Consider the following 115,343-nt stretch of genomic DNA (forward strand, 5'->3'; position numbering starts at 1 on the left):
TCAGTTGCTGGTAAGTTCTCATCATCACTTCATCTCTTGCCGGAGAAAAAGGGGGGAGCTTACCTTCAGCTGGCCGCTTCTTCTACCTGATCAGATGATGCACTTCGGATTTGAATCCGCGACTGATTGCCGAGTCCTGCAATAATATTTTTGATTTTATTTTTTAGTTATGTTTTTACTCATGTTCTTTAAAATACAGCTGGTCATCATGGCCAGCTGATAATTAAACCTTAGAAGTTATAGCTAACTTCTACGCCATAATTACGTCCTGGCGCACTAACTATACGCGATATAAAGTCAGGCCCTTGACCGAGAATAATTGATGTATAACGATATTCGTCAGTGAGGTTCCGACCGTATATTGATATATCTAAACCAGACGGGAAAGATAAGTTACTCCTGGCATTTAAATTACCTGTAGCGGGAAAGGTGGTAATAGGCTCAGCGTCATAACCGCGATCTTTAAAGTATTTCAAATTACCCTGCTGGCTCGGTATATCGTCGGCCCAAGAATAGTCAAGTCGATTCATCCACGTGTAGTCCGCGCCAAATTCAATGGTGTAAGTAGCTGAGACTGAATAAGTCATTTCTGGTACGTCGTCGAATTTTTCGTCGCTCTTATCGGTGCCATCAAAGCCGTTGAATTCATCGTATTCCGCGCTCAGCAAACCTAGTGACGCGCCCAGTTCAAGACGGTCGGTTGGCAGTGCAGTTAGCTCTAATTCCACGCCACTGATACTTGCCGAGGCAGCATTACTTGTCACCGTGGCTGGCACGCCATTAACAGCGATAAACTGAGTTCTTTGAATATCAGTATAATCAGCCCAAAACACCGCCAAGTTTGCTCTCAGAAGTTGATCGAACCAGTCAGATTTCATTCCCAGCTCCAACTGGGTAACATTTTCTGGATCAAAAGGAGATAAGGTTTCTGGCGTGGTACCGCGTAGAGTTTGGCCACCCGCTCGGTAGCCTGTAGCCTATTTTCGCTTGTTTAAGCTTTCTTACTCGCTTAACCAATATGTACTGCGTTCCTCGGCTTCTTGGATATAAAGGAGTGCTTCTTCTGGTAATAGTGTTCCTTCTTTGACATTGTTCAGTGCCGCAGCGCTAACGGCGTTGATGTACGCCTGATGTGTCGGGTAGCGAGCCTGTATTTCGGTTGGCAAAAATGCTTGGAAGCTGCCCCAAAATACACATTCGTCGCCGCGATTAATCCCAATGGGCGCTGCGACTGGGGGTAAGCGAATGCCACCTTGAGGCAGACCCGCGGCGTCGCGTACGATGCGGAAGTTGTCATCGAGTTCTAGGCGTGGTCGAGACTCTGGCGCATTGCCTGTGGTGACCCAGATATTGAGATGGTGGAGGGCGGCAGCGGTGGCCCGCCCTTGCCCTAGTTCATTCATTGGCAGTCCGCAAAATACGGGTTGCTCGATTTCGACGGCAAGGTCCGCAGGTGATGAGGCTTCTCGTGCGGCAAACGCCGTTGTGTAGGCCCAAAGTTGTTTGTCAAAGTGGGAGCCGCCGGCGACTTCCCACACTCGAATTAAACCACGGTCGGGTCCATATGGCGGTGCCGCGGGTGGTAGTACGGTGGTTGTTATTGGCGTGGTGTAATCGAGAATCGCGCCGCCAGTTTCAAGTGCGAGAACACCATCTATTTCCGTTTCTGTAATAAAGTGCATAACGGGTACGCCGACATCATCGACGCCTTTGCCGGCTACTGGCCCGGTGTGAAGGAAAAATCCGTCAAACATTACATGTTCGCGCTGGATTACGTCGCTATAGGCAACCAGCCGAAATGAAGACTGAGACTCGCCACCGGCAATCATTCGCTTGGGCACTAAGTCGGCTAATATAGTCGGACCAGTATCTGGAGAAAAGAGCACTCGGCCTGCCTGTGCGTAGACGTCCCATGCGTAGGCGTCTCCCGGGTGGCTTAATTCTGCGTAGCGAACCGGGTCCCAATTTTTTAGAGCCAACGGGCCGTTACCGCTCACGCCAACTTGCTGAGCGGATACGCCTACGTGTACAAAACCTTCGCGCATTAACATGTCATGAGCGGCAGTCCATAGCACATCGCTATCTGATTGACCGGTATTGTTATACCACTCGAGTATAACTGTTCCATTGAAGTCGCTGGCTTTTCTAGGCCGCTTAACGAGAATTCTACTTGTGAATGGTGCTGCAGGTCCTCCGCTTAAAGCGCCGTCTTCGTCTCGCTCTTGGGCTGTACCAGTGAAGAAAAATTCTTCCTGTATATAGTCGTAGGGTTCAATCGGCGCAAGATGATCTAGGGTTGTCCCATATGGTCGACCTTTTAGTCCAGCGTCATTGAGTATAGGGCCGTTTACGCTTGCGACCGGCACTGAGCTATCTGCTGCTCTCGGGTTATTTATAGTGGCAAAACTTTGTGCAGATACTGATGACGCTGACTGAGCGGAGCTGCTCCCGCCGTCGCCCCCGCACGCGTAGATAGCAACAGTGGTTAGTAAAATAAGCAAGCGCTTTAAGGGCCGCGCAATCGTAAAGGAGTTGGGCGGCTGCGTCAGTCTTAACAGGGGGTACAAGTTGATTTTCATTTTAACCTCGGGGTCTAGCTTGAAGTTTACGGTCGCGCTGGACGCAAGCAGCTAGCACTTAACTATGTAAGTGTTAGTCAGTTAGTGGTGTTCCCGCGTGTTATGAGTACACAGCAAGCGAGCTACATACTTTTATACCGTCGGTTTTTTTATAATTAAATTTGTGTAAATGCGTTGTAGTAAAAAATATGGCGATCTTTAATTCCCCGGCCCGAAGACGGGGCTGGCATCAATAATGAGCGCAACAACGGGTTGGATTTCGCCTTGGCTTGAAAAGTATGTACGGCCATGCATTGAGAAGTTAGGCGTAAATGCAACCCTTTCGGTAGTAAAGGGTTCAATCTGGTCGTTGTCGATAACGGAATTGATGTTCATTTCAAGTATTTGGTGCTCTGAATATGCGTTTACCGAGATCGACACATCCTGCAAGCTTTGCTGGCGCTTCTGTGCGACTACGACAACTACTTCAGATATTTTAGAGTTCGATTTTTCCTTTGAATAAGTTGTTATTGGCAAAAATGGCGCAAAGGACACGAGTAAATTGGCCTTATCCGTTGATGATATTCTGGCGGCGCGTAGCAAAGTGCTCATAAAGGTCACCTACATTATTATCAAGCCAATTGAGAGCTAGCTTTATTGTTATTAGTATTTTTGCCAAGAAGTGCATGACCATACTTGGCCAACAAACTTGAACACTAATATACAATGTGTGCAGATTTGAGTAAATAGATATTTTCGCAATGTGTGGTCGAAACGGATTTTCTCAATTTTTGTATTATCGTGGTCTCTGGTCATTTTGGTATTTATTTTAAACACTATTGCTTTAAGTGTTCAGTAGTTGTAGTTTCTCAATTTAGTGTGGCGAGATAATCTCGGGCACATGAGAGTACCAAAGCTACCGGCCGGTGTTATGACATTGCTGCGGTTTGCTTTTTAGTTGGAATCCGCCGCCTGCGTGCGCATATGCGTTACGTATGTCTGTGCGCGATAGTGTTGTTAGGTTTTAACCGGTGACATAACGCTTTCTAGCGTTATGTGGTCAGTCAATTTTCGATCAATATCGACCTATCACTATGCTGGCGATGGAGTCGGTTTGTTGTAGAAATAAAGAATGGCGCGCGGCTAGAAATAAATAATATAAATAAAAGGAGTGTGACAATGGGTGTTGAGCAGTTTAGTTTTCAAGGTAAGCGGGCATTGATTATTGGTGGCGCTACCGGAATGGGCGCTGCGGTGGCGGAGCTGTTTATGTCGCTTGGTGGTTATGCAATCGTAATGGATGTTGCCGATATTAGCTTTAAGGTTGATCAAAGTATCAAGGTTGACCTTTCAGACAAGGTGAGTGTTGATAATGCGATTAGCCAAATTGATGGCAGCTTAGATGCGGTATTCGGCTGCGCTGGTATCGCGGGTGGCAAGCCCATTATCTTTGTTAACTTCATTGGTCAGCGTCATATTATCGATACCTTAATAAACAGCAATCGCGTTGAGAAAGGTGGAGCGGTTGCAATGATCTCATCTGTGGCCGGTATGTCGTGGATGCAAAACTTACCAGAGCTGCTGGAGTTTCTCGCCCAAGATAATTGGCAGAGTGCCGCAGATTGGATGATCGGGCGTGAAGAAACCCACAACAACTATATGTTTAGTAAACAGGCTGTTAACGCTTATGTGGCGAATCAGTCCTTAAATTTCCTTAAAAAGGGTGTGCGTATTAACACGGTCATGCCAGGCCCCACGGATACACCACTGGCGCGCGCAAATGCTGAACAATGGCTTGGGTTTGGCTCGGAATATCGCGCTGAAGCTGGTGTCGGCCCGCTTTCTGCCGAGCAAGTGGCAAATACCTTGTTGTTTTTATGCAGCAGTGCGGCAAGCGGTATTAGTGGTATTAGCGTATTAGTGGACAGTGGCCATATTAGCTCAGTTGTAAGTGGTGCTTACTCAGATCCGGTACTGAGTTCGCTTTTGTAATAAATTCCTGATAGCAAAGAGTGCAATAAGAATAAATTAAGGAGTGGGCAAGTGAGTATTTGTAATGTTCCTGCGCGATTATTTATAAATAATGAATGGGTAGTGCCGTTAAACGATGCTAAAGAAGACGTAATCAACCCTGCTACCGAAGAGGTATTGGGCTATGCACCGGTGGGCAGCGAAGAGAGTGTTGACGACGCAATAAGTAGCGCAAAAAACGCTTTTGATAATGGCCCGTGGCCGCAGCTAAGCATGCCGGAAAGAGTCGCGGTGATGCAAAAAATGCACGACTTTTTTGTGGAAAATCGCGCGCGGGTAATTGAATTGATTGTTAAAGAGGCCGGCTCAACACAAATGCTGGCGGAATTTATGCAGTTCGAAATTCCTATGAAGCACGCGCGTAGATTGCTGGTAGATGCGCTGCGGGTGGAATCAAAGCTAACGCCAATAGAAATTGTACCTAGCCTTGAGGGTAAGATATTAGGTAGCTCAGAGACGAGTTACATGCCGCGGGGCGTCGTTGCCGCGATAACACCTTATAACTTCCCATTTTTCCTAAATCTAGCCAAGGTCTTTCACGCGCTGTTAATGGGGAACACTTGCGTGCTTAAACCTTCTCCGTATACACCTTTTCAAGCACTTATATTCGGCGAGGCTGCGCTAGCATGCGGCTTACCTGCGGGTGTTTTGAATATTGTTACCGGCGATGTGGCTGCCGGTGAGCGTCTGACCAGAGATAAGCGCGTCGATATGGTGAGCTTTACTGGCTCAGATAAGGTCGGCTCGCTGATTATGGCGCAGGGCGCCCCGAGCTTGAAGAAAATGCATCTTGAGCTCGGTGGTAAATCGGCGCTTATTATCCGTGCGGATGCGGATATGTCTAAGGCGCTGCCGGCTGCGCTACAAAACTTTACTATCCATTGCGGTCAGGGCTGCGCTTTAACCACGCGTATCTTGGTTGATAACTCTGTGCGCAAGGCTTTTGTTGAGCAGTTGGCAGCGATGACTGCAGCAATCAAAGTGGGCAACCCCAGTGACCCCGGTGTGCAAATGGGGCCGCTAATCCGCGCTCAGGCTCGGCAAAGGGTAGAGGATTACGTTGAAATTGGCGTGTCTGAAGGCGCGAGACTCGTAGCCGGCGGAAAGCGCCCTAGGGGTCTCACGCAGGGATTTTATTATGAAGCTACTTTATTCGACGACGTTGATAATAAATCGCGTTTGGCTCAAGAAGAAATTTTTGGTCCAGTTGGCGCCGTAATCGGTTTTGATAATGACGACGAAGCTGTTGCCTTAGCCAATGACTCAGAATTTGGTTTGGGGGGCGGAATATTCTCTGCCAATGTTGGGCATGCCTACGAGATGGCTAGAAAAATTCGCACTGGCGGTATCGCGATTAACGGTGGCGGACATACCATGCTCTCGTCGGCGCCCTTTGGTGGGATTAAGCGTTCAGGTATTGGCCGCGAATACGGTTTGGACAGCTTGCTGGAATTTGCTGACGCGCGCTCGATCAGTTTTCACGCAGGTTGATACGCGGCTGTTCATAAACGTGTACGGGGCTTCCTTGGTGTTCAGTGGCGGATTTTTGCTGAACACCGATGTCCCGTCTTAGCTGCCAGCCGCCGTCGTTTTAGACCAGCTGCGCCTAGTTCATAGAAGTATCGATATAAATTGGCGAGCTTCTTTATAACGGTGGCTTTTGATTTGTCTCCGGTCAAACAAGTTCTTATTAGCGTATGTGAACACTATTGCAATAAATGTGTATAAATAGTAGTTTGCAGGTATCGCTTCTGAGCTATAAACAATAATAGTGATATCAAAATGCCTCGATTGACTGCAGTTGAAATGTCGGATTTAACACCTGAATTTGCTCACGCTCTTAATCGTGGTGTGCAAACTGGGGTGTTGAGCACAACGCTGCCTTTTCAGGTTTGGGCGCATCGTCCAGAGGCAGCTGCCGCGTGGCTCAAGCTATTGCAAACACTCCAAGATAGCGCGCTGCTGAGTGACCGAGAGCGTGAGTTAGCTCGCCTAAAAATTGCGTCAATCAGCCAGTGCCAGGCCTGCCAAGTGGCTCGCAAAACCGATGCTGTCAGCGATCATGATATTCGTTGTCTCGAGAGCGATGTCAGTGGTTTTTCACAACGCGAGCAGTTGGCAATACAGTTTGCAGAGTTGCTGGCTATTGATCATAGCGCTTTAGATGGCGGGTTTTATAAGGATTTACTCGCGCACTTTTCTGAGCCCGAGCTGGCCGAATTGCATTTGTATTGCGGCTTGATGTTGGCGGGTGGCAAGCTTACTTATGCATTGCAGGCCTACCCTGAGAATAGGGGATGACCGAGCAGGCGTTGGCCTCAAGGTCTGGCAGCTACACTGTGCCAATACTTGCGATGGTCGCTTGCCAGTGTGGTCTCCACGCCTGTATGGGCGGTATGCGAGTGGCCTTGCCCTTGCAGGCTCTGCAGCTAGGCGCGAGTAAATTAAGTATTGGAGTATTGGTGTCATGTTTCGCGGTATTTCCTGCGCTCATGGCACTGCGTTTTGGCGTCTATACTGATAGAAATGGCTATCGCTTACCGGCTTTAATGGCTGCCTCCTTATCGGCTTGTGGAGCATTAAGCGCATGGGCCGCATCCTCGTTGTGGCTAATGTTTCTTGCAGCGGGATTGTGCGGTACGGGCTCGGGTTTTGGCATGATCGCCATTCAGCGCGCCGCAAGTCGTCAGGCGATGTCCCGAGAAAAGCGTTTGCAAGTGTTTAGTTTAGTGGCTTTAGCGCCGGCGTTGGGTGGTTTGTTTGGGCCGCTGGCTACTGGCCGAGTGATTGATGTGTGGGGGTTCTCCACGGCTTATTTGGTATTGGCTGTCTTGCCATTAATTTCAGTGTTAATTGCCTCTCGCGTCGAACTAGCGGGTGGCGAGACGGTCGCAGCCAGCGCGAAGTCGAATTTTAAATCCTCGCTGGGCTTGCTTAAGTTGATTTCTTTGCGGCGGGTGATGGTGTTGAACCTATTAATTGTGGCCAGCTGGGATCTACATGGGTTTGCGCTGCCAATACTTGGTCACGAGCGTGGTTTTAGTGCGACGGAGATCGGCGCCATATTTGCCGCCTACGGCGGCGCCTCGTTAATCGCAAGAGGGGTACTACCCTTTGTTGCAGAGCGCTTTGCACACCAGTATTTACCGCTCGCGGCGATGGTGTTGCTAGTTCTGTTATTTGCGGTCTATCCGCTGCTGCCGCTCCCGTGGCTGATGATGCTGGCGTCGGCAATATTTGGCGTGATTGTTGGCACTGTGCAGCCGACTATCATGTTGTTGTTGCACGAGTCCGTTCCCGATAAACGCTATGGCGAAGCCTTGGCGATACGCTCAATGTGCAACCAGATTTCAATTACAGTGTTGCCGTTATTGTACGGCGTATTTGGCGTTTTCATGGGTGTCGCCACCATGTTTTGGTTGATGGCAGTTCTGCTGTCAGCGGGAGTTGTCGCCGCACTTAAATTAATTACTCAAAATAACAACGGTAGGGAGAGTCTTAGCAGTGAAAAAATCCTCTAGTCAGCTTGAAACAGCGTTTTCGGGTGTTGCCGCCAATTATAAGGGGCAGGATGTCGATCTTTATGAGATCTATAAAAAAATGCGCAGTGAGTCGCCGGTATTGGAAGGGGATTTTATGGGCGAGCTTGGTGTGCCCAATATTGCCGGCCACGAGGCTGGGCGCAGAACCTTTACGCTATTTAAATATGACGATGTGATGGCGGTGTTACGCGACGCTGAAACCTTTACGAGTGGCTTTATTGCGGCAGGTTTGGGGGCGTTTATGGACGGCCTCATATTGACCGGCATGGACGGTGAGCTGCATAAGAAAATGCGTACTTTATTGCATCCGGTGTTTATGCCCAAGGTCGTGAATACTTGGCGCAATACCAAAATGGACCCCATCGTGCGGGAGGAGTTTTTGGCTCCCTTGGCACCTTCTGGCAGGGCGAATCTGATGGATTTTGCCCTTCATTTTCCGGTAAGGCTAATTTATTCACTTATTGGCTTCCCCGATAACGAGCCAGAATTAATTAAAAAATATGCGTCGTGGGCACTGGATATTCTGGCCGGCCCACAGGTTGATCCAAAGAATGCCGCAGCCGCCAAAGCTGCTGCAATGGCGGCCTCGGAATCACTTTATAAAGCGGTGCTGGAAAGGGTCTCTCAGGTGCGGGCGCAGGGCGAATTCGGTGGAGATTTAATTGGCAGGCTAATCGTTGCCGAGTACGAGGGGCGATCCCTTGATGATCATGAAATAGCCACCTTTGTGCGCTCTCTGTTGCCGGCAGCAGGGGAGACCACAACCCGTACATTCGGCACGGCGATGGTGTTGTTATTGGAACGACCGGAGTTGCTGGAACGGGTAAAAAATAACCGCGAGCTGGTGTCGTCGCTTATCGACGAAGCGGTGCGCTATGAGCCGGTTGCTACTTTTAAGGTTAGGCAGGCGTCGCGGGAAGTTGAAATTCGCGGCGTGACTATTCCCGAAGGCTCTATGGTGCAGTGCATTGTGGCGTCGGCCAACCGCGATGAAGCGGCCTTCGACGGTGCAGACCAATTTAATATCGATCGCAAAGTTAAGCCCTCATTTGGCTTTGGTTTTGGCCCCCATGTCTGCATCGGCCAGTTTATTGCCAAAACTGAACTGTCGGTGGCCATTAATGCGGTGTTGGATATGTTGCCCAATATTCGCTTTGACCCCGACTACCCAGCGCCGGTGATTCGCGGTGCCCAGTTACGCGGGCCAGATAGCCTCCACGTTGTTTGGGGTGAATAGTGGTTACCTTTGTTATTTTGTTAGACATATATTTAAAAAGTGTTTAATATAAGTTTTTGAATAATACAATAATCACCGGTATCGCAATGGCGCGCCCCTCGCAATTGCACATAAGTAGTCTAAGGAGATTGCAAAAATGAAATTTGATGATGTAATTTTAGTCAGCGTTGATGACCATACCATCGAGCCACCAAACTGCTTTGGCCGCCATATGCCGGAGAAATACAAAGGTCGCGAACCCCGTGTTGAACAGCGCAGCGGTCGCGATGTTTGGGTGTTTGAAGATCAGGCCACCGGCTATATGGGGCTTAACTCAGTTGTTGGCCGACCCAAAGAAGAGTTTGGTATGGAGCCGTTAGGCTACGACCACATGCGCAAGGGAACTTGGGATATCAAGTCGCGGGTTGACGATATGAGCGCCAATGGCGTCCTTGGTTCTATGTGTTTCCCGACCTTTCCTGGCTTTGCTGGTCAGCGCTTTCAGAATGTTGCTGACAAAGGCGTCAGCCTTGCTGCCATTCGTGCCTATAACGACTGGCATTTGCAGGAGTGGTGCAATGCGGCGCCCGGTCGTTTTATTCCGCTCATGGTTATTCCGTGGTGGGACCCACAGGCCGCGGCCTTTGAAATTAACCGCATGGCGAAACTGGGTGTGCACGCGCTGACCCTGTCAGACAACCCAACTGTTCATGGCTACCCCTCGATCCATAACGATCACTGGGATCCAATTTGGAAGGCTTGCTCGGATAATAATGTGGTGATCTGTTGCCATATTGGTACGGGTGCTAAAGCTGTTCACGCTTCTGACGAGTCGCCAATTGATGCTTGGATTACCTCCATGCCAATTTCAATTGCTAATTCAGCAGCCGACTGGTTGTGGGCGCCAATGTGGAAGAAGTTCCCCAATTTGAAAATGGCGCTCTCGGAAGGTGGCATCGGCTGGATTCCTTATTTCCTAGAGCGTGCAGACTTTACCCATAATCACCATAAGGCGTGGACTAACTCTAACTTCAATGGCATGAGTCCTAGCGATTTCTTCAATAAGCATATTATTTGCTGCTATATCGAAGATGCTTTTGGTCTGCAAAATCTTGATGCAATCAATGTTGATATGGTGACTTGGGAATGCGATTACCCGCATTCTGACTGCACTTGGCCGCGTTCTGCAGATATTTTCTGGGAGCAGGCTAAGCATCTCTCAGATGAGACAATTAATAAAATTTCTCATCTTAATGCCATGCGCGAGTTTTCGTATAACCCATTTGAAATTTTGGGTAAGGAAAACTGCACAGTATCTGCACTGCGCGCTCAGGCGACGCATGTCAGTACAGCGCCAGAGCTTGGTATGGGTGGCGCAGCGCCAAAACGCGACGCCAATAAGCCAGTAACGTCTGGCGATATCAATAATATGTTCGCCTCTGCTGACGCCCAGTCTGCATTGTAATGTTGTTCTGGGCCAGATTTTTTCTGGCCCAGAAATCTATTTATTTCAACGAGCATAGTCGGTATTTATATGTTTATTGAGCAGTTTCGCTACCACCCCATTCCCGCCGAAGCAGAAAGTTTACGCTCCCAAGTGCGGGAGTTTGTGGCTGAGAATTTACAGCATTTGTCACTGCGCAAACGCGCCGATTCGTGGATGGGTTTTGATGCCGAATTCAGTCGTAAATTAGGTGAGCGCGGCTGGATTGGTATGGCGCTGCCCACGGAATATGGCGGCGCGGACGCGAGTGCGTTTGCGCGCTATGTCATTATTGAAGAACTACTTGCGGCTGGCGCGCCAGTGTCGGCGCATTGGTTTTCTGACCGACAAAGTGGTTTACAAATTCTTCGCCACGGCACCGAGCAACAGCGGCAATTTTATCTGCCAGCAATCTGCCGCGGTGAATGCTTTTTTAGTATTGGTATGAGCGAGCCTAACTCGGGTTCTGATCTCGCGTCGATTAAATCGAAAGCGGTGAAGAACGAGGGGGGCTGGCTGCTCAACGGCCAAAAAGTATGGACCACCAACGCCCATCGCTCACATTATATGATCGCCTTGGTGCGCTCTGGTGAATCAGATAATCGCCATGGTGGCATGTCGCAATTCATTGTTGATCTTCGTTTGCCGGGTATCACGGTACGGCCGATAAAAGACCTCACCGGCAGTGAGCATTTTAATGAAGTGTTTCTCGATAATGTGCAATTACCGCCGGAAAGCCTATTAGGCCAGGAGGGCGAGGGCTGGTCACAGGTGACTGGTGAACTGGCCATGGAACGCAGCGGCCCAGAGCGTTTCCTCAGTTGTATGATTCTGATGTACACCATGCTGGCTGAGATTGGCAGTAAGCCTAATGTACTTCAGCAGCGCGAGGTTGGTCGTATAAGCGCGCGTTTAATGACCCTGCGGCAGATGTCTTTGGCGGTTACTCATTTATTAGATCAAGGCGAGAACCCCTCGGTTGCCGCGTCGTGCGTAAAAGATTTGGGTGCGGTGTTTGAGCAAGAGCTACCTGAAATTGCCCAGCTTTTGTGTGACGCGGAGCCAACCGCTTCGGGTGGTACAGATTACGCTCTTGTGCTGGCGCACCTCACGCAGCAAGCGCCGTCGTTCTCGCTGCGCGGCGGTACCCGGGAAATTTTACGCGGCATCATTGCCCGCGGCTTAGGCTTAAGGTAATTAGGGGAGCGGAGATCGTGAGAGACTTATTTGAAGATACGATGCGCGCTATTCTTGCGGATCAACTTTCGGCGGAGCAGGTAATCAGTGCCGAGGGCGGTGAATTCCCTGTGCAGCTGTGGGCGAGCCTAGAAGAGAATGGCGTGCCCTTGGCGCTGGTTGCTGAGGACGCTGGCGGCGCCGGTGGGACCTTGAGTGATGTCTGTGGTCTTGTTATTGCTTGTGGCGAACACTGTGCACCGTTGCCCATTATTGAAACTATGTTGGCCAATTATTTATTGGCTAAACACGGGCGAGCGCCACTTACTGGCATTGTTAGCTTTAGCGCTAGCGATGGTTTGTTGATAAATAAGGGCTCGGTAAGTGGCGCGCTGACGAACGTCCCTTGGGGCCGTAATTGCGATTACGTATTAGCGGCGGTAGGCGCGGAGTTGTTGGTGTTAAGCGCTGCGGCTGCCCGAGACTGTCAGCACATTAGCAATACCGCCGGTGAGCCACGCGACACCTTGAATTTTGAGGAGGCAAAGCCGTTAATTAGTATTCCCATGGCTGCAGGGGAGAGTAATAAGGTTTTGTTACTGTGCGGCGCGCTAGTGCGTTCGGCACAAATTACCGGCGCTATCATGCGAGTGTTAATGATGGCCACCGACTATGCCAATGAGCGCGTCCAATTCGGTAAGCCGATTGCTCGTTTTCAAGCGGTTCAGCATCAAATGGCCTTGCTGGCAGAGCAGGCCAGCATGGCCAAGGCATCTTGCGAAGTTGCGTTTGCCTTGTCTGAACAAAGTTTTCATGAAGACAGCATTGCTGCGGCTAAAATTTGTAGCTCTGACGCCGCGGGTGTTGCAGCTGGCGTGAGCCACGGTGTTCACGGCGCTATTGGCTTTACCCATGAGTACCCGCTCCATATCGCTACCCGTCGCCTGTGGTCATGGCGCAGCGAGTTTGGCTCGTCAAGTTATTGGTCCTGCCTACTGGGTGAACGGGTTTGTGTTGCTGGCGCCGATAATTTTTGGCCGCGCCTTGTGGCTGGAAGCTTTTGAGTGATCTTTGCCTAGCGTTTCTAAAGACACAGCGCGCGCTGCAAATAGAAATCAGCGCGCGCTGTGGAATTGCTCACTACTGTTTGCACATGTATCAATCATGAATTGTTTAAAGGTCTCTACGCAGTCTGCATACTCATTATTGTCTTGCCAGATGAGCCCTACCTCCATCGGTGGTACGGGGTCGAGTAGTGGTAGGCATTCGATGCGCCTGCCCTCTAAAGACCAGGGGCGGTAGACCATGTCGGATAAAATGGTAACGCCAAAGCCGTGGCCAATCAGGCCTCTTAGGGCTTCCATTGAGCTTGTGCGAAACGCGATATTGGGCTCGAGCCCAGCGGCTTGCCAATAGCGTTGGGTAGACAGTTCACCCTCATCTACGGTGATCTGAATATAAGGATGTTGGCTAATATCGGCTAAGGTCGTACCGCCTTGGCTGAGCAGGGGGTGGCCCGCCGCTGCCCACAGTTGGCGCCGTGAGCGGATTAGCACGCTGTGTTTAAACTGACTGCGCAAGGTGGTATTGGACAGTATAACTAGGCCTAAATCGATCTCTCCGGCTTCTAGCGAGGCCTCAATTTCGGCTCGGTCGAGATCGATTAAATCAAATTCCACGTCGGGGTGCCGGGTGCGAAAACGCCCCATTAGCGCCGGTAGAAAATAACCTAGCAGTGTATAAGACGCCGCGAGGCGAATTCGGCCTTTCAAGTTTCGCTCCGCATTCGCCGGGTCACTAACGGCATCTTCCAATGCATCTAAAATTTGACGAACGCGCAGAAAAAAACGATTACCTTCAGCGGTAAGAATCACGCCATGGGCTTGGCGAATAAATAGCTGGGTTTGTAAGGTTTCTTCAAGATTGAGAATGGCAGTGGTGATGGTTGACTGGGACACGTGCATTTGGGTCGCGGCCGAGGACAGGCGACCGCCCTCTGCAGCGGCCACAAAGTACCGCAATTGTTTTAATGAAATATTCTGTAGGCCTACTATCAATATGAATGCCTCCCAAGAGGATCCAGGCCGCGCCGCCACCAAAGCATATGCGGCGCGTGTTCAATCATTTTTTGAACAGCTCTGGGTAGAGCGCTTCTGGCGCTTGCACGCTGGGGCCAACTATTGGGCCAACAATTTCATGTCCCCACGTGCTCATTTGCTCGGGGTTAAGTTCAAATGGATCGCCTTCCCAAGGTTCGAGTTCGGTAATTGTTTCAAAGGCGAAACCAGAAGGGTTGAAATGATAGAAAGACATATGTGGGTCTTGAGTGTGCTGCCCCAAAGTCATCATCATCGGAATGTCTTTCTTTTTAACTAGGTCGTAGGTTTCGCCGACATCTCTGACACTCTCAACAAACAGGCCAACATGCTGTACACCCATTCTGCCGGGCGCAACACCGTAGGCAATGTCATGGCTAGTTTGATTGTTTAGTTTGGTGCGCCAAAAACTGGTTTTGCCTTTACCAGCACCCCAGCCATACCACTGAAAACACATCACTTCGCGCAGAAAGTGGTCGAGTGCAGGATTGGCTTCGGGGGCCATTAAAACAACGTGCCCCGCGCCGCGGTCGCCGCAGACAAAGCCACCGTGGGGGCGACCTGGGACAAAGGAGCGCGGGCTCCATTTTTGCGCGTAAAAAATCTCGTGCTGATAGCCAACGGGGTCGCGAAAGCGGATTAGCTCCTTCACGCCGCGTTGTTCACACAGGGCTTCGTCGCCAACGGTGAACTCCACTTCGTGGCTGCTTAAATGCTCAAGTGCGTCTAAGTAGTCGAGTCGGTTCCGCGCCTCCCAGCCGATATAGCTGATGCGATCAATGCTGCCCGCGTGCAGCGCGATGCGATGGCGGCGATCGTCGAGTTTAAAGTAGAGCGAGTCGGTTTCGGTTTCTGCGTTTGGTGCTATTTGAAAGCCCATGACTTCCGGCCCGTAACTGCGCCATTCATCAAGTTTTGCGGTTTCGAAGCCGAAATAGCCAATGCCGATAAGGTTCATCGTGTTCTCCATTTATTTTTATTTCGTGTGGGCCAATGTTACCTAGGTAGCTAACATGCCGCCGTCTACGACGAAATCAGAGCCAGTGATAAAAGATGCTTGATCTGATGCGAGATAAACTGCAAGGGATACCACATCGGAGGCTTCGCCTAGGCGATTTAATAAAACGCCACTAAGCAGTTGCTGTTTTACTTCGGGATTGGCGACAAATGCAGCGGTGCCCGGTGTTTGTATAAAACCAGGACTAATGCTTACCGCCCTGATACCGCGCTTAGCGCCCTCGGCGGCAAGCTGGCGGGTCATGGCAACAACGCCGCCCTTGGTGGCGCAGTGAGCGACTTTGCCGGTGGCGGTGGTTCCTCGCCATGCGGCGGTAGAGCCCATATTAAGCACTACACCGCCGTCGGCGATATGCGGCCATGCAAATTTTGTTGAGAAGAAGACCTGATCCAGTTCGTTGCGAGTGGTGTAGTACCAGTCATCTACCGAAAAGTCCTCTAGGTTGCCAAAGCGCGCGGCCGAAGCATTGTTAAATAATACGTCTATACGACCAAACTGCTTGATCGCGTCGTTGATCCATTGTTCTGCGTGCACAGGGTTGCCGAGGTCGACTTCGCCACTACCATAAAGCGTTAAGCCTTTGGCGGCTAAGCGCTTTACGCTGGCCTGGTGATTTTCGGCGATTAAATCGCAGCCAAACACAATTGCACCCTGCTCGGCAAAGCGCCGCGCCGCTTCATATCCTATACCGCCGCCAGTCCCGCTGATTAAGACGATCTTGTCTTGCAAACTCGGCATTTAAGCGTCTCCCAGTGGTTTTATGAACAGAATAGCCTAATCTATCAAAGTTACCTGAAGAACTTCGGCTGGACAGCTCGCAGCGCCTTCTATAGCAGAGGCGACTAGTTCACCCGATACGGTGTCTGTGGCGAGATAAACAAGGCCATCTTCATCGAGTTTATAAATTTCGGGGCACACCGAGGCGCACAGGCCGTAACCACAGCAATTGGGGGTATCTGCAGTGATTTTGTAGGTTTTATCGTCGTTTGTCGCGGATTTTTGCATTAAATTATCCTTTTATATTGGCGGTATGTAGCTTCTTGAGCTACCTTTTTATTGTTTATCACAAAAATTATTTTACACACAAATTAAAAATATGTCACTATTAAGGCTGTGTTCTGGTATTTTGAATACAGCGGTCGAGCATAGGCACCAGTTTTGTTCGGTAGCGAGGTAATGAAAAACATAATAAACGGTATAACCGTGTCTGCTTTTAAACAGACGCTCTTATGGTATTTCAGCGGCCTCTAAAAAGGTGAATTATCTTTGGATTTCGTATGCCTTCGGGTCAAAGAGTAATGTCACTAAAGCTCTAAAAAAATAAACAGAGAGGGTAGAAAATGATATCCACAATTACACGATCCAAGGGATTTTACTTAAAGGCTTTAAGTGCCGGCATTCTTGCAGCATCGGGCTCGGTATTGGCCCAGGCGCCAGCTGGGCAGGCTAAAACTGAGACCTTAACGCTAGAAGAAGTGCTTGTAAGCGCGCGCCGAACCGAGGAAGGCGCTCAAAGTGTTCCGGTGACTGTTGATGTGCTCGATGCCAATGGCCTGCGCGAAGCAACAATTGTCAGTACAACCGATTTACAGCAAGCCGTACCGGGCATATTCCTTGGTGGTAGTGGCGGGCCTCAGAACCCTCTCTATGTTATCCGCGGCCAGTCAAAGGGCCTGATTGGCACCACATCGCCTGCGGTTGTTAGTTACTACGCCGAAGTTCCGCAGCCCTCTTGGGGTAGCGCGGTACCGCAGTACGATATGGACAATATCCAGGTGCTAAAAGGGCCTCAGGGTACCCTGTTTGGTCGTAATACCACCGGCGGTGCGATTCTATACTCGCCAACCACACCGTTACATGAACTCTCTGGCTATGTTGACGCCACTCTGGGGCGTTACAATCAGCGTCGTTTACAAGGTGCTGCCAATATTCCTTTAATACAGGACAAAGTGGCAATGCGGGTAGCGGCAGACCTGCATCGGCGTGAGGGCTATGTTAAAAATATCGGTGAAGGTGGCGATCTCGATGGCGTTGATACCCGCGCATTTCGCCTGTCATTGCTAGCCGACTTTAACCGTCTGCGTAACATTTTTATCTATGACGAATTTTCTAGTGACAACGATGGTTTTAATATCCATCCGGTAACGGTGTATGAGCCCTCGGGATTGAATCAGCTAGGTATTGCCGATGACGTCAAAGCGGATGTGGCGCGCCTCAAAGCTTTTGGGCCAAGGGTAAATGACTCTGCGTTTAATCAGCATGAACGCAATGACAGAACAACCGTAGTTAACAGAACTGAATTCGAATTCAATGACAATTTAAGTTTGTTAAATATCTTTGGCTACCAGCTTACCGATCTCGACTATGCGCCCAATATTGACGGCTTGGGGCTTTATAAAAGTCCGGTAGTTGAGCAGGGCTTAATGGCGGCATTTGGCCCAACATTTAAGGACTCGCAAACCTCGATTGTTAAGGCGCGCCTCATCGACAAGACCAAACAAATCAGCAATGAATTGCAATTGCGCGGCAATGCCTTTGAAAATCGTTTGGATTGGCTCGTTGGTGCCTTTTACTTGAAAAATGAACCCGACGAAATTGGTCAAATTAATGCCACTACCGTTTTCCAAACACGGTATGAAACCACGATTCCGGGCATGGAAGTAGGTTATACCAATGGTGGCGCGCAGCATTTCTTCTTGACCGACGAATCGCGAGCTGTATTTGCTCATGGTGAGTACGATCTTACTGAAGCACTCGCTTTAGAAGTAGGTGTTAGATACACCGAAGATGAGTTTGAGCTGTGTCTAGGCTCGGATAAAAAGCCCCAGTGGCTGGCTTCTGATCCAACCTATTTCGACGAGGGCGCCTGTCGCAGTGGCGATGCATCAGTTATCGTAAACTCTGCCGTGGTCAAGGATAGTTCAGACGCCGTTACCTGGTCGGTGGGTTTAAATTGGCAAGCGACTGACGACGTATTCGCCTATGGCGTGGTGCGCCACGGTTATCGAGCTGGTGGCGCTAACGGCCCAATCTTTAGCGGCGATCTTAAGAATTATCAAACCTTTACTGCGGAAGAGGTTGATGATTTTGAAATTGGTGTTAAAGCCGACTGGCATGTCAATGATATTCCAGTGCGTACCAATGTGTCGTATTTCTACGGGGAATACACCAATGCTCAAGGTGACTTGGCTGGTGGTGTAACGACGGCTAGAAACTGTACACCAACAGGTTCTGCGCAGCCCGGGGTAGATCCCGACGGTGATTGCAGTGCCGCCAATGATCCGACAGGTGGCGCAATTGTGCTAAATGTTGGCGATACTAGCGTAAGCGGTGTTGATATGGCGGTTTCTGCGCGGCTCACTAAGGGCTTGACTGTAAGCCTTAACGCAACGGTTCAGGATGCAGACGTCGATAAGGTTTATAAGCAAGAGAATAGCTATATTGATGCCAAGATTGGCGGTGTAATCCCGTTCTTGTATTTCACAAACTCGGTGATTCAGAGCAACGTGAATTACAGTGTGCCAATGGATAATATTGCCGATGAGTTGTCTTTGAATCTTAACTATTACAAAACCTCTGCAGCCGATAAAGGCGACACTGATATCCCAGCATATGATCTGATTAATTTACGCGCTGACCTGTATCGTGTGGCATCGACTAATATCGACGTTGGTGTGTTTATTAATAATGTTAACGATGAGGAGTACGCCATTTCATCGTCTATTTCCAGCAGAGCTCTTGGTTTAGATTCGTTTGTTTTCGGGCCACCGCGCTTGTTTGGTGTAGATGTGCGCTACACCTTCTAAGTGACGTAGTCTGCTAAAACCTGAAGCCGCCGGTAGTGAATACCGGCGGCTTTTTATTGAATAAGGAGTTTGGAATATGGATGAGCAGATAGATTACGCCGAGATGGAGGCGAAGCTGCGATCGCGGGTAGAAACCCTACTTAATGGCAAAATGACGGCGATGGAGCGTCAGGTTAGATGGCGACCGTCATGGTTTGCTGACGTAGAAACCGTAAGCGGTATTAAAAAACTTTATATTCGTGGTGATCGCCAAAGTGATGTGGTGCCATTCCCAGAGTTGAAGCGCGAGGCTGATATATTACGAGTGCTGGGCGAACAGGGCATTCCCGCGCCGAAAATATACGGCATGTGCGAGGACCCTGTTGCGATTATTATGGAGTGTTCGCCGGGTAGCCGCGACGTGGCAACCGCGAGCTCGGACGAAGAGCGTCGCTCGGTTGCGCGCCAGTATATTGAATCGCTGATGGCGATGCATAAACTGCCGTTAGAGCCATTTAAGGCAATAGATCTTGAAGTGCCTGTGGGTGCAGAAGAAATTGCGTTGGCAGGCGTAAAAGCGTATATGCCATTGTATCAAAAAAATAAGATTTGCCCTGAGCCCCTTATCGAGTTTTCCCTGCGGTGGCTGCGCGACAATATTCCAATGCACCGCACTCGCGCGAGCATGATTGCTTTTGACGCGGGCCAATTTTTGTTTAGCGAAGGCAAAATAACGGCGTTTTACGATTTTGAATTTGCGATGATTGGCGATGCCATGACCGACTTGGCCACCATGTCGATGCGCCATTCCTACGAGCCCACGGGCGACACGATGTCATCCTTACTCACGTATTACGAAGAGCTGTCTGGCGAAAAACTTGATATCAGTGTGGTGCGCTATCATCACGCAGTATTTGCTACGGTTGCCTGCATGCAGTTTGCTGGCGCGATTAAAAATCCCAAGCCTGGCGATCCGCACGATGTGTATCTTGAGTGGGATATTGCACTGCGAAAAACCCTGCTTAATGCGCTGTCAAAAAATATGGCAGTGGACTTAGTGACTGCCCCTGTGCCGACAGCGCAAGACAGTAATTTAGCCGCGCTTTACACCATGCTTAATGACAGCGCTGAGCAGCTGTCCGCCGATACGCCATTGCAAGAGGCGGGTAAAAAGTCGACCCAGCGCTTAGTGGAATACGCAACGGTAATGAGCCGCTATGGCAGTGAGCTTGAGCGATTGGCAATAGTCGAAGCCACGCCTTTTGTTGGTGACTGCCAGTCATCGACTGAGTTGGACGAGAAGCTTGAGGCTTTTGTGAAGCAAGCTGGGCCGGAGCACAATGCCGCGTTGTTGCAGTATTTTTCCAAGCAACTATCGCGGCGCATGGCGGTTTGTGCCGATATAGAAATTGGTATCTCTGCTCAGCATATTCAGGATGATATTTTAGGCTGAGCTGGACAGTTTAAATTACTAAAAGGCGTCCAGAATAGACCTGCTTAGCGGGTCTATTCTGGCGCGGACTGTTAGTCCTCGCCAACATAGGGCGCGGTATGCGCCCAGCGCTCGATTAAGTCGGTGCGACGCGCGGCCCCTAAACCGGCTTTGTCCTCTTCATCGGCGGGGTGGATAAAGGTTGGCCCATTGGGTAATTCTCGCAGTGCCACTGTCACGACGTCTTCGGGTTTGTATACGCCGGGAATCGTTTCTTGATCCCAGCCGTCTATTTTCGATTCCGCCATTTGCTTGCGCAGGGTAGGGGTGTCGACGACCATGATTAAGAAGTTTAATACATCAATATTTTTGTCTCTTAGCTCCATCCATAAGGACTCGCCAAAATTCAGCATAAAGCCTTTGCTTGCGGTATACATTGCATATTTCTTATTGCCGCCAAGGGCGGCGTGCGAGCCCATTAACAAGATGCCGCCCCTGCCGCGGGCCAAGAGTTTTTGGCCGACGTAGTGACTAATTTCCATCAAGCTACTGGCACCTAATGCCAGTAGATCTTGCCAAGTTTTGAGGGGGGCCTTTAGAAAGGTGCTCGCGTAGGCTGGCGCACCGGCGTTGTAGACCATTAGGCCAATATCAATGCCCTCGAGTTCGCTGCAAATACTGGCAACACTGTTGTCGAGGCTGAGGTCGGCGGCAATAACTTTACTTGAAACGCCGTGCTGGGTGCTAAGTTCCTCTGCGAGCGTCCCTAGCGCTGCGGCGTTTCTTGCTACTAACACGCAGTTCAGCCCCTTGGCGGCAAGCTGGTGGGCACAGGCTGCGCCGGTGCCATGAGAGGCGCCAACGATAAGTGCCCAAGGGCCGTATTTTTCTAAAAATGCCTGATCATTTGTATACTGCTCCAAAACCTTCTCCTATTATTCTTCATTAAAATATTGTTGTTCTAGCATTGGTGTTTGTTTCCAGTCGCTACTCTTTAACCAGTAATAGACTGCTCGCCAGTGGCCCACCGCCTGCCGCCGCCACCGCAACATTGTGGGCCGGGAGTTGACGTTCACCACTGCGCCCCCACAACTGCTCACAGGCTTCCACGATATAACCTAGGCCGTGGGTGCGGCCACCAGACAACTGCCCGCCATTGGTATTAATTGGCAGCTCGCCTTGGCGTGAAATACGACTGCCGCCGTCGACAAAGGCGCCGCTCTCGCCTCTGGGGCAAAGCCCTAGGGCCTCGAGCCAAATAAGTGCAAAGATTGAAAAGCCATCATAGAGCTGGGCGTTACCGATGTCTTTGGGCTTGTAGTCGCTGCGCCGCCACATCATTTCTGCGGCGTCAATGGCGGCCATGCCGGTGAGGTCAATTTGGTCCCAGCTCCAGGGTTGCTTGAGTGCAGATCCTATTCCATCGATGCAAATCGGGGGATTGCGCAAGTCTTGGGCAATGTCTTTGCGCGAGAGAATAATCGCTATGGAATTGTCGCAGTGAACATCACAGTCAAATAAACGCAGCGGCGAGGAGATCATTCGCGACGATAAATACTGTTCCATCGACAGCGGCGTGCGAAATACTGCATTGGGATTTAGCTCGGCGTTTTTTCGGCAGGTAAGCGCAATTTGAGCGAGCTGTTCTTCGGTGGTGCCGTATTCGTGAAAGTGGCGCTGGGCATACATGGCTGCCAAATTGATGGCTGAGCGCACATTGAATGGGGTGTACCACTGCCAGAAAAAACTACTGTCGCGGCCAATCGTTTTGTTATTGAGGGCAGAGGCGGTTTTGTCAGTTTGGCGCCGGCTCGACTCAGTGATAGTGCGGAAAACCAATACGTGCTTGCACAGCCCAGTGGCAATTGCCATCGCGCCATTGATAATGCCGGCGAGTGGGCCGGGTGCTTCGTAACCGGCGCCAAACCAATTTACCTTTAAGCCAAGTGTGGAGATAAGCGCATTGGGGCCGATTGGCGAGAAAGCATCGCCGTTATTATTGTCGCCGGGCCAGCAGGCAACGCCGTCGATATCATCCTTTGTTAAACCCGCGTCAGCCAGGGCTTTAAAACAGGCGTCGGCGGTTAATTGCATCGCCGATTGCTGCGAGGGGCGGCCGACTTCCGATTGGCCGATGCCAGAGATCGCGACGTTTTTTTCACCGATATAGTCTGCGCTCATGACACTACCTCAAATTGGGGGATCCAGACGTCTTCAAATTGCACAAAGTGGACGACAACGCGTTGATTGATCGCAACCGACTCTGGCGCACAGCCTACAATATTACTCACTAGGCGCAGGCCCACTTGTTCGTCGAGTTCGATAATGGCGATAACATAGGGCACCTCTAGGTCGTCGGCCCAGGGCTGGTAATTAATCGTGAAGCTAACAATGTGGCCATGACCAGACACCGCGCGCGGGGACACCTGGGCGCTATTGCAGCGGGGGCATATGGCGGCAGGGGGGTGAAAATACTGCTCGCAGTCTGCGCAGTGGTGAATTAGCAGGGTTTGCTGCTCGCCACCTTGCCAGAATGGTTGGTTGTCGCTATTGAGCGCGGGGAGCTTTCTGCTCATAATTTTTGCCCTTGTGCTGCTGTTGTCATTATCTTTTTACCTGCAGTCAAATGAACTGCTGACTAAGTTTGTAGACAGAATATACAAATATGTTTAGTATTTTCCAATGATAAATTGATAAAAACAAATTTAGCTGTGATTTAACCCTGTTTTCTACCTTGAGCAGGGCGCGCAAAATGACGAGGCTGTCGGCTGAGGTGTTGCGCATCACAGAATCCAAGTTGGGAGTAATACGTGCGTTTAGTCACCTATCTTGATAGCAATGGGCTGCCACGTGCAGGCGCATTTATTGAGCACGATCAAGCGGTTGTCGACTTGCAAGAGGCGTCAAATCTGGTGTTTCAGAAGCATAGTGCAGCTTTTACTAGTGTGCTCGCTTTATTAGAAGGCGGCGAAGAGGCGATGCAAGCGGCGCGAACCCTAGTTACTAGGGCGCCATCGGCGGCGGTGTTGGAACGCAGTTCCCTAAAGCTGTTAGCGCCGATCCAGCCGCCGCCGCAGATTCGCGACTGCTCCTGCTTTGAATTGCACTTAGAGCAATGCTACGCGGCGGCAAGACGTGCCAAAGTGGCCCGCGAAGCTGACCCAGAAGCCGCGCTGCGCGCGATAGATACCAGCGAAGACGACCGAGTGCTTGAAACCTTTCGGCGCCAGCCTATTTACTATAAAGCTAACCGCTTTGCGGTTATTGGTCCAGATGAGCCTATTTTATGGCCGTCTTACAGTCGCTTAATGGATTTTGAATTGGAGCTGGCCTGCTATATTGGTAAGGGTGGCAAAAATATTCGCCGCGACCAAGCCAAGGCGCACATCGCGGGCTATACCATATTTAACGATATGAGTGCGCGCGACGCCCAGGGCCGAGAAATGCCCGGCAAGCTCGGTCCTGCCAAGGGCAAGGACTTCGATACCGGCAATGTTATGGGTCCCTGCTTGGTTACCGCAGACGAGATTGAAGACCCCTATAATTTAACCATGATAGCGCGGGTTAACGGCGAGGAGTGGGGGCGTGGAAGCAGTGCCGATATGCACTGGCAATTCGAAGATTTAATTGAGCATATCTCTCGCGACGAGACTTTACACACCGGCGAGGTTTTAGGTTCTGGAACGGTTGGTAATGGTTGCGGTTTAGAGCAGCTACGCTACCTAAAACCCAATGATCTAATAGAGCTAGAGATCGAACAGATTGGTATCTTGGCAAGCCGAATAATTAAACCCGAATAATAAATTTTGCTCGCTGCGCGCTGCAGCGGCCAATCGTTTTCAAAGGAGAGTAGTGATGAGTGCTAACACTGAAAGAAAATTAGCAGACGGATCCACCATTTCAGATCTTATTGATTTGGAGCGCAGAGAGGTACAGCTGCGCACCTTGGCAGATCGAGAAATATACGAGATTGAGCAGGACAAAATATTCGGTAAAACCTGGTTGCTGCTCGGCCATGAATCAGAAATTCCTGATGATGGGAATTTTATTCAGCGCTTTATGGGCGACGATTCAGTCATCGTGGCGCGTCATAAAGGCGAAGTGTTTGTTTCGCTTAATGTTTGCCCTCATCGCGGTATGAAGATTACCACTCAAGATGCGGGGAGCACGTCAATTCATAAGTGCATATACCACGGCTGGGCGTTTCGTAGTAATGGCGAATTTTTGGGTTCGCCGGTTGCTGACCAGTGTATGCATGGCAAGATCCGCGGCAAAGATGAACTTGGCCTCCAACAGGCGCGGGTAACCCTGTACGGCGGTCTAATTTTTGCTACTTGGAATATCGATGGCCCCTCGTTTGAAGATTTCCTCGGCGACGCCAAATGGTATTACGATATGCTGTTCTGCCGCTCAGATGGCGGCATGGTAGTGGCAGGGCCACCGCAGCGCTTTGTGGTTCGCGCCAACTGGAAAGCGGCCGGCGAGCAATCGGCTGCTGATGGTTTCCACACGCTTATGCTCCACCGCTGGTTGGGCGAAGTGGGTAACTACAAAAAGGACGACGGCGAGAGTGGCGATCTTACTCCTGAAATGTTTGGCGCAGAAGTAAGTTCGCCCCACGGTCACGCTCTGCGCTGTATCGACTTAAATCGCAAGATTCGCCGCCTAACCGGTAAAGATCCCGAGGAGCTGTCGGTAGAAGAAAAGCTTCGCGTACTGCCGCCACCGGGCATGACCGCAGACGCCTTTACTCAGCTTAAAAAGAACCTATCACCAGAGCAGTTAGAAGCCATGGCATGGATGCCGCCCCAAGTCGGCGGGATGTTCCCCAATGTACTATTTGGCTTTGTGTATATTCCTCAGGCAGACGGGAGCGTAGTGGGTTCGATGACCTTGCACGCCTATGTACCCAAAGGACCTGACAAACTGGAGTTTATTAACTGGATCTTTGTTGAAAAGGACACCCCGCCAGAATTGCGCGAAAAAATGGTTATGCAGACCATTCAGTTGTTTGGTACCTCTGGCATGGTTGAGCAAGATGACTCAGACACTTGGCCACACATGACTTTGACCGCGAAAGGTCCCCAGGGCCGTCATTCAACCATGAAGTATCAGGCAATTTATGAAACGGGCAAGCCCGAGGGTTGGCCGGGGCCAGGTATCGTTAACGAGGGCTTCACCAAAGATGATACCCAGTGGCATTGGTGGAAGTATTGGCATGCGCTAATGACTGCCGAATAAAAAAACGTCCACTATTAAAAAGAATGCAGAACAGGTGAGATCATGACTACAGCAAACGAACCGGTGAATTTTTTTGAACAATGTGCAGATGAAATTGCCATTGGCTCCGATGTTTACAATCAAGCTTTGGGCTTTTATTACGCTGAAGCGCGAATGTTAGATAATTTGCGATATATGGATTGGGTCGAAACACTGACCCAAGATATTAAATACAATGTTCCGCTTCGCCAGACCCGTCTGGTGAAAGACAATGAAGCGTCTATTATTTATAGCATGCGCCATATGCACGAGGACTATCGCTCTTTGATGGGCCGCGCGCTGCGTCTTAGCGGCAATAGCGCATGGGCGGAAGATCCGGCGTCACGGACTAAACGTTTTGTGAGCAATGTACAGGTATTTGAAACGGCAACGCCAGGTGAGTACGCGGCGCTAAGCTATTTGCTTATTACTCGAAACCGCTTTGACGATGACCACTTTGATTTAATCCCCTGCGAGCGACGCGATATTCTTCGCTTGCAAGACGGTGTTTTGAAGTTGGCTCAGCGCGACATAATATTGGATCAAGTGTTATTGGGTACGCCCAATCTGGCTATCTTCCTGTAATAGCGAACTGATGGCACGCAGTAGTGATATTGCGTGCTTAATCCTGGGAACTATCGCTAGGGAGTTGGCGTTCGCGTTTGAACGCTATTGTTAGTCTACATCGTTGGTGTTTTAAGCCAGTCTTGATCATCCGCACACAATGACGCTGGGTTATCACTAAAATCTAAGGTAGAACCCACCATTCTATGGGCTTGGCTCGCGCGCTCGGTCTGCTGTACATAACAGTAGCCCAAGGGTTTTGCGTGTTGCTCAAGATCAAGATTGCGCAGGCGGCCCAGCGAGATAACGGCACCGCGGCGCAGCACCAAGGCGGCCTCGGCCATGTCGGTGTCTAGCGTCGTTCTGGCCCAGGCTGCCATGCCGCGTTGCAAGGACACGCCGGCAAATTTCGGGGGCGCCACAATAAAATTATTTTCGATTTGCCAGCATAGAATTTCTTCGCCGTTGCGCCATAGGCGTGCCGTAGTGCCGCCATTCACGTGGCGAGGTACGGCGATGTCGTAGCGGCGCTGATCTGCGCCCTTGGCCATTGCGGCAACGGCTAGTCCGGCCATATCGAGTTGATGGGTGCATTGCAGGCGTGCATCTATCCGCTGTGGCAGGGTGTGGAGCACCTCATCTATTGCAAGGCCTTGCAATGCCTCTAGTTCTGGCCCCGCTTGCGCACAGAGGCTGTAAGGGGTGCGTAGGCCTGCAGTGTCTATCGCGTTAATCGTATTGTCTTTAATGGTGATGGCGACCCGAAAATGATGATAGTCGTCTTCCAGTGCACATTTGATCACAGTGGCGGAGTTGGCGCGATGTACCATAATCTCAATACGTCTTAAAAAGCTGGGCATGCGAACTCCGGTAGGAAAATTTTAAAAGATACACTATTATTCAAACTGTCTAATTATAAAAGAGTTGTCAATAGAGAGATAAGAAATATGGCGATGTTGAAAAACAAAGTGGCTTTTATCACCGGCGCTGGTGGTGGTATTGGCAGAGGTATCGCGCGTCGCTTTGCCCGCGAGGGTGCCTGCGTAATTGTCGCTGAAATTGATGAGCACAGCGGGCGCGAAACTGCCGCTCAAGTCGATGAACTGGGCGGGCAGGCGCTATTCGTGCGCACCGACGTTACCGATAAAGCCTCGCTACTGGCCGCGATAGACGCGGGGGTAACTCGCTTCGGCGGTTTAGATATTTTGGTAAACAACGCCTTTGTACCGTCGGCGAATGTGTTACTAGAAGACAAAACCGACGAAATGCTTGAGCGCACTCTAACTTCAACCGTTAAAGCCAGTTGGTGGGCGATGCGCGCAGCGCTGCCGCACATGAAACTGCGCGGTGGCGGCAAAATCATTAATTTTTACTCCATTGATGTTGATGTGGGCGCGTGGTTACACGCTGACTACAACACCGCAAAAGCGGGGGTTGTCGGCCTAACGCGCAGCGCTGCGGCCGAGTGGGGGCGTTTTAATATTACGGTAAACGCCATTGCACCAACCGCAATGGGCGCCACCTTTCATAAGTTTGCCGAAGAGAATCCAGGCTTTGCCGAACGGGCGGCGGCTATGCGGCCAATGGGGCGCTGCGGCGACCCAGAGAACGATATTGGCCCCGCAGCGCTATTTTTGGCCAGTGACTTATCTTGCTACGTTACCGGTGAAACCTTGCATGTGGACGGTGGCTTGCACCTGCCGGGTTATAACTCTCGGCCTGAGCATATCGCGACTCGAGAATACTAGAGTGCCCGCTAATTTACTTGTCTAGGTGCCTCTTGCGGCAAGTAAATTAACCTTAAGTGTACTTGTAGGGTTGTTCAGTTACGGGCTTGTTAAGCTCATTTCACTCCTTTAAAATAAAAATATTAGACATAAATCAGATTAGTGTTTATATTTGATCTAGTTAAGCCGAAAAGGCTGGTTTTTAACTGTCTTAAATAAAAATGATAGATAGCGCTGCCACTCTCGGATGCGACTGTCGCCTAGGAGGAATTCCCTAATGCTTATTGATCTTCATGCGCACGCCCCCCATCCCGATTATTACAATCAACATCCCCACTGGGGGCCGGCATTTGAGTCGCAAAGCGATGGTGATATCAAATTGCGAGTTGGTGAGTGGATTTTGACACTTGGTGCACCAGAGCGAAAAGCTGCTCTGCGTCAGGCACATGCAGAGGGTAAAGCCCTGCAAGTTGAAGAATATATGGCGAAATGGCGCGACCCTAAAAACCGCGTCGCGGGAATGGACGCAGCGGGTCAAAATCTCCAAGTTGTTTCGGTTCCTAGTCACTGCTATATGTATTGGGCGGAGCCCGAGTTTGCTGTGCCATTTGCACGCAAGGTAAACGATGTATTGGCAGAGTACTGTTCAGGTGCACCAGATCGCCTAATGTTTTGGGCGCACGCGCCATTAAATGTTCCCCAAGAAGCGGCTAAGGAAATTCGTCGCGCTTGTACTCAGCTCGGCGCAAAAGGCTTGGTGGCTGGTGGTTCTAATTTTGGCGGTTTGGAATACGACTCACCTGAACTTGACTGCGTATGGGCGACCTTATGCGATCTCGATTTGCCGATCTTTGTTCACGGCTACAACCAATCTGTAACCTGGGGCGACAAAGCCAATACCGATCGTTACGAAACCACAGCTATTGTTGGTATGAATTACGATGAAACAAAATGTTTCTGGTATTTAATTAACGGCGGCGTACTCGACCGTTTCCCCAAACTGAAAGTGTATATCACTCACGGCGGCGGCTATGTGCCGTATCAATTAGGTCGCTTTGCTGGGACAAACCCTAATTTAGACACTTACCACAATAAGCGTCCTTTCCTCGATTACATGAAAAACTTCTACTTCGATGTTGAATTGCATGAGCTGCCAATGCGTCAAGCAATGATTGAAATCATCGGTGCAGACCGGGTTTTATACGGCTCAAATTTTGGCGGTAGCGACGCAGTGCGTCACGATCTTACGGAAGGTTTGCGCTTGTCCGACGAGGACTTGCAGCGTATTCGTTGGAAGAACGCCTGTGAATTACTGCATCTTGATCCGGCTAAAATTGGTGGTCCAGGTACGAGTGTCTGAGTATGAAATTAGCCCGCTGCGAATTAGAAAAGCGCGTGTTCTGGGCGAAAGTCGATGAGCACGCAAACACCCTAAGCGTCATTGCAGGATGCTTCAGTGAATGGGGGAAAGCGCTGACTCGCGCAATTACCGCGGGGCAGCCCAGTGCTGACGTCTTGCCCTTAACAGGTGAAACCCTGGCTTTATCGGCGGTGCGTTTATTGCCGCCGGTGGAGCCGGTGAATCGGGTTGTTGTTGCAGGCGCAAACTATGCCAAGCATTTGGCGGCCGATTTTGGTTTGGCCTCGCCATCTCAGCCGGTGGCTTTTTTAAAAGCTTACGGCGCGCTTATTGGCGCTAACGACGAGCTGCGCTACCCGCCACTGACCACCAAGCTTGATCATGAGGTCGAGCTGGTTGTGGTGATTGGCGATTCGTCTATTGACGCCAGCAAGCCAATAGACAGCGTGTTGGGTTATACCGTTGGCAATGACGTTAGCGCTCGGGATTTACAGCACAGCGGTCCCAAAGGTATTGGCATGGATTTATTCGCCGCCAAAAGCCAAGACAAAACCACCGGCGTTGGACCGTGGATTGTCACTAAAGACGAATTCCCCACAGGCAGCCCAGTATTGAGTTTGCAGCTATTGGTTGATGGTGAGCTTCGTCAAGATGGTAGCACTGGGGATATGACCTGGGACGTTGGCGAGTTAATTAACTTTGTGCAAATTAGGTCGAGCTTCGCGGCGGGCGATATCTTGTTTACCGGCTCACCGGATGGGGTGGGGCAGGGTACCGGAAAATTCCTGAATTCCGGCGAACTTGTTGAGGCGAAAATTGACGGTATTGGTTCACTGAAAAATCGGGTGTCGGCTAAGCAAGGCTAAATCGCTCGCGGTGAATGTCGTAAATTATTTTTAGGTAAGAAAACATGATCAGTAAACGCAGTTCAGTTGTGGTGGTGGGTTCCGGCTTAATGGGCACTGGCATTGCGCACGCTTTTATCAGCAATGGCTTTCCCTGCTGGCTGGTAGATATGAATGAAGCCGCCTTGGAAAAATCCGTTGCCAATATTCACGGTATTCTGGACGGCGGCGTCAAGTTGGGCAAGGTGAGTGCTGACGATGCCAGCGCTGCTAAACAGCGTCTAATGACGGCGACATCGATTAATGAGTCGCAAAAAGAAGCCAGCCTGTTAATCGAAACCGTATCTGAAAATCTCGCGGTTAAGCAGTCGGTACTTAAAACGGCCGAATCAGTTTTAAACGAAGACGCCATTATTGCAACAAACACCTCGGCGCTTAGTGTTACCGAGATTGCCAGTGTTCTGGATAGTCCGAACCGAGCTATTGGTATGCACTTTTTCAACCCAGTTCATAAAATGAAGCTGGTTGAGCTAGTCTTGGGTTTGGCGACCGACGAAGAAACGGTTGCTATCAGCCGCTCGTGGTGCGAAAGCATTAAGAAAACCTCCATTCTTGTTAATGAATCTCCGGGCCTGACCACCAGTCGCATGTCGGCAATGGCAGGCAATGAGGCAATGTGGATGTTGCAAGAGGGCACCGCCAGCGCGGAAGACATCGACACCGCACTGCGCATGGGATTTAACCATCCAATGGGGCCGCTGGAATTGGGCGACTTGACAGGTTGGGATACCCGACTCGCGGTGTTGAAATACCTACATTCAACCTTGGGTGAAAAATTTCGTCCCTGCCCGTTAATTATTAAAATGGTTGCCGCCGGCCGCTATGGTCGTAAAACTGGCCACGGTGTTTACCAATACGATGCCGACGGTAAGCGTGTTCCCGGTTCTGGCATGAAGGGCAGCCTGCTGTGAGCGAGACCTATATTGTCGATGCGCTGCGCACCCCAGTTGGCCGCTACACTGGCAGCTTAGCGGGGATTCGCGCCGACCATCTCGCTGCGCATGTTTTGAACGGATTGCTACAGCGCAATAGCAGTATTGCTGCCGAGCAAATTGACGACGTGATATTCGGCTGTGTAACCCAAGTTGGTGAGCAGTCGGCGAATATTGCTCGTACTGCTTTATTGAGTGCGGGCTGGCCGGATTCGGTGCCGGGCCTGACCATCGACCGCAAATGCGGCTCGGGTGAGGTTGCTGTGCATTTGGCCAAAGGTCTTATATCCAGCGGCGCGGCCGATTTAGTTGTGGCTGGCGGCGCCGAAAATATGAGCCGTGTCAAAATGGGCGGCAACCGCGAGATTTACGGCGAAGCCTTTGGCTGGATGATTGAACAACGCTTTGAGCTAACCGGCCAGGGCGAAGCAGCCGAGCGCCTTGCCGATAAGTGGCAGCTGAGCCGTGAAGACCTCGATAATTTTGCGGTGCGCAGTCATTTGCTGGCCGCAAAAGCGGCAGCCGCTGGGTATTTCGACAATGAAATTCTTCCCGTGCCCATTAAGACCTTGCAAGACGCTGACGCGATTACTGAACGTGAAGAATTAGCGGCGGATGAAACAATTCGCCCCGGTAGCAATGTCGAAAAATTAGCGACCTTGAAAACCAGTTTCCGCGAAGCCGGTCGCTTAACCGCGGGTAACTCTTCGCAGATTTCAGATGGCGCGGCGCTGTTATTACTTGCCTCAGAAAATGCCTGTAAAGAGTTTAACTTGAAGCCTAGGGCACGGGTGCTTGCGTGTTTGACCGTCGGCTCTGATCCGACCTTAATGCTGACTGGACCGATTGCCGCGACCCGTAAAGTGTTGGCCAAAGCGGGCTTGTCGATTGCCGATATTGATTTATTTGAAATTAATGAAGCCTTCGCAACCGTGCCCTTGGTCTGGGCCAAAGAAATGCAGGTGAGCCATGAGCGCCTGAATGTTAATGGCGGCGCGATTGCCTTGGGGCATCCGTTGGGCGCTAGCGGCGCCAGAATTATGACCTCGATGCTTAATGAGTTGGAGCGGCGTGGCGGACGTTACGCCTTGCAAGCAATTTGCTGCGCGGGTGGTATGGGCACCGCAACGATTATTGAAAGGCTTTAAGAAAAACCATAGCCAGTATGAACGGTAGTAGCTAAATACGCTTTTTTAATAGAAGCGATAATAAAAGTACTAGGAATAAAAATGCATATTGACCTCAGTGGTAAACGGGTAATTGTGACTGGTGCATCGCGGGGCATAGGCCGCGCTATTGCCCTGGCTTTTGCCGCCGAGGGCGCCAATGTTGCGGTGTGTGCACGCGACCATGAAGCAATCACAGATACCGGCGCGGTCTTGGCCGAGCAGGCGGCTGATGTTATCGCCAAGTCGGTAGACGTCACTGACAGCGAGGCAGTCAATGTCTTTGTTAACGAGGTTGTTGCACGCTGGGGTGGGGTCGATGTACTCGTCAATAATGCGGGTCAGGGGCGCGGCGGTAATCTCGACACCCTAAACCCCGAGGATATTTTAGAGCACGCCAATATTTTGCAAATGGGCCATTTTCGTTTTACTAAAGCGGTGGTACCCCATATGCGCAAGCAACAGTGGGGGCGAATTATTGAGATAAATGCCCTTGCTGGAAGCATCCCCACGCCAGAAGGTATTCCCTCTGTTATCAACCGTGCCTCCTGTCTTGCCTTGTCTAAAACCTTGGGCATGAATTTGGCAAAAGACAATATTTTGGTTAACAGCCTAAATATGGGTTGGATTGATACTGGACAGTGGGATCGCCATTACCGAGAAATGGGGCCTGGTGTTAGCCGCGAAGAATTTGATGAGATGGTGTTGAAAGTAGTACCGATAGGCCGTTTTGGCAAACCCAGTGATGTCTTTGGCATGGTTTTGTTTTTGGCCAGTGACTACGCCGGTTTTATCAGTGCGGCATCTATTGATATATCCGGCGGCATGCAGGGTCAGATTGCCTACTACCCCACATTAAAAAAAGATTTTTACGACATGGTTAGCGCCAGAGCTAAAGACTAATAAACCTAAGAAGATAAATAGGGAGTTCACAATGTTTGACCTATTGATGAGTGCCGACATGATGCTGGAAGATCCAGACGGTATGGCGGAGTTGCTAAACCAAAAGCTGGGTATTCATAAACACGAAAACTGGCGCCAAGCCTTCGATAACCACCCCTATATAGCCCACTTTTTGCGGGTGCATAAATCTTTGGCGGTATCGCCAACCCGTATTGAGCCCCAGTGGCATTTGGACGCGCCAAACCCTGGCGACCCAATGTTTCATGATTTTTTAGAGAGCCTAAAAGATTATCAGGGTCGGCATCGCCCGATGGTGACCCATGCGGTCGTCATTACCTTGCCTAACGAGAAATTTAGCGCATTTATCGATAAGTTAATGCGTCGCAAACTGCCCTTTAGAATGGCGCAGCGCACCCCAGAGATGCCATTTGACCGCCTGTGGCTTGGCACCTCGCCAGAGAACCCAACATACTCGCCCGAAGTAGATGGGGGCTTGTGCATTGAGGTAATGGGTACTGAGCCGCTGCAAATGCCTGCTGAGGTTTTTGCCGAAACAGCAATGCAACCGCGCAATGCACAGCCAGCTGATATGGTTCGGGTAAGCGCTCGGGGCTTTTTGGTGCGGGATCTGGACGATGTATTACTGCGTTTGTCGAGCAACTTAGATTGGGAACCCGATACCGTTGAGCAGCTGAACAAAGAAGGTTATCGCCGTGCGCGTATGCCGTTCCGCGCCCCAGCCAGTGCTAGTCTAGATTTACTGCAGCCCAGCCGCTGGGATGGTGATGCGGGCTTGTACTTAAATAATTGGGGCCCCGGTTTGTATTACATCCGTGTTTCGGTCAATAACCTGCAGGCCAAGGCCGAGGATTTACGCGCCCGCAATGTGGCTTTCACTTGGATTGAAGAGTCTGAGGCCGTTGGCGGCAAATCTCTGATTCGGGTTGACCCCAGCGAGCTTCGGGGTCAACTATTTGAGTTTGAGGAGGCCTAACGTGGAGGCGTGTACGCAGATAATCAATGACTCGGTGCGAGTCGAACGTCAGGATAATCTTGCGTGGGTGGTATTAACCCGCGCCAAGCAGATTAATGCGATTAACGATGAAATTCGCCATGGCGTGCCGGAGGCCTTGCGGCAGCTAGATACTGACCCGTCGGTGCAAGTTATTGTTATTCGCGGCGATGGCGAGCGCGGATTCTGCGCTGGGGCAGATATTAAAGAGCAGCGGCCGGTTGAAACCTCGATTCAAATCCGTAAACGTATCGGCCAAAATCGCTGGGTTGAAAGCATCGACACCATTGCTAAGCCGGTTATAGCCGCGATTCACGGTTACTGCATGGGTGGTGGCTTAGAATTGGCTCTTGGCTGTGATATTCGTATTGCGTCGCCAGATATTGTCATGAGCCTGCCAGAAACTGCATTGGGACTTATTCCCGGTGGTGGCGGTACTCAGCGTCTGCCGCGTTTAATAGGAGAGGCCAAGGCGCTAGATTTAATGCTAACGGGCGAACGTATAACGGCAAACGAAGCGTTGGCGCTGGGTATTGTTACCCGCGTAGCTAGCTCTACAGAAACTTTTTTAACAGAGGTTGCTGAGTTAGCGCAGAGAATTGCCAAGCGGCCGCCGCTCGCAACCGAGTATCTTAAACGCGCAGTGAAGTCAGGCGCCGATATGGATTTGCGTAAAGGTTTCGATTTGGAGTTGGACTTGTTTGCACTATTGAAACTGTCTGACGACGCCAAAGAAGCCGCCATTGCCTTTAAAGAAAAGCGCGAGCCAATCTTTAAAGGTCATTAAAGTCCCAGCGTCAGGAGCTCCAAGAGGTGCACTGACGCGCTATGGCTTGGGATTTTTCTCTTTTATTGCCTTACTTCCCTCTGTAATTACCCGCAAATTCCCTAATCTGGCGTCAATGCCCGACTTAGTGGCGCTATTGCCCAAGCCAATATCCTTAATCCAGCTAGACTGAGCGGTACTTGTTTTTAACCCAATAGGTATTGGCAATGTCCCTGAGTTTTGACAGTGCGCGTCTGCACAACCCCTATTTACGTCCTGAGCATGAAGAGTGGCGCACCCAGCTGCGCAGGTGGCTGAGCCGTGAGGTGGAGCCGTTTTTAAACGATTGGGAAGAGGCGGGGCAGATACCCGCCAGTTTATGGGCTAAGGCCGCCGAGATCGGTGTATTGCAACTGGGCTACCCCGAGCAATACGGCGGTATCTCCGCGGGCATTGATCAGTGGCATATGAATATTGTAAGTGAGGAGTTTACCCGCGCGGGATCGGCGGGGGGCTTGGTGAGTAATTTACTGATTCACGGCATTGGTTTGCCGCCGGTATTAAATTACGGCAGCGATGCAATTAAGCAGTTGGTGGTGCCGCCGGTATTGGCGGGGGAAAAGCGAATTTCACTGGGTATCACCGAGCCCTCGGGTGGTTCGGATGTTGCGAATATTACCACCACCGCGGTGCGCGACGGCGACCACTATATTGTTAACGGCAGTAAAACCTTTATCTCTGGCGCCATGAATGCAGATTGGGTGTCGACTGCCGTGCGCACCGGTGGCGAAGGTGGTAAAGGCGTGTCGATGCTACTGATTCCCACCGATTTGCCTGGAGTGGGGCGCACGCCCTTAGATCGCAAGCAGGGCTGGTGCTGCGCCGATACCGGCAGTCTGTATTTTGACAATGTACGGGTGCCGGTAGGCAATTTGCTGGGTGAAGAGGGCAAGGGCTTCTGGGTGATTATGACAAACTTCAATCCCGAGCGTTTAAGCTTGGCGGTTACCATGGAAGCTGCGGCGCGCGCTTGCCTAGAAGACGCGGTAACGTGGGCACAGCAGCGCAAAACCTTTGGCAAGCGTTTGGCCGATCATCAAGTTATTCGCCATAAAATTGCCAGCATGAAACAGCGCATCAACGCCACCCAGACCTATTTGCAGTACCTTACCCAGGCCTATATTGAAGGCCGCTGTGATCCCGGTGATTTGGCCATGGCCAAAGTACAGGCGAGCGAGACTATGGAGTTTTGCGCCCGCGAGGCGAGTCAAATCCTTGGCGGCGCTAGCTATCTGCGAGGCAATCGGGTTGAGCGGTTTTATCGCGAAGTGCGAGTTAATGCGATTGGTGGCGGTTCTGAAGAAATTATGCGCGATCTTGCCGCCCGGCAGTACGGCCTGTAAGCCAATATAAAAAGGATAAACAATGAGCGAACACAATCATCTGCAAAACAAACAGCGACCAAAGTTGTGGCATTGCTACACTTCCCGTTCACTACGTGCCCTGTGGGCGCTAGAAGAAATGAGTATAGATTATGAACTAGAGACCTTGCCATTTCCGCCCCGCATGTTTGCGCGAGAATTTTTAGAGCTTAATTCACTGGGTACAGTGCCGTATTTCGTCGATGGCGACACCCACATGACCGAGTCTTCGGCGATTGGCTTGTATTTGGTTGAGCGCTACCAGCGCTATGATTTTGGTTTAAAAGCCGATCACCCCGAATACGGCGATTATTTAAACTGGCTGTTTCACAGCGATGCCACCTTAACCTTTCCGCAAACGCTGGTGCTGCGCTACTCCCAGTTAGAGCCGCCGGAGCGTCGTCAGCCCCAAGTGGTTGAAGACTATTACAAATGGTTTTTGGCGCGGCTTAAACGTCTTAATAGTCATATTGTTGGTCGAGAGTTCCTCTGCGATGAGCGCTTTACCGTCGCCGATATTGCCGTGGTATTTGCCCTTTATTTGGGGGATGGCTTGGGCTTGTCACAATTCTATGAACCGCAGGTCTTGGACTACTATCAGCGCATGAGTGCGCGGCCAGCATTTCAAAAAGTGGAGCCGATAGGCAAAGAGCAGTCGCTCTTCTCGCCCACGCCATACCCCTTCGAAAACGTTCCCAATTTATTTAGCTAATACCTTTAACGCATTGTAAAAATAATACGGAGTTACTATGAAATTTAGCGAAGAACACAATGCCATCCGGCAAACCATTGCCCGCTTTATTGATACTGAAATTAATCCCTATGCCGATCAGTGGGAAGCAGACGGTATTTTTCCCGCCCACGAGCTGTTCAAAAAAATGGGTAATCTCGGTCTGCTTGGCATTGCCAAACCGGTCGAGTACGGCGGCATGGGCTTGGATTACAGCTACCAGATAGTGTTTTCTGAGGAGCTAGGGCGTATTGCCAGCGGTGGCGTGTCAATGGGGATTGGCGTGCAAACGGATATGGCGACACCGGCTTTGGCGCGCTTTGGTAGCGACGAGTTGCGCCGCGAATTTTTGGTGCCCGCCATTGCGGGCGACGCGGTATTTTCTATTGCGGTAAGTGAGCCTCACGCCGGTTCAGACGTGGCGGCCATAAAAACCACGGCTAAAAAAGACGGCGGCGACTACGTTATTAACGGCTCTAAAATGTGGATTACCAACTCCACTCAGGCCGACTATTTATGCCTGCTGGCCAATACCAGCGACGACAAGCCGCATCTGAATAAATCGTTAATTGTGGTACCCACTAATACACCTGGCATCTCCTTCTCCGAGCGCCTTAATAAGCTTGGTATGCGCTCATCAGACACGGCTCAAGTGTTTTTCGACAATGTGCGGGTACCTCAGCGCTATCTAATTGGCGAAGAGGGTCACGGCTTTATCTACCAGATGCTGCAATTTCAAGAAGAGCGCTTATTCGCTGCGGCGGGTGGTTTGAAAGGCATGGAAGACTGCATTAACAAAACCATTGAATACACCCGCGAACGGCAGATTTTTGGTAAATCGGTACTCGACAATCAAGTGGTGCATTTTCGCATGGCAGAATTGCAGACCGAGGTCGAAGCCCTGCGCGCACTGGTATACAACGCAGTAGAAGGCTATATCGACGGCGAAGACGTTACCCGCAAGGCTTCTATGGCTAAATTAAAAGTGGGGCGTCTGCTGCGCGAAGTCTCCGACAGCTGTATGCAGTACTGGGGCGGCATGGGATATATGTGGGACAACCCAGTTGCCCGCGCGTATCGTGATAGCCGTTTAACGTCTATCGGCGGTGGCGCCGACGAGGTAATGCTCAGTATTATCTGCAAAACCATGGGGATATTGCCCAGTCACAAAAAGTGATAAATAAAATAAGTCTTGTACGCTAGCAAGGACGCTTACACTTAGCTGCAATAGGCAGTTGGTTTTATAATTGGCAAAAAAAGCCTGCCACAAGGGCAGGCAAAGTCACTTGGGTGATTTCTACATAAAGTTGTAAGCGAAGCTAATGCCGTAGGTAACAGGTTTGGCGGCATATCTAACTAGCACGTCTTGGGTTACAAACTGATTGCTCCAGTAGTACTCGTCGGTTACGTTGCGGCCCCACACGGTGGCAGTCCAAGTACCGTCTAAGGCCTCGACACCAGCGCGAAGATCCACGGTGGTGAACGAGTCAATACGGGTCTTGTCTGGATCGCCGAAGGTAGAGTTGGCTTCACTGTTATAAAGCAGATTCGCACCAACAAAGCCGCCGATGTTTTCATTGATTGGGCGACGGTAATCAACATCGGCAACAAAGTGCATTTCAGGGGTAAAGGGCAAATCTGAGCCGCTGAAATCACCTTGCTCGCGCACACCATTCAGGCCGTCTTCATCTTGTCCGGTGGTTGGGTTAACAAAGGTATACCACTCTTTAACCTCGGTGTTCACATAGGTGCCGGAGCCGCGTAGCAATAGACCGTCTATTGGGCTGTAAGTTAATTCTATCTCAGCGCCCTGGATGGTGGACTCTGGGATGTTAACCAAGCGGTCTAGCTGGTTGTATACAGGATCTTTTACACTGCCGCGCACTTGTTTGTCGTCGTACTGGTAGTAAAAGATAGCTGAGTTCAATTGCGCTTTGCCTTCTGCAAAGCTCCACTTTAAACCGCCTTCTAATGCTTGCACAGATTCCTGCGTTACTGGTTCAAACTGCGAGGTGGTTGAGGCGGGCAGAATAGGGTAGCTACCGGTTTTGTAGCCTTTAGAGGCTAAGGTGTATAACAGTAGGTCTTCATTAGCGCGGTAGTTTAAACCTAGGCGCCAAGACACATTGTCTTCTTCCAAAGAGTCGCTGTAGGGCGTGCGGCTAACTTCGGCGGTTGTTGCGTCAAGGCTAACGCACTGGTTAGGTAATATAACGGTAGTGCCTGGTACTTGACCGCGCAGCGCATCCGAAAAGAAGCCAAAAGTGGCATTTAGGCCAGGGTCATCGCTGTGGCTACAGGAAGTGAAGTCGTTGCTACTTTCGGTATAGCGCGCACCGGCAAGTACCGTGAATTTCTCGCCAAGGTCGTATTCCATGTTAGCGAATATGCCGATGTCTTTAATGTCTTGGGTAATACTGGTGGTTGAGTTGTCAATGAAGGGGCCGCCTGGCATTAAGGCAACGTTGGTTGAGTCGAATACCAATACCGTTTCGTCACTTTTTACGTCGTTGGTGGCGTAGTTAACACCTACTAGCCATTGGCTAAGGTCGGTGTTGCCCGAAAGGCGCAATTCTTGGGTGAAACTGTCAACACTGCCCACCGAGTCAATACCCATATTGGTTAGGGTGGTGCCGTCGCGGTCCATTGAGTAATCTTCTTCATACTCACCAATGGCCGTGATCGAAGTAAAGCGCAGCGAATCGCTAATTTCGTGATCTACCCGTAAGGTGAATTGTGAAAAGCTGTCGTCGCGAGACAGGTCGCGGTCTTCATCCCACTCGGCGCTGCGGGCATTGTTTTTGGCATTGGGTTGAGCGAAGAAGGCGTCGATTCGGTTTTGGGTTTCTACAGTATCAGAAACAAGTGGCTCAGATGGTGAAGAATATTGCAGTTGCAGGCCTTGCAGCTGCGCTGCTTGAGTGTCGGACTTGTCGTTCCAGCCATTGACGCCGGCTAAAATTGTGGTGCGCTCGCTCACGTCAAATTGTAATTGGGCGCGGCCCTTAAACAAGTCTTCTTTGCCCAGCTCGCGATTAGAGCCAACACTTTCTTGCCATTCATCTGCTTGGGTAGTGGCAAACGCTACTCGACCGGCGATATTTTCACTTAAAGGGCCGCTAACATGCGCTTCGGTGTCGATGCGATTAAAGCTGCCATAGCTAAGTTTGGCGCCCGCTTCTAGCTCTTGAGTTGGCTTGGCAGCGATATAGTTAATTGCGCCGCCGGTTGAGTTTTGACCAAAGAGCAAGCCCTGAGGACCCTTAAGCACTTCAACGCGCTCAAGGTCTAAGGTTGCACCCTTGGTGAAAGCGCCGTAGGCCAGCGGTACTTCGTCTACATAAACACTTACCGCAGGGCTCGCGCCCAAGGTGTAGTCATTAAAGCCAACGCCCCGTAGGGAAAACAGCGGTGTGCCATTCTGGCTGGCGGTAAACACTAAGCCAGGCGAAACCTTGATGAGATCACCCGTGTCGGTAATACCCGCGTCACTAATTTGCTCTCCTGTTGCTGCCGATACCGACAATCCAACATCATTAATAGACTGCGAGCGCTTTTGGGCGGTCACGATCACTTCCTCGAGGGCACCGGCGCCCGCTATTGACGGCGCAAATGCGATGGCTACACCGATGCTGATTAGTCTTTTCATAAACATGCCTCTATTACTTTTATTGGGAACTGGGGTTGTTGCTGACTTATTCGTATTAATAACAGCGTAGCTGCGTTTTCTGGCTTGTGTCGTCAATTGCACCTTTGTGTGTCTTATTATTGACCTTTTGTTCAATAACGTTGTTGAAACCGATTCTGAATCGATATAGTTCGCATGGGTATAGGTATTAACCGCTATCTATACTGGCTATTAGGCTCGCTTGCTAATATTTACTATTAGCAAGCGTTCATTAATTTTTGCGGCGCAAAGTTAAGGTTTTCGGGAATAGCACGGGATTATTGTCTAAGATGTTGATCTAAAGTTGGAAAGGTGAAAACTTGCTCAGAGTTTATGCGCAGTACTAATCGTTATTGTATGTACAAAGTGCGTGTTAACGATTTCCATACTGTTTGAGAAACAGCTCAACTTAGTGGTGTTCTTCAGGGCGGAATACGTCATTTTTGAAACTTATTACCTTGCTTTGCAGGCACTATTTTCTAAGCAGTTTCCTTGCTTCTTGGTGCTGTTATTTAAGGCAATTTAGACTCGGCTACACTCCGCTAGGGTTTAGCGCTTCTCTGTCTTGAAAATGATCAGGCTTTATTGAAAATATCTTCAACACTAGCGACTAGACCGCAGTCGTCGCTGCTGTAGCCGGGCAGCTGCGCGACGGCGGCGTGAAATTCTTCGCCTCGAATGATGTTTAAAAATTCCTGAAACTTAGGGTCATTGAGTGCCTGCTTATGGCAGGCCATTACATAGCGTTCTTGGGCGAGGGGAATAAAGTCGAGGCCGAACTGTCGGGCCGCGGCTTCTACGCCAAAGCCGGCGTCGGCCATGTTTGCGGCTATATAAGCGGCAACGGCAGAGTGGGTGAATTCCTCTTGTTCAAAGCCCTTTATATTCGCACTTGGAATAGCTTGTTCTTTCAGTAGCGCGTCCAGCAGTGATCGCGTTCCCGAGGTGGCTTGGCGGTTGATAAAGCGCAGGTCAATGTCGGCTAGGTCGGCAAGCCCTGTTACACCCAGTGGATTACCGGCTTGCAACATTAGTCCTTGGCGCCGAGTAATAAATTGAATAATCCGGTGGCTGCGGGGTTTAAGGCGCTTTCGGTAGTCGCGGTAAAGCGCTGGCGCTGTGCCTATGGGCAGGTGGAAGCCGGCAATATCGCAGGCGTTACGGGCTAGAGCAGAAAGGGCATCGGCCGGGCTGCAATACTGTAAATCCAGCGGTAGCTCGCCAATGTATTTTGGTAGCAAGGCAACCGCATAACCGTGGCTGGCATGTAGGCGAAGTACCGGCTTATTGCCTTCAAGTAGGTGCGCAATTTCTAAGTTTATCTCTGAGCTAAGGCTTTCTAGCTGCGGTTCTAAACGCGCCGCAACCCGTTGCTCTGCCCAAAGCAGTTTCTCGCCCAAGGGCGACAGGCGTGAACCGCGCCCCCGCTGTTTTTCGATTAATGGCGTGCCAAAAAACTCCTCCCAGTGCTGCAACATATTCCAAGCATGACGATAGGAAAACCCACAGGCTTCGGCAGCTTGGGTCAGTTTATTTTGTTTGTGAATTGCCCTAAGCAGTGCGAAGAGTCGTGGGTCGAGCTGCTCACCTTGGCCATCGGTAAAAAACCACGCGGGGGAGATTTGTAAGTGCTTCATAGGCAAAGTTGTGCATATTTAGTAAATATAGGCTAGCTGCTAAGCTAAACCCCAATAATAGCGTTGTAAACACAAAATATATGCAAAAAATTGCATATATGGGGTCTCGTGAAGAGGCTTATGTCGAGTAAAGCGAGAGAATAATATGAAGTCTGCTCCCCCTAGCATAGCGGCTGTTGTCGAGGGCCTTGTTGCGTCCCTAAAGCATCAGCCTGGCGCCTTGCTGCCTATTCTGCATGCGTTGCAAGATGAACTCACTTATGTGCCCGACGAGGCAATTGCCATCATCGCCGATGCGCTAAATCAGACCCGCGCCGAAATCTCTGGGGTCATTAGCTTTTACCACCATTTTCGGCGCACACCACCGGGTGATCATGTACTGCAAATTTGTCGCGCTGAAGCCTGTCAGGCGCGGGGGGCAAAGCAGTTGGAGTCGCATATTAAGCAGCGCTTAGCTATTGATTACCACCAAACCTCAGCCGATGGTCGTGTGAGTTTAGAGCCGGTGTACTGCTTGGGTAATTGCAGCTGTGGGCCGTCTATCCGGATTGGCGATGCTATATATGGCCGAGTGTCGCCAGCGCGCTTTGAGCAATTACTCGATGATATGACGACCCAAGTTGTGGAGCTGGTGTAATGACATTGCAAATTTTTGTGCCCAGCGATACTACCGCTTGCTCACTTGGTGCCGATGCCATTGCCGCAGCGATTGAACTTGCTGCCGCGCAGAGTGGTGCCGATATTGAACTGATCCGCAATGGCAGTCGCGGCCTGTTTTGGTTAGAGCCAATGGTTGAGGTCGAAACGCCAGCGGGTCGAGTTGCCTACGGGCCGGTAGAGATAAGTGATGTCCATGGTTTGCTTAAAGCAGGCTTATTTGACGGCAATGTAGAACACCCCTTATGCGGAGGCCTGACAGAAGAAATCCCCTTCTTAAAAAATCAGCAGCGCGTAACGTTTGCGCGACTGGGTTTAGGTGACCCACTTTCTCTTGAGCACTACCTCGCTCATGACGGCTTTCGCGGCTTGCAGCAAGCACTGAGTTTACGCCCAGCGGATATGGTCCAGCAGGTAATGGATTCCGGCTTGCGGGGTCGGGGCGGCGCGGCGTTTCCCACCGGCATTAAATGGAAGACGGTGCTGGATGCTGAGGCCGATCAAAAATACATTGTCTGCAATGCCGATGAGGGCGACTCCGGCACCTTTGCTGATCGCCTAGTGATGGAATGCGATCCCTATATGCTGATAGAGGGCATGGTTATTGCGGGTTTAGCGGTTGGTGCTAATCAGGGCTATATCTACCTGCGCTCGGAGTACCCGCTGGCCCAGCGCATTATGGATGAAGCCATTGTGCGGGCCAGGGCGGCGGGCTATGTGGGCGCCAATATTTGCGGCAGTGGCCGCCAGTTTGAGCTGGAGGTTCGCCTCGGTGCGGGTGCTTATATTTGCGGCGAAGAAACTGCGCTGCTAGAAAGCCTAGAAGGCAAGCGCGGCATGGTGCGCGCCAAGCCGCCGCTCCCTGCCCTAAAAGGTTTGTTTGCCAAACCGACGGTGGTCAACAATGTGTTGTCGCTGGCCGCGCTGCCTTTTATTTTTGACAAAGGCGCGCAGGCCTATGCCGACCTTGGCATGGGCCGCTCGCGGGGAACCTTGCCATTTCAATTGGCGGGTAATGTGCGACAGGGCGGTTTGGTCGAGTTAGCCTTTGGCGTGAGTCTGCGAGAATTAATGGAGGATTTCGGCGGCGGTACTTTTACTGGCCGCCCGCTAAAAGCGGTGCAGGTCGGTGGCCCGCTGGGTGCCTATTTACCTGAATCCCAATGGGATACGCCGCTGGATTACGAAGCCTTTGCCGCTATTGGCGCGGTGCTCGGTCACGGCGGCGTGGTGATGTTCGACGACACCGTGGATATGGGCGAGCAGGCCCGCTTCTCTATGGAGTTTTGTGTGGTGGAGTCCTGCGGTAAATGCACGCCATGTCGTATTGGTTCAACGCGCGGAGTTGAGGTTATCGACAAAATTCGCAGCGGCCAGCAGCCCGAGGCGAATCTCGCGCTGCTCGACGAATTATGTACCACAATGATAGATGGCTCGCTCTGCGCCATGGGTGGCATGACGCCCTTCCCGGTGCAAAGCGTCATGAAATATTTTGCCGACGATCTGCGGCCACTAGCCGACAGGGAGCGCTAAGATGATCCAGTACTTTGACCCCAAAAAGCTTGATCCTAATAAAGATTTAGGAACCCCGCCAAGCTTATCGACCGAGCTGGTGAGTCTTGCCATAGATGGCCGTGAGATCATAGTGCCGGAAGGCACCTCGGTACTCAGGGCCGCCGCGCTTGCCGGAATTAATATTCCTAAGTTGTGTGCCTCAGATAATTTAGAGGCCTTTGGCTCCTGTCGTCTTTGCGCGGTACAAATTGAAGGCCGCAAGGGCTTTCCTGCGTCGTGTACTACGCCGGTTGCCGAGGGTATGCAGGTCAGTACCCAGACCGAGCCAGTGGCCAAGCTGCGCCGCAACATTATGGAATTGTATATCTCCGACCATCCGCTGGACTGTTTAACCTGCCCCGCTAACGGCGACTGTGAGCTGCAAGATATGGCGGGCGCGGTAGGTTTGCGGGAAGTGCGTTATGGCTTTGATGGCGAGAATCATCTGCACGCCGAAAAAGATGAGTCGAATCCTTATTTCAGTTTTGATCCCAGCAAGTGCATTGTCTGTTCGCGCTGTGTGCGCGCCTGTGAAGAAGTGCAGGGCACTTTTGCTTTAACGATTGATGGTCGTGGTTTCGACTCCAAGGTGTCCGCTGGGGCTAACGATTCCTTTATGGACTCCGACTGTGTTTCCTGCGGCGCTTGCGTGCAGGCTTGCCCAACGTCCACCTTGATGGAAAAAAGCGTTATTGAGCAAGGCCAGCCGGAACACAGTGTTGTGACCACTTGCGCCTATTGCGGCGTAGGCTGTTCCTTTAAAGCTGAAATGAAAGGCAATGAAGTAATACGCATGGTGCCCTACAAAGGCGGCGATGCAAATCACGGTCACTCCTGTGTAAAAGGCCGTTTTGCCTTTGGCTATGCGACCCATAAAGACCGAGTGCGCTCGCCAATGATTCGCGACAGCATTGATCAGCCATGGCAGGAAGTAAGCTGGGAGCAGGCGATAAGCTTTGCGGCAAAGCGTCTTAAAGACGTGCAGGCCAAATACGGCCGCGAAAGCATTGGCGGTATTACCTCTTCACGTTGTACCAACGAAGAAACCTATCTCGTTCAAAAATTAGTGCGTGCCGCCTTTGGTAATAACAATACCGATACCTGCGCGCGGGTCTGTCATTCACCCACCGGCTACGGTCTTAAAACCACCCTTGGCGAATCTGCTGGCACCCAGACCTTCGATTCGGTAATGAAGGCCGATTGTATAGTGGTGATTGGCGCCAACCCAACCGATGCGCATCCGGTGTTTGCCTCGCAATTGCGGAGGCGCTTGCGCCAAGGTGCAGAGCTGATCGTGATTGATCCTCGCAAAATTGATCTGCTAAAAACGCCGCATATGGGCAAGGGCATGCATTTGCCGCTGCGGCCTGGCACCAATGTCACCATCATAAATGCCTTAGCCCATGTGGTCGTGACAGAAGGGCTAGAAGACAAAAACTTCGTGGCTACGCGCTGCGATGAAAAAGCCTATCAAGCCTGGCGTAAATTTATTAGCGAGCCACGTCATTCCCCCGAGGTGCTAGAAGAGATTACCGGCGTTGCCGCCGAGGACGTGCGCAACGCCGCCCGCGCCTATGCTAATGCAGGTAACGGCGCGATTTATTATGGCCTTGGTGTTACCGAGCATAGCCAAGGGTCGACCATGGTAATGGGTATTGCTAACTTGGCGATGGCCACTGGCAATATCGGCCGCGAAGGGGTGGGTGTAAACCCGCTGCGGGGCCAGAATAATGTGCAAGGCTCCTGCGATATGGGTTCATTCCCCCACGAACTGCCGGGTTATCAGCATGTGTCCGACGTAGTAGCGCGCTCGCGTTTTGAGTCGGCGTGGGGCGTGGTGCTCGACGACGAGCCAGGTTTACGCATTCCCAATATGTTCGACGCCGCGATTGCCGGCAGTTTCAAAGCGCTTTACGTACAGGGCGAGGATATCGCCCAGTCAGATCCCAACACTCAGCATGTGGAATCGGCACTGCGGGCCTTAGACTGCTTAATCGTTCAAGATATCTTCCTCAATGAAACCGCAAAATTTGCCCACGTTCTTTTGCCGGGTTCTACCTTCTTAGAAAAAAACGGCACCTTCACCAATGCCGAGCGCCGTATTAATCGCGTGCGCAAAGTTATGCCCGCCATTGCCGGTAAAGAAGACTGGGAAGTGACCGTGGATTTGGCCAACGCGCTGGGCTACCCCATGAACTACCAACACCCCAGCGAAATCATGGATGAGATTGCTCAGCTCACGCCAAGCTTTAATGGCGTGAGCTACGCCAAATTAGAAGAGCAGGGCAGTATTCAATGGCCTTGCAATGCAGAGCATCCTAACGGCACGCCAACCATGCACGAGGTCGACTTCCCGATTGGCAAAGGCCAGTTTGCGATTACCGAATACGTGGCGACCTCCGAGAAAACCAATCGCCGTTTCCCGCTGTTATTAACCACTGGCCGAATTCTGTCGCAATACAATGTGGGCGCGCAAACTCGGCGCACCGCTAACCAGCAATGGCACGATGAAGATGTACTTGAAGTGCATCCTCACGACGCCGAGCTGCGCGGTATTCACGATGGCGACTGGCTGGGTATTTCCAGCCGCGCTGGTCAAACTGTGCTGCGGGCAAGGGTAAGCGAGCGCATGTTGCCGGGGGTGGTGTACACCACCTTTCACCATCCGGGTAGTGGTGCCAACGTCATTACCACCGACAATTCCGATTGGGCGACTAACTGCCCGGAATACAAAGTTACCGCGGTGCAGGTAGAAAAAGTAAGTCAGCCCTCGGAATGGCAGCGGCAGTTCAAAGCCTTTGATGAGCGCCAGCGCAAATTGTATCGCAAGCCTAAGGGAGCGCCAGAACATGTTGGCCGTTAAGCTCGTGGAAGATAACAGTAAGCCAGTGGGCAGTGCGCGGGCAGCGGTCGATGTGCGCCGCGCCAACCAGTGCAAGACCGCGCCGCTGGACGATCATATCGCCATGGAAGTGCCGGTGGCGATGGTCTATAACGGCATCTCTCACGCGGTGATGATGGCAACCCCCGCTGACCTAAAAGACTTTGCGCTGGGCTTTAGCCTTAGCGAAGGCATACTCACAGATACAGCCCAGTTATTTGATTGCGACGTTAAAAGCGTTGCGCACGGCCTGTCGGTTGAAATGCGCATCGCTAATTCCTGTTTGGCAGCACTCAAGCAGCGGCGGCGCAACCTCACCGGCCGTACTGGTTGTGGTTTATGCGGTACAGAATCTTTAGAAAGCGCGATTCGCCCAGTGCGCAATGTTACCGCGCCAGTAGTCTCTGATGACGCCGTACAGCGCGCTCTTAAAATGTTTCCTCAGTATCAAGCATTGCAGGCGAAAACCGGTGCTAGCCACGGCGTGGCTTGGTGTGACTTGGCAGGCAATATTGTAAAGGTGCGAGAAGACGTTGGCCGGCACAATGCGCTGGATAAATTGATCGGTGCGCTGTTGCAGACTCATACCGATTTAAACCAAGGCTTTGTGCTGGTGTCGAGCCGCGCAAGCTATGAAATGGTTCACAAGAGTTGCGCGGTAGGTATTGGCGCCTTGGTCGCGGTGTCAGCACCTACGTCCTTGGCAATTGAACAAGCCGCAGCGGCGGGGCAATTACTGATTGGTTTTGCCCGCGAAGGCCGTCATGTTATTTACAATAATCCCTGGGAGTGATCGGGCCAAATGGGTAATGTGAGTGTTAATAATTTAGTCCGCATGGCAAATGATATTGCCGAAAACCTAGGTCACGGCGCGATTGACGATGCAGCGGCAGCTGAGCAAGTCGCGAGTCACATTCGGCGCTTTTGGGCGCGGGGAATGAAGGCAGAATTAAAAAATTGTGTGAGTTCGAACGCGCATAATTTGAGCGCTGTGGCGGCTAGGGCGGTTACATTGCTCTAGTTATTGTTGCCCCAGAAAATGCTTTTTTAGGTCAATATCGTATAAAAGTATTGCGATCGAAGCGGTAAAATTGCGGTACGCTTGCAGTGGGGTAAATAGTGGGCAAAAATCATTTTGCGTAAAAGCTTAACGGTTATTTGTCAGCGACCACAGCCACACTCTCTATGCGGGTAGGCAGTAGCCGTACATTAGCAGGCATCAGTGCTGCTAATGCCTTGTTGGCGAGCAGTAGTGGTATGTCTATGACCGCGAGAGCTCGGTCTTTAGTTACCGCCACGCTCTCATTTAAAGTAATACTAAGGGCAATTAGTCGAAAACAACCGATAATTCTGCCGTTACTCCATCCCAATCAGCGCCGATTTGCCCAGCGGAGGTATTTCCTTCCGATTGTTTGACGTACTCCGCTTTGAGCAGGGTGTTGTCCGTTAGCCACCAGCCTAGGCCTAGCTGGATGCGATTAAGGTCCTTGTCGCCAGAAATATTATCACTTTTGTTGATAGCCGAACTAAAGCGCGATGCAATGTATAAGCGGTTGAGGGTGATGTATTGTGTGGCCTCGATTGCATAGTAGTTAATTTCGCTAGCGATCTCTTGATAAGCAACGGCTTGACTAGCTACAGTTTGTTCGCCATTACTATCAACGAAGCTGAATTCATCTTTAGCGATACCCGCCCAGCCACGAAATTCGGTGCCTGGGCGGGCTTGGTAGTGAGCGTTGATTTGAAAAATATTCGCGTCTAAGCCCGGCAGTAAGCCAGCGTGGGTGTCGCGTGAACTTGCACCCGACGCAGCGAAATTATAGTTGTCACCATCGCCTTGAATTAGCCCAGCGGTTTGCACGTCGGCAAAGGGTCGGTTAGTGACTTGGTCACCTAAACTGCTGATAAACCAGCCTAGGCCTAAATTTAAACCGAAACCCGTGTTAAACGACAGCCGACCGAAGGTGTTGAAACCTCGATCTCCACTGTAGTCTTCAAAGAACGTCGGTACTGTAAAGCCAATGTCGGCATTCACTTGTGTGATTACCGAATCAGACACCTTGCGTGACCACAAGCTCTGAATGCCGGATTCTGCAGTTACAAAGTCAATAGGGGAATTGCCAATAAGTGGGTTGCTTTGTACAGCGGCGCCGTCCGAGTAGCCCCGGAACTCAAATACCGTGGAAACAATGTTCCCAGCACGAAATAGCCAGCTTTGGTCTTGTTGAGCGCTTCCAGCTAGGCCGAAAATATCTAGGTCGATGTATCCTAAATCTTGGGAAATTTCAAACTGGTCATCAGTGCCGAAATCATTGGGTTCTTCGCCGAGGTCAACATAGACGGTAACGTGATCGTGAACTTTAACAGCTAGCTCAATATTAAAGCGAAGCCGTTGGAAGCCCGGTGCCATATCGGTATTGGGTATTTCAAACGCACCTGGCTTTGCCTCTATTGCTTGGAAACCCTGCATAAGCATTAATTTGGCTTGAATTTTATTATCGAGAAATTCAGCGGAAAATGTCGGGTTTGACAGTGCTATGCAGGAAATAACTAGGGTCAAGCGAGCACAGATTAATTGGGTTACGCGTTTTTTTATCATGCTTATTACCTTGTTGTTTTGCCTGGCTTTGCAGGTCTGATTATTGTCATGTGGTACTGGTGTGGTGCGCCAAAATCGTCATATTTTTATTAAATTAACTTATATGGGCAATGGCTCATGGCATGAGCATATTCCCAGCATGTTATTTCGGCGTCAAGTTTTGTTGGGTGTAAACGCTTAGATTTTTTCAGGGTAATATATTAAATGTATTATTAATCAATTGCTTAAGTAGGATTTATTGTGTTTGATGCTTCTTTGTAGGGGCAGGTAACAATAACTCCTTGGTCTTTCTGTGAGGCTAATATTGGTGTTTGGTGGTGAATTCATGATTGACATTGGGGCTAGTGTGTGGGAATCTGCTCGCTCGCTGGGCTTTTGCTCACATCGCTTCGGGCAGTGAGAAGACCGTAGCTATCGCGATTACCGATAGCTTTCGTATGGCGAGCTATATTCATCGGAGCAACAGCTAGCTTGTGGTGTCCTCGATGCAAAACGTGATAGGTATGGCAATGAATAATAATATTAAGCTGATTATTTTTGACTGCGATGGCGTGCTAATTGATAGCGAAATTATCAGCGCCACAGTTTTAATTGAGAAATTACGCGAGCTAAGAGTCGATATTGATTTTCAGTATGTTCAACGTCATTTTCTCGGGTATAGCTTTAAATCCGTTCGCGAAAAGGTGTTTGATAATTTTCACGTGAATTTGCCTAAGTCTTTTGAAGCAGAGTATCGCACCGTTCTGCTTGAACAGTTTAGGTGTGAGCTACAACCGACAGACGGCGTTCAAGCGCTGTTATCTGGACTGCAGCTGCAGTTCTGTTTGGCGACCAGTAGTAGCCCAGAACGCACGGCCGAAGCACTTCGAATTAGCGGTTTAGAGGATTTTTTTACAGCCAAGATATTTACCGCTGAGGATGTATCGCAGGGTAAACCGGCGCCAGATTTGTTTCTGTATGCCGCGACAAAGATGGGGGTGGCACCCAGCGAGTGCTTAGTTATTGAGGATAGTCATGCAGGGGTGACCGCAGCGATTTCGGCCGGGATGCAGGTAGCTCATTACACTGGTGGGCGCCATCTTCCCGGTACAGTATCAAAGGTTATAGATGCATTTCCCCAAGTTCCAGTGATACCGCATTGGAAAGATCTAGTAGAACTGCTGCCAGCAGCTGAATAGTCAACTTACATAAGATAATTGTCATTAAATAATAATTATTAGGGTATCACTATGGATAATAAATCGAACTCCGAGTTGAAACGATTAGACGATGCTGCCCGCGCAGCATGGCTCTATTACGTTGCTAAGAATACCCAGGATGAAATTGCTCAAAAACTGGACGTTTCTAGGCAATCAGCTCAGCGCTTGGTCGCACTTGCTGTCAGTGAAGGCTTGGTGAAAGTGCGATTGGAGCATCCAATAACACAATGCATGGAGTTAGCTCAACAACTTAAAGAAAGGTTTGGTATGCTCGATTGCGAAGTTGTTCCAAGCGACCCGTCCTCACCTAATGATAATCACGGGCTTGCCCAGTGCGGTGCCGCAATACTAGAGCGCTATCTAAAATCCGAAACACCAAAAGTCCTAGCATTTGGTACAGGCAGAGCTTTAAAAGCATGTATCGATGAGCTTCCAGCGATGCAATGCCAACACCATAAGTTAGTTTCCATGCTCGGTAATATGATGTCAGACGGCGCCGCCTCGGCGTTTGATATTGTTGTGTCCATGGCTAATCGCGTTAACGCCAAACATTACCCCATGCCTCTTCCTGTTATTGCATCGTCTGTGCAAGAGAAGAAAATGCTCCATAGCCTGCAGCCGGTAAAGAGTATCTTTAGTTTAATTGAACAAGCAGACGCAACTTTCGTCGGTGTCGGCCAGATTACGGACAGTTCCCCGTTGTTTGTAGATGGCTTTATCGACGATGACGAACTAGATGCCATCATGACTGATGGTGCAAAAGGTGAAGTCATCAGTTGGCTGTATGACGACAATGGCAAGCTTCTTAAGAACGAAATAAATAAAAGAGTGGTGAGTGCCCCTTTAATAATAAACGCGAAAAAGCCGGTATATGGAATTGCCGCCGGAGAGGATAAAGTTGTTGCTATCCATGCGGCGCTGAAAGGAAAACTGCTTAATTCTCTAATTACTAATGAATATACGGCCAAAGCCCTGCTTAATTTATCATCGCAATAGTCGTTTCGGGAGATCGAACTGCTGTGCCTTTAAGTGACTTAATCAAGCTTGGTTAACAACAGAGCTGGCGATCTAGCACTTTCGATCTTTATCTTAAAATTTATATCACATACCCGTATAGCGAGGGTGATACCTAGTAAATAGGAAGTCGTAAAATGCCTAGTAATAAAATTAATATTTTATTTTCCGACGTTAATGAAGAGCAATTACCCGTTGCAAACAACAAATTACATGGTTGGAAACATTTCGCTGGTTTATATGCTGGCGAACATGTTGCTGCGACGGAATTTGTGATTGGCGCGACCTTCGTTGCCTTAGGTGCCGCAACTAAAGATATTTTACTCGGTTTGTTAATTGGTAATTTGCTGGCGATGTGTTCGTGGTGGTTGTTGACCGCCCCAATTGCAGTAGAAACTCGATTGAGTTTATACAATTACTTGAACAAAATTGCCGGAAACTCGATGACCAAGCTTTACAACTGGGCGAACGTCGCTATTTTCTCGGTGATATCTGCGGCAATGATCACGGTGTCGTCCACTGCTGTTAGGTTTTTATTTAATATACCTGCACAGCTCAATTGGTATCCTAGTAGCTTTTGGTTTGTTCTTATTGTTATTGCCATGGGTTCAATTGTTGTGCTGGTTGCTATGTACGGATTCTCGACTGTGGCTGATTTTTCTAAGGTTTGTGCTCCATGGCTATTTGTTATTTTTATCGCGGGCTCATTCAATTTGTTCCCAGGCTTGTCTTTTCATGTGCTGGGCGATACAGCGATTACTAATTGGTCTGATTTTATTGCGATAGGTGACAGTTCTATATGGACCGGCTTTACCGGTAGTGGCGAGAAAGGGATTGGGCTGTTAGAAGTCATTGGTTTTGCCTGGGCGGCGAACTCGATTACCCATTTTGGTTTGATCGATATGGCGATATTTCGCTTTGCTAAGCGGAAGCGCTACGGCTTATTGTCTGGTGTTGGGATGTTTTTCGGGCATTATATTGCGTGGATTTCGGCAGGAATTATGGGCGCTGGCGCCGCTGTTCTTCTGAAAACTACGATTACCAGTTTGGATCCTGGCGATGTTGCTTATCACGCGCTGGGCTTAACAGGATTTGTCATTATCATTATCGCGGGCTGGACTACCGCTAATGCCAACTTGTATCGCGCTGGTTTGGCAGCGCAATCCATTTTTGTTAATCATTCCAGAGAAAAAACTACCGCAGTTGTTGGTGTTGTAACCGTTATTATCGCCTGCTTTCCCTTTGTATTCTCGCAGATGTTACCGCTGTTGACGTATGCAGGGCTCTTGGTTGTTCCTGTTGGTGGGATTGTGTTTGCTGAACACGTTTTGTTCCCAAAAATTGGCTTAACCAGATATTGGGCGAAATACCAGAATATTTCTCGAAGTGTGCCCGCCATAGGCTCTTGGGCTTTGGCGCTAATGTTTGGTTTTGGATTGAATGCTCTCGACGTTATGTCTTTCTACTATTTGTTTATCCCAACGTGGATGTTCACCATTGTTACTTATACCTTGTTGGCTAAAAAATACGGTGCGGACAGGAATTACAGTGAAGAGATAGCAGCAGAAGCACTTGAGCAACAGCAAATAGTTGAGTTTCAAGATGCACAAGCTATTCATGATCAAGATTTTGTGGCTGACACCAGTGTCGTAAGTAAAGTTCTCAATGCGGTATCCGTAATTTCATTGCTTATTATTGCTGGATTCGCCTGCCAGGTTATGTTCTTTAGTTCCAGTATGGAAATTTACAGAATTAACAAATCCCAGTTTGAGACTTATTGCTTTATTTTCACTATTGCCTATTTTGGCAGCGCCTATACTTCATTGCGCCGTCAAAAAAAGCTTAATGCTTAATGCTTGCAGCGATTTTGCAATGTGCCAAAGAATAAATATTTGTTAGTTATCAACTTATTTGTAGAGCGTAGAATATGAATACTGCACCGCACGAACAAGTGAATAAAGGATTCTTGAATTCGTCGATATTGGCGAGATTGCCTAGCCATATTGATGTTCCAACATATGATCGCAGCCAGCTTAAGGCGGGAATTGTTCATATTGGTGTGGGTGGTTTTCATCGCTCGCACCAAGCTGCATATCTTAACGAGCTATTGAAGTCGCCGGGTTCAGAGCAGTGGGGAATATGTGGCGTCGGTTTGCTGGATTGTAATCGTGATTTGCGGGATATTCTCGTCAAACAAGATTACCTCTATTCTTTGGTGGTTCGTCATCCAAACGGGACAATTGATAATAAGATTATCGGGTCAATGATCGATTTTATTTTTGCACCGGAAGATAAGCAAAAAGTAATTGATAAATTAGCGCATAGTGATACCAAAATTGTCTCTTTAAGCATCACTGAAGGTGGTTATCATATCCATCCCGAGACCGGTGAGTTTGATTTTGATAATGACGATGTTCGCCATGACATTCAGAATCCAAATGACCCAAGAACAGCATTTGCTTATATCATTGCCGCCTTGAAAAAACGCATGGTCAGTGGCCTAGGCGCATTCACCGTACAGTCTTGTGACAATATTCAACATAATGGGGCGATCACGCGGAAAATGATAACGGCGTTGGCTGAGCGGCTAGATCCTAGCTTAAGTCAATGGATAGAAGAAAACGTCTCTTTTCCGAATGCGATGGTGGATCGCATTACACCAGTAACAAGCAAGTTAGATATTGCTTACGTAGAAAACACCTTTCAGGTAATCGACCAATGGCCAATTACCTGCGAATCATTTTCGCAATGGGTGATTGAGGATGATTTTTGCTGCGGCCGTCCGAATTGGGACCTAGTCGGGGCTCAGTTTGTAAGTGATGTTACGCCATTTGAGAAAATGAAAATCCGGCTACTGAATGCTGGGCATTCTGTCCTTGGTTTGCTTGGCTCTATTTATGGCTATGAAACGATAGACGAAACGGTGTCTGATGTGTGTTTCGCTCAGTACTTACGTGCGTTTATGGATCTAGAAGTAACGCCTTTGCTGGATGATCTAGATGGAATCGATTTAGATGGTTACAAAGACACTCTTATTGAGCGCTTTGCGAACCCAAATATTAAAGATAGTCTGGTTCGTATTTGCTCTGAGAGCTCCGCTAAGCTACCTAAGTTTTTGCTGTCTTCTATTTTCGAAAATATAGACAAGGGGCGAGATTCATCTCTCGCGATTTTAGTCATAGCGGCTTGGTGTTTTTACAGCGATAAAGCGCTTAATCAAGCCCAGCTAGCGATAACTATTCAAGATGAAATGGCTGTAGAGCTGGCTGCGTACGCGCAAAAAACCGCTGAAGATAAGCTTTCATTTTTGAGAAATCGTCATTTGTTTGGAAATCTAGTTGAGAATAGCGAGTTTACTCTTAATTATACGAAAGCAATTGATTCCTTGTATTCCCCCTCGAGTGACATACGAGAAATCATGAATCGTGTTCTCTCGGAAAAACACAGAATTGTAGCTGAAGAGGTGAGCTGATGGCAGGTTTAATTGTTGACAGAAAATCATCTGAAGCGCTTGTAGTAAGTTGTTTTGGTGAGGTGCTCTGGGACTATTTTGATAGTGGCAAACGCTTAGGTGGTGCGCCTCTCAATGTTTGCCTGCGCTTAAAAGCGTTGGGAGTAGATGCACATATATTAAGCGCAGTTGGTAGCGATGCGTTGGGCAATGAGTTGTTAAGCGATATAAAAGAACGCGGCTTAGATTCTGACTTAGTAATAGTTAATCCGAATAAAAAAACAAGTACTGTTGAGGTTATTCTCGATAAGGGTGGGTCGGCAACGTACGAGATTGCTACAGATACTGCTTGGGATAATATTGAACTAACACCTAAGATTGCCGAGCGTGTTGCGTCGTCAGATATATTTGTTTTTGGAAGTTTGGTCGCGCGCAGCGAGGTTTCCCTCAATACCTTGCGGCAGTTAGTCAAATGTTCTGTTTACAAAGTTTTTGACGTTAACCTGCGAAAACCACACTATGCGCTTGATACTCTAGTAGAGCTGATGAACGTAGCCGATTTTATAAAACTTAATGATGATGAGTTATTTGAAATTGCGGGTGCAATGGGGTCGAAATTTAATTCCTTGGAACAGAATATTGAATTTATAGCGAATAAAACTAATACCTCTAATATATGCGTCACTAAGGGCCGGCACGGCGCCCTGCTTAAAGTAGGTGACATAACCTACTACAACTCCGGTTTTTTAATTAATGTAGCGGATACCGTTGGCGCGGGAGATTCTTTTCTAGCCTCGTTGATTTATCAGTTAAGTGTTAGCAAAGATGCGCAATATGCTGTTGATTTTGCATGTGCGGTTGGTGCGTTGGTAGCGCAGAATCATGGAGCAACGCCCAAAATTTCAATTCACGAAATTCAGAAATTTATGAATCCTGCATAGATAGAGATGCCGAGAACGCTAACTAATAATAAGCATCCGTATCTAAATTTAATATTATAGGAAATTACCCATATGTCGGTTTCGTTAGTTAATAGGGCGTTTTTACCGGTGCTCCAGCAGGATTTCTCGCGGCTGGAATCGATACATATGCGCGATTTATTCGCGCAAGATCCGCGGCGGGTTGAGCGCTATTCCCTTGCTGCGGCAAATCTCTTTCTTGACTACTCAAAAAATCGCATTGATGACGAGGCCTTAGATCATCTTTTTGAACTGGCGGCGGCTTCGGAGCTGGGTGCGGCGCGAGAGGCGATGTTTACTGGTCAGGCTATTAACAACACTGAAGACCGAGCTGTTTTGCACACAGCTTTGCGTTATAGCGGTCCGGATTCGATTGCGGCAGAGGGCGTCAATGTTATGCCAGCGATACGCGAGCAGCGGCAGCGCCTTGCTGATTGCGCTCGCGCGGTGCGCAATGGCCAGTGGCTGGGTGCCACCGGCGAGGTGATTCGTGACGTTGTTAATATCGGCATCGGTGGCTCGGACCTTGGCCCTGCGATGGTGACGCAAGCGCTAGCGCCTTATTGTCGCAGTGGCCCTAAAATGCACTTTGTATCTAATGTTGATCCGGTGCTGATTTGCGATATTTTGTCTGATTTAAACCCTGCCACTACTTTGTTCATTGTCGCGTCGAAGACCTTCACAACCCAAGAGACCTTGGCTAATGCGGGACTGGCAAAACGGTGGTTGGCTGCGGGATTAGATTTGGCTGTGGACGATAATAGTTTGCAGCAGCATATGCTTGCCGTTACTGCACGCCCGAGCGCAGCCAAGGCGCTTGGCTATCTGGACGCGAACATATTCTGTTTTTGGGATTGGGTGGGCGGGCGCTATTCACTGTGGTCTGCAGTGGGGCTGCCAATCGCAATCGCAATTGGCCCTGAGGGGTTTGACGAGTTGTTGGCAGGTGCTGAGGAAATGGATGAGCATTTCCGGTCGGCACCACTGAAAGAGAATATGCCGCTCGTTCTGGCCGTACTGGGTATTTGGTACCGTCAATTTTTTAACTCGCAAAGCTATGCTGTGCTGCCGTATAGCCAGCGTTTAGCGCGCTTACCTGCCTATTTGCAGCAATTGGATATGGAGAGTAACGGTAAGTCGATTCAAAAAGATGGTGCTCCGGCGAGCTGGGCAACGGGACCGGTGATCTGGGGTGAGCCGGGCACGAATGGGCAGCACGCTTTCTACCAATTAATCCATCAAGGCCAAGATCTCATTCCCTGTGATTTTCTTGTTCCGACTTCGCACGAGGCGCCAGAACATGCCGAGCAACACCAAATACTTGTCGCTAATGCAGTGGCACAAGCCGAGGCTTTGATGTGCGGTAAATCAGCGGAGCAGCTTCGAGCGGAACTTGCCGAGTGCTCGCTGGCGCCAGATAAGCTCGATTTACTTGTCGCGCATAAGACAATGCCGGGTAACCGGCCTAGCAATTGCTTGTTAATACCTGAGCTGAGTCCAAAAGTACTTGGGAGCCTAATCGCGCTTTATGAGCATAAGGTATTTTGCCAAGGTGTTATTTGGGGCCTTAACTCCTTTGATCAATGGGGTGTAGAGTTAGGCAAACAGTTGGCATCGCGGATATGTAGGGAGATGTGCGGTGAGGATTCAGTTGGCGCGCGGCATGACCCCTCTACTGAAGCCCTCTTGGCGCGCCTGTCTGCGGAGGTGTGTTAATTCAGTATGCTAGTTACACAAGCTTTTGTGTAATAAAATTACATTTAAATATTATTTAGTGGTTTTTTGTGTATATTGGTTAATTTAGTTAATTAAAATTTGATCCAGTGTAGCCTTGCCATATGATGATGGAAGGCTGACCCAGTGAGGATAAATAGCGTGCTTAACGAAGTTATCAACAAGGTCACCCAAGCGGTAATCGAGCGCAGTGCAGCAAGTCGGCAAGCGTATCTTGAAAAAATTCGTCGCGCCCATCGCCCCGGTGTGTCGCGGGGGCATTTATCCTGCGGTAATTTAGCGCACGGTTTTGCCGCTTCAGATGCTCATGACAAGTCTGCACTGGCGATAGATCGCGCGGCGAACTTTGCCATTGTCTCTTCTTATAACGATATGTTGTCGGCCCACCAGCCGTTTCAGGATTACCCCGCGCAAATTAAAGCGGCGGCTCGCGAGTTGGGCGCCGTAGCTCAGTTCGCTGGTGGGGTGCCGGCGATGTGCGACGGCGTAACCCAGGGGCGAGAGGGCATGGAGCTGTCGCTCTTTAGTCGCGACAATATTGCGATGGCGGCTGGCGTTGCGCTTTCTCACGATATGTTTGATGGCGTTTTATGTCTTGGTGTGTGCGACAAGATTGTACCTGGCTTGGCAATTGGTGCGCTGGCCTTTGGGCATTTGCCCTGTTTGTTTGTACCCGCAGGGCCGATGGAGTCGGGGCTGCCCAACGCGGAGAAAAGCCGTATTCGCCAGCTTTACGCGGAAGGCAAGGTAGGGCGAGCGGAATTGCTCAAGGCGGAAAGTGAGTCTTATCACAGCGCCGGTACCTGCACCTTTTACGGCACCGCAAATAGCAACCAAATGCTCATGGAAATTATGGGCATGCAGTTGCCCGGCAGTTCGTTTATTAATCCGGGCACGCCGATGCGCGAAGCAATGACCAAGGCGGCGGTTGCTACGCTGAATACATTGTCGCCGCTATCGCCGGAGTTTTTGCCGCTCGGTGAGATGATTGATGAAAAGAGCATTATCAACGGTATTATTGGCTTGTTGGCAACCGGTGGCTCAACTAATCACACCATCCACCTCGTCGCCATTGCCCGCGCAGCTGGGGTAATTATTAATTGGCAAGACATGGCCGAGCTGTCGGAAGTGGTGCCCTTGTTGTGCCGGATTTACCCTAATGGCTTAGCCGATGTAAATCATTTTCAGGCTGCCGGCGGCATGCCGCTATTAATTAAAGAATTGCTGGATAACGGGCTGCTTCATAACGATGTGAGCACGGTCGCTGGTGCAGGTGGCATGCGGCGTTATTGCAAAGAGCCCTTTTTAGATCAGGATGGCAGTTTAGTGTGGCGCGATGGGCCGACAGTCAGTTTGGACGCAGAGATTATCGCCACAGTCGAAAAGCCCTTTAGCAAAGAAGGGGGCTTGCGCTTGTTGCAGGGCAACCTTGGTCGCTCGGTGATTAAAACCTCGGCAGTCAAGCCCGAGTATCGAGTCTTAACGGCGCCTGCGGTTATTTTTAATGACCAAGATGAAATGAAGGCCCGCTTTGATTCTGGTGATCTTAATCGCGATTTTATTGCGGTTGTTCGTTTTCAAGGGCCCAAGGCGAATGGTATGCCTGAGCTCCACAAGCTAACGCCATTGCTTGGTGTGTTGCAGGACCGTGGCTACAAGGTTGCTCTGGTAACGGACGGTCGTATGTCTGGGGCGTCGGGCAAGGTGCCTGCGGCAATTCATTTAAGCCCAGAGGCCCTTGATGGTGGCCCAATAGCGCGGTTGCGTGACGGCGATATGATCGAGTTCGACGCCGAACGCAGTGTCTTGCGGGTACTTGACGAATCTGTGTTCGAGCGGCCGGTAGCGATTTACGCCGGTGGCCATCAAGAGGGCATGGGGCGCGAGTTATTCTCTTGTTTTAGAAAATTAGTGAGTGATGCCGAACACGGTGCGTCGGTAATGGATATGTAGTTGCCCACGGTTGCTAGGAAGCCTTCGGTTATGCGCCCTTGTTGGTGACTGACCTCGTAAATAATTAGGAAATGGTATGACAGAGCCCTTTGATATTGTCATTTTTGGTGGTGCTGGCGATCTCTCGTTTCGTAAGCTTATTCCCGCGCTGTATCGCAGTTATTGCGAGGACAAATTGCCCGCTAGCTCAAGGGTGATTGCCTGTTGCCGAAATGCGCAAGAGCAGTCGGCATACCTGCAGCACGCTGATGAGGCCCTGCAGGAGTACTTAGCTGAAGGCGAGTACAGAACAGAGGCGGCGCAAGCGTTTATTGAACATGTATATCCGGTAGAGCTTGATATTACTGAGTCGGGTGCTTTTTGGCAGGCAATGGCCGAGCTATTAAACGAATATCGCCAGCGGGTGCGGGTGTATTACTTAGCCATTCCGCCCGCTATTTTTGGCGTTTGCTGCCAGAACCTTGCTAAATATGAGTTAGTCGATGAGCGTAGTCGTGTGGTGGTGGAGAAGCCTCTGGGCTATAACGCGGATACAGCCAATGCGATTAATGAGGAGATTGCCCGTTATTTTGATGAATCGGCTATCTACCGCATCGATCATTACCTAGGCAAAGAAACCGTTCAAAACTTAATGGCGTTGCGCTTTACCAATGTTATTTTTGAACAATTGTGGGACGCCAAATCCATTGACCATGTTCAAATTAGCATCTCTGAAACCGTTGGCTTGGAAGGGCGCGCCGGCTTTTACAATGAAGCCGGTGCGCTACGCGATATGGTGCAAAACCATCTGCTTCAGTTACTGTGTTTGGTGGCTATGGAATCGCCCCACAAGATGAAAGCCAGCAGTATCCGCGCTGAAAAAGTAAAAGTATTAGAGTCGTTACGACCAATGCGCGGTGACGACGTAAAACGGCATACCGTGCGTGGCCAATACGTTGCCGGCAACCATAAAGGCAAATTGGTGCCCGGCTATCTTGAAGAGTTGGCCGAGGCGCAGAGCAATACCGAAACCTTTGTGGCCCTGCGCGCCTATGTCGACAATTGGCGCTGGGCGCGGGTGCCATTTTACCTGCGTACCGGCAAACGCATGAAGCAGCGTTGTGCCGAGATTGTTATTCAATACAAAGAGGTTTCTCATCGCGTTTACGATCGTGATGCGGGTGCCTTGGCGCCAAACCGCTTAGTTATTAGATTGCAGCCAGAAGAAAGCATTCAGCTCACTATGATGGCCAAAGATCTCGACACCTTGGATATGCGTCTGCAGCCCGCCACCCTCAATCTTAATTTTTCCGACACCTATAAAAAGTTTAAAAGCGACGCCTATAAGCGCTTGATTCTCGATGCGGTGTCGGCCAATCCGAGCTTGTTTATTCATCGCGATGAAGTGGCCCATGCCTGGGCTTGGATAGATCCAATTATTGATGCCTGGCAATCAGATGCTCAGGATCCGCATTTGTATAGGGCTGGAACGTGGGGGCCAGAGGAATCTGACGAGCTGCTCGCCGAAGATGGTTTTAAATGGTTTAACGCTGGAGAGCAGCATTAATGGCGGCGGTCGAGTATTGCTTTGACGAGCGACAATCCTTAGTGACAGCCGTGGCGGATCACATTAGTGAGCTGCTTAATGAGGCGATTATCGAGCGAGGCTCAGCAAGTTTTTTGGTATCGGGTGGAAGTAGTCCACAAGCGGTTTATGAAGCACTTGCGGAGCGTCAGCTCGATTGGTCTAAGGTCGTAGTGGCGCTTGTCGATGAGCGCTGGGTGACGCCAGAGCACGCTGCAAGCAATGAGGCGTTTATCCGCCGGTCCTTGTTGCAGAGCCGCGCTGCAGCAGCGAGGTTTATTGGTATGAAAACGGCGGCTCACTCAGCTGAAGCAGGCTTACAAGACTGCGAAACGCGGTTTGCTGCGCTACCGCCTAAGGCTGATGTGTGCCTGTTAGGAATGGGCAGTGACGGTCACACCGCATCGCTATTTCCCCATGGCGAGGGACTGGCGCATGCAATGTCATTGTCAGGCGATGCGCGTTGCGCGGTAATACACGCGCAGCAGAGTGAAGTGACTGGCGCCCACACTGAGCGTATGAGCTTAACGTTGCCCTATTTGTCGGCGGCTCGGCAGCGAATTTTGCTTATTACTGGCAGTGAAAAATATGCGGTGTATTGCGCAGCAAAGGCCAGCAGCGACTTTATGTCGACACCGGTCAGCGCAGTGTTAAATACCGATGTGGATGTGTATTGGGCCCCGTAATTACTTTTTTTTTATTTTGAATAGTGGAATTTAAAAATGCGCAACTTAGATGAAATTATGGATCTGTGCCCGGTCATTCCGGTTATTGTTATTGATCGTGCAGAAGACGCCGTGCCATTGGCAACTGCGCTTTACAACGGCGGCCTTAAAGTACTTGAGGTTACTTTGCGAACAGAGTTTGGTTTGGCGGCAATTAGTGCTATTCGCAAGGCATTACCTGATGCAGTGGTTGGTGCCGGTACGGTAGTTACCGCTGAAGACGTGCGCAATGCCAAGGAAGCCGGTGCGGAATTTTTAGTAAGTCCGGGCTGTACATTGACGCTGCTTGAAGCCGCTCGCGCCGAAGGTATTCCCTTGTTGCCAGGGGTGAATAGTCCGAGCGAGGCAATGTTATTGCTCGAACAGGGCCAGCGCCACCTAAAATTTTTCCCGGCTGAGGCTGCGGGCGGGGTGCCCATGTTGAAGTCGATATTAGGGCCATTGCCACAATTGCGCTTTTGTCCAACGGGCGGCATAAATCCCGATAACGCGATGGAATATCTTAGCTTGGCCAATGTTGCCTGTGTTGGCGGTACCTGGATGCTGGATAAAGCGGCGATAGCAGCGGGCGATTGGGCTGAAATAGAACGCCTGTCACGCATGGCTGCGGGACTGGCGGCGTAATGGATTTAGGGCTTACTGTTTTTTGAGGTTTTGCGCTCAGCGCTTGCCTTACGCTTGGTAGTATCGAGGCTGTGTTTCACTTTTGTTAGTTGGGCTTCGGCGGCGGGACCCTGAGCGAGGGCTAAGGCCGTCGCTATTATATCGATGATGGTTAAGATAATAATTCGAGTGGTCATCGGTACGTAAATGGTAGTGTCTTCCAGCTCGTCACCAGAAGTAATGGTGATATCGGCCAGTTTGGCTAATGGCGAATCGGGATTAGTAATCGTGATCAGGGTCACTTGGCTTTGTTTCGCCAATTCGGCTATTTCAATCATAGCGTTGGTGCGGCCGGTTACTGAGAATATTAAAAAACAGTCTTTTGACGAAGCGCCAGCGGCGGCCATTCGCATCATTAGATGGTCGTCGTAGGCTACGGTGGGAATCCCAAGACGAAATAGTTTATGTTGCGCATCTTTGGCGATGGCGGCGGCTCCGCCCATGCCTGCAATAATAATTTGCCGCGCACCGCTCATGGCTTTAACCGCGGCATCTATCGATTGAGTGTCGAGGTGACTGCGCAAATATTCAAGTGCCGCTTGATTGGCGTTAATGCGTTTTTCGATAACGGTATGGGCTGTATCGCCTTTTGATACCGCTTCACTAATAAAGCTGGCGCGGTGGGCTAGGGCTTTAGCAAGTTGTACTTTAAGTTCCGGAAAGCTGTTGCAGCTCACGCTGCGGCAAAAGCGCGACACCATAGGGTCACTGACTCCCGCACGGCTAGCAAGCTCGGCGGTTGCCATATTCATCGCCTCTTCGGGCGCCGCCAAAATTTCATCTGCGACCTTGGCCTCGGCTTTACTGAGCTGATCACGCTGAACTTTGATTAAATGCAGAATGTTCATTATCTAAATTCCGGTGTTTGGCGGCGGTCGACCGCGAAGATAAATATGCCACGGAGCGCAGCATTACCTGAAACACTAATGTTTTCAACAAGCTGGTGATCTTATCCAAAGACTTCGAGGTGCTTATACTACAATTAGTGTAATTTTATTACATTAAGTTGTTTTATTTGTCTTTTGTAGATGTTACCTTGTAATTAAATAACATTAACACGTTCGGGAAAGGTATTGGCTATGAAGATCCGCGCTGCAATAAATGGTTATGGCCGTATAGGCAGAAACATTCTTCGTGCTCTCTATGAGTCTGGTTATAGCGATTCTGTAGAGCTAGTGGCAATTAACGATCTCGCCGACAACACCACAAATGCTCATCTAACACGCTACGATTCTGTGCACGGTCGCTTCAATGGGAAGGTCGAGACGGCCGACGGCGCCTTAATGGTGAACGGTGATCGAATCCTTACCTTTGCTGAGCGCGATCCCGCGAAATTGCCGTGGGACGATCTGGCCATTGATGTGGTTTTTGAATGTACCGGCTTGTTTACGTCTCGGGACAAAGCCGCTGCACATATCCGTGCTGGGGCACGCAAAGTTATTGTATCGGCGCCCGCCAGCGGCGTGGATGCAACCGTTGTCTACGGCGTAAACGACCAGGTGTTAAATGCGCGCAGCGAGGTGATCTCTAACGCATCATGCACAACAAATTGCCTCGCACCTGTTGCCAAAGTGCTTAACGACGGCCTTGGTATTGAGCAGGGCTCCATGACCACTATTCACGCCTTTACCAATGACCAAAACTTACATGATGTTTACCACGCCGATCTTTATCGGGCGCGTGCGGCAGGGCAGTCGATGATTCCATCTAAGACTGGCGCTGCGCAGGCGGTTGGCTTAGTACTTCCTGAGCTGGCCGGTAAGCTGGACGGCATGGCGGTGCGGGTGCCAACGATTAATGTTTCCCTAGTTGATTTTAATTTTTTGGCGAGTCGAGACACCTCTATTGAGGAGGTGAACAGTCTGATCAAGGCGGCGGCCGACGGCCTGATGTCGGGTATTTTGGTTTACAACGACGAGCCGCTGGTATCGATTGATTTTAATCATCAGCCAGCATCGTCCATATTTGATTCATTGCAAACCCGCGTAAATGGCCGGATGGTTAAGGTGATGGCGTGGTATGACAATGAGTGGGGTTTCTCAAATCGAATGCTGGATAACTGCTTAGCGTTGATGGCTGTGGCAAAACCTGCAGTAAACAGTAGAGGAAGTCACGCCGCATGATTCGCCGCACCAAGATTGTTGCCACCCTAGGCCCAGCTACCGACGGCGAAGGTGTGCTAGAAAAGCTAATACTTGCTGGTGCCAATGTGGTTCGGCTTAATTTTTCCCACGGCTGCCCAGCCGACCACCGCCGTCGCGCCGAAGAGGTTAGGGCCCTGGCAAAACAGCATCGTCGGAGTGTCGCTGTGCTGGGTGATTTGCAGGGGCCTAAAGTCCGAATATCGCGTTTTTCTGCAGGATCAGTAACACTTGAAAACGGTCAAATTTTTACTCTGGATGCGAGCCTGCCGAGTGACGGTGGTAGCATTGACGGCGTAGGTCTTGATTACACTAGCCTGCCTGATGAAGTCGCAATTGGTGACAGGCTGCTGTTGGACGACGGTCGCATAGTGCTGGAGGTTGAGCAAAAATTAGGATCCAAAATTATTACACAGGTCATCGTGGGTGGCAGTCTTTCGAACAACAAAGGCATTAATTTGGAAGGTGGCGGTCTAGCGGCCAGCGCGCTGACTGAAAAGGATTTTGCCGATATTTTGCTCGCGGCCGAGATCGACGTGGACTATCTCGCCGTATCGTTCGTGCGCAGTCCAGACGACTTGCACCGCGCCCTCAAAGCACTTGTTGATGCTGGCGGCAAAGCCGGCATTGTAAGCAAGATTGAGCGGGCTGAAGCCGTGGCCGATCTCGACCTACTGGACGATATTATTCGCGCCTCAGATGTGGTGATGGTTGCTCGTGGCGACCTTGGTGTTGAAATTGGCGACGCTGCCTTGATTGGTGTGCAGAAGTATTTGATAAAGCGCAGTCGCGCATTACAGAAAGTGGTAATCACCGCGACGCAAATGATGGAGAGTATGATCGATAGTCCGCTGCCGACCCGTGCCGAAGTATTTGATGTGGCTAACGCTGTTTTAGATGGTACCGACGCGGTGATGCTTTCCGGCGAGACTGCGGCCGGGCGCTTCCCTGTTGAGGCGGTCGCGGCGATGGATCGGGTTATCCTCGGCGCAGAAAAACATCCCGAATCGCGGGTGTCGTCGCACCGCTTGCATGAAAACTTTGTTGCGGCCGATGAGTCCGTTGCCATGGGGGCGATGTATATTGCCAACCATATGCAAGGCGTGACTGCGATTATCAGCTTAACGGAAACCGGAAATACACCGCTGCTAATGACCCGTATTTTTTCCGATATACCGGTATTTGCGTTTACACCGAACGCGAAAACCGAAAGCCGCGTTGCTCTGTATCGCAACGTTATACCAATAAGCTACCAAGTTGCCGATGTTCCCGCAGACAAAATAAATGAGAGTGTGGTTTCCGAACTGCTTCGTCGCGGCTTGGTTGCAGAAAGGGATTGGGTGATTCTCTCGAAAGGGGATTACAACAACGTTCATGGTGGCACTAACACCATTAAGATTGTCAATGTGGGTGACCGCTTGGGCTAGGGAGGTCCATTGCTGTCTGTCAGGTCTGTTGTCTCACATTTTTATATCGCGCCTATGGCGCGATTTTTTTCCTACATTTTTGTGGCTATCGCATAATAATAGCCACAACGAAATCTTGCTCCGGCTTTTGGAATAACAGCCTGAGCAGTACCGCCGGAGTTGATAATTATTCCCGCTTATACGCATGGTACTTGCTCCGCTGAGCTAAAGATTTTACTTTCCTCGCTGTTACGCCGCAGAATAAGTGAATTTTTCGGAATTCAGCATCTCATCCATCGACGGCAGGTCGCGCACATCGGGATCGAGATTATTGGCTTTAAACCAAGTGCGCTCTCGGGCTGACTGAATATGGTTGTAATCTAGAACGCTGCTAAGCATCGCGCTTTTAAACTTAACGCTACCGTCTTTATAGGCCGCCGTAATGAGCTTATCAACTGCCTTGCCTAGCCCTACGCTAAGATTGTTAATGGTATTTACCGTGAGCGGAAGCATATCGGGTTGGGTGGCAAGCAAAGTACGTATTTGCACAGCAGCCATCTGACTTTCGCCACCGCCCTCGGCTATTTGGCTGAGCTTGCTGGCCAGTGCCAACATATTGTCGAAGGAGCCTTTCTCGTAGAGGTAGGCAAAATCCCATTGCTGATCGAGCATTTTTAAATGTCCTAGCATTAATGCGGCTTGCTCGGTCGCGAAACTATTGTCGGCGGGAATGGCGGGTATGATCACGGTTTCCAGTGCCTTGCTGAGGTTGTTTATTCTGTTTGAAATATCAGGCAGCATTTGGCAGCTCCTCTCTAAGTAACATTTCGATTTGGTCTAAAAACACTGCGCCGGCTGAACCCAGCCAGGTGATTAGTAAGTCTTGGTGATTGTTTGCGCGTTTACCGGCGATAATGGCGCTGGATAAATCCATGATCGCGCACTTCCACGCATTGAGCACTTCGTAGTAACGCAACACATCGGGCTTTATTTCTCGGCCCGACAAGCGCTGATACTCAGAAATGAAGTAGTCCCTTTCCATTAAACCGCACACCAGAAATTGACCCTGGGAATTCCAGGTGCCAAACAGTTTTTGAAGTATCCACGCGAGATCTTCGTGGAAATCACCAAAGTGCGCTAATTCCCAATCGAGGATGGTGGTGATTTGGCCAGATGGCTCCTCGAACATAAAATTGCCAACGCGATAGTCGCAGTGAACGAGGCAGGGCTCTTCACAAACGGGGGCGTTTTCGCGAAGCCAGTGTTCAGTTAAGGTCACCATGGGCACCGGTTCAACGCAGTCTTGCTGCCATGTTTTAGCCCATAAATTAACCTGATATAGCGCCGCTTCGGTGCTGTTCTTTTTGGGAATAACATAATTTGGCAGCGCGGCATCGGCCCAGCCCTGCCAAGAGTGCAGCTTTACCAGAATATCCAGAAACTGCGGTGCGATAAGTTCGGCGTAATGGCCGTAGCTAGAGCCTATGCCGGAAACACTCTGGCCTTCTAAGCTCGTTGGCTTTGTAACGCCAGACACAAAGCCGGTAATCAAGCCGGGATTGCCCAAGGAGTCGCCTTCGGCGTCAACCGTTAAAATTTCGGGTACGGGAAAACTACCCGCCAGCGCTTGTAACAGCTCGGCTTCGCGTAAACGACAGGTTTCTACAATGCCCTCTAGCGGATCCATGCGCAGTACATAGCCTTGAGGCTCTGCTAGGCCGCTGTGTTGCAATTGAAATAGGAACTGCTCTTTAGAGGCGCCGCCGGTCATGCGCTTAACGCCGCTAATAGTAATATCGTTCAAACCATCGGCAATAAATAGCCGAGTTAGACTTTGTTCAATCTCTTTGGCGGTCTTGGGTGTGTAGGGGCCCAATTTACTGCGCTGCAGTTTGCGCTCTAGTATGTAAGCCATGCGCGGTTCAATAAGCGCGGAATTCATGTCGCTTATGCTTGTTGTGTTTGCATTCATAATGGTCCTGCCTGCGGTGTTAAAACGGGTTTTTTATTGATGTTTTAATTGCCTAATTAGTTGCCGTTGCCCTGCCAAGGAAAACTAAAGCCGCCTTCGCCCATGCCGTAGCCTTTGGTGCCGTCGGCCATGGTGTACTCCATCATTTGCTCTACGAACATGAAGGAGTCGTAGGGGAACTGCCAACGGAATAGGGGGACGCCGGTAAATTCGTAGAGCTTGCCGGTCTCATCCCAAACCTTCCAGTGCACGTGCTTAAAGCCAATATCGTCGTCTTCGTAGGTAATGGTTTCTTCCACTTTTTCGAGTGTTAGCCAGCGCTCGCCGTCGTGGAGTATTTTTTGGTAGCTGTCGCCGTGGGTGGTAATACCATGTACCGCGACACAGCTCACGCCGTTGTCAAAAATGGGCCAGGCTAGGCGGTAGTGAATTAAGCCTGTCCAGTTTCGTGGGCCAACACTCAGGTCGCGAAAACCTTTGTCGTCAATGTGAATAGTTTCGCCAGTGCGAAGGTGGATGTCGCCCACCACGCGGCAAAAGCCTTCGGGGTGAACATAGGTGAGCTCCTTGGCAATGGCATCGTCGTCACCACATTTACTAAGCGCAATGCTGTCGCCCATTGGATGAATTAAATCCCATTCCAATTCGGCATTGAAATCATCGCTCTCAATTTTAACGATGGCGGTTTGCAGCGACTTGGTGGCGCGCATGGTAATACCGGCTACCGTAATACCTGGGTCTAGGCGCTGATCCGTATAGGGCAGGTTCATATTAACTCTGGTAAACAGCGGTTTGCCGTCTTTAAAAAATATGGCAAAGCAGTTTATTTCGCCAACGTTTTCTAAAATACCAATGCGGAAGAAACCGCCGGTTTTTTGCTCTCTATCGTAGAAGTTGAAATAGTAACTTTGGTTCCATTTGTAAATATCGGGGTTGGGTATGTAGCGCTCAATGTTTTCTGAGAGATATTCAATAGTGTATTTAGTCATTATTCGCCTCCTAGCGATTGTTCAATATAGAAATGGGTAAAAAGTGCGGCACCAGATGGTTTGTGTGCCGCCAAGGGATGATTATGAAAGGCTGATAATCTTAGCGCTTAATAGGTGTAGCCAAGGGTTAGGCCAAAGGTTCTGGAGCGCCCGGTAAAGCGCGCCGAGGTGTCTGACGAGGCGATAACGTTCGTGGTGTAATATTCGTCGAGGATATTTTTACCCCACAAGGTTACGCGCCAGTTGCCGTCGTCTGAGCGGTAGCCCATGCGTGCATTGACCACGCTATACGCTTCCATTTCATTAAATTTTTCGGTGATGGCCTTGGCGCCATCGTCGCGTTGGTCTTGGCTATAGCTTAAGCGGTTGCCACCAAAAGCGGCGTCAGACTCAGACTGGCCATTGATGTTTACGCCGGCGTAAACATCGGCGCCGCCACTCAGTGCAATGGTGTATTCCGCGTCGAGCATATAGGTCAGTTCAGGTGTGAAGGGAATCGGGTCGCCAGAGAAATCGGCTTCGCCGGTAGCCAGCACCAAGGCGCCATTGCCGTCGCGCACTGCTTCGCTGGTGAAGCTAACACCTTGGTAATCCTTAACTTCAGACTTTAAATACGTAAACGCGGCAGTTAAGCGCAGGCCGTCGGTAACTTGGGCGGTTACATCGGCCTCTAAACCGTAAATCTCGGTCTTGGGCACATTGTCGAGGGTGTCGAGAAAGCCGAAGATTGGGTCTAAGATTTTGGTGCGCAGCTGCTTGTCTTTGTAGTCGTAGTAAAATACAGCGCTATTTAGCTGTATGGAGTTACCCGCCAGCGAGCTTTTAATACCCACTTCGTAGGCTTGCACCGACTCTTGGGTAACGGGGTCGAGCTGGAAGAAGTTAGCCGCCGCGAGCGCAGGGTAGCTTCCTGATTTATAGCCCTTGGAAATGTTGGCGTAAATCAAGGTGTCGTCGTCCAGACCATAATCGGCTCCTAGGCGCCAAGACACATTATCTTCGCTTAACTCATTTACGTATGGGTCGCCAGGCACGCTATTGTCGTTGAGGGTATAGCAACCATTAATGCCAATTGGGGTAAACGCTTCAGTGCCTAGGGCGTTGCCCAAAATATTAAACAAGGTCGCAGTGTTGGCGCCGTCACCGGCGTCGATGGCGCCAGGGGTATTCGGCGCGGCGTAGTTACAGCTATTAACCTTAATGGTTGAGTCGGTATAGCGAGCCCCCACTTTAACGGTGAGATCGTCGCTTAGGCTGTAGTCGAGGTTGCCGAACATGGCATATGTAGAAATTTCCTGTGCTAGGGAAATGCCACTGGTATTGATATAGGCGTTTTGATCGGTGTAGTTAGTAGAGTCAATGTAGTTTAGGGTCTGGTCTTCAGCGGTATTACTTTCTTCTAGATTGGCGCCAATAACCCATTTGGTGGTGGCATTGACGGAGGACAAGCGAATTTCACTAATCCAAGTGTCGATTTCGCCATAGCTCGGGCCTAAGTCGAATAACACTAGCGGCAGGCCGTCACCGTCGGTAGATTGCTTTTGCTCAAAATCTTGGTAGGTAGACAAGGCAGTTAAGGTCATCTCGTCGTTCAGATCCCAGTCGCCCCGCGCTACCAGTTGGTAGTAGTCGCGCTCAGATGAGGGGTCGATATACTGCGACCAATCAGCGGCTTCGGTATCTTCGGCGGTGAATTGCTGCGCGGCAATCGCGGCTAATGTGCCTGGTGGGTTGCCCGTTGCACTGTCTACTTTGATCGCGGGGTTATAAGCGACATATTGCTGTGCTTGTGGGTCGCTATTGTCTTGCCACGCGTTAATGTTGAAGAGGTAGGCAGAGCGATCAGTTGGTGTGAACTCTAACACTAAGCGGCCTGCGAAGTAGTCTTGGGCGCCGTTTTTGTCATTGCGCGAGGCACTCTTTTGCCATTCATCGGCTTGCAGCGACGTTATCGCTAAGCGTGCGCCAAGGGTGTCGGTCAGGGGCCCGCTCACATAGCCGTTGAGCTCTTTACGGGCGTAGTTGCCTATCGACACATCGCCGCCGGCTTCAAACTCTTGGCCGGGCTTGGCGGTAATAAAGTTGATGGCGCCGCCAGTTGAGTTTTGCCCAAATAGAATGCCTTGGGGGCCTTTTAATACTTCTACCCGCTCTAGGTCGTAGGCGGCGTGGCTAGCCAAGACCGGAAAAGGCATTGGCGCTTCGTCTATGTATAAGCTCGTGGCAGGGTAGGCGCCCAAGCTCTGCTCGTTAAAGCCAATGCCACGTAAAGTGAATATTGGCGTGTTTGACGTGCTTGACGAAAACACTAGGCCTGGTACCACCGAAGAAATCTCTTCAAGGGAACTTAGTTTTTGTTCGGCCATTTGATCGCCACTAACGGAGGAAATAGACAGGCCTACGTCATTGATATTTTCTGCGCGTTTATTGGCGGTAACAATCACCTCCTCGAGCGCCGGCGCAGCATAACTGTTTGCAGAAAGCATTGCCGCACTGGCAATGGCAATAACTAGGGGATGTTTCTTATAATGCTTACTCATGTGCTGACCTCAGAGTGACGCAGTTCGATGATTGCTGAAATGGCATCGATAATCTCGGCTAAAAGAGATGCTGCTGGTAATTGTTCGCTCGCTATCTATTAAAGTTATTTCGACGTATATTAGGCGCTTGCCTTGTCACCCAGTTTGTACTGATTGACAAGGTCAGCTCCTAATCGAGTCTGGATACACAGTAGCAAGGGCAATGGCTTAAGTGCATTGACGGAAATCCGTTATTTTTACGTTAGCGAACCAACTCGTAAAATGGCGATAATATTAAGCGTATGATTTGTATGAGTATTTTTATGGGCCTTGGTGGGTAGGCATAAGTACTTATTACCGTCTAAGCTAAGTCATATACTCTTCGATACATAAAGAAGGTCTTATGCAATGAATAACAATAATTTTGAAATGAGTAATCACAGCCATAGCCAAAAGGTGTTAAATCGCTCTAAGGCAGATGGCATATCGCTGTTTATTTTTGATAAACGTCAAGAAGACGACAAGGCGATTAGCTTTATCTACCAGCGCCACACCCAAGTAGAAGCGATGGACGATTACCGCCTCCGTTTATATAAGGTTGATTCTTTTTTACAAAAATCGGTAGAACCCAATGCTGTGCAAGGCATGGCCATTGGCGTAAAAACCAAAGAAAGTAATTTTCCGAGTACGCTCCCTAGCCCAGCAGATCCCAGTGGTACTTATTGGCGTGGCCTTGGCGCCTACGGGTATCGGCAAACCGCTTGCATGATTCATCCATTGAGTAAAAATCTTCACTTGGTTATTGGTATGCAGATGCTGCAGGAGCGCAAAAACCTTTGCGTAGAGCAGGCGCTTTCGGCGATGGAAGATTGGATGTCTGACAGCAGTGACCATATCTTAGAAAATTCGATTAATATTTTACGAAATGAATGCATTACCGAATCACCACTGCATCAATTAGAAAATATCGCCAAAGGCATTAGCCCCAGAGAGCAGCAAGTCGTTTTTGAAATAGTGCAGGGCAAAAGCAATAAAGAAATTGCGAAGACTCTATGTCTATCTAATTACACAATCGAAAATCACCTGCGTCGCATCTACCAAAAGTTTGGTGTAAAAAGCCGAACCGAACTCATCGCCGCATTAAATGTTGGGCGTATTAAGTCTTTGCTGCATGTTGGGGGAAACTGACGCCTAGGTACCTTTTTATTGATGCTTGCAGTTCTGATTTCTTACATGAAATAGTAGTTTTTTGTGGTGGAGTGCCTGGCTCATAAGGAAAGGTATACCCGATCTTTCGTTCACTGCAATTTCTATGAAAAAATGCGCAATTTCCCTGGCGCGACTACTTATTATCCAATACCACATAACTCAATTTCTCGGCTTACAGGTGTAAAACCGATTGACGATCGGTTTTATCGCGGGCACTATAGTTATCTTCTGCAAATTTAGGTCGAATTTGGCATGCAATTGGGAAATTTGGAAAAGTTGGTGCTTCAATATTTTTGGGATACCGACGAGGCTGACGCAAAGCGCGTACATCGCGAGCTCGCGGATGATAGTGTGAGAACATTAAACACGATTCAAAGCACTCTCGACCGTCTGTACAAAAAGAAGCTTTTGTTTCGCGATAAGTCAGGCCACGCCTTTATTTATCGCGCAGCCATGGCCAGAGACGCCTTCCTGGCACAACTGGTGCGGGAGGTCGCAGCCGATTACACTGACAATGAAGACACCTTATTAGCCGCATTTAGCTCACTGTCTGCGGAAATGACCGAAACCCAGTTGCAGGCGCTAGAGAAACTGATTGACCAGCGCCGCGCCAGCGACAAATTGGGAAGGTAACTATGCTTATTGGCACCACTGCAATTACCCTTAATAGCGTGTTTATCGCGGCATCAGTGTTTTTCTACTGTGTTATAGCGCTATCGTTTGTGGTTTGCGCAAGTGAAGAGTGGCGGGTGAAATTATCGGCAGGCGCACGGCAATGGGTACTGTGGTCAGTGGTATTGATTCCCTGGCTTGTTGCCCTAAGTGTTACCACCCTTGTTTTGAAACCGAATTTTGTCGCCGCGATGCCGAGCTGGTTTAGAACGCTTAGCCACTGGCACCATATAAATGTTTTCAATCTTTACAGCTGGCATACCCTGTTAGTCATTCTGTTTGCCGGCATCTCGCTAAACGCAATAGTGTGTCATGCTCGTCAACTCTTCAGTCATCGATCCACTCTCAATAAGTTACTTAGCCTTGATGCGCTCACTAAAGGTGAAAACGTCAGCTCCACTGTGATATATGCCCTTACCGCTGGCCTGATTAAGCCTAAAGTCTTTATTAGCCCAGCCTTGCGAGCGACGTTAACCGACGCGGAAAACGAAATAGTGGCGCGACATGAGTTTGCCCATCAGCAGCGTTTAGACCCCTTACGGAAGTTGTGCTTTTATTTTTTAACAGCGTTTTATCTGCCGTTCATTGGCAAGCAATTGCGCCGTGAGTTTTCTTTATGTCTTGAACTTGCGGCTGACGATTATGCCGCGGCCGGCGGTTTTGGTGGCAGCAGTGTGGCCAGTACCGTGATTAAGCTATGCCGCTTGTCCCGCGATCAACATCACTTTGCTAGCCCTTTGCCTTGCCATTTCTACGCGTCTGAAATTGAAGCGCGTGTTCATTACCAGCTACGTCCCGAGCGAGGGCGTGGTTTTCCATTATCGTTGTTCGCTGTATTACTGGCTGTGCTATTGGCTTCATGCCTTTTGAGTGTGGATAGCTATCATCATGCGGTTGAAGCAATTTTTAGTCATTGAGGCTTATTTATGCATATTTTTAGTCCGTTTCGAACGCCAGAAAAACCGATTATGAATCGGTTTTTCTGGCGTAAAGCAATTACCTTGCTGCCACTTTTGTTGATTATGCCGGCAGTGTCGTTAGCCGAGACGTCATTAACACTTAGTGAGGCTATTCAGCGTAGTTTTGCTAATCACCCTGAACTTCGGGCATTTAGCTATCGTCGCGCTGCCGCTGACGGAATGGCGCAGCAGGCGCGGGTGGGCAGTCGCCCCCAACTAGACTTAAGTGTAGAGGATGCCCTTGGTTCAGGTGACTACAGTGGCGCCGACAGCCTTCAGTCGACGCTCAGTATAAGTTGGGTCTTAGAGGGTGATTTACTGCAGCAGCGCGGACATAGCGTCGACGTGCAAAAACGAGTAATTAGCGATGAGCAAGCGATAAAGAAACTGGATGTGGCCGCCGAGACCGCTCGTCAATTTCTCACCGTCGTTGTCTATCAGCAGCGTAAAGCACTCGCCGAAGCCGCTAGAGCGCAAGCGGAATCAGTGGCCAAAGAGCTGTCGAAGCGCATGGATGCAGGCAAATCGCTGCTTGCTGACAAACTTCGTGCCGAGGCTGAGCTCGCGCGGGCAGATATCGTCTTGGAAGATTTGGATCATGAAATTCGCGGCGCTAAGCGGATGTTGGCGACCCAGTGGAATGCCCGCCAAACTGATTTTGATATCGCTTCTGGCTCCCTCGCCATTGCCGCCGAAAAACTGGACTACGAGGCTTTAGCGCAGCAGCTAAGCAGTCATCCGCGCGTACAAAAACTACTCAGCCAAGAGCGCGTTGCACAATCCGAAATCGCCTTAGCAAAAACGGAAGCCCAGTCCAGGTGGCAGTTCTCAACCGGTGTAAGGCGTTTTGAAAACACCGACGACTACGCCTTAGTCGCTGGCGTTACCGTGCCCTTGGGAGGCGAACAGCGTAATAGCGGACGTATCGCCGCATTAGCTGCAGAGCGTGATCGTTACCGCGCCGATGCCGACGCCATGCAAATAGTGCTGGAAGCGCGCTTGTACGTTTTGCTTCAAGAGTTCCAGCATGCCCAGCATGTGGTTGGCGCACTGCGCGAGCAGATTCTTCCACGGCTTGAAAAGGCCCAGAGCGAAGCCCGAAATGCATATCAGCTTGGTCGCTATAGTTACCAGGATTGGCGCGGGGTGCAGCAGGAGCTGCTCGCAACACGTAGTTATTTATTAGATAGCCAGTTTAAAGCACAGCTCACACGCGTTGAAATTGAACGCCTAAGCGGTTTGCCACTACTGGGCAGCGACGAGGTAAATCCATGAGTATTTCAGTAAAACGATCGTTAATGGCCAGTATGCTGGTCTCATTATTAATGAGTTTAAGCAGTGCTGCGCTGGCGTCTGGCACCGAGGCTAAGGAAGTTGAGCCCGAGAAGGGCCCGCATCGGGGGCGTATGTTGCGCGAGGATGATTTCGCGATTGAACTGGCCATCTTCGAAACTGGGGTGCCGCCAGAGTTTCGTGTCTGGGCAAGTCAAGGTGGCGAGGCGCTGCCACCAGAAAACGTCAAAGTAAGCGTTACTTTGGGGCGCCTGGGTGACGGCGACGACCAAATCAATTTCAAACCGCAGGATGATTTTTTGCGCGGCGATATGGAAATAGTCGAGCCCCATTCTTTTCTCGTTACGCTTAATGCTTCTTATGGTGGTAAGCGCTATCAGTGGCAGTACGATAATTTTGAAGGGCGCACGCGGATTAATGCCGATGTGGCTGACGCCATGGGTATCACCACTGGTACTGCGCGTTCACAAGTGCTCGTCGAGCGGCTGCCGCTCTTCGGTCGATTGGTCGCGGATACCAATGCTTTAACGCAGTTAAGCGCCCGTTTCGAGGGTGTAATTAAAAGCATTCACGTTAGCTTAGGTCAGCAGGTGAAAGCGGGCACTCCGTTGATAAGTATTGAGAGCAACGAAAGCCTGAAATCCTATGTGTTGCGCGCTGATATTGCCGGTGAAATTGCGGCGCTGCCGGTCAATGTCGGCGAGGCTACGTCTGGCCGTACGCTGGTGAGTATTGTTGACCGTTCCCGCCAAGTGGTTTTACTCAAAGCTTTTCCCGACGACCGGCGTCGAGTTGCGCTAAACAACAGCGTGCAGTTGCGCAACGATACGATGGACGTCATTGGTGAAGGCAAAGTGCAGTGGATTTCTCCGCTGCTGAATGCCGATCAATCTGCAGACATCAGGGTTAGTGTTGATGCCAGCAATCTTGCGCTGCCAGCGGGGAGCTTTATTCGCGGCGATGTTGAAGTCGCTCGCTATGAAGTGCCACTCGCGGTAAAGCGGAAGGCACTGCAAAGCTTTCGGGATTTCACCGTGGTCTACGCCAAAGTGGGCGATCAATACGAAGTGCGCATGCTCGAGCTCGGTCGTGAGGCTGGCGAATGGATTGAAGTCTTAGGTGGGTTAAAGCTGGGAGCAGAATACGTTACCGACAACAGCTTCATCATCAAGGCCGATATCGAAAAATCTGGCGCTTCACACGACCATTAAAGGACGTCCCATGCTTGATGCAATAATACAATTTTCCCTAGCGCGGCGCGGGGTGGTGATGGCCGCCGTGCTTGCGCTCTGTGGTCTGGGTTTATGGAATTTCAACCGACTACCGATTGATGCCGTTCCCGATATCACCAATGTTCAGGTGATGATTAACACCGAAGCGCCGGGTTACACGCCGCTGGAAGTAGAGCAGCGTGTTACCTATGCCATTGAAACGGCAATGGCGGGCCTGCCGGAGCTGCAGTACACGCGATCGATTTCCCGCTACGGTTTATCGCAAGTCACGGTAATCTTTGGTGATGACACCGATATTTATTTTGCTCGCCAGCTAGTGAACGAGCGGCTTGGCAGCGTGCGCGCCAAATTGCCGCTGGGGCTGGAGCCGGAACTTGGGCCGATTGCGACGGGGCTGGGTGAAATTTTCATGTTCACCGTAGATGCCGAGCTCGGTGCGATCGATGCTGATGGCAAGCTAATAACGCCAACAGATTTGCGCTCAGCCCATGACTGGATTATTCGCCCCCAGTTATTGCGCGTGCCCGGTGTGGTTGAGGTTAATCCCATTGGCGGCTACAAGCGTGAAGTCTTAATCGGCCTGCAGCCTGAAAAAATGCTTGCCTATGGCGTCACTCAGCAAGAGCTTCTCGACGCAGTTGCCGACAATAATCAAAACCGTGGCGCGGGCTTTGTTGAGCAAAAAGGCTCGCAGTGGCTGCTACGTATTCCGGGGCAAGCCGAAACGCTTGCTGATATCAGTCAAATAGTAATCAAGACACGTGATGGCCAGCCGCTGCGCGTCGGTGATGTTGCGACCGTGGGCGAGGGCAAGGAGCTGCGCACGGGTGCGGCTACCCAGAATGGTCGTGAAGTCGTTATGAGCACGGTATTTATGCTCGTTGGCGAAAACAGCCGTACCGTTGCTAAAGCTGTGGGTGAAAGACTTGAGGAAATTAAGTCGAGTTTGCCAGAAGGCATTACCGCGACGGCGGTATATGATCGCACCGGTCTTGTGGACAAAACTCTGAAAACCGTCACGACCAATCTGCTCGAAGGGGCATTGCTGGTTATTGTTATTCTGTTCTTGCTGTTAGGTAATGTGCGTGCAGCGATAATCACTGCTGCGGTTATTCCGGTTGCGATGTTAATGACCATCACCGGCATGGTGCGTAGTGGCGTCAGTGCCAACTTGATGAGTTTGGGCGCATTGGATTTCGGCTTGTTGGTCGATGGCGCCATTATCATTGTAGAGAACTGTCTGCGTCGTTTGGGCCTTGCCAGCGACAAGCAGACCTTGTCGCTGAATGAGCGCCTCGACGTTGTGTTTAGCGCCACCAAAGGGGTGATACGGCCTGCACTGTTTGGGGTGTTTATCATCACGGCGGTGTATTTGCCGATATTTTCACTAACCGGCGTAGAAGGCAAAATGTTCCACCCCATGGCCATGACGGTGGTCATTGCCCTAAGTGCAGCCATGCTGCTGTCCATCACCTTTGTTCCAGCGGCTATCGCCATGATGTTCAAGGGGCCGGTAGTTGAAAAAGAGAATCGTGCATTTGATGCCACAAAAAACCTTTATGGCCGCCTGCTGCGCAAAGCAATCGCCATGCGTGGCGCAGTGGTTGCAGCTGCGTTGGTATTACTTGTTGTATGTGCTGGCTTGGCCAGTCGCTTGGGTAGTGAGTTTGTGCCAAATCTCGATGAGGGTGATATCGCGATGCACGCGCTCAGAATTCCGGGCACCTCGCTTAGTCAGGCGGTAGCCTTACAGGAAACACTCGAAGCCGCCATTAAGACCATGCCTGAAGTAGAGCGGGTATTTGCCAAGATCGGCACCGCCGATGTTGCGACTGATGCAGTTCCGCCCAGCGTGGCAGATAATTTCATTATCCTAAAACCGCGCGATCAGTGGCCTGATCCGAGTAAGCCTAAAAACCAGATTGTGGAAGAACTCTCGGCGTTGGTGGAACCCGTGCCGGGCAATCGCTATGAATTTCTCCAGCCGATACAGATGCGCTTTAACGAGCTGTTGTCAGGCGTACGTGCCGAGCTAGCGATTAAAATCTTCGGTGATGATTTGTCTCAGCTCGAAAGCCTTGGTGAAGAAATTCAAAGCCTCATTGGCTCAGTGGATGACATTGTCGATATTCAGATGGAGCAGACCACGGGCTTATCCATGTTGACGCTTAAGCCTAAACAGTCTGCCCTAGGCCAATATGGTGTTGAGCTTAATAGTCTGCAAGATCAAGTTGCCACGGCAATGGGCGGCCAGGGTGCAGGGTTTTTCTACGAGGGCGATCGCCGCGCTGAGATTGTTGTGCGGCTACCGGAAGACCGACGCAATAATATTGACCAGTTAGGCTCACTTCCCATTCAAGTATCTAGTGGTGGCTATGTACCCCTGAAAGAGTTGGTGGATATTGGGCTGACAACTGGCCTGAATCAGGTCAACAGGGAGAACGGTAAGCGCCGAGTGGTGGTGACGGCGAACGTTCGTGGCCGCGACCTTGGCAGCTTCGTTAGCGACGTAAAGGCAACCATCGAATCGCAAGTAGCGCTGCCAGCAGGCTATTGGGTGGAATACGGTGGTACCTATCAAACTTTGCAATCCGCTTCGCAGCGACTCGCCGTGGTTGTGCCAGTGACTCTACTCATGATTATCGGCCTCTTGTTGTTAGCACTTGGTTCGCTAAAAGACGCAATGATTATATTTAGCGGTGTGCCGCTCGCGCTAACCGGTGGGATTCTAGCGCTGGTATTTAGAGATATACCTTTCTCGATCTCTGCCGCAGTGGGCTTTATCGCCTTGTCGGGTATCGCAATATTGAACGGCTTGGTGATGGTTTCGTTTATTCGCGAGCTGCGCCGCGAAGGCTTGGGGCTGGAGCCTGCCATTATCGAAGGCGCGCTGACGCGTCTGCGGCCGGTCATTACCACGGCGCTGGTTGCGTCTTTGGGCTTTATCCCAATGGCACTAAACACCGGAATAGGCTCAGAAGTGCAACGCCCCCTAGCCACCGTGGTGATTGGCGGTATTTTGTCGTCGACACTGCTTACCTTATTTGTGCTGCCGTCCTTGTACCGTATGCTGCACCGCGCCGATAAAGGAGCATAATATGAAGAAAAAAATGTTTACAGGTCGTTTTTACGCGCTCATTGCTGCAGTAGCGATGTTGATGTTCAGTAGTATAAATGTGCTCGCCCACGGCATGTCTGAGGCAGATAAACAGCGCGCAATTGAGGCTGGTCTGCCAGATTACATATTGTTGGGTGCAGGTCATATGCTTACGGGCTATGATCACTTGCTGTTCCTATTTGGCGTCATCTTCTTTCTCAGCCGATTTACCGATATTGTAAAGTTCATTACGGCGTTCACTGTGGGCCACTCGATTACGCTCGTGTTTGCCACGCTTTATTTCGTGCAGGCAAATTACTTCCTGATTGATGCTGTTATCGCGCTGACCGTCTGCTACAAGGGCTTCGAGAACCTAGACGGTTTTAAGCGCTATTTTGGTGTGGGCTCGCCAAACCTGATGTATATGGTGTTTGGCTTCGGTTTGATTCACGGTTTTGGCTTGTCTACGCGGCTGCAACAGCTGCCCATGGGCGAGGGCAGTATCGTTATGAAAATACTCGCCTTCAATGTCGGTGTCGAAGTCGGTCAGATCGCGGCGCTCACTGTCATGTTGGCACTGTTAGTCGGGTGGCGTAAAACTGCCTCGTTCAAGCGCTTTAGTGTTATGGCCAATACATTACTGGTCATTATTGGCGGGCTGCTTTTTCTGCATCAGCTACACGGCTACCAGCACACCGTGTTTGCTGATGACTTCCCGATTAATACCGATGATCACGTCCATATCCATGAAGATATGGCGACGGAGGCGAAAGCAAATATCCTCGATCACTATCCTCGGCGTATTATTGCTCCTCAGCCTTCGCAGTATGACGAAGGCGCCCATGAACATGGTGATGGCGCCTACCACAGCCACTAAATAAAGGTGAAAGAATGAAATTCCGGATTGCTTTGTGTTTACTCGCGAGCTTATTCATAAGCTCAAATCTCTTGGCCCATGGCAGCGGCCATGCACCAATTTCTGAGCAAAAGGCCCTGCTCATCGCAACTCAAACCACTAAGGGTTTTGCCAGTATCGATCCTCAACTTGGTTTTGGGGTAGTACCCGCGAGCTGGGCCAATATTACAAGTGATACCGCGACGATTTTTCAGAGTGGCGATGGCTATCGTATTGTCAAAGTTGTAAACCCGAAAGAAGAGAGCGCACTCTATATACTAATGTCAGATGACGGCGAAGTTTATGATGCGAATATCAGCGGTAAGTTTGAAGGCGTAAATTAACGGTGAGTCTATGACAAGCTATATCTTTGCCGCAAAGATACTTCTCGCTGCGTCGGTTATTGGCTATGCGTCGTGGCTATCGGATAAAAAACCAGTGTTGGCGGGCTTTATTGTCGCGCTACCACTGGTTTCTATTTTGGCTTTGTTGTTTTCGTACATAGAACACAAAGATCCAGAGGCCAGCATCACCTTTGCCAAAAGTATTCTCTTTGGCGTGCCGATTTCTTATTTATTTTTCATGCCGTTTTTACTGGCTGATCGGTTTCATCTTGGCTTTTGGCAAAGTTATGTATCGGGTTTGCTGTTACTCGTTGTGGGTTACTTTGTACATCGGGCGATAATGATTGTCATTGGGTGATATTCAAACTCATAACTAATTTCAATTTAGAAGTCAGTCTCCCTTGCTATGGAAGAGGGCCAGGCAAAGTGTTGTCACTAAATGTCCACATGACAAAATCGTCCTGCCCGACTTGATCTGGCATCTGTCGAGGTGGTAATGAGCTAGTTTGGGTATGAGACTCCAAATCAAGTTCAGAATGACTATTTATAGCGAATGACTTGACTACATGTGGAGAATGGCAGCTTGTAACGAATTAGGAATGAGGCCCGTAGCGAATGACAGCGAGTGGCAGTTGTCGATGCGCGGCGGGGCCGATCTATTTAACGTAAACCCATAAACCCATTGTTTAGTACAATTTGCTGGCGGTCTTTGGCGGTGGCGCGAAAGTGTATTCCTGTGTTGCTGCGCCAGCCTTCGATGATGAGTGTTTCGCCAGGGTATACCGGTGCGCTAAAGCGCAGTCCAATTGAGGCGATGCGGTTTACGTCGCCGTCTATTGCGCGGGTCAGCGCTAAGCCGGCGACGCCGTAGGCGCAGAGCCCGTGAAGTATGGGTTTAGTAAAGCCGGCTTGCTTGGCAATGGTGGGGTCGACATGCAATGGGTTGCGGTCGCCATTGAGCCGATAAAACAGTGCCGCGCGTTCATCTATAACAATTTCACTAGTGATGTCTGGCTGGCCGTTTGGCACAGCTGCGAGTGCAGTGGGGGCCTCGCCAAAGCTGCCACAGCCGCCATCGCCACGCAGCAAATAGCAGGCGCGCACGGTGCACAGTAGTTCGTTATTGGCGGTGTTGTAGATGTCTTTGTCGAAATGCATAAAGGCGCCTTTGTCTGGGCCTTTATCAATAATCGCCGACACGCGGTATTCGGCCCTAATTTCGCCGCTTGGCGGAATACTGTGATAGAAGTCGATGCGCTGTTCGGCGTGCAGTAGTTTGACCAGCTTGATGTCAAATTGTGGGGCTGTCATCCACAGGCCAGGATGAGCCAATACTGCGGTAATGGTTGGTAGGCATACTAGGTTCTTCTCGTAGACTAAATTTAAGTCTTGTTCTATGTGGTGGGAGTCGCCTGCGCCTAAGCTGAGGGCGTAAAGCATGGTGTCGCGGTCATCGTAGCTGACAGTTTTGGCGTCAAATTTGTGTGCCAGTAGGGCTTGTAGGTTCATATTGGGATGCTCTTCCTAATAATCCAAAATAAGGTTCTGTCTTTTTTCGCGCTGTATTTCTGCTGGCAAATTCGGTTTTGCGTGCTTGCCCTGTGCGCTGGTTTACGCTGTCGCCATGTTTATAAGGTTAGTATGCGTAATAAATAAGTGGTTTTCCATAGTCGAGCTTATATCGCTTTAATCGCGCTATATATGTGCAATATGGCGATCTTTTTGTTTAATCACAGTAGTGCAGCTAGACAATATCTAACAAAATACTATAAGCTAGATAACAATTAGCAATGTAACTTAATATCCATCGAACTACCAGTCTGCCTATAGCGCTGGTAAGCGATAGCCAGCGTGGGAGTGAACATGCCAGATTTACTGAAGGATAAGGTCGTTATTGTTACCGGTGCAGGCCGCGGTGTGGGGCAGTGCATTGCCGAGTATTGTGCATTACAAGGTGCCAAAGTGGTGGTTAACGACTTGGCTAAAGATGACAACGGCGTCGCGATTGCCGAGCTGGTTGCCGAGAGCATCCGCAAGGCGGGCGGTGAAGCTGTTTCGTCTACGGATAATATTGGCTTGATGGCCGAGGCCGTGAATTTGGTCAATATCGCCATTGAGGCTTGGGGCCGGGTGGATGGCCTGGTTAACAATGCCGGTATTCTTCGCGATCGTATTTTTCACAAAATGTCCGAAGATGAGTGGGACCTGTCTATTCAGGTCAACCTTAAGGGCTGTTTCAACACGGCGCGTGCAGTTGCGCCATTTATGAAAGAGCAGGGCAGTGGTGCAATGGTGCATATGACGTCAACCTCGGGCTTGGTTGGTAATTTTGGTCAGGCAAATTACGCCGCGGGCAAGATGGGCTTGGTTGGTCTGTCTAAGTCGGTAGCCCTCGATATGCAGCGCTTTAGTGTGCGCTCTAACTGTGTGGCACCGTTTGCAATGACGCCAATGGTGATGAACGGTATTCCCCGCGAAACCGAGGAAGACGAGGCGCGCTGGAAAGTCATTGAACGCATGGAACCAAACAAAATAGCGCCGCTGATTTGCGCACTTATCTCAGATGAAGGCGCCCACGTAAGTGGTCAGATTTTTGGCGCGCGCGCGAATGAAGTGTATTTGTTCAGTCAGCCGCGGCCAATCCGCACTGCCCATATTGGCGATGAAGCCGGTATCAGTGCCGAGGCGATTATTGATCGCGTGTTCCCCATGTTTAAAGGCGATTTCTACCCCCTTGAGCGTTCGATGGACGTGTTCAGCTGGGATCCGGTGTAGGTCAAAATCGAAATTTGTTCAGGCGTGCAGCGTAAATATTGAGGTTAGCGCCTAGCGCAAAGCTTCAATGAATACCCAAGCCTACTACCTAATTTAAGCCCAAATTTAAGACCAGAATACAGATCGCCCTGTTAGCCATAGTCGCTGGCAGTGTCTTTGGAGAGAGATATGAGTACAGCAATCGGGATTCGCTCCTTTGGAGCCTATATTCCAGCAAGACGGATGCAGCGCAGCGAAATTGCCAAGGCACATGCGTGGGCACTGCCCGGTTTACGTGGTTTGGGCAAGGGCGAAAAAGCCTTCTGCTCTTGGGACGAAGATGTCATTACCATGGCTGTTGAAGCCTCGCGGGATTGTTTGCGCGGCCAAGATGTAAACGCCTTGGCGCGGCTTTGTTTGGCCAGTACTAGCGCGCCATTTGCCGATGTGCAAAACGCGACCTTGATCGCTAGCGCCCTGGGCGCGCCGCGCAATGTTGCGACCAGCGATCAGACCGCATCTACCCGCGCTGGCCTGAGCGCGCTTAGCCACGCTTGCCAGAGCGGCGGTAGCCAGTTATTGGTGGCCGGCGAAAAACGCCGAACCAAGCTTGGCAGTGCTCAAGAAATGTTATTTGGCGATGGTGCTGCGGCATTATTGCTGGGCAGCGGCGACGATTTACTGGCCACTTATTTGGGTAGCGAATCTTTGTCTGTGCCTTTTGTAGATCATTTTCGGGAGTCGAACTCTGACTACGAATACGCTTGGGAAGAGCGTTGGATTCGCGATGAAGGTGTTGGCAAATTGGTACCGGAAGCGGTAAACGCATTGTTGCAGCGCCTAGGTAAAACCGCTGCCGATGTTGCGCATTTTGGCTTGGCTGGCGGTGGTCCCCGCGCCGATGGTTTTGCTGCTAAAAAGATTGGTATTGCCGATGCGGCCGTGCTGCCAGACCTGCGTAATAACGTGGGCGACACCGGCGCAGCGCATTCCTTGCTGCTGCTGACCGAAGCCCTAGAGCGGGCACAGGCGGGCGATTTAATTATTATTGCCGCCTTTGCCCAAGGCTGTGAAGTGATCGCCTTTGAAATGGGAGCCAAGGGCAGTGATACCGGTCGCAGTGGTTTGGCAGGTAATTTGGCGCGCCGCCACGAAGAAACCGCGTATATGAAGATGCTCAGTTTCTCTGGCGAAATTGAGGTTGAGTGGGGCATGCGTTCGGAGACGGACCAAAAAACCGCACTGACTCAGCAGTACCGCGTGGCCGATCAAACCTTTGAATTTGTTGGCGGCAAATGCCGCGACTGCGACACCATTCAATTTCCGCGCTTGCCTAACTGCGTTAATTGCGGTGCCTTCGACACGCAATCGCCCGCGCCGCTGGCCGACGAAAAGGCCAAGGTACTCACGGTTACCGCTGACTGGTTGATGTTTTCACAATCGCCGCCGCTGTATATGGGACTTTCCCAGTTCGACAATGGCGCGCGGATGTTAATGGAAATTGTTGATGTTGGCCCCGAGGGCATCGATGTTGGCACCCCGCTGGAAATGACCTTCCGCATTAAAGAGTTAGACAAGATGCGCGGTTATCGCCGTTATTTCTGGAAAGCACGCCCCATCGTTAGCGCCGCAGGAGAGTAAACATGGCCACAGGAATTAAAGACAAAGTCGCAATTATCGGCATGGGCTGCAGCCAGTTTGGCGAGCGCTGGGACGCCGGTTCTGAAGATCTCATGGCCGAGGCGTTTAACGAAGCGCTGGCCGACGCGGGTATTGAAAAGGCGCGTATTGGCGCGGTTTGGTATGGCTCTGCCGCCGACAAAATTAATGTGGGTAACTCTGCGATTCCGCTTTCTACCGCCCTGCGTCTAGACGGTATTCCGGTAACCCGCGTCGAAAATATGTGCGCTACCGGCACCGAGGCCCTGCGCGGTGCGACCTATGCGGTGGCCTCTGGCGCCGTGGATATTGCACTCGCTATAGGCGCTGAAAAATTAAAAGACACCGGCTATGGTGGCTTGCCTCATATGCCGAAAGGCACGTTCAACGATTTGTGGATGCCCTACGGTTCTGCGCCAGCAGGCTTCGCTCAGCTGGCCGCGGGCTATCGCACCAAGTACGGTCTTGAGAAAGACGTGCTAAAGCAGGCGATGGCGCGGGTGTCTTGGAAGAGCCATCAGAACGGCGCTAAAAATCCTAAGGCTCACCTGCGTAAAGCGGTAAGCATGGAAACCATTTTGAACGCGCCACTGATCGCCGATCCGCTCGGTGTGTTCGACTGTTGTGGTGTGTCTGACGGCGCGGCTTGCGCGATAGTCACCACGCCTGAGATTGCCCGTTCGCTGGGTAAAACCAATTTGGTTACCATCAAATCTTTGCAGTTGTCGGCCAGCTCCGGTCGCGAGCAGGGCTTTAAAGACTGGGATGGCAGCTATGTGCCAAATACCCGCAACGCCGCCAAGGCCGCGTATAAAGAAGCGGGCATCACCAATCCCCGCAAAGAGCTAAGTGCAGTCGAAGTACACGACTGTTTCTCTATTACCGAGCTTGTCACCATGGAAGACCTGGGTCTTTCTGCTGACGGTCAAGCTTGGCGCGACATACTCGATGGCGTATATGATGCCGACGGTGAATTGCCGTGCCAGATCGACGGCGGTCTAAAGTGTTTTGGTCACCCCATTGCGGCATCGGGTTTGCGCATGGTGTATGAACACTATTTGCAAATGCAGGGCCGGGCGGGAGATCGCCAGTTGCCGAATCCTAAACTAGGCTTAAGCCACAATCTTGGTGGCGTACCCTATAACGGTGTGTGTGCAATCAGTATCGTCGGTTTAGAAGGCGTGTAATCAGCATTATTATTGCGGCAGACTGAGCGGGTTTGGAGAAAAGGGTATGAGGGCTGTTTCTGTTGAAGCGCTGGCCGGCGCAATTCGCGCGGGCGATAAAGTGTTTGTTTCTGGTAGCGCGGGCGAGCCCATTGCGGTGACCGAGCTGCTGGCAACTACGCCGGAGCTTGCCGCGGGTGCAGAGTTTTACTGCAGCTTTATTCCTGGGGTTAACCCGCGCAATTTGGCTAACGAAAACCGGCGGATGACCGTCGGTTTTATGCAGGGCGGATTCCGTAAAAGTTTGGCTGCAGGCCATGTGCGCTTTGCGCCTATGTCTTACACCGCTACGTTGCAACACTTGTGCAGCGACGGCGTGATTAACACGGTGCTAGTGCAGGTTTCGCCGCCAGATAGCGATGGCTATTGCTCGCTGGGCTTGCAAGGCGAATTTTTGCCTCAGTTGCTTAGTCGCAAGCCCCGCGTATTAGCGGTGCTAAACCCTAATGTGCCGGTGCTGGCGGGCTCGCCTAAGCTGGCGATGGCCGATATTGAAGCCTACTGCGAGAGTGATTTGCCACTGGCAACTTACGACCCTGGCAAGCCCAATGCGGTCGCTCAGGCAATCGCGGAACATGTTGCCGCCTTAATTCCCAATGGCGCCGCGCTGCAGTGTGGGCTGGGTAAAATTCCTAATCAGTTGATGGCGGCACTTGCTGATCATCGTCAGCTGCGTATTCACAGTGGCATGGCCAGCGATGGCATTGTGTCATTATTGGATGCGGGGGCATTGGATCTTGATGCGACGGTGACCAGTATTGTCGCCTTAGGTAGCAATGCGTTTTATCGTCGCTTGCCAGAATTCAAAAAGCTGAATATATGCGGCGTTGAAGCCTGCCACAGTGCGCAAGTGTTAGCGCAAGTGCCCAAGCTGTTTGCGGTGAACTCGTCCATGGAGCTGGATTTATTTGGTCAAGCCAATGCCGAAATGCTGGGCGGGCGCTTTGTTAGCGGCCCCGGTGGCTTGCCGGATTTTGCTGCCGGCGCCAGAGCGCAACACGATGGCTGTTCGATCATCGCTTTGCCCGCTGCCGATCCGAGCGGTGAGCAGTCGCGTATAGTTACCCAGTTGGGTAGCGGTGTGCCGGTTTCGGTGCCGCAATATCTTGTTGATATGGTGGTTACTGAGTATGGCAGCGCGTATTTGCGCGGTGCAGATATGGTGACCCGCGCCGAGCGCTTGGTGGCAATCGCTCATCCAAACCACCGCGACCGGCTTTATACCGAATTTGAGCAGCGGTTCTTGGTGTAAGTATTCGCGGTGAAAAGTACGATTGGCGCAGAGAAAACTAGCACACATAATTCGCAATAGAACGATATACATGCTAACATTATTTGCATGTAAGATTATCAATACGATTGTTAAAGAGAGGCACAGGCCGTGGATATAAATCTCACTGATCTGCACAAAGAAATTGACGAAAGCGTACGTAAAATTTGCGCGGAATTCACCGATGACTACTGGATGGAGTGCGATGAAGAAGCGCGCTTCCCTGAGGAGTTTTACAGTGCAATGGCCAAGTCGGGCTGGTTGGGTATCACCATGCCGGAAGAGCTGGGTGGTGCAGGCCTAGGAGTAACCGAAGCGGCGATTATGATGCACGCGGTGGCGGCCAGCGGCGGTGGTCAGTCTGCGGCCTCGTCAATCCATATTAATTTATTTGGGCCTCACGCTATTGTTGTTCACGGCTCCGAAGAGCAGAAAAAGCGCTGGTTGGTGCCCCTGATTAAGGGCGAGCAGAAAGCCTGCTTCGGCGTAACCGAACCAGATGCCGGTTTGGATACCACCAGTATTAAAACCTTCGCGAGAAAAGTGGAAGGCGGTTACATTGTTAACGGTCGCAAAATGTGGACATCTACTGGCCAAGAAGCGCATAAAATTGTGCTGCTTACGCGGACCACGCCAAAAGAAGATTGCAAACGCCCCACCGATGGCATGACCTTGTTCTATGCCGATCTCGATCGTACCAAAATCGAAGTTCGCCGTATTAAAAAGCTGGGTCGCAACGCGGTTGATTCGAATGCGACCTATATCGACGATTATTTCATTCCAGACTGCGACCGTATCGGCGAAGAGGGCAAGGGCTTTTACTACCTGCTCGACAGCTTGAACCCCGAGCGTATTCTGGTGGGTATTGAAGCGATTGGTATTGGTCGTTCAGCGCTAGACAAAGCTGCCAAATACGCCCAAGAGCGGGTGGTATTTGGTCGGCCCATTGGTCAAAATCAAGGTATTCAGCACCCACTTGCCGAAGCGTGGACTTATCTAGAGTCGGCGTACTGGATGTGTTTGCGCGCTGCGGATTTATACGACAAAGGCCAGCCCTGCGCGGCCGAAGCCAACGCCGCTAAGTTCCTTAGTGCCCGCGCTGCCTTTGATACCTGTACTAAAGCAGTACTTACCCACGGCGGTATGGGTTATGCGCGGGAATACCATGTGGAGCGTTTGTTGCGCGAGTCGGTTCTACCGCGGATTGCACCGGTTACCGAGCAGATGATCTTGTCGTATATCGGCGAGAAAGTTCTGGGAATGCCTAAGTCATACTAAGTTTGTAAATGTTCAGCTGCCAATAGCGCGCAATTGCTGGGTACTGCTTTAGTGCCCAGCGTTACTTGAAGTTCAATAAGCGTTAAATCTTAGCCACTCACACTGGTAGGTTCCAGGGTGTGAGTGGCTTTTTTTATTGGGGGCTTGTCTCTGTGATGCTCGTGGTTTGGACCATGGCGTTAAATTATTATAGGTCGTCATATAGTGCAGCTTGGTAATATTGTGCAAGCGAACTACATGTGTATAATGAGTTTTTAGTCAATTTTGTGCCGCGCGAATTCTTTATTTCCTAGGTATGCGCAATTTCGGCCATTCGATCTCGATAAGCATCGCGGGCTATTGGCTTTTTGTCCTCAAAATGGATGGCGGGTGGGTGATATGAAAGTACGGCATGTAAACATTGATTATACTGATTCTGAGTTGCATTGGACGCCAGATACCCCAGAGTTCGCCCAGTTCTGGAATGCTTCGTCAACCTACCTCCCTTATCTAGAGCCTTTTCTAAATCGCACAGTTCGCGCTGGCATAGAAATGTTAGAGGATAACGAAGAAAATGCTGAGCTAATTAAGGACTGTAAGATCTTTATTCAGCAAGAGACTCGGCATTTTAAAAATCACGCGCGATACAATGCTAAATTGCGCGCGAGTGGCTACCCAGAACTAGCCGAGCGGGAAAAGAAAATGCAGGCCGACTATAGGGGGTTTGCTGAGACTCGCAGCCATAAATTCTGTCTTGCTTATACCGAAGGCTTTGAAACCTTGGGGTTGATTGTGGCGTGTTATTTTTTGGAGGGCGCTAAAGAGCTGGATTCGCCATCAGTGTGTGACCCCACCCTAGATTTGTGGCGCTGGCATTTGGCAGAAGAATATGAACACCGCCATGTCGCTTTTAAGCTATTTCACAAATTGTATAGCAGCTATTGGTATCGCCTATTCGGAATCGTATATGCAGGTCCGCATATGCTCAAATACATGTTTAAGACGGCATTCTATATAATTTCTGAAGATCGCAAATCAGGGAAAATAGCAGACCCATGGAAAAGTCGTCTGCGGATGCTAGGTGTTAGCTTCAGAATGGCTAAATACATAGTGCCTAGGTTGCTAAAAACTTTTCATCCTAGCTATGATCCCGTAAATGCTGCGGAACCTAGGGAGTCTATGAAGGTACTTGCGCAGGCTGAAGAAAAGTGGGGGCCGGCTTCGGCATAGGCCTGGACGCTTTCCAAACTAAGTTTAAACTCACTAAATTGAAGTGACACGCTAAGCCGGCTAATAATAACAATTCGATATTGTGCAATATGGTTTAGCGTGAAACTGACGGCCCCCCAAACACATCGTGTGTTAAGCAATCCATAATTCTATTTCCAAATTAAATAACTCTGTTCTTTAGTACGGTTTTTTGGTGGCATTTTTGAACGACAATTATTCTCATGTTTTAAGGAGAATAAAAATGTCTAGTAAGAATAACTGCAGTGTGGTGCTAATGGCGTCGATGCTTGCATGTATGAGCAGCCAAATTCACGCCGATGAAAATACCGAGAGAAAGAAGGGCAGTCGTAACCGATTGCTCGAGGAAGTGGTGGTCACGGCCCAAAAGCGCGAAGAGGATTCACAGGATGTTCCAATTGCTATCTCCGCGTTCAGCGGTGATAAGCTGGAAGCCTTTGGTATTGAAAATACCTCAGACCTTCAAAAAATAACCCCCGGGCTCACATTTACTTACACTTACGGTTACACCGTTATCTATTTACGAGGCGTGGGTAGCGATGCATTTTTGCCCAGCGCCGACCCTTCTGTTGCAACTTACATTGACGGGATCAATATTCCTGCCACACGTGGAAAGAATGATACGCTCGGTCCAGTTCAGCGGGTTGAAGTACTTAAAGGCCCGCAAGGGACACTGTTTGGACGAAATGCCACCGGCGGAGCGGTTAGCATCGTTACCGCAGATCCGCCACCAGAAGGTGAGCCTATTGCAGGCACTCTTAAGGCGGATATCGGAAATTATGGGCGGCGGGGCTATCAGCTTTATGGTGCCAGCAACCTTGTTGGTGGGCTCGGGGCAACGGTGTCTTTGTTTCAAAATCGTGGCGATATCATTGCGCACAATTATTTAACCGGCCCTGATGGTGAGACCGTCCCTGGGCCAGAGCGGGAGGATAAGGACGAGGGCGCGCGATTAAAGTTTCGCTGGGATATCAGCGATTTTATGAGCGCTACAGTAATTGGCTCGTATATCAATCAGTTCAATGGCAGTTCGCTGATGCTGGAAAATACACGTCCTGCCCTGATTCTGGCCGGCGGAGACGGCTCAGAAACCAAGGCTGATCGGCGTCTAGAGAATGACTTTGAGGGTGGCAGCGGCACTCAAAATTATATTTATGGGGCGATTTTTGAATGGAGCCCAGGTCCATTTGATATGAAATTTACTGCGTCAAATATCGAGACTGACGTGGATTGGGGCCAGTTTGACTACGATAGTACCCCAAGTTCAGGGGCTACATTCTTTGTATATAACGAGCCATCGCTACAGGATACCTATGAACTGCAATTTACTTCTAACGAAGAAACCTGGCTGAGTGATAATTTAGAGTGGGCGGCGGGCCTCTATCACTTAGAGGCATCCTCGGGCTTTGATCGATTGTTTTTTACTGTTAATACGGGATTAGTGACTCCGGCTATAACCAATGCGCTGCCACCGGCATTGAGCGGCACGGTTACAACCTTGTTGCGAGAACTTACCGCCAATAACGAAGTTATGTTGCAGTCGACAGGGATATTAGACACCACTGCCGATTCGGTGTATTTCCAGGGCACTTGGACCTTTGATGAACGTTTTAACTTAACAGTGGGTGCGCGGTATCAAGAGGAACACCGAGAAATCGGTGATACCTACTTAGACCTAGTGGATACGACTAGTGGAAACCCGCCGCCGGAGTATTATGAGGGCAATGATTTTTCCAGAAATACGCGGGTGCTGAGCTTTGAGGGTAAAGAGGTCGATGCCAATACCACCTCGTGGCGTATTGCCAGCCAGTATTTTGCGAGTGATGTCGTGCAATTTTATACGTCGCTGTCGAGAAGCTATAAGAGCCCAACCTTTAACGTTGTTAACTTCTTTACCCCGCCGGACCTTGTTAAGGCCGAAGAAGCAACGGCGTTTGAGCTAGGCTTTAAATCTGAAATGCTGGATGGTGAGCTGCAGTTAAATGGCGCTATTTTCCGTTCAGTCGCCAAGGACCTCGTTACTGCGATTGTGTCGTTTACCTCGGGCGGTATTGTTCGCTTCTCAAATGCCAATGAGGCAGTGTCGGACGGCGCCGAGTTAGATTTTCAGTGGCAGCCCATGCCGGATTGGAATCCTGGTTTAGCGATAACCGGTGGTGCCAGTTATATTGATGCAAAATACACCGACTATAAAAATGGATCGGGTTTTGATGATGAAACTGGCTTGTATTTTGGCCCAGATAATTTGACCGGTATTCCTCTGCAGGAACCACGAGACTTCACCGGTAACTCTGTAGTGAGAACGCCAAAATTGAGTTCAAGTATTTCTTTGAATCAATTTATTGAACTTGGTGATTACGGCAATTTAGAGTTTGCTGTCGATTATTCCTATAAAGGTGAATACAACACCACACCGCAAGCTTCACCCTATTTTATTCAGGACCAATTCGAGGTTTGGGGCGCTCGGGCTACTTACTTCTATGATCCACTTGGCCTGCAAGTCACCGCCTATGTTGATAACGCTAAGGATAAAGATTACTTCGCAACTATTATGCAGTCAGATTTCGGCCGCACGGTAAGCTTGGCTGCGCCGCGCTTCTATGGTGTGCGCTTGAAGTGGGATTATGGGCTGATGTTTGAGTAATTGTTAACGCGATGAAACGAAGTATAAGCAAGTCGATTTTAATAAACATGACTTTAGCGACCGCAGAGACTGCGGTCAGATGAGGCTTTTGCGCATTTTGCTAATGAGAATTTTTGAAAATTACGAGAGGGATAATCATAATGAATAAATCACTATTAGGTTTTGGCTTGGTCTCGATAATGTCGGCAGCCCCTTTGGCTTTAGCGCAGGCTCAAATCCCAGTATTGGGTGACCTACTGGCTGGTGGCGATATCGTCGGCAGCGAACTGTCGATCTTGGGTGCTCTGCCTGGCGGTGATGTGCTGCCCGCAAATACCGCGCTTGGTAAGGCTGGATTATTGACGGCAGAGATGGGGCAGATTCTTGGTGATCCGCTGGCGCAGGTGCCAACGGGGCTAGACTCTAAATTGATTTTTGGCTTTGTTCCAGGAGCTGAGGTGCTTTATCAAAATCCACTCGGAATAGTCGAGTTCTTAGTGGCGGGAAATTCGATATTGTCAGAATCCATTTTTATCCTGCCAGCTATTCCACTTGTTTCCTCGGGGCTGGATCTGGATTTACTCGGTCTCGATGCCTTCTTTGGGGGGCAGCTTGTTGGCTTGGGTAGTATTACTCCCGCGCTGTCGCCAGCAGAAATAATGCCTGAAATTCTGACAGCCGTTACTGAGCTCGATATTTAAGGTCTTCATTCAGGCTGCCAAACAAATGAGCTTCCTTGTAATTTAGATGGGCAGGCCGCAGCCAACAATATTACTCAATAGACTATTGTTGGCTGCATCAGGGAATTACGTTAAGGTTTCTCGCTTTAGCCAAGGCAGCGGTGCGACTCGACACCCCAAGCTTGCCGTACAAGTTTTGCAAATGCCATTTAACGGTGGTTAAGGATACGTCAATTCGGTCGGCGAGCTGTTGATTACTTAGGCCGGCGCCAATAAAGCCGAGTAGCTCTAGCTCGCGGGCGGTGAGCTTGCCAAGCAGGCGTGGCTGCTCATTCTCTGTCGCAATTTCACTAGCATCATCCGCATCATCGCTGGGTAATAAACGGCAAATTTCGGCAAAAAATTGCCGTTCCTGATCTGATACAAAACCCCAGGCCGAGGCTTTACTTGCGCTGATGACGGCGTGTAGCACATCAACTTGATCGATAAATGGCCTGAGTATGCGTCGGCTCGCGGCAATGCGCAGGGCGCGGGTAATATGGCGCACGGCCAAGGTGTAATCCTGATTCTGGGTAGCGATGACTGCGCTATTCAGTTCGAGTTCGACTTGCCTAGCATTGCAGCTTTGTTTTTTGGCGCGCTTAAGGTCTTGGCCTATTAAGGTATTTGCTGGCTTTAGGCGACCAAGTGCCAAATCGAGGTCGATCAGTGCACTGTTGATTAGGGTGACGAGCAACGGAATGGCCATAGCCTTTGTCCCCCGTTGGTTCGATGATTCTACCGCGCGTTGCAGACCGGCGCGCTCCGCCTCAGCGCAGGCTTCGTCGATATGCCCCAACACAATAAGGCGTTTAATAAGAAAGCACGACAGCATAAGCGAGAGGCGAGTAGGGTAGGCGTTGGCAACCTCCCACATACTGCTTAGCGATATGGTCTCGTCGCCGTGGCCTTGCCAGAGTAATACGGCGGCTTCGAGCCCGCTGGCAGCGGCCTCAAGAAAACCGTGGGTGCGGGCGGTTTTCATGCCGAAGGCGAGGAGTTGATGGGCGTCTTGGTCTAGTCCCATGCCCACCGCGCAGCGGGCGGCCACCAGCGCCATGGTTCCGCAAATACCCGATTCATCGCCTAGCGCGCCGCGGGTGGTGGTCAGCGCAGAAACGATTTCGGTATAACTATTGGCGTAATTACCTTCGTGTATTCCCACTAGGGCGGTGTAGGCATGAACCCAGCCATCGACATAGCTACTATTGGTTTGGTAGGCGGTTTCTTTTGCCGCCTGAAGATGCTGGCGGGCATCACTGAAGTGGAAGGTGTTCATAAAATAGCAGCCAATAATGCAGTTGGCGGCAGTTAAATTAAAGGAGTCATTACAGTCGGCACCGGCACTGTCTAGCCATTGTTTGGCGCCGAGGTAGGCGTCTTCGAGTTGGTCGCTAAGGCTGTCGATCGAGGTTCTTAATATTGCAATACGACGATGCAACTCAGTTTCGCTAGCGGAGTTGTTTTTGTTTTGCTGACCCTGCATGCGCTGGTAGAGATTATTGATTTGCTTGCGCGCGTACTCGTAGCGGCGGTGAAAGGCCAGCGCCCAAACAAACCAGTATTCTGCTTCTAAACTGACTTGCTTGCCTTCGTCGTGGAGAATTTCGATCCAGCGAATATATTGCAATACCGCGCCGCGATCGCGTACAAACGAGGGTGCGATTTGCTCCAATATCGGCATGGCCGTGCTGCTAGATTCGGCATCTAAGGCGTAGTTAATGGCATCGCGCCAATATTGATTGCGCTGGCACCATGCCGATGCCCGCAGCTGAATGTTTTGGCGGTCTTGCTTGTTTAGGTGAAGGCTCGCTTCGCGTAGTAGATGGTCGCGGAATAAGCCATGTAAGCGGTACCAGCTGCGATTGCGATCCAGCGGAATAACAAACACATTGCGTTCAATTAAGTCGTTTAAATGCTCTGCCACGTGATCGCCGCCAATGGCGGCGCTGCACAGCTCCATATTAAAGGTGCGCAACTGAGATACAGCGAGCAGAAATTGCCGGAGCTCGGCCGAAAAGCCTGATAGCACCTGACGGTTTAATAGTTGCGCGAGTGATTCGTCTGAGCCAGAAAACGCCGCGAGCGCGCTTAGTGGCTGTTCCGCTTGGCTTAATATAATTTGCGCCATGCGCACCGCAGCCGGCCAGCCCTCGGTTTTACGGGTGACCTCGGCAACACCTTGTTCACCAATTTGGCTTGATAGTGCATCGCCGAATAGGCTAGTAACGTCTTCTTGGCTAAAGCTTAATTCTTTGGGGCCGATTTGTTGAACCAGGCCTTCGAGTTGCGCGCGGGGGTAGTCTAAGGGTAAGTCCTCGGTGCTGGATAATACGATCTGGACATTTGCGCGGGTTTTAAAAAGTAGCTGATCAAGAAACAGGCCTAGGGATTCGTCGCGACAAAAATGCAAATTATCAATAAAGAGCGTGATGGCGAGGGGGTGGCTATTCAGTATCGAAAGCAGTTTGTCGATGCTGGTGTCGCGGGGCTCGTGGCCGTGAAAGAGCGCTTGGGTAGGGTGGGCTTGATTTTTGTCGCCGCGCAAGATCGAACCAAGTTCGTTTATTAGGCTCTCGACGGTATTGTCGCGTTCGTCGAGTGACAGCCACAGACATTGTTTACCCGCGTGGCGAAGATCGGCGAGTAGCATCGACATAAGTACAGTTTTGCCGTAACCAACGGGTGCTACTGCGCTTAAGCATTTGGCGCGTAAGCCGCTTGGCGTTTGTATATTGCTTAAAACGGGAATGCGCAGGCTTTGAAACAGGAAATTTGGCGGCTCATTGCGGCCTATTTGCTGGTCGATATGCTCGGCAGTGCGGCGAAATTGGGCAGCTTTATTGGGCAAGACTCTATCCTCTTATTATTGTGCGTGCATTATGGCCAAACAGGGCGCTTTTGATCGTGGCGGCCTTTTTTACTTCGCCATCGTGCATTTTGCGCCCACGCCCCATCCTTTATTATTTGGTCTTTAGCTAGGCCCTCCTAAAGTACGGCTTATGGTAATTAAAGCTGCCATAGACTGCGAGCTTAATCACAACTGCGTTATTTAAGTGTCGGCGCTAACGTTGCTTGGTTCAAAACCCCCTGATGTTGTTGGCGACGCATTTGCTAGTGTCAGCGCTGGGGCTACGTGATAGCGCGCTGTTGCAATCGCTTTCAGCTGAACATTCGCAGAATGTTGAGAATATTTTGCGCCGCCCGTCCTTAGGTACGGGTTAGCGAGCAGATTTCGCCAATAGACTGATAAAAAATAAAGACGCGGTCTACCAGCCGCCAAAGGAGTACTGATATGAACGCCAATACCATAGATGCCGAACTCGCCAAGTCGCTGCCGCTAGAAGATTTTGATGTTAGTCAAACTGAGCTATTTGCACGCAATGGCCTGCACCCTTACTTTGAACGTTTACGCCGCGAAGATCCGGTGCATTATTGTAAAGACAGTATTTATGGGCCCTATTGGTCAATAACCAAATACCGCGATATTGTTGATATCGACACCAATCACAAAGTGTTTTCGTCGGACGTGAGCGTTGGTGCTTTTGTTCTTGATGACACTACCCTTAATGCAGTAGACGGCGCAATGTACCTGCCCAACTTTTTGGGTATGGATCCGCCAACCCACGACGTTCACCGCATGGCGGTAAGCCCCATTGTGGCGCCACAGAATTTGCTGCGCTTTGAAAAGTTGATTAGGGAGCGCACCAGCGAGGTATTAGATTCATTGCCCATTGGCGAAGAGTTTAATTGGGTTGACTTGGTATCGATTGAACTCACCACCATGATGTTGGCCACGTTGTTGGACTTTCCGCTGGAGGATCGCCGTAAGCTGACGCGCTGGTCAGATATCGTTACCACTCGTCCGGGTTATGGCTTAGTGGATTCTTGGGAGCAGCGTGAAGCGGAGTTGCTTGAATGTTTGGCTTATTTTCAGCGGCTTTATGACGAGCGCAAGGCGCTGCCGCCACGGCCAGATTTGATCTCCATGTTGGCACATGCACCAACGATGCAAGACCTGACCGCCACCGATTTTCTCGGCATGTTGGTGTTGCTTATTGTGGGCGGCAACGACACCACGCGCAGCTCTATGTCGGGCGGCGCCTTGGCCTGTCACCTTTATCCCGATGAATTTACCAAAGTAAAAAATAACCCGAGTCTGTTAGCGAGAATGGTGCCAGAAATTGTGCGCTGGCAAACCCCGATTGCCCATATGCGCCGCACCGCATTAGAAGACGTAGAGTTTCGCGGCAAGCAAATTCGCAAGGGCGATAAGGTGGTGATGTGGTATTTGTCCGGCAATCGCGACGACGAAGTTATTGATAGGCCAATGGATTTTATCGCCGATCGTCCCCGGGCTAGACAGCATTTGTCATTTGGCTTTGGTATCCACCGTTGCTTGGGCAATAGATTGGCCGAGCTACAGCTTAAAGTGCTCTGGGAAGAAGCTACTAAGCGTTACTCCCGTATTGAAGTGGTTGGTGAGCCGACCCGTGTACCGTCTAATTTAATCAATGGTTTTATTGATATGCAGGTGCGCTTACACGTTTAACGTAGTGGCGCGCAGCATATTTTTTAACATTGCGAATAATGATACTGACTGGATTTAATATTATGCCAAAGCTCATTTTTATTACCTCAGACAAACAAGAATACGCCGTAGAGGCCCAAAGCGGCGTGTCTGCGATGGAAACGGCGCTAGATAATTTAGTGCCAGGGATTGATGGTGATTGCGGTGGCGTTGCCGCCTGCGGCACCTGCCATGTTTATGTGGATCAAACTTGGTTGGCGAAAACCGGCGGAGCGCAAGAAGGCATAGAGCAAGATATGTTGTCTTTAACAGACAATTCCGGCGCAAGCAGTCGTCTCTCTTGCCAGATAGTCATGAGCGACGAACTGGACGGTTTGGTGTTGACCATGCCCGAGAGTCAGCACTAATTAGTGTGAATTAGGCTTGTTGCCTTTGTAGCTTTGCGGCCTTGTACTACAGGAATACTAATAATGAATTTTACGCCGGACTATATCATTGTGGGGGCGGGCTCTGCGGGCTGCGTATTGGCTAATCGGCTAAGTGCTGACCCTGCGGTAAATGTTGTGCTGCTGGAGGCTGGCGGCAAAGACAGTAATCTTTTATATAGAATGCCCGCCGGATTTTTCCCCTTGATGAAATCTGGGAGGGGAAATTGGAATTACGAATCCATCGCCCAGCCGGGTTTGGGCGGGCGCACCATGTATTTCCCACGGGGTAAAGTTCTTGGCGGTTCTAGCTCAATTAATGGCTTGGTGGTGTCGCGGGGCAATGCTGGCGACTACGATCATTGGGCAGATTTAGGCAATGAAAATTGGTCCTACGCAGATTGCCTGCCGTACTTTAAAAAAGTTGAGCGTATGCCGGGCGGTAATCCTGAACAGCGCGGTGTCGACGGCCCAGTTGGCGTTACCGTTACACCCATGGACAGCATGAACCCGAGTTCGCGGGCGTGGATAGACGGCGGTGTGCAAGCGGGCCATCCTTTTAATAAAGACATGAATGGCGGCGATCCACACGGCATGGCGCAAATGCAGGGCAATTACGCCGATGGCCTGCGGCAGAGCGCCTCGGCCTGTTATTTAAAGCCAGTATTATCCAGACCCAATTTAAACGTAATTACCGGTGCTTTAGTTAAGCGGGTGGTCGTTAGCGATGGCCGAGCCACGGCGGTGGAGTATGTTCGTCGCGGTCGAACTCAGCAACTCGCCGCGCGCCGCGAAATATTATTATGCGGCGGGGCAATCAATAGCCCGCAAGTTTTGCAGTTATCAGGGATTGGTGATCCTGCGGATATAGCGCCTCATGGAATTGAGCTCAAGCTGCCGTTGTTAGGGGTGGGTAAAAACCTAAAAGATCATATCGCCATTGCCGTTAAACAGCGCAGTACCAAACCCTATTCACTATTGGCCGATTTAAAGCCGATGGCGATGATTTCTGCCTTGAGTAAATATCTGCTGTTTCGTTCTGGGCCGACCTCTGTTGGGGCGCTGGAGGCGTGGGGGCATCTTAAAACCTCACCGGATTTAGCCTATCCAGATTTGCAAATCTACTCGGTGCCGATTATGTATAACGATCATGGCCGCGACATAATACAAGAAGAAGGCTTTATGGCGGTGATGAACGGCTGTCGGCCCCGCAGTGTTGGAACCGTTAAAATACAATCTGCCGATGCGAGCGTAGCGCCAGCCATTGATCCTCAATATTTTACTGACCCAGACGATCTGCGAGTCCTGCGTGATGCAATTAGATTAACGCGCAAAATTATTGCGCAGCCTGCTTATGATGATTTTCGCGGAATAGAATATGGACCTGGCTCGCACTGCGATGATGACCAAGGTCTGGATCAGTATATTCGTCAGCACGCTAACTCGCTCTACCACCCTGTGGGCACCTGCAAGATGGGCAGCGACGACATGGCGGTTGTCGATGCCCAATTGCGTGTTCACGGGGTGCAGGGGCTGCGGGTTGTTGATGCGTCGATTATGCCGGAGATTATCAGCGGCAATACCAACTTCCCCACAATGATGATTGCCGAAAAAGCAGCTGACATGATTATCAGTGGTGTTACTGCTTAAGCGACGGCGCGTAATTCACTTAAGCAGTTTTATTATGATCACCCTACTTGGCCACTGAGAAAGTGGTCTTTTTTCGTTTCTATTTGCTTTTTTTATTGGGCAAACATAATGCTTAAAAGGCTTTACGCCACGCAATATCAATAGACGCGAGCTTGTTGCTCAAGGTAATTTGCTGATCGCTAGCGAGCGGGTTGTTGCCGCTAATCTCTTGCTTGGGGACGTAGTTAAAGGAGAGGTCGATAGTGTCTATCGTATTGGGTGACCAACTGATCCCGACATTGTAACGCTCGTCAAAAACGGCTGTTGAAATTAGGTTGTTAATAATCTCTTGTTGATTGAGGGGTTTCTTGTGCACGTCGCTATACCCAAACCGCAGGGTGATTTTTTCGTCTACTCGATAATGTAGGCCCAGCTTCAGTACGCTTAAATCACTCCAGCCAAAGCCGGGGCCGTTGTCGTCACCGTAGCGGCCGGGAGCGCTACCGGAATTGGCGTAGGCTTTAACCTTGGAAAAATAAATTCGCTGATAATCAGCAAGTAGAGTCAGCGATGGATTTGCTTGCCATGCAAGTCCGTATTGCAGATAGGGTGCTATATCGAGAGCACCTTGCTCTGCCAATAGTCCGCGATACTCTTGGTGTTTTTGCATATAGCCTTTGGATTGCAAGGTCAGGCCGGCGGTGAGTTGATCGTTGATCGCTAAGGTGGCTCCCGTTTTTATACCGTAGCCAAAACTTTGTGAATGGCCATTGTTGCTGAGTTTATCCGGCGCTGCGGAGGCTGGTGAAAATAATTGAAAGCCGTTTACTTCTATGGTTTGGTAAATTAGCTCGGGGCTGATGCCGATGCGCAGTCGCTTATTTAGCTGGTGTGACCAAGTTGGTGCTATGAAGATTTGCGCAATATCCGAGCCGGTGTCACCGAAACACAAATAGCCCTGTTGCGGGGTATTGCCAGGGCAGTTCGGGTTGTCAAAAGACTTGTAGTTGATGTTGATGCCGCCGTTGCCGTAGACCGCAAGGCCAATGGCGTTACGTTCATCTATTTGGCGATGTATTGCGCCAAAGGGGACGGGGAAAATACCGTCAATCTCGGCGGGTACATCGGGCTCGGCTCGGCGTTGACCGGGGGCGAATACAAAGGCGCCATTGGGTTGACTGCTCGCTGTTGGTTCCTTGGCGTAGGCGGTTTGCCCAGCAGACAGAAAAATACTGCCGAGCACCCAGCCGTCTTTTTCTAGGTCTAAAATTCCCGCCGGATTTGTCGCAATTACCATGCTGTCTTCCGCAAAGGCGACGCCTGCGCCAGACAGTGCGCGATTTGTTGCGCCGGCGCCATTGAGGTAGCTGCCGAGTCCAGCTTGGCTGGCGATACTAACGGCGAGGAGTTGACAACCAAACACTAGGTTCATTATTTTTGTTTTTCTTGTCATTTAAGAATTCCTTTTTATTTCTAATTTTTCTTTTTTGTTTTTCTCTGGGATCGGGTAGAGCGGGCCTAGCCATTACTGATTAAAACGCACCGTCGTTATAAACGCCAAAAGGGCAGCCAATTGGCTGCCCTGCAAGGATGTTGTGAGACGGTATATTTAGACGCCAGACATCTGCGCTTGAGTAGGATTGCTTTCGCGGTCAGCAAACCAGTCGGGCCAGCCAGCTTTGCGGTTTTGCTCGCGGGCAAGTTCTTGCTCTTCGGCGCTGGCAAAGTTGAGATCCCATTCTTTTAGCGCAGGCATAATGATCATGCGGTGCCAAAGTGGTGGAATTAAGGCGGTGAGAAAGCACACAAACACATTAGGCAGCACCACTGCCGAGGTGTCGGGTTTTAAGCGGTAAAAGGGGATGTAGGCATCCAAGTGATGGTCGGCGTGGTTGGTAATTTCAAAAGCCACAACACGACTAATGGGGTGCAGGTGATTCCACACATGGCGGCGACCAATCGGTTTGCCGGCTACGCGCACTTGCCCGTAGTGCTGGAAGTAATTGAAGGTTTCTACCCAAAGCCGTGCTGCTGCTGCGCCGCCAAGACCAAATGCTAAGGCTGGTAAACCGCCAAGGGCGAACATGGCCAGTGCAAAAACGGTTAATGCGATTAAACCTTTCCACAGCTGATGGTGAATAGACCAGCGACCGTAACCGCGTTTTACTAAGGCTTCGCTTTCTAGGCGCCATGCAGTTTTGGTGCTTTCATATACGGCGTAGGGTGCAAAGGAATACAGCGTTTCGCCGCGCGCTGCGGTGTCGCAGTCATCTGGGGTGCCAACGTCGAGGTGGTGGCCGACCATGTGCGCAATATTGCGGGTGGCATCTAGGTAAATAACCTGGCAATAGGTGCCCACAAACTTCATGAGTGTACCCTGCTTGTGGTACAACTCGTGAGTGGTGGGTACACCGATAATAACACCTAGCCACGAAGCGGATAACGCGCCGCCAAGCATGGCCATAAAACTCATATCGCCCTTGCCGATCTGCCAAGCCAGAATCATATACAGGCCAACAGAGAACACGGCGCCCAACCAAACTGGGATTAAGGCGAGCGATGCGTTTTTAATACTGCGCTGTTTGGTGTCGCGGGGCAGTACGCCGTCGATCAGTGCAAACAGCAGCAGGGTTGATAGGCCGGTCCACGCGTAAATACCGCCGGCGCATATACCCACGGCGGCAGCGATCTGCGCCAGTGGGCCTGTGTAATATCGTATGTAATCAAACATGAGCAATCACCTTCCTGCATCAAATTATTGTTAGTGAATGACGCGGCTGAATGGCATGTGCGCCGAGCTTCTGTCGCTGTTGATCAGTATGGAGCTGTACAAAAATTAACACAGGTCATTTATTGCCAGAATAAGGTCATTTGTTGCCAACCTGCGTTTATCGCGCAACAATCGTAGGTAGTACCGAGTAGTGCGATTTGCATTTGAGCTTGGTGAGCGAGGAGAGGATGGAGTTTTCGGATAGCACCATGACAACAGCCGGAATCCCGATGACGTATTCGCGGGTGGCAGCCAGAGCGCTCGGGCTAAGCGAGCGTCAGTTGGATAGTTTGATGGCTGGGTCGGGAATGTCGGGGCGAGATTTGCTTCGCGATGATCTTTATCTCAACGGCCGCCAGCAGGTTCAGATTCTCGGCAATGCTTTAGATATTGCAGGTGATGAGAGTTTTGGTTTGCACTACGGTCAGCAAATTACGCCGTCGACCCACGGGCCGATGGGTTTTTTAGTGAATAGCAGTCCGACTCTACTGGAGGCGCTCGAGAGTTTTCGCGATTATTTGCCGCTGCGTATGAATCTCACCGCTGTGTCGGTGCGCAAAAAAGACGATTGGCTGGAGTGCCGCTTGGGTGTCAGTCCAGGGGTAACGCAGAAAGTCTATCGCTTGTTTATTGAAACCCTCAGCCTGGGGCTTCTTGCGATTGCCGAATCTATTTTGGTGCGACCGCTATCGGAGGGGCGGCTGTGGTTGAGTTACGCGGCGCCAGCCTACAAAGATCAATACTATGCGGCCTATCCCTGCCAGGTGAGTTTTTCGGCGAGTGAAAACTTACTCCGTATACCGGCAGGCTTGGCAAACACGGTAAATGCTTCCTCTGACTCTCGGAATTACGAACAGGCGCTGGACCAGTGCCGGCAACTATTGCAGCAAATGACCGCTGATCGGCACAGCGTGGTAAGCCAGGTGCGGCGATTACTGCTGTCTAGCCCTAATCATCAGATTGTTGAGGCCGATGTTGCTGCGGCGCTGTTTGTCAGTAAAAGGACCCTGGCGAGACGGCTGGAGCAGGAGGGCACAGGCTTTCGAAATGTGCGCGATCAGGTGCTGTCATCGCTGGCCGAGGGCTATCTACTGAATACTCAATTGAGCGTTGATGTTGTTGCCACGCTGCTGAACTATCACGACAGCTCTAATTTTCGTCGAGCGTTTAAGCGCTGGCATGGTGTGTCTCCCGATACCTTTCGTAAGCGTGTTAAGTAACCCCAGCTTTGACAGGCCAATATGACGAAGTTTTACTGCTCTCCGTCGCTTGGCTTAGTTAGTTGATTTTGTTGATTATCAGGTCAAGAAGCGCAGCGTAAAAAGTACCGTATTTAGTTGTTTTAAATGGCAAAATAAACATACATTTAGCTTGGATATTGTTACTATATGAATAGTTAAAAATAACAATGTTTTCAATGCTGATATAGTGGCTAAAGAGGTCTGTGATGGCAAAGGTGGCAAGCTCTAAAGGATATGACGAGGCATTATCAGGTGACCTACAGGTTTCTGATGAAGATGCGAAGATTAGGTTGGGGTTTTTGATCCATGACGCCGCGCGGTTGCGTCGTATTGTGATTGACGAAATTTTTAAGCCGCTGCGTGTTACTCGCTCGCAGGCGTGGGCGCTAGCCTACCTGTCGCGCCGCGATGGCTTAACCCAGTCGGACCTTGCCGATGATATGAATTTGGGTAAGGTGACCTTGAGTGGTTTGATTGACCGCTTGGAAGATGTTGGGATGGTTGAGCGTCGCGCAGATCCTGGTGATCGCCGGATTAAGCGTATTTTCATCACCAAGGAAGGTCGCCGTGTAATCAAGGAGATGCGTATCCTTACCTTGGACTGCAACAAGCAGATGCTCGACGAGATTAGCCACGAAGAAGTTGTGCAAGTGGTTGATGTGTTACGAAAGCTAAATCGTAATATCAAAACCATGAAGGCCAATATGGCAATCAAAGAGAAATAGAGCTCGTCTTTCACGCTGTCCCTTCTGGCTACCTCTTTGGTGGCCGGCACCTTCTGGTGCGTATCTTCTTGTTGTTTGTCTGCTGCGGCGCATGCCGTGTCTTCCTGTTCGCCCTATGTAAGCCTCGGTATCACTCCACTTAAAGAACGTTTGCCCATTTAGTGGCGTTTAGCCTGCGGCCTAGTGTCGTGGGCTGGTTTACGTGTAGAAATTTTAAGTTCTAGCTGTTGACAGAAAACTAAAATAAAAATACAGTGCGTTTACACGGTTTGTTTTGTTGCCTTGTTTTGTCGAGGCTTCAATCACAATAATTAAAAGGGCAGATATTCATGCATGTTCCATTTCTGTATCGCCAGCTAAGTTACGTTGCGCTTAACGTAAGCGATTTGTCCCGCTCTACCAGTTTTTACTCGGATCTGCTCGGCCTTGAGCTTAGCGCCGAGCAGGTCGGTGAAAGTTCGGCCTTGCGTTGCGACACCCACGCGGCCAGCTTGCTCCTGTATCAAGCGGATGAGCCAGGTCTGCGTCGGGTGGCGTTTCAGTTGGCGTCCAGTGCCGATCTTGCCGCGGCGGCCACACATTTTGAATCCCGCGGTTATGAAATTTGGCCTATACCCAGCGAAGAGTTGCCATTTTTGCGCGTCGCCGGTGGCTTTCGTCTTTATGAACCCACAACGCGGGTGACCTTTGAGTATTTTGCGTCGGTAATGGATTTAGGTAAGGCGTATCAGCCAACCGTTGCCAATATTCAGCGCCTAGGTCATGTGGTATTGAGGGTGGTCGACTTAGATGGCTGTTGGGAAGTATTAGAGCGGGATTTTGGTTTGCTAAGTTCCGACTTTGTTGAAGACAAGGCCGTGTGGGCGCGTTGCTATCCCAATCCCTTCCATCACAGTCTTGCACTAGTAAAGAGCCCTGAGAACGGCCTGCATCACGTTAACTTTATGGTTAGCGAGATTGATGATATTGGCCGCGCCAGAAATCGCCTGATTGATGCCGGTGTCGATATTGTTTTTGGTCCCGGTCGCCACAAGCCCTCGGGCAGTGTGTTTCTCTACTTCCTTGATCCCGATGGTATGACCGCCGAGTTCAGCTTTGGCATGGAAGAGTTTCCCGAAGAAAACGCGCGGGAGCCGCGTATGTTAGAGAACTCCTCAACCACTATGGATTTGTGGGGTGGTAAACCGAAGCCTACTTTCTCCAGTGCCGGCGTTATCGCTGGCAAGGATCGCTAAGCATGGTCGCGCAAACTTTAGTGGGAAAACTTGCCGTTATCACCGGTGCTTGCAGTGATATTGGCAAGGCCATCGCCAGCTCCTTTTTAGAGGCTGGTGCTGACCTCGTTTTGGCCGATCTAGATGCCCAAAAATTGGCAGACCTCAAGGCGGACCTCGTTGCGCAGGCTAGCGCAGAACAGCGTATTGCCGTAAATGCTGGCGACTTGTCACTTCAAGCCGATGCCGAGGCCCTGATTCGTCTTGCTGAGGAGTTGGGCGGTGCGGCGATACTGGTCAACAACGCTGGCGGCGGCATAATTAAGTCGTTTTTAGATCACACGCCAGAGACACTTACCCAAACAGTGAACCGCAATTTGTGGACGGCGCTATGGTGCTGCTGGGCGGTATTGCCGGGCATGAAGGCGCGGGGCTTTGGCCGCATTATTAATATTGGTGCAGATTCTGTGCGCAATGGGCTGGCTGATCACGCTGCCTACAATGCTGCCAAAGGTGGCGTTCACGGTATGACAACGGGTTTGGCGCGGGAGTTTGCACGGGACAATATCACCGTAAATACGGTTGCGCCCTGTGCAGTACAAACAGCTGCATTGGCGCACTTTCTTGATAACGATCCCAATACAGCCGAAAAATTTCTTAATGTTATTCCCATGGGGCGCGCGGCGAAAACGAATGAGGTTGCCTCAATGGTGCGCTACCTCGCCGGTGACGATGCCGCGTTTGTAACAGGCCAGGTGATTAGCGTTAACGGTGGCTCGACAATGCTGTGAGCATTTTCCGGTCAGCTTGTAAGTGATCCGCCGAGCCGACGTCCCAGATTAATTAGGAGAACAATAATGAATAGTGATGTTATCGCTAAAGACGAGCAGCAAGGCGATGAGTGGGCTTTTATCTGCAAAGTTGCTGATTTGCCACGTAATGATATTGGTACTGCCAAGCATCCTGGCGGTCGTTTAGATTTAGCGATTTATCAGCTCGACGGTGAGATCTATGTGACCTCGGACCGCTGTACCCACGGCGCAGCTTCTTTAAGTGAAGAAGGTGAGCAGCAGGGCCATATTGTGGAATGTGCTTGGCATAACGGTCGATTTGATGTGCGCACTGGCGAGGCCTTAACCATGCCTTGCCGCACGCCGCTGCCGTTCTTTGATGCCAAGGTAATCGACGGTGATATCTATATTAATCCCAAGCCTAAGCGTTTTAAAAAACCTGAATAAGCACGCTTAATCTTTATTTAAAAATAAGTAATTTAAATTATTCGGCGGAGAAAAACATGAGCGAAACGAATCCTGAGATTGGCAAACGCGCAGAACTACGTAGTGGCTACGGCGCAAATTACCTAGAGGCCGGCGACAAGAGTAAGCCCTGTGTGATACTGCTGCACGGCTCAGGCCCCGGCGTCACTGGCTATGCCAACTGGCGCTTATTGCTGCCTGAATTGCAAAATGATTTTTATGTCTTGGCGCCAGATGTGGTGGGTTTTGGTTACACCGATCACCCCGAAAATTTTGAATATAATATGGATAATTGGCTGGCCTTTGTCTGTGACTTTATGGATGCCGTTGGCGTGAGTAAGGCGCACTTTGTGGGTAATTCCTTTGGCGGTGCGCTCAGCTTAGCGATGGCAGCGCGCCACCCCGAGCGGGTTGAGCGTTTTGTGATGATGGGTGCGGCGGGAATTCATTTCGAAATTACCGAAGGCCTACGTCTGGTGTGGGGCTATAAGCCATCGGTAGAGGCGATGGCGGGGCTGATGTCGGTATTTGCGTATAACCAAAATCTCGTGAGTGACGCGATTATTGAGTCGCGCTACCACGCGAGTATTCGCCCTGGCTATCAGGAAGCCTACGAGAAGTTATTCCCTGAACCCATGCAAGAAAAACTCAACGGCCTGTGTATTCCCGAAGACGAAATTCGTTTGATTAACCATGAGGCCCTCGTCGTTCACGGCCGTGAAGACGTCATTGTGCCAATGGAAAATTCTATCAAGGCGCATCGTCTATTGAAAAATTCCGAGCTGCATACCTTCGGTGAATGTGGTCACTGGACTCAGGTGGAAAAGCCCCGCGCCTTTGCCGATCTAGTGCGAAATTTTTTAATGCGGGTTTGATCTTTATATAGGGTTTTAAAATATGTCATTAAAACAGCGTGCCGCCATTATTGGGTCTGGGAATATTGGCACCGATCTATTGATTAAAATGTCTCGCTCTGAATGGTTAGAGCCAGTGTGGATGGTCGGTATAGACCCCGCCTCAGAAGGTTTACAGCGCGCTGCGGCGATGGGTGTTAACACCACTGCAGACGGCGTAGACGGTTTGCTTGAAGCGGTTAAACGAGATGGTATTACCATTGCCTTTGATGCGACTTCGGCCTACGCCCACGCCGAAAACAGTCGTAAGTTGACTGAGCTGGGGGTGACGATGATTGATCTAACACCCGCTGCGATAGGTCCATTCTGCATTCCGCCAGTCAACCTCGCCTCCCTCGCGGGCAGCGACTTAAAGAATGTGAATATGGTGACCTGCGGTGGCCAGGCAACGATCCCAATGGTGGCGGCGGTGTCGCGGGTGCAAGCGGTAAGCTACGCAGAGATAATTGCCACTGTGGCGTCAAAATCAATTGGCCCGGGAACCCGAATGAATATTGACGAGTTTACTCGGACTACCGCCAGCGCAATAGAAAAGGTTGGCGGCGCTGCCAAGGGCAAGGCCATTATCGTCGTTAATCCCGCTGAGCCGCCGTTAATGATGCGAGATACCGTGCATTGTTTGGTGGAAGGTGAGGCTAAGCAACAAGAGATAGTTGAATCAGTACACGCCATGGTGGCTGAAGTTCAAAAATACGTGCCCGGCTATAAATTGGTGAACGGTCCGGTATTCGACGGAAAAAAGGTCACGATCTTTTTGGAAGTGGAAGGCCTTGGCGACTTCCTGCCCAAATACGCGGGCAATTTGGACATTATGACAGCGGCAGCACTGCGCACTGGCGAAATGCTGGCGCAGCAACGGGCAGAAAAAGGTGGAGAATAATATGCAATCATCAGTAGCGGTAAAGCTCCACGATATGAGTCTGCGTGACGGCATGCATTCTAAGCAACACCAAATAAGTATTGATGAAATGGTCGCAGTGTCTACCGCCCTAGACGCTGCCGGTATGCCACTTATTGAAGTGACCCACGGCGACGGCCTTGGCGGCGCATCCTTGAACTATGGTTTTCCTGCGCACAGCGACGAAGAATACCTCAACGCGGTGGTGCCCAAGATGACGCAGGCCAAGGTATCGGCCCTGCTACTGCCCGGCATTGGTACCGTAGATCATCTGCGCATGGCAATTAGCTGTGGTGTGAGCACCATTCGCGTTGCCACCCATTGTACCGAAGCCGATGTAAGTCAGCAGCATATACAGTTTGCCGCTGAGCAGGGCTTAGACACCGTTGGCTTTTTGATGATGGCTCATATGGTGAGCGCTGAGCATTTGCTCGCGCAAGCCAAGCTCATGGTCAGGTACGGCGCTAACTGCATTTATTGCACAGATTCAGCGGGTTATATGCTACCGGCCGAAGTCAGCCTTAAAATTAAAACCCTGCGCGAAGCGCTGCCCGCCAATGTCGAGATTGGCTTTCATGGTCACCACAATATGGCGATGGGTGTCGCCAACTCTATAGCTGCGATCGAAGCCGGTGCCAGCCGAATCGACGGCTCGGTGGCAGGCTTGGGCGCGGGCGCGGGCAATACGCCTTTAGAAGTATTGGTTGCCGTGATGCATCGTATGGGAATGGCGACCGGCATTGATTTATACAAAATTATGGATGTTGCCGAAGACCTGATAGTACCGATGATGGATCAGCCCATCCGCATTGATCGTGACTCGCTCACGCTTGGCTACGCTGGTGTGTACAGCTCCTTCTTGTTATTTGCAAAACGCGCGGAGCAGCGCTATGGCATTTCTGCTCGCGATGTATTGGTCGAATTAGGGCGGCGCGGCACGGTGGGCGGTCAGGAAGACATGATTGAAGATCTGGCGCTGACGATGGCGAAGGAACGGGGAATTTTGGCAGGAGTCGCGTCATGAGTGGCACATCATCGCCGCTGATGCTTGCTGATCAGCAGCGGATGTTGCGCATGGCGGCGCGGGCACTGAGTCGCGCAGGTTTGGTACACGCTTTTGGACACTGTAGCTTTAGAGAAAATGACGATTACTTTTGGGTGTGTCCAGCTATGCCCATGGGCTGTATTCCCGCCGGGGCTGAGAATCAGCGAGTGCCGGCGCGAGGGCCGCTGCCTGAAGGTGTGCTTGGCGAAGTACGTATTCACCAAAATCTATACGCCTCAAGGCCTGAAGTAAATGCGGTCGGTCGCATTATGCCGCCAGCGATCATGGCACTGTCTACACAGGGTTTAACGCCGCGCTGTCGCCATGGTTTGAGCGCCTATTTTGGTAATGATATTCCGCTGTGGCGCGATCCGCGGCTGCTGCGCAATGACGAGGCTGCAAAGGCCTTGGTTGAGCTTATGGCCAAACGACCCGCTCTCGTAATGCGCGGCAATGGCGCAGTGATTGCGGCAGCGTCTTTAGAAGAAATGCTGAGCTACGCGTGGTTTCTTGAAGACACTGCACGCTTGGAACTACAAGTTCGCGCTGCCAATTTTGCGCCTGAGCAGGGTTGTTTAGATCAAGATGAGATACGCGATCGCCACGTCACTACCGGTAATGTATTTGGTCGTATGTGGCAGTATCTCACCTTAGAAGATCCGGAGTATGTCGCTTAGCGAATAAGCGGCGTGAAGTATAAATTTAACGCTTACACAAACATAACAAGAGGCTGAAGTGTGATGAATGATCCGCTAATTATAGATGATATGGAGCGTGGCCAATTCAAAGTGGCTCGGCGCAGTTTTACTAGCCAAGAGATCTTCGAACAAGAGCGCGATAAAATTTTTCAGAATTGCTGGCTGTATCTTGGTCATGAGTCTGAGTTGCTTGAGCCGGGCGACTTTGTTAGCCGCACGGTAGCAAATCAAAACCTGTTGTTTGTGCGTGGTCGCGACAATGAAATACGCGCTTTCTTTAATGTTTGCCCTCACCGCGGCGCCACGGTTTGCCGCGAGAAAAAAGGCAAGGCCAAAAGCTTTCAGTGCATGTATCACGGCTGGGTATTTAAAAATACCGGCGAGATCGCCCACCTTTCTGGTGAGCCCGCTTACGCCAAAGATTTTAAAGACGAGGGTAATTGCAATTTGCGCGCGCTGCCGCGTTTAGATCAGTACGCAGGCTTCTATTTTATAAGCTTTAAGCAAGATATTGAGCCGCTGCCAGATTATTTAGCGGGCGCCAAGGACTATCTCGATATTGTCGCCAATCAATCAACCGCAGGCATGGAAATTGTAGGCGGCACGCAAGAGTACTCGATTCGCGCCAATTGGAAGTTACTGGTGGAAAACAGTGTTGATGGCTATCACGCTGAGACCACCCACGCGACCTATCTCGATTATTTGATGAACACCAATGGTAGTTTGTCGGCAACCAAACTGGCGGGCAAGGGTTATGACTTGGGCAATGGCCATGCTGTTATTGAATACAGCGCACCCTGGGGGCGTCCCATCGCTCAGTGGATTCCGATGTGGGGCGAAAAGGGCAAGCAAGAATTAGATCAGGTATACGCCGAACTGGTTGAACGTCTTGGCGAAGACAAAGCTAAGCAAATGGCGACTCTTAATCGCAATATGATTATTTTCCCCAACCTCGTTATTAACGACATTATGGCGATCACGGTGCGCACGTTTTACCCAACCGCGCCTGACGAAATGATGATTAATGCCTTTGCACTTGGGGTAGCAGACGAAAGTGAATGGCGCCGCGAGTATCGCCTGTCTAATTTCTTGGAATTTATCGGCCCCGGCGGATTTGCAACCCCTGACGATGTTGAGGCCTTGGAACATTGCCAGCGCGGTTTCCAAGCTGCTGCCAATGCGCCTTGGAATGATATCTCTAAGGGCATGAAAGCCAAGCAAGCGTCCTTTGACGACGAGTTGCAAATGCGCGCTTTCTGGCGGGAGTGGAATCGCCGGATTAGCACAATCGAGGAGGGTAGCAGCCATGAATAATATTGCATCCCAAGAAAATTTAATGCGCTTTTTTCAAGTGCAACAATTTCTAAATTACGAGGCGAGCCTGTTGGATAGCTGGCAGCTCGATACCTGGTTTGAACTGTTTACTGAAGACGGCGCTTACTTTGTGCCGCCTACCGACGTATCCGCTGAAGAAGCTGATCCAACCAAGCATTTGTATTACATCGCTGACAATCATGCGCGCTTGCAGGAGCGGGTAATTCGCTTGGAAAAGAAAACCTGTCACGCTGAATTTCCGCGCTCTAAGGTTCAGCATTTGGTCAGTAATATTTTGCTTCTCGGCGAAGATGAGCAGGGTCGCATTTTGGCGTCTGCGGCGTTTGTTATTTATCGCACTAAGAATGGCCAAACCGACATGTTTGTGGGTAATTATCGCTATGTGCTGGAAGAGCGTGACGGCAATTTGAAGATCGCGCGCAAGGTCTGCAATCTGGCCCTTGATGGACTTAGACCTCAAGCCAAGATCAGTATTATTTTGTAATCAGCCCGCATACTCATAAACGAAAAGAAAAACGGAAGTGCATAATGGAACAGCAAGAATTAAAAAAAATAAGTGATGAGTTGTATCAGTCCCTGCGCACCGGCGTGGCAGTGTCGCCATTAACCGAGCGTTTTCCGGCAATCACTATCGATGATGCCTACAAAGTGTCACTGAATATGCTGGCAATGCGCGAGGCCGATGGCGAGCGCTTAATAGGCAAGAAAATTGGCGTCACCAGCGAAGCTGTGCAAAACATGCTCAATGTTAGGCAGCCAGACTTTGGCTTTCTGACCGATAAAATGCAGTTTAGCGAGCGTTTGTCTTTAAGCGGTATGATCGCGCCCAAGGCTGAGGGCGAAATTGCCTTTCGTTTGAAAAGTGATTTAAAAGGACCGGGCGTTAGCGAAGCCGATGTATTGGCGGCTACCGATTATATTATGCCTTGCTTCGAAATCGTCGATTCCCGCATTGCTAACTGGGCAATCAAAATTCAAGACACCGTGGCCGATAATGCTTCCTGCGGAAGCTTTGTTGTTAGTGATGCCCACAAAGTCGACCCTCGCGAGCTCGACCTCCCTGCGCTTGAGATGAAAGTGTATAAAAATGGCCAGCTGCTTAGCGAAGGTCTTGGCGCGGCGGCATTAGGCAACCCACTTAGCTGTGTGGCGTGGCTGGCCAATACCCTAGGTGAGTACGGTATTAGCTTGCTTGCTGGCGACATTATTTTATCAGGATCTTTGGTGCCACTAGAGCCGATAAAAGCAGGCGATGAAATGTCGCTGGAAATTTCGGGGGTCGGTTCGCTGGCGGTTGTTTTTGAGTAAAGGAGAATAATAATGAATATGCAGGAAAATATTGCGCTTTGGGAAAAGGCCGCCAAGGCGATTGATTGGTTCCATTCACCTACTATTACTCTCGATGACAGTCGGGCGCCGCTCTACCGTTGGTTTAGCGACGGCCAGTGTAATACCAGTTATAACTGCCTAGATCGGCATGTGGCTGCCGGTCGCGGTGATCAAACTGCACTGATTTACGACAGCCCAGTGACCGATTGTGTGGAGCACATTACTTACGCGCAATTGCTGAAGCGAGTAGAGCATTTTGCCGGGGCCCTGAAAGCCCTTGGCATAGAAAAAGGCGACCGCGTCGTTATCTATATGCCGATGGTGCCAGAGGCGGCAGTAGCGATGCAGGCTTGCGCGCGCATTGGCGCTGTTCACTCCGTGGTGTTTGGTGGCTTTGCCGCTAATGAATTGGCCTCGCGCATTGATGACTGCGAGGCCAAGCTGGTGATTTCGGCGTCTTGCGGCATTGAGCCAACTCGCTTAATTGCTTACAAACCGCTGTTAGACGAA

Annotated in this window: 96 protein-coding genes and 1 pseudogene (1 of these 97 running past the window's edge); 74 read left to right on the forward strand and 23 right to left on the reverse strand. The window is 50.3% G+C overall.

Features of this window, described 5'->3' with window-relative positions:
* Positions 1 to 230: 230 nt before the first annotated feature.
* From AB4876_RS00005 to AB4876_RS00015, 3 genes and pseudogenes are all read right to left on the reverse strand, one after another.
* Positions 231 to 965 (reverse strand): annotated as a pseudogene (locus AB4876_RS00005) (TonB-dependent receptor domain-containing protein); the annotation flags it as partial.
* A gap of 36 nt (positions 966 to 1,001) precedes the next feature.
* Positions 1,002 to 2,366: an alpha/beta hydrolase domain-containing protein gene (locus tag AB4876_RS00010; RefSeq protein WP_368379605.1), complete on the reverse strand. Its 1,365-nt coding sequence runs from the start codon at positions 2,364 to 2,366 to the stop codon at positions 1,002 to 1,004.
* A 411-nt stretch (positions 2,367 to 2,777) separates the two neighbouring features.
* Positions 2,778 to 3,170 (reverse strand): hypothetical protein, encoded by a 393-nt coding sequence (locus AB4876_RS00015; RefSeq protein ID WP_368379606.1) that lies wholly within the window; start codon positions 3,168 to 3,170, stop codon positions 2,778 to 2,780.
* Between the two features lie 567 nt (positions 3,171 to 3,737).
* Between AB4876_RS00015 and AB4876_RS00020 the strand changes: the two genes are divergently transcribed.
* The 8 genes from AB4876_RS00020 (at position 3,738) to AB4876_RS00055 (ending at position 13,070) form a co-directional block, all read left to right on the forward strand.
* Entirely contained in the window at positions 3,738 to 4,550 is an 813-nt protein-coding gene (locus tag AB4876_RS00020; protein WP_368379607.1) for an SDR family oxidoreductase, read from the forward strand.
* A gap of 51 nt (positions 4,551 to 4,601) precedes the next feature.
* Positions 4,602 to 6,080 carry an aldehyde dehydrogenase family protein gene (locus AB4876_RS00025; protein ID WP_368379608.1) on the forward strand — a complete coding sequence of 493 codons (1,479 nt, stop codon included), beginning with the start codon at positions 4,602 to 4,604 and terminating at the stop codon, positions 6,078 to 6,080.
* A gap of 315 nt (positions 6,081 to 6,395) precedes the next feature.
* Complete coding sequence (locus AB4876_RS00030) at positions 6,396 to 6,890, forward strand: carboxymuconolactone decarboxylase family protein (protein WP_368379609.1); 495 nt, start codon at positions 6,396 to 6,398, stop codon at positions 6,888 to 6,890.
* Entirely contained in the window at positions 6,887 to 8,110 is a 1,224-nt protein-coding gene (locus tag AB4876_RS00035) for an MFS transporter (RefSeq protein ID WP_368379610.1), read from the forward strand. The genes AB4876_RS00030 and AB4876_RS00035 overlap by 4 nt, the downstream gene beginning before the upstream one ends.
* Positions 8,094 to 9,368: a cytochrome P450 gene (locus tag AB4876_RS00040; protein ID WP_368379611.1), complete on the forward strand. Its 1,275-nt coding sequence runs from the start codon at positions 8,094 to 8,096 to the stop codon at positions 9,366 to 9,368. The genes AB4876_RS00035 and AB4876_RS00040 overlap by 17 nt, the downstream gene beginning before the upstream one ends.
* Before the next feature lie 136 nt (positions 9,369 to 9,504).
* Positions 9,505 to 10,812, forward strand: a complete 1,308-nt coding sequence (locus AB4876_RS00045; RefSeq protein WP_368379612.1) for an amidohydrolase family protein — start codon at positions 9,505 to 9,507, stop codon at positions 10,810 to 10,812.
* Positions 10,813 to 10,881: 69 nt separating this feature from the next.
* Positions 10,882 to 12,027: an acyl-CoA dehydrogenase family protein gene (locus AB4876_RS00050; RefSeq protein ID WP_368379613.1), complete on the forward strand. Its 1,146-nt coding sequence runs from the start codon at positions 10,882 to 10,884 to the stop codon at positions 12,025 to 12,027.
* 17 nt (positions 12,028 to 12,044) lie between these two features.
* A complete protein-coding gene (locus AB4876_RS00055; protein WP_368379614.1) occupies positions 12,045 to 13,070 on the forward strand; it encodes an acyl-CoA dehydrogenase family protein in 1,026 nt (341 codons plus the stop codon).
* Between the two features lie 51 nt (positions 13,071 to 13,121).
* Here the strand turns inward: AB4876_RS00055 and AB4876_RS00060 are convergent, their stop codons facing one another.
* From AB4876_RS00060 to AB4876_RS00075, 4 genes are all read right to left on the reverse strand, one after another.
* Positions 13,122 to 14,063, reverse strand: coding sequence for a LysR family transcriptional regulator (locus tag AB4876_RS00060; RefSeq protein ID WP_368379615.1), 942 nt, complete (start codon positions 14,061 to 14,063; stop codon positions 13,122 to 13,124).
* Positions 14,064 to 14,127: 64 nt separating this feature from the next.
* Positions 14,128 to 15,060, reverse strand: a complete 933-nt coding sequence (locus tag AB4876_RS00065) for a VOC family protein (RefSeq protein ID WP_368379616.1) — start codon at positions 15,058 to 15,060, stop codon at positions 14,128 to 14,130.
* 42 nt (positions 15,061 to 15,102) lie between these two features.
* Positions 15,103 to 15,858 (reverse strand): SDR family NAD(P)-dependent oxidoreductase, encoded by a 756-nt coding sequence (locus AB4876_RS00070; protein WP_368379617.1) that lies wholly within the window; start codon positions 15,856 to 15,858, stop codon positions 15,103 to 15,105.
* A 36-nt stretch (positions 15,859 to 15,894) separates the two neighbouring features.
* On the reverse strand, positions 15,895 to 16,125 hold the full coding sequence (locus AB4876_RS00075) for a ferredoxin (RefSeq protein ID WP_368379618.1): 231 nt from the start codon (positions 16,123 to 16,125) through the stop codon (positions 15,895 to 15,897).
* Between the two features lie 335 nt (positions 16,126 to 16,460).
* Between AB4876_RS00075 and AB4876_RS00080 the strand changes: the two genes are divergently transcribed.
* Both AB4876_RS00080 and AB4876_RS00085 read left to right on the forward strand, forming a co-directional pair.
* Positions 16,461 to 18,926, forward strand: a complete 2,466-nt coding sequence (locus AB4876_RS00080; RefSeq protein WP_368379619.1) for a TonB-dependent receptor — start codon at positions 16,461 to 16,463, stop codon at positions 18,924 to 18,926.
* Between the two features lie 76 nt (positions 18,927 to 19,002).
* Positions 19,003 to 20,358 carry a phosphotransferase gene (locus AB4876_RS00085; RefSeq protein ID WP_368379620.1) on the forward strand — a complete coding sequence of 452 codons (1,356 nt, stop codon included), beginning with the start codon at positions 19,003 to 19,005 and terminating at the stop codon, positions 20,356 to 20,358.
* A 71-nt stretch (positions 20,359 to 20,429) separates the two neighbouring features.
* Here the strand turns inward: AB4876_RS00085 and AB4876_RS00090 are convergent, their stop codons facing one another.
* The 3 genes from AB4876_RS00090 to AB4876_RS00100 all read right to left on the reverse strand — a co-directional run bounded on the left by AB4876_RS00090 (position 20,430) and on the right by AB4876_RS00100 (position 22,913).
* The gene (locus AB4876_RS00090) at positions 20,430 to 21,260 is read right to left on the reverse strand and encodes an SDR family NAD(P)-dependent oxidoreductase (protein WP_368379621.1); all 831 of its coding nucleotides are present in this window, start codon (positions 21,258 to 21,260) and stop codon (positions 20,430 to 20,432) included.
* 64 nt (positions 21,261 to 21,324) lie between these two features.
* Complete coding sequence (locus AB4876_RS00095; protein ID WP_368379622.1) at positions 21,325 to 22,518, reverse strand: thiolase family protein; 1,194 nt, start codon at positions 22,516 to 22,518, stop codon at positions 21,325 to 21,327.
* Entirely contained in the window at positions 22,515 to 22,913 is a 399-nt protein-coding gene (locus tag AB4876_RS00100; protein ID WP_368379623.1) for a Zn-ribbon domain-containing OB-fold protein, read from the reverse strand. Before AB4876_RS00100 ends, AB4876_RS00095 begins: the two co-directional genes overlap by 4 nt.
* A 234-nt stretch (positions 22,914 to 23,147) precedes the next feature.
* Between AB4876_RS00100 and AB4876_RS00105 the strand changes: the two genes are divergently transcribed.
* The 3 genes from AB4876_RS00105 to AB4876_RS00115 are packed head-to-tail and all read left to right on the forward strand — an operon-like array spanning position 23,148 to position 26,181.
* A complete protein-coding gene (locus tag AB4876_RS00105) occupies positions 23,148 to 24,137 on the forward strand; it encodes a fumarylacetoacetate hydrolase family protein (RefSeq protein WP_368379624.1) in 990 nt (329 codons plus the stop codon).
* 55 nt (positions 24,138 to 24,192) lie between these two features.
* Entirely contained in the window at positions 24,193 to 25,578 is a 1,386-nt protein-coding gene (locus AB4876_RS00110) for an aromatic ring-hydroxylating dioxygenase subunit alpha (protein ID WP_368379625.1), read from the forward strand.
* Positions 25,579 to 25,620: 42 nt separating this feature from the next.
* Positions 25,621 to 26,181, forward strand: coding sequence for an aromatic-ring-hydroxylating dioxygenase subunit beta (locus AB4876_RS00115; RefSeq protein ID WP_368379626.1), 561 nt, complete (start codon positions 25,621 to 25,623; stop codon positions 26,179 to 26,181).
* A gap of 95 nt (positions 26,182 to 26,276) precedes the next feature.
* Here the strand turns inward: AB4876_RS00115 and AB4876_RS00120 are convergent, their stop codons facing one another.
* Positions 26,277 to 27,020 (reverse strand): DUF2889 domain-containing protein, encoded by a 744-nt coding sequence (locus AB4876_RS00120; RefSeq protein ID WP_368379627.1) that lies wholly within the window; start codon positions 27,018 to 27,020, stop codon positions 26,277 to 26,279.
* 87 nt (positions 27,021 to 27,107) lie between these two features.
* Between AB4876_RS00120 and AB4876_RS00125 the strand changes: the two genes are divergently transcribed.
* From AB4876_RS00125 to AB4876_RS00175, 11 genes are all read left to right on the forward strand, one after another.
* Positions 27,108 to 27,908 carry an SDR family NAD(P)-dependent oxidoreductase gene (locus AB4876_RS00125; RefSeq protein WP_368379628.1) on the forward strand — a complete coding sequence of 267 codons (801 nt, stop codon included), beginning with the start codon at positions 27,108 to 27,110 and terminating at the stop codon, positions 27,906 to 27,908.
* Between the two features lie 256 nt (positions 27,909 to 28,164).
* Positions 28,165 to 29,247 (forward strand): amidohydrolase family protein, encoded by a 1,083-nt coding sequence (locus tag AB4876_RS00130; protein WP_368379629.1) that lies wholly within the window; start codon positions 28,165 to 28,167, stop codon positions 29,245 to 29,247.
* Between the two features lie 2 nt (positions 29,248 to 29,249).
* Entirely contained in the window at positions 29,250 to 30,113 is an 864-nt protein-coding gene (locus AB4876_RS00135) for a fumarylacetoacetate hydrolase family protein (RefSeq protein WP_368379630.1), read from the forward strand.
* 44 nt (positions 30,114 to 30,157) lie between these two features.
* Positions 30,158 to 31,063, forward strand: a complete 906-nt coding sequence (locus AB4876_RS00140) for a 3-hydroxyacyl-CoA dehydrogenase (RefSeq protein WP_368379631.1) — start codon at positions 30,158 to 30,160, stop codon at positions 31,061 to 31,063.
* Positions 31,060 to 32,232 carry a thiolase family protein gene (locus AB4876_RS00145; RefSeq protein ID WP_368379632.1) on the forward strand — a complete coding sequence of 391 codons (1,173 nt, stop codon included), beginning with the start codon at positions 31,060 to 31,062 and terminating at the stop codon, positions 32,230 to 32,232. The genes AB4876_RS00140 and AB4876_RS00145 overlap by 4 nt, the downstream gene beginning before the upstream one ends.
* 81 nt (positions 32,233 to 32,313) lie before the next feature.
* The gene (locus tag AB4876_RS00150) at positions 32,314 to 33,153 is read left to right on the forward strand and encodes an SDR family oxidoreductase (protein WP_368379633.1); all 840 of its coding nucleotides are present in this window, start codon (positions 32,314 to 32,316) and stop codon (positions 33,151 to 33,153) included.
* 31 nt (positions 33,154 to 33,184) lie between these two features.
* Positions 33,185 to 34,147, forward strand: a complete 963-nt coding sequence (locus AB4876_RS00155; RefSeq protein WP_368379634.1) for a VOC family protein — start codon at positions 33,185 to 33,187, stop codon at positions 34,145 to 34,147.
* A gap of 1 nt (position 34,148) precedes the next feature.
* Positions 34,149 to 34,952, forward strand: coding sequence for an enoyl-CoA hydratase/isomerase family protein (locus AB4876_RS00160; RefSeq protein WP_368379635.1), 804 nt, complete (start codon positions 34,149 to 34,151; stop codon positions 34,950 to 34,952).
* A gap of 206 nt (positions 34,953 to 35,158) precedes the next feature.
* Positions 35,159 to 36,334 carry an acyl-CoA dehydrogenase family protein gene (locus AB4876_RS00165; protein WP_368379636.1) on the forward strand — a complete coding sequence of 392 codons (1,176 nt, stop codon included), beginning with the start codon at positions 35,159 to 35,161 and terminating at the stop codon, positions 36,332 to 36,334.
* A 22-nt stretch (positions 36,335 to 36,356) separates the two neighbouring features.
* Positions 36,357 to 37,064, forward strand: coding sequence for a glutathione S-transferase family protein (locus AB4876_RS00170; protein ID WP_368379637.1), 708 nt, complete (start codon positions 36,357 to 36,359; stop codon positions 37,062 to 37,064).
* Positions 37,065 to 37,101: 37 nt separating this feature from the next.
* Positions 37,102 to 38,259 carry an acyl-CoA dehydrogenase family protein gene (locus AB4876_RS00175; protein ID WP_368379638.1) on the forward strand — a complete coding sequence of 386 codons (1,158 nt, stop codon included), beginning with the start codon at positions 37,102 to 37,104 and terminating at the stop codon, positions 38,257 to 38,259.
* A 120-nt stretch (positions 38,260 to 38,379) separates the two neighbouring features.
* On the opposite strand, the gene AB4876_RS00180 is transcribed toward AB4876_RS00175, so the two are convergent.
* Positions 38,380 to 40,731 (reverse strand): TonB-dependent receptor, encoded by a 2,352-nt coding sequence (locus AB4876_RS00180; RefSeq protein ID WP_368379639.1) that lies wholly within the window; start codon positions 40,729 to 40,731, stop codon positions 38,380 to 38,382.
* Between the two features lie 593 nt (positions 40,732 to 41,324).
* On the reverse strand, positions 41,325 to 42,386 hold the full coding sequence (locus AB4876_RS00185) for a substrate-binding domain-containing protein (RefSeq protein WP_368379640.1): 1,062 nt from the start codon (positions 42,384 to 42,386) through the stop codon (positions 41,325 to 41,327).
* 145 nt (positions 42,387 to 42,531) lie between these two features.
* On the opposite strand from AB4876_RS00185, the gene AB4876_RS00190 reads away from it, so the two are divergent.
* Genes AB4876_RS00190 through AB4876_RS00210 form a run of 5 tightly spaced genes read left to right on the forward strand, consistent with a single transcriptional unit; the run spans position 42,532 to position 48,499 of the window.
* Positions 42,532 to 43,023, forward strand: coding sequence for a formate dehydrogenase subunit gamma (locus AB4876_RS00190; RefSeq protein ID WP_368379641.1), 492 nt, complete (start codon positions 42,532 to 42,534; stop codon positions 43,021 to 43,023).
* The gene (locus AB4876_RS00195) at positions 43,023 to 44,576 is read left to right on the forward strand and encodes a formate dehydrogenase beta subunit (RefSeq protein ID WP_368379642.1); all 1,554 of its coding nucleotides are present in this window, start codon (positions 43,023 to 43,025) and stop codon (positions 44,574 to 44,576) included. The genes AB4876_RS00190 and AB4876_RS00195 overlap by 1 nt, the downstream gene beginning before the upstream one ends.
* A gap of 1 nt (position 44,577) precedes the next feature.
* The gene (gene fdhF, locus AB4876_RS00200) at positions 44,578 to 47,460 is read left to right on the forward strand and encodes a formate dehydrogenase subunit alpha (protein ID WP_368379643.1); all 2,883 of its coding nucleotides are present in this window, start codon (positions 44,578 to 44,580) and stop codon (positions 47,458 to 47,460) included.
* The gene (fdhD, locus tag AB4876_RS00205) at positions 47,447 to 48,271 is read left to right on the forward strand and encodes a formate dehydrogenase accessory sulfurtransferase FdhD (RefSeq protein ID WP_368379644.1); all 825 of its coding nucleotides are present in this window, start codon (positions 47,447 to 47,449) and stop codon (positions 48,269 to 48,271) included. Before fdhF ends, fdhD begins: the two co-directional genes overlap by 14 nt.
* 9 nt (positions 48,272 to 48,280) lie before the next feature.
* On the forward strand, positions 48,281 to 48,499 hold the full coding sequence (locus AB4876_RS00210; protein ID WP_368379645.1) for a formate dehydrogenase subunit delta: 219 nt from the start codon (positions 48,281 to 48,283) through the stop codon (positions 48,497 to 48,499).
* A 306-nt stretch (positions 48,500 to 48,805) separates the two neighbouring features.
* Here the strand turns inward: AB4876_RS00210 and AB4876_RS00215 are convergent, their stop codons facing one another.
* The gene (locus tag AB4876_RS00215) at positions 48,806 to 50,077 is read right to left on the reverse strand and encodes a hypothetical protein (protein ID WP_368379646.1); all 1,272 of its coding nucleotides are present in this window, start codon (positions 50,075 to 50,077) and stop codon (positions 48,806 to 48,808) included.
* A gap of 509 nt (positions 50,078 to 50,586) precedes the next feature.
* Here AB4876_RS00215 and AB4876_RS00220 point away from each other — a divergent pair.
* The 10 genes from AB4876_RS00220 (at position 50,587) to AB4876_RS00265 (ending at position 63,300) form a co-directional block, all read left to right on the forward strand.
* Complete coding sequence (locus AB4876_RS00220; protein ID WP_368379647.1) at positions 50,587 to 51,255, forward strand: HAD family hydrolase; 669 nt, start codon at positions 50,587 to 50,589, stop codon at positions 51,253 to 51,255.
* 51 nt (positions 51,256 to 51,306) lie between these two features.
* Entirely contained in the window at positions 51,307 to 52,272 is a 966-nt protein-coding gene (locus tag AB4876_RS00225; protein WP_368379648.1) for a sugar-binding transcriptional regulator, read from the forward strand.
* A gap of 155 nt (positions 52,273 to 52,427) precedes the next feature.
* Positions 52,428 to 54,143, forward strand: a complete 1,716-nt coding sequence (locus AB4876_RS00230) for a purine-cytosine permease family protein (protein WP_368379649.1) — start codon at positions 52,428 to 52,430, stop codon at positions 54,141 to 54,143.
* Between the two features lie 74 nt (positions 54,144 to 54,217).
* Complete coding sequence (locus tag AB4876_RS00235; RefSeq protein WP_368379650.1) at positions 54,218 to 55,762, forward strand: mannitol dehydrogenase family protein; 1,545 nt, start codon at positions 54,218 to 54,220, stop codon at positions 55,760 to 55,762.
* Positions 55,762 to 56,682 (forward strand): carbohydrate kinase family protein, encoded by a 921-nt coding sequence (locus tag AB4876_RS00240; protein ID WP_368379651.1) that lies wholly within the window; start codon positions 55,762 to 55,764, stop codon positions 56,680 to 56,682. Before AB4876_RS00235 ends, AB4876_RS00240 begins: the two co-directional genes overlap by 1 nt.
* Before the next feature lie 72 nt (positions 56,683 to 56,754).
* Positions 56,755 to 58,416 (forward strand): glucose-6-phosphate isomerase, encoded by a 1,662-nt coding sequence (gene pgi, locus AB4876_RS00245; protein ID WP_368379652.1) that lies wholly within the window; start codon positions 56,755 to 56,757, stop codon positions 58,414 to 58,416.
* Positions 58,417 to 58,575: 159 nt separating this feature from the next.
* A complete protein-coding gene (edd, locus tag AB4876_RS00250) occupies positions 58,576 to 60,387 on the forward strand; it encodes a phosphogluconate dehydratase (RefSeq protein WP_368379653.1) in 1,812 nt (603 codons plus the stop codon).
* A 76-nt stretch (positions 60,388 to 60,463) separates the two neighbouring features.
* On the forward strand, positions 60,464 to 61,933 hold the full coding sequence (gene zwf / locus AB4876_RS00255) for a glucose-6-phosphate dehydrogenase (protein WP_368379654.1): 1,470 nt from the start codon (positions 60,464 to 60,466) through the stop codon (positions 61,931 to 61,933).
* On the forward strand, positions 61,933 to 62,637 hold the full coding sequence (pgl, locus tag AB4876_RS00260) for a 6-phosphogluconolactonase (RefSeq protein ID WP_368379655.1): 705 nt from the start codon (positions 61,933 to 61,935) through the stop codon (positions 62,635 to 62,637). Before zwf ends, pgl begins: the two co-directional genes overlap by 1 nt.
* A 36-nt stretch (positions 62,638 to 62,673) precedes the next feature.
* Positions 62,674 to 63,300 (forward strand): bifunctional 4-hydroxy-2-oxoglutarate aldolase/2-dehydro-3-deoxy-phosphogluconate aldolase, encoded by a 627-nt coding sequence (locus AB4876_RS00265; protein WP_368379656.1) that lies wholly within the window; start codon positions 62,674 to 62,676, stop codon positions 63,298 to 63,300.
* A 5-nt stretch (positions 63,301 to 63,305) separates the two neighbouring features.
* On the opposite strand, the gene AB4876_RS00270 is transcribed toward AB4876_RS00265, so the two are convergent.
* Entirely contained in the window at positions 63,306 to 64,187 is an 882-nt protein-coding gene (locus AB4876_RS00270; RefSeq protein WP_320838344.1) for an SIS domain-containing protein, read from the reverse strand.
* Between the two features lie 231 nt (positions 64,188 to 64,418).
* Here AB4876_RS00270 and gap point away from each other — a divergent pair, with 231 nt between their 5' ends.
* Both gap and pyk read left to right on the forward strand, forming a co-directional pair.
* Positions 64,419 to 65,462, forward strand: a complete 1,044-nt coding sequence (gene gap / locus AB4876_RS00275) for a type I glyceraldehyde-3-phosphate dehydrogenase (protein WP_320838345.1) — start codon at positions 64,419 to 64,421, stop codon at positions 65,460 to 65,462.
* Positions 65,459 to 66,907 (forward strand): pyruvate kinase, encoded by a 1,449-nt coding sequence (gene pyk / locus AB4876_RS00280; protein ID WP_368379657.1) that lies wholly within the window; start codon positions 65,459 to 65,461, stop codon positions 66,905 to 66,907. Before gap ends, pyk begins: the two co-directional genes overlap by 4 nt.
* 228 nt (positions 66,908 to 67,135) lie before the next feature.
* Here pyk and AB4876_RS00285 read toward each other — a convergent pair whose 3' ends face one another.
* The 4 genes from AB4876_RS00285 to AB4876_RS00300 all read right to left on the reverse strand — a co-directional run bounded on the left by AB4876_RS00285 (position 67,136) and on the right by AB4876_RS00300 (position 72,387).
* Positions 67,136 to 67,687, reverse strand: a complete 552-nt coding sequence (locus tag AB4876_RS00285; RefSeq protein ID WP_368379658.1) for a hypothetical protein — start codon at positions 67,685 to 67,687, stop codon at positions 67,136 to 67,138.
* Complete coding sequence (locus AB4876_RS00290) at positions 67,677 to 68,858, reverse strand: phosphotransferase family protein (protein WP_368379659.1); 1,182 nt, start codon at positions 68,856 to 68,858, stop codon at positions 67,677 to 67,679. The genes AB4876_RS00285 and AB4876_RS00290 overlap by 11 nt, the downstream gene beginning before the upstream one ends.
* Before the next feature lie 56 nt (positions 68,859 to 68,914).
* Entirely contained in the window at positions 68,915 to 69,847 is a 933-nt protein-coding gene (locus AB4876_RS00295; RefSeq protein ID WP_368379660.1) for a DUF7064 domain-containing protein, read from the reverse strand.
* Positions 69,848 to 69,954: 107 nt separating this feature from the next.
* Entirely contained in the window at positions 69,955 to 72,387 is a 2,433-nt protein-coding gene (locus AB4876_RS00300) for a TonB-dependent receptor (protein ID WP_368379661.1), read from the reverse strand.
* Between the two features lie 387 nt (positions 72,388 to 72,774).
* On the opposite strand from AB4876_RS00300, the gene AB4876_RS00305 reads away from it, so the two are divergent.
* From AB4876_RS00305 to AB4876_RS00345, 9 genes are all read left to right on the forward strand, one after another.
* Complete coding sequence (locus AB4876_RS00305; protein ID WP_368379662.1) at positions 72,775 to 73,554, forward strand: response regulator transcription factor; 780 nt, start codon at positions 72,775 to 72,777, stop codon at positions 73,552 to 73,554.
* 273 nt (positions 73,555 to 73,827) lie between these two features.
* Positions 73,828 to 74,208, forward strand: a complete 381-nt coding sequence (locus AB4876_RS00310; protein ID WP_368379663.1) for a BlaI/MecI/CopY family transcriptional regulator — start codon at positions 73,828 to 73,830, stop codon at positions 74,206 to 74,208.
* A 2-nt stretch (positions 74,209 to 74,210) separates the two neighbouring features.
* A complete protein-coding gene (locus AB4876_RS00315; RefSeq protein ID WP_368379664.1) occupies positions 74,211 to 75,164 on the forward strand; it encodes a M48 family metalloprotease in 954 nt (317 codons plus the stop codon).
* A 9-nt stretch (positions 75,165 to 75,173) separates the two neighbouring features.
* Positions 75,174 to 76,481: a TolC family protein gene (locus AB4876_RS00320; protein WP_368379665.1), complete on the forward strand. Its 1,308-nt coding sequence runs from the start codon at positions 75,174 to 75,176 to the stop codon at positions 76,479 to 76,481.
* The gene (locus tag AB4876_RS00325; RefSeq protein WP_368379666.1) at positions 76,478 to 77,710 is read left to right on the forward strand and encodes an efflux RND transporter periplasmic adaptor subunit; all 1,233 of its coding nucleotides are present in this window, start codon (positions 76,478 to 76,480) and stop codon (positions 77,708 to 77,710) included. Before AB4876_RS00320 ends, AB4876_RS00325 begins: the two co-directional genes overlap by 4 nt.
* A 10-nt stretch (positions 77,711 to 77,720) precedes the next feature.
* On the forward strand, positions 77,721 to 80,828 hold the full coding sequence (locus AB4876_RS00330) for an efflux RND transporter permease subunit (protein ID WP_368379667.1): 3,108 nt from the start codon (positions 77,721 to 77,723) through the stop codon (positions 80,826 to 80,828).
* Position 80,829: 1 nt separating this feature from the next.
* Complete coding sequence (locus AB4876_RS00335; protein ID WP_368379668.1) at positions 80,830 to 81,705, forward strand: HupE/UreJ family protein; 876 nt, start codon at positions 80,830 to 80,832, stop codon at positions 81,703 to 81,705.
* Positions 81,706 to 81,719: 14 nt separating this feature from the next.
* Positions 81,720 to 82,067: a DUF6488 family protein gene (locus tag AB4876_RS00340; RefSeq protein WP_368379669.1), complete on the forward strand. Its 348-nt coding sequence runs from the start codon at positions 81,720 to 81,722 to the stop codon at positions 82,065 to 82,067.
* A gap of 10 nt (positions 82,068 to 82,077) precedes the next feature.
* A complete protein-coding gene (locus AB4876_RS00345) occupies positions 82,078 to 82,425 on the forward strand; it encodes a hypothetical protein (RefSeq protein WP_368379670.1) in 348 nt (115 codons plus the stop codon).
* Between the two features lie 302 nt (positions 82,426 to 82,727).
* Here the strand turns inward: AB4876_RS00345 and AB4876_RS00350 are convergent, their stop codons facing one another.
* Positions 82,728 to 83,576, reverse strand: a complete 849-nt coding sequence (locus tag AB4876_RS00350; protein WP_368379671.1) for a MaoC/PaaZ C-terminal domain-containing protein — start codon at positions 83,574 to 83,576, stop codon at positions 82,728 to 82,730.
* Positions 83,577 to 83,930: 354 nt separating this feature from the next.
* Here AB4876_RS00350 and AB4876_RS00355 point away from each other — a divergent pair, with 354 nt between their 5' ends.
* From AB4876_RS00355 to AB4876_RS00390, 8 genes are all read left to right on the forward strand, one after another.
* Positions 83,931 to 84,842: an SDR family NAD(P)-dependent oxidoreductase gene (locus AB4876_RS00355; protein ID WP_368379672.1), complete on the forward strand. Its 912-nt coding sequence runs from the start codon at positions 83,931 to 83,933 to the stop codon at positions 84,840 to 84,842.
* Between the two features lie 168 nt (positions 84,843 to 85,010).
* Positions 85,011 to 86,462, forward strand: a complete 1,452-nt coding sequence (locus tag AB4876_RS00360) for a zinc ribbon domain-containing protein (protein ID WP_368379673.1) — start codon at positions 85,011 to 85,013, stop codon at positions 86,460 to 86,462.
* Between the two features lie 2 nt (positions 86,463 to 86,464).
* Positions 86,465 to 87,667, forward strand: coding sequence for an acetyl-CoA acetyltransferase (locus tag AB4876_RS00365; RefSeq protein ID WP_368379674.1), 1,203 nt, complete (start codon positions 86,465 to 86,467; stop codon positions 87,665 to 87,667).
* 46 nt (positions 87,668 to 87,713) lie between these two features.
* Positions 87,714 to 88,958, forward strand: a complete 1,245-nt coding sequence (locus AB4876_RS00370; protein WP_368379675.1) for an acetyl-CoA hydrolase/transferase family protein — start codon at positions 87,714 to 87,716, stop codon at positions 88,956 to 88,958.
* A gap of 129 nt (positions 88,959 to 89,087) precedes the next feature.
* The gene (locus AB4876_RS00375) at positions 89,088 to 90,254 is read left to right on the forward strand and encodes an acyl-CoA dehydrogenase family protein (RefSeq protein ID WP_368379676.1); all 1,167 of its coding nucleotides are present in this window, start codon (positions 89,088 to 89,090) and stop codon (positions 90,252 to 90,254) included.
* 378 nt (positions 90,255 to 90,632) lie between these two features.
* Entirely contained in the window at positions 90,633 to 91,463 is an 831-nt protein-coding gene (locus AB4876_RS00380) for a metal-dependent hydrolase (RefSeq protein WP_368379677.1), read from the forward strand.
* A gap of 241 nt (positions 91,464 to 91,704) precedes the next feature.
* Complete coding sequence (locus tag AB4876_RS00385; protein ID WP_368379678.1) at positions 91,705 to 94,125, forward strand: TonB-dependent receptor; 2,421 nt, start codon at positions 91,705 to 91,707, stop codon at positions 94,123 to 94,125.
* A 140-nt stretch (positions 94,126 to 94,265) separates the two neighbouring features.
* Positions 94,266 to 94,805, forward strand: a complete 540-nt coding sequence (locus AB4876_RS00390; protein WP_368379679.1) for a hypothetical protein — start codon at positions 94,266 to 94,268, stop codon at positions 94,803 to 94,805.
* A 97-nt stretch (positions 94,806 to 94,902) separates the two neighbouring features.
* Here the strand turns inward: AB4876_RS00390 and AB4876_RS00395 are convergent, their stop codons facing one another.
* Positions 94,903 to 97,674, reverse strand: coding sequence for a winged helix-turn-helix domain-containing protein (locus tag AB4876_RS00395; protein ID WP_368379680.1), 2,772 nt, complete (start codon positions 97,672 to 97,674; stop codon positions 94,903 to 94,905).
* Between the two features lie 444 nt (positions 97,675 to 98,118).
* On the opposite strand from AB4876_RS00395, the gene AB4876_RS00400 reads away from it, so the two are divergent.
* From AB4876_RS00400 to AB4876_RS00410, 3 genes are all read left to right on the forward strand, one after another.
* The gene (locus AB4876_RS00400; protein ID WP_368379681.1) at positions 98,119 to 99,375 is read left to right on the forward strand and encodes a cytochrome P450; all 1,257 of its coding nucleotides are present in this window, start codon (positions 98,119 to 98,121) and stop codon (positions 99,373 to 99,375) included.
* 62 nt (positions 99,376 to 99,437) lie between these two features.
* On the forward strand, positions 99,438 to 99,761 hold the full coding sequence (locus AB4876_RS00405; RefSeq protein WP_368379682.1) for a 2Fe-2S iron-sulfur cluster-binding protein: 324 nt from the start codon (positions 99,438 to 99,440) through the stop codon (positions 99,759 to 99,761).
* A gap of 63 nt (positions 99,762 to 99,824) precedes the next feature.
* Positions 99,825 to 101,429: a GMC family oxidoreductase gene (locus AB4876_RS00410; protein WP_368379683.1), complete on the forward strand. Its 1,605-nt coding sequence runs from the start codon at positions 99,825 to 99,827 to the stop codon at positions 101,427 to 101,429.
* A 112-nt stretch (positions 101,430 to 101,541) separates the two neighbouring features.
* Here AB4876_RS00410 and AB4876_RS00415 read toward each other — a convergent pair whose 3' ends face one another.
* The gene (locus AB4876_RS00415) at positions 101,542 to 102,861 is read right to left on the reverse strand and encodes an OmpP1/FadL family transporter (protein ID WP_368379684.1); all 1,320 of its coding nucleotides are present in this window, start codon (positions 102,859 to 102,861) and stop codon (positions 101,542 to 101,544) included.
* 156 nt (positions 102,862 to 103,017) lie between these two features.
* Positions 103,018 to 104,139, reverse strand: a complete 1,122-nt coding sequence (locus tag AB4876_RS00420; RefSeq protein WP_368379685.1) for an alkane 1-monooxygenase — start codon at positions 104,137 to 104,139, stop codon at positions 103,018 to 103,020.
* 248 nt (positions 104,140 to 104,387) lie between these two features.
* Between AB4876_RS00420 and AB4876_RS00425 the strand changes: the two genes are divergently transcribed.
* From AB4876_RS00425 to AB4876_RS00485, 13 genes are all read left to right on the forward strand, one after another.
* Positions 104,388 to 105,398 carry an AraC family transcriptional regulator gene (locus AB4876_RS00425; RefSeq protein ID WP_368379686.1) on the forward strand — a complete coding sequence of 337 codons (1,011 nt, stop codon included), beginning with the start codon at positions 104,388 to 104,390 and terminating at the stop codon, positions 105,396 to 105,398.
* A 227-nt stretch (positions 105,399 to 105,625) separates the two neighbouring features.
* Positions 105,626 to 106,144, forward strand: coding sequence for a MarR family winged helix-turn-helix transcriptional regulator (locus AB4876_RS00430; RefSeq protein WP_368379687.1), 519 nt, complete (start codon positions 105,626 to 105,628; stop codon positions 106,142 to 106,144).
* 329 nt (positions 106,145 to 106,473) lie between these two features.
* Complete coding sequence (locus AB4876_RS00435; RefSeq protein ID WP_368379688.1) at positions 106,474 to 107,379, forward strand: VOC family protein; 906 nt, start codon at positions 106,474 to 106,476, stop codon at positions 107,377 to 107,379.
* Positions 107,380 to 107,381: 2 nt separating this feature from the next.
* Positions 107,382 to 108,149: an SDR family oxidoreductase gene (locus tag AB4876_RS00440; RefSeq protein WP_368379689.1), complete on the forward strand. Its 768-nt coding sequence runs from the start codon at positions 107,382 to 107,384 to the stop codon at positions 108,147 to 108,149.
* 66 nt (positions 108,150 to 108,215) lie between these two features.
* The gene (locus tag AB4876_RS00445; RefSeq protein ID WP_368379690.1) at positions 108,216 to 108,596 is read left to right on the forward strand and encodes a non-heme iron oxygenase ferredoxin subunit; all 381 of its coding nucleotides are present in this window, start codon (positions 108,216 to 108,218) and stop codon (positions 108,594 to 108,596) included.
* A 56-nt stretch (positions 108,597 to 108,652) separates the two neighbouring features.
* The gene (locus AB4876_RS00450; RefSeq protein WP_368379691.1) at positions 108,653 to 109,489 is read left to right on the forward strand and encodes an alpha/beta fold hydrolase; all 837 of its coding nucleotides are present in this window, start codon (positions 108,653 to 108,655) and stop codon (positions 109,487 to 109,489) included.
* 22 nt (positions 109,490 to 109,511) lie between these two features.
* Positions 109,512 to 110,408 (forward strand): acetaldehyde dehydrogenase (acetylating), encoded by an 897-nt coding sequence (locus tag AB4876_RS00455; protein ID WP_368379692.1) that lies wholly within the window; start codon positions 109,512 to 109,514, stop codon positions 110,406 to 110,408.
* 1 nt (position 110,409) lies between these two features.
* Entirely contained in the window at positions 110,410 to 111,450 is a 1,041-nt protein-coding gene (gene dmpG, locus AB4876_RS00460) for a 4-hydroxy-2-oxovalerate aldolase (protein ID WP_368379693.1), read from the forward strand.
* Positions 111,447 to 112,148, forward strand: a complete 702-nt coding sequence (locus AB4876_RS00465) for a class II aldolase/adducin family protein (protein ID WP_368379694.1) — start codon at positions 111,447 to 111,449, stop codon at positions 112,146 to 112,148. The genes dmpG and AB4876_RS00465 overlap by 4 nt, the downstream gene beginning before the upstream one ends.
* A gap of 63 nt (positions 112,149 to 112,211) precedes the next feature.
* On the forward strand, positions 112,212 to 113,483 hold the full coding sequence (locus AB4876_RS00470) for an aromatic ring-hydroxylating oxygenase subunit alpha (RefSeq protein ID WP_368379695.1): 1,272 nt from the start codon (positions 112,212 to 112,214) through the stop codon (positions 113,481 to 113,483).
* Positions 113,476 to 113,988, forward strand: coding sequence for an aromatic-ring-hydroxylating dioxygenase subunit beta (locus tag AB4876_RS00475; RefSeq protein ID WP_368379696.1), 513 nt, complete (start codon positions 113,476 to 113,478; stop codon positions 113,986 to 113,988). Before AB4876_RS00470 ends, AB4876_RS00475 begins: the two co-directional genes overlap by 8 nt.
* A 44-nt stretch (positions 113,989 to 114,032) precedes the next feature.
* Positions 114,033 to 114,812 carry a fumarylacetoacetate hydrolase family protein gene (locus AB4876_RS00480; protein ID WP_368379697.1) on the forward strand — a complete coding sequence of 260 codons (780 nt, stop codon included), beginning with the start codon at positions 114,033 to 114,035 and terminating at the stop codon, positions 114,810 to 114,812.
* Between the two features lie 12 nt (positions 114,813 to 114,824).
* On the forward strand, positions 114,825 to 115,343 hold the start of the coding sequence (locus AB4876_RS00485; RefSeq protein WP_008246051.1) for an AMP-binding protein. It continues 1,392 nt past the right edge of the window; only the first 519 of its 1,911 coding nucleotides appear in the window; its start codon is at positions 114,825 to 114,827; its stop codon lies beyond the right edge, outside the window.

It is taken from the genome of Zhongshania guokunii (genome assembly GCF_040892635.1).
Taxonomy (GTDB): domain Bacteria; phylum Pseudomonadota; class Gammaproteobacteria; order Pseudomonadales; family Spongiibacteraceae; genus Spongiibacter; species Spongiibacter guokunii.

Bases quoted from the DNA above. Each gene is read 5' to 3' on its own strand.
- AB4876_RS00015 (WP_368379606.1), bottom strand. From the start codon at position 3,170: ATGAGCACTTTGCTACGCGCCGCCAGAATATCATCAACGGATAAGGCC.
- AB4876_RS00020 (WP_368379607.1), top strand. From the start codon at position 3,738: ATGGGTGTTGAGCAGTTTAGTTTTCAAGGTAAGCGGGCATTGATTATT.
- AB4876_RS00030 (WP_368379609.1), top strand. From the start codon at position 6,396: ATGTCGGATTTAACACCTGAATTTGCTCACGCTCTTAATCGTGGTGTG.
- AB4876_RS00035 (WP_368379610.1), top strand. From the start codon at position 6,887: ATGACCGAGCAGGCGTTGGCCTCAAGGTCTGGCAGCTACACTGTGCCA.
- AB4876_RS00045 (WP_368379612.1), top strand. From the start codon at position 9,505: ATGAAATTTGATGATGTAATTTTAGTCAGCGTTGATGACCATACCATC.
- AB4876_RS00050 (WP_368379613.1), top strand. From the start codon at position 10,882: ATGTTTATTGAGCAGTTTCGCTACCACCCCATTCCCGCCGAAGCAGAA.
- AB4876_RS00065 (WP_368379616.1), bottom strand. From the start codon at position 15,060: ATGAACCTTATCGGCATTGGCTATTTCGGCTTCGAAACCGCAAAACTT.
- AB4876_RS00070 (WP_368379617.1), bottom strand. From the start codon at position 15,858: ATGCCGAGTTTGCAAGACAAGATCGTCTTAATCAGCGGGACTGGCGGC.
- AB4876_RS00075 (WP_368379618.1), bottom strand. From the start codon at position 16,125: ATGCAAAAATCCGCGACAAACGACGATAAAACCTACAAAATCACTGCA.
- AB4876_RS00080 (WP_368379619.1), top strand. From the start codon at position 16,461: ATGATATCCACAATTACACGATCCAAGGGATTTTACTTAAAGGCTTTA.
- AB4876_RS00085 (WP_368379620.1), top strand. From the start codon at position 19,003: ATGGATGAGCAGATAGATTACGCCGAGATGGAGGCGAAGCTGCGATCG.
- AB4876_RS00095 (WP_368379622.1), bottom strand. From the start codon at position 22,518: ATGAGCGCAGACTATATCGGTGAAAAAAACGTCGCGATCTCTGGCATC.
- AB4876_RS00100 (WP_368379623.1), bottom strand. From the start codon at position 22,913: ATGAGCAGAAAGCTCCCCGCGCTCAATAGCGACAACCAACCATTCTGG.
- AB4876_RS00110 (WP_368379625.1), top strand. From the start codon at position 24,193: ATGAGTGCTAACACTGAAAGAAAATTAGCAGACGGATCCACCATTTCA.
- AB4876_RS00115 (WP_368379626.1), top strand. From the start codon at position 25,621: ATGACTACAGCAAACGAACCGGTGAATTTTTTTGAACAATGTGCAGAT.
- AB4876_RS00120 (WP_368379627.1), bottom strand. From the start codon at position 27,020: ATGCCCAGCTTTTTAAGACGTATTGAGATTATGGTACATCGCGCCAAC.
- AB4876_RS00125 (WP_368379628.1), top strand. From the start codon at position 27,108: ATGGCGATGTTGAAAAACAAAGTGGCTTTTATCACCGGCGCTGGTGGT.
- AB4876_RS00130 (WP_368379629.1), top strand. From the start codon at position 28,165: ATGCTTATTGATCTTCATGCGCACGCCCCCCATCCCGATTATTACAAT.
- AB4876_RS00135 (WP_368379630.1), top strand. From the start codon at position 29,250: ATGAAATTAGCCCGCTGCGAATTAGAAAAGCGCGTGTTCTGGGCGAAA.
- AB4876_RS00140 (WP_368379631.1), top strand. From the start codon at position 30,158: ATGATCAGTAAACGCAGTTCAGTTGTGGTGGTGGGTTCCGGCTTAATG.
- AB4876_RS00150 (WP_368379633.1), top strand. From the start codon at position 32,314: ATGCATATTGACCTCAGTGGTAAACGGGTAATTGTGACTGGTGCATCG.
- AB4876_RS00155 (WP_368379634.1), top strand. From the start codon at position 33,185: ATGTTTGACCTATTGATGAGTGCCGACATGATGCTGGAAGATCCAGAC.
- AB4876_RS00165 (WP_368379636.1), top strand. From the start codon at position 35,159: ATGTCCCTGAGTTTTGACAGTGCGCGTCTGCACAACCCCTATTTACGT.
- AB4876_RS00170 (WP_368379637.1), top strand. From the start codon at position 36,357: ATGAGCGAACACAATCATCTGCAAAACAAACAGCGACCAAAGTTGTGG.
- AB4876_RS00175 (WP_368379638.1), top strand. From the start codon at position 37,102: ATGAAATTTAGCGAAGAACACAATGCCATCCGGCAAACCATTGCCCGC.
- AB4876_RS00180 (WP_368379639.1), bottom strand. From the start codon at position 40,731: ATGAAAAGACTAATCAGCATCGGTGTAGCCATCGCATTTGCGCCGTCA.
- AB4876_RS00185 (WP_368379640.1), bottom strand. From the start codon at position 42,386: ATGAAGCACTTACAAATCTCCCCCGCGTGGTTTTTTACCGATGGCCAA.
- AB4876_RS00190 (WP_368379641.1), top strand. From the start codon at position 42,532: ATGAAGTCTGCTCCCCCTAGCATAGCGGCTGTTGTCGAGGGCCTTGTT.
- AB4876_RS00195 (WP_368379642.1), top strand. From the start codon at position 43,023: ATGACATTGCAAATTTTTGTGCCCAGCGATACTACCGCTTGCTCACTT.
- fdhF (WP_368379643.1), top strand. From the start codon at position 44,578: ATGATCCAGTACTTTGACCCCAAAAAGCTTGATCCTAATAAAGATTTA.
- fdhD (WP_368379644.1), top strand. From the start codon at position 47,447: ATGTTGGCCGTTAAGCTCGTGGAAGATAACAGTAAGCCAGTGGGCAGT.
- AB4876_RS00210 (WP_368379645.1), top strand. From the start codon at position 48,281: ATGGGTAATGTGAGTGTTAATAATTTAGTCCGCATGGCAAATGATATT.
- AB4876_RS00215 (WP_368379646.1), bottom strand. From the start codon at position 50,077: ATGATAAAAAAACGCGTAACCCAATTAATCTGTGCTCGCTTGACCCTA.
- AB4876_RS00220 (WP_368379647.1), top strand. From the start codon at position 50,587: ATGAATAATAATATTAAGCTGATTATTTTTGACTGCGATGGCGTGCTA.
- AB4876_RS00225 (WP_368379648.1), top strand. From the start codon at position 51,307: ATGGATAATAAATCGAACTCCGAGTTGAAACGATTAGACGATGCTGCC.
- AB4876_RS00230 (WP_368379649.1), top strand. From the start codon at position 52,428: ATGCCTAGTAATAAAATTAATATTTTATTTTCCGACGTTAATGAAGAG.
- AB4876_RS00235 (WP_368379650.1), top strand. From the start codon at position 54,218: ATGAATACTGCACCGCACGAACAAGTGAATAAAGGATTCTTGAATTCG.
- AB4876_RS00240 (WP_368379651.1), top strand. From the start codon at position 55,762: ATGGCAGGTTTAATTGTTGACAGAAAATCATCTGAAGCGCTTGTAGTA.
- pgi (WP_368379652.1), top strand. From the start codon at position 56,755: ATGTCGGTTTCGTTAGTTAATAGGGCGTTTTTACCGGTGCTCCAGCAG.
- zwf (WP_368379654.1), top strand. From the start codon at position 60,464: ATGACAGAGCCCTTTGATATTGTCATTTTTGGTGGTGCTGGCGATCTC.
- pgl (WP_368379655.1), top strand. From the start codon at position 61,933: ATGGCGGCGGTCGAGTATTGCTTTGACGAGCGACAATCCTTAGTGACA.
- AB4876_RS00265 (WP_368379656.1), top strand. From the start codon at position 62,674: ATGCGCAACTTAGATGAAATTATGGATCTGTGCCCGGTCATTCCGGTT.
- AB4876_RS00270 (WP_320838344.1), bottom strand. From the start codon at position 64,187: ATGAACATTCTGCATTTAATCAAAGTTCAGCGTGATCAGCTCAGTAAA.
- gap (WP_320838345.1), top strand. From the start codon at position 64,419: ATGAAGATCCGCGCTGCAATAAATGGTTATGGCCGTATAGGCAGAAAC.
- pyk (WP_368379657.1), top strand. From the start codon at position 65,459: ATGATTCGCCGCACCAAGATTGTTGCCACCCTAGGCCCAGCTACCGAC.
- AB4876_RS00285 (WP_368379658.1), bottom strand. From the start codon at position 67,687: ATGCTGCCTGATATTTCAAACAGAATAAACAACCTCAGCAAGGCACTG.
- AB4876_RS00290 (WP_368379659.1), bottom strand. From the start codon at position 68,858: ATGAATGCAAACACAACAAGCATAAGCGACATGAATTCCGCGCTTATT.
- AB4876_RS00295 (WP_368379660.1), bottom strand. From the start codon at position 69,847: ATGACTAAATACACTATTGAATATCTCTCAGAAAACATTGAGCGCTAC.
- AB4876_RS00300 (WP_368379661.1), bottom strand. From the start codon at position 72,387: ATGAGTAAGCATTATAAGAAACATCCCCTAGTTATTGCCATTGCCAGT.
- AB4876_RS00305 (WP_368379662.1), top strand. From the start codon at position 72,775: ATGAATAACAATAATTTTGAAATGAGTAATCACAGCCATAGCCAAAAG.
- AB4876_RS00310 (WP_368379663.1), top strand. From the start codon at position 73,828: ATGCAATTGGGAAATTTGGAAAAGTTGGTGCTTCAATATTTTTGGGAT.
- AB4876_RS00315 (WP_368379664.1), top strand. From the start codon at position 74,211: ATGCTTATTGGCACCACTGCAATTACCCTTAATAGCGTGTTTATCGCG.
- AB4876_RS00320 (WP_368379665.1), top strand. From the start codon at position 75,174: ATGCATATTTTTAGTCCGTTTCGAACGCCAGAAAAACCGATTATGAAT.
- AB4876_RS00325 (WP_368379666.1), top strand. From the start codon at position 76,478: ATGAGTATTTCAGTAAAACGATCGTTAATGGCCAGTATGCTGGTCTCA.
- AB4876_RS00330 (WP_368379667.1), top strand. From the start codon at position 77,721: ATGCTTGATGCAATAATACAATTTTCCCTAGCGCGGCGCGGGGTGGTG.
- AB4876_RS00335 (WP_368379668.1), top strand. From the start codon at position 80,830: ATGAAGAAAAAAATGTTTACAGGTCGTTTTTACGCGCTCATTGCTGCA.
- AB4876_RS00340 (WP_368379669.1), top strand. From the start codon at position 81,720: ATGAAATTCCGGATTGCTTTGTGTTTACTCGCGAGCTTATTCATAAGC.
- AB4876_RS00345 (WP_368379670.1), top strand. From the start codon at position 82,078: ATGACAAGCTATATCTTTGCCGCAAAGATACTTCTCGCTGCGTCGGTT.
- AB4876_RS00350 (WP_368379671.1), bottom strand. From the start codon at position 83,576: ATGAACCTACAAGCCCTACTGGCACACAAATTTGACGCCAAAACTGTC.
- AB4876_RS00355 (WP_368379672.1), top strand. From the start codon at position 83,931: ATGCCAGATTTACTGAAGGATAAGGTCGTTATTGTTACCGGTGCAGGC.
- AB4876_RS00360 (WP_368379673.1), top strand. From the start codon at position 85,011: ATGAGTACAGCAATCGGGATTCGCTCCTTTGGAGCCTATATTCCAGCA.
- AB4876_RS00365 (WP_368379674.1), top strand. From the start codon at position 86,465: ATGGCCACAGGAATTAAAGACAAAGTCGCAATTATCGGCATGGGCTGC.
- AB4876_RS00370 (WP_368379675.1), top strand. From the start codon at position 87,714: ATGAGGGCTGTTTCTGTTGAAGCGCTGGCCGGCGCAATTCGCGCGGGC.
- AB4876_RS00380 (WP_368379677.1), top strand. From the start codon at position 90,633: ATGAAAGTACGGCATGTAAACATTGATTATACTGATTCTGAGTTGCAT.
- AB4876_RS00385 (WP_368379678.1), top strand. From the start codon at position 91,705: ATGTCTAGTAAGAATAACTGCAGTGTGGTGCTAATGGCGTCGATGCTT.
- AB4876_RS00390 (WP_368379679.1), top strand. From the start codon at position 94,266: ATGAATAAATCACTATTAGGTTTTGGCTTGGTCTCGATAATGTCGGCA.
- AB4876_RS00400 (WP_368379681.1), top strand. From the start codon at position 98,119: ATGAACGCCAATACCATAGATGCCGAACTCGCCAAGTCGCTGCCGCTA.
- AB4876_RS00405 (WP_368379682.1), top strand. From the start codon at position 99,438: ATGCCAAAGCTCATTTTTATTACCTCAGACAAACAAGAATACGCCGTA.
- AB4876_RS00410 (WP_368379683.1), top strand. From the start codon at position 99,825: ATGAATTTTACGCCGGACTATATCATTGTGGGGGCGGGCTCTGCGGGC.
- AB4876_RS00415 (WP_368379684.1), bottom strand. From the start codon at position 102,861: ATGACAAGAAAAACAAAAATAATGAACCTAGTGTTTGGTTGTCAACTC.
- AB4876_RS00420 (WP_368379685.1), bottom strand. From the start codon at position 104,139: ATGTTTGATTACATACGATATTACACAGGCCCACTGGCGCAGATCGCT.
- AB4876_RS00425 (WP_368379686.1), top strand. From the start codon at position 104,388: ATGACAACAGCCGGAATCCCGATGACGTATTCGCGGGTGGCAGCCAGA.
- AB4876_RS00430 (WP_368379687.1), top strand. From the start codon at position 105,626: ATGGCAAAGGTGGCAAGCTCTAAAGGATATGACGAGGCATTATCAGGT.
- AB4876_RS00435 (WP_368379688.1), top strand. From the start codon at position 106,474: ATGCATGTTCCATTTCTGTATCGCCAGCTAAGTTACGTTGCGCTTAAC.
- AB4876_RS00440 (WP_368379689.1), top strand. From the start codon at position 107,382: ATGGTCGCGCAAACTTTAGTGGGAAAACTTGCCGTTATCACCGGTGCT.
- AB4876_RS00445 (WP_368379690.1), top strand. From the start codon at position 108,216: ATGAATAGTGATGTTATCGCTAAAGACGAGCAGCAAGGCGATGAGTGG.
- AB4876_RS00450 (WP_368379691.1), top strand. From the start codon at position 108,653: ATGAGCGAAACGAATCCTGAGATTGGCAAACGCGCAGAACTACGTAGT.
- AB4876_RS00455 (WP_368379692.1), top strand. From the start codon at position 109,512: ATGTCATTAAAACAGCGTGCCGCCATTATTGGGTCTGGGAATATTGGC.
- dmpG (WP_368379693.1), top strand. From the start codon at position 110,410: ATGCAATCATCAGTAGCGGTAAAGCTCCACGATATGAGTCTGCGTGAC.
- AB4876_RS00465 (WP_368379694.1), top strand. From the start codon at position 111,447: ATGAGTGGCACATCATCGCCGCTGATGCTTGCTGATCAGCAGCGGATG.
- AB4876_RS00470 (WP_368379695.1), top strand. From the start codon at position 112,212: ATGAATGATCCGCTAATTATAGATGATATGGAGCGTGGCCAATTCAAA.
- AB4876_RS00475 (WP_368379696.1), top strand. From the start codon at position 113,476: ATGAATAATATTGCATCCCAAGAAAATTTAATGCGCTTTTTTCAAGTG.
- AB4876_RS00480 (WP_368379697.1), top strand. From the start codon at position 114,033: ATGGAACAGCAAGAATTAAAAAAAATAAGTGATGAGTTGTATCAGTCC.